The following is a 115,343-nucleotide window of genomic DNA, read 5'->3' as shown; positions in this document are numbered from 1 at the left end:
CCGTATTCCCGCCTCGTATTGCGGATTGTTTGGACTAAAACCCAGTCGAGGTCGCACGCCTTGGGGACCTCAAATTAGTGAAGCCATGCACGGTGCAGCAATGCAGCATGTACTGTGTAAATCCGTACGAGACAGTGCAGCAATGCTGGATGCAACACAAGGTCCAGATCATAGTGCACTTTTTAATATTCAACATCCCACAGAAAGCTATTTAGAGATTATTCAAAAAGCACCAAAAAAATTACGGATCGGTTTTTCAGTCGCTTCGCCTATCGGTACTCATGTATCACAAGATGCCGTCAATGCCATTCAAAACACAGTAAATCTGTTACAGTCTTTAGGGCATATTGTTGAAGAAGCCTCACCCCAGATAGATGGTATGGCTTTGGCTAAAGATTTTATTACCACATGGTTTAGTCAATGTGCCTATACCGTAAAACAGGTTAAACAACAATTTGGTGCCAAAGATCAAGATTTTGAATTAGATACCTTAGCAATTGCTGCATTTGGTGCTAAAGCATCTGCATTGGATTACATCAATAACCTGAATAACTGGGGAGTTTATGTAACGAAAATGAATCATTTTTTTAGCCAATATGATTTATTTCTCATCCCCTCCACTGCATCTGTTGCACCTAAAAATGGCGAAGTCAAAACACCTGCTTGGCAAATTCCTGTTTTAAAGGCTTTACTAAAAGTTGACCAAGCACACTTATTGGCAAAAGGAAAACTGGTTGAACAATTGATTAAAAATAATTTGCAATGGGTCCCTTTTACACAACTGGCGAATATCACGGGCTTACCTGCCATGTCTGTACCTTTGTACTGGAATAAAGATCATTTACCCTTAGGCTCTCAATTTATCGCCCCATTTGGACATGAGGATACGCTATTGCAATTGGCAGCACAGCTAGAACAAGCACAGCCGTGGGCAACACGCTACCAATCCATCAAGATATGAATTTTCCGCTTGTAAATATTCATATAAATTTTAATCCCTTATATGAATATTTACATATTTTTTAATGTCTATCTCGTTTAATTAAAGCTTTACATTCTCAAATCCAAAACCAAATACCTCGACAAAGAATAAAACACCCAGTTGTTGCTTTATTTCTTATAAAACAGCTTGATAATTTAATCCGCCCTTTAAAAAATTAAACCTTTTTAGGAAAATATGCTTTAGCACTTTTTTGCATAAGCAAATCAACAATCAAGACAACCACTTATACAAAAAAGTCATAAGATATGCCTGTTTTTTGATATCTGGCAATAAGTCATGTTTGGTCCTGTTGAGTTTATTTTAGCTGGCGTTTTAGTTGGTTTCTGTGTAGGTATTACGGGTGTAGGTGGTGGATCACTGATGACCCCCATTTTAATTAGCCTATTTCGAATTGAACCACACATCGCCATCGGAACAGACCTCCTCTATGCTGCGATTTCAAAGTTCTGCGGCTCACTTGTACATGCTAAAAAACTCAATATTGTCTGGCCAATCGTATTTTGGCTCGCTTTAGGCAGTGTTCCGGCATCGTTTGTGACCCATTGGATTTTAGAAAACTATTTGAGTGGTTCAACACATTACAAAGCCATCTTAACGATGGTGTTGGGATTTATGCTGACTCTAACAGGTCTATCGATCATGTTTCGTGCCAGAATTGAAAAGTTTTTTGCCAAATTTCGTGCAGAGAAGCAGGATTTCCATGCGGCAAATCATTTTAATATTGAGGGCAAGCGGCTTTATGTCGTACTCATGGGTATTGTACTGGGTGTATTCGTGACGCTTTCCTCTGTAGGGGCAGGTGCTTTTGGGGTCATGGCATTAATTCTGATGTTTCCCAACTTACCGATGATTCGCATCATTGGTTCAGATGTGGTACATGCAGTATTACTCACCTCTGTAGCCGGTTTTGCCCATATGACTTCAGGCAATGTAGATTTTCAGTTACTTGGCTGGTTGTTGGTCGGGTCTATTCCTGCCATCATCGTTGGGACATTAATCAGCTCGAAAATGCCTGAAAAAATGATTCGTAAAATACTTGGAGTCACGCTCTTTGCCTTGGGCGTTAACTTTATCTTAAATCCGGTTAAATCAAAACCTGTTGAAAAACCACAGACCGTCATGGTGACTCAAACGGCTCAACAGCAGCAGGTTTAAATTTAATCTTTTATTGATAACTTATCCTTATGAATTGGCTATGAAGTTTTAATGATTTATTTATAACAAAACTTGAACCAATTCATGTTATATTCTGACCACTAAAAATACTTTCTGTATGTTCTAATACCCAGTGACGGCAATGAATACATTAAATTCAAATCCAATTATTCAATCAGATATTGATGACGTGAATGTCCAAAGCATTCAAACGCTTGTAACGCCAGCTGAACTTAAAGCTGAACTTCCATTAAATGAAAATGCCTACCAAACCGTACTTCACGGTCGTGAAACCGTACGCAATATTTTGGATGGTAAAGATAAACGTCTCTTTGTTGTGATTGGTCCTTGCTCGATTCATGACCCTGTAGCTGCACATGATTATGCAGATCGTTTAAAAGTATTAAGCGAAAAAGTAAAAGATACCTTGTATATCATCATGCGAGTCTATTTTGAAAAACCTCGTACAACTGTAGGTTGGAAAGGTTTGATCAATGACCCGGATATGAATGATTCTTTTAATATTGAAAAAGGTTTACGTTTAGGACGTAAATTGCTGCTTGAGTTAAATGATAAAGGTTTACCTTGCGCGACTGAAGCCTTGGATCCGAACTCTCCTCAATATTATCAAGATCTCATCTCATGGTCTGCCATTGGCGCACGTACCACAGAAAGCCAAACCCATCGTGAAATGTCATCCGGTTTGTCTTCACCTGTAGGTTTTAAAAACGGCACCGACGGTGGCTTAACTGTTGCAACAAACGCAATGCAATCCGTGAAGCATGGACATAGCTTTTTAGGTCTGAATAACGAAGGTCAAGTTTCAGTGATTCGCACCAGCGGCAATCCATATGCGCATGTTGTATTACGTGGCGGTAATGGTAAGCCGAACTATGATGCAGGCTCAGTGGCCGAAGCTGAAAATGCCCTCGCAAAAGCTAAAGTCAGTACTAAAATCATGATTGATACCAGTCATGCAAACTCAAACAAAGATCCATATTTGCAACCATTGGTATTGAAAAATATCACTGAACAAATCCTTGATGGGAACAAATCGATTGTTGGCATCATGGTTGAAAGTCATATCAAAGGCGGTCGCCAAGATATTCCAGAAAATCTAAGCGATTTGGAATACGGTAAATCAGTGACTGATGGCTGTATTGACTGGGAAACGACAGAAAAAGCATTGCTTGAAATGGATGCAGCCTTAAAAGATATTTTACCAAATCGTTAATTAGTATGAAAACGCCATCTACATAGATGGCGTTTTTGTTTATGATGTTATTAAAATTTTTCTGTAAGAATGCTATGAACGAACTTGAACAAGAACTCTGTCAAATCGCAAACTTTCAGTTTGTCCATGAACATTTACTGACTTCAGGTCAACCGACGGCTGAACAACTGAAGCAAATTAAAGAATACGGCGTGGATACGGTGATCAATCTGGCATTTACAGATGCATCAGTCCATTTAGAACATGAAGATAAAATCTGTGCTGAATTAGGCTTAAACTATATCCAAATTCCCATCCATTGGGATCGACCTGCAGATGACCAATGTTTATTTATTCTAGATTTGATTGCACATTTGGTGCAGGAAAAAATGGTGTGGGTACATTGCGCCAAAAACATGCGTGTCAGTAGCCTGATGTATTTATATCGTCAATATTTTATGGATATTGACATGCCAACGGCACAAGCATTGTTGCATCAAGTGTGGCAACCCAATGAAACATGGACGGGCTTAATTCACGCAGTCAGTCTTCAACTTCAAGGACGTAAGGCGACTGAAGACCTACAGCATTCATTGATGCACGCTGACCAGTTTTCTTAAAAAATAACATCCATTCCATCATTGCTCGTTTTGAATGATTTCAATATAAAAGCATTCAATAGGATAAAAACAAGCGCCCTCAGGCGCTTATTTAATGATGATAAAAGCAATATTACCGACTTAGTGAATCAATAACTGTTTGATCAATGCTAAGTTCGCTGAACTTGTCGTAGCCAAAATCAAACTATTGTTGGAGGATAAACTGGTCCATTTTTGATTCGCGCCTGTCCCACAGTTATAACTAATCAAACGAGCGCGGTTGTTATTTAAATAACCGTATTCTAAATCAAAACATTTTGAACCTTGTTCAATGCGCTGCAAGGTTGGATTCATCGTCCAAGCCTGCGCTGAACGCTCATTATTACATGATGCAAGATTGATCACACCTGCCTGACTCGCTAAACATTGATCCATATATTTCTTACTGTGGATTTTACCCATCGCATCATAAATCCACTGCTCAGACTCATCACCCGTACAGGCACTCTTACCGCTGATATAGGCGTTGAGTTTACCATCAGCCAGTGTTTCTACCTTTAAACAATTGGTTCCATTTTTTAGACTAGAGACTTCATTAAAATTCAAGTCATTGCTTAACTCCAATTTAGCCACAAATCTATTCAATGCATCGATTGCTTCTGCATTCGCACTTTCCAAATCAACTCGATAGGCATTTATCCAACGATTTAAGCGGTAGAGTTTAATTTGCTGTTGGGTATAACGTACCATTTCAAACTGTGCATTTGGAGAAAGCTCGGTTTTAAATAGCCGGTAAGAGTCAAATAACAACCGTGAATCGGCATCAAGTTTAACCACCGCTTTACCTTGGTTATTCAGTAAAGCTTGTTCAAGCTGCGGCATTTCAATTTTTCTTAAAGCAGAATATTCTGCTTCCTTGCCAATGGTCACAAAAGGGGTCATGGGTTCAACTGCTACAGGAATACTGATACTGGATAGCTTGACTGCCTGTTGACCCGTTTTTTGACAATAAAGATCCACGTTTTGAGGTGCATCACTTTGTGCAAGATTGACATGGAACTTATTGGCATTGCTTCCTGCATTTACACGTTGTGGTGCAAGAGCAATATGTTCAACCTTACTGGCATATTGTACATTCAGCCAACAGCTTGCAGCTGTACCAGCGGTATTGGCTTGAGGCAAATTGAATACATTACCCCAGTTGCCACGTGCTGCAGGATAGACAATACCTACCTGATTTACTGGGTCATATCCCCCTAAAATCGTATAAACTGGCACACTAAACAGTCGCGGCTTTAGGAAATTACCATCGGCACTGTTGTACCAAACATTGCCTGAATTCGGCGTTTTGGGTTGGGCATCAACCATTTCTCGTGTGCTTGCGTTCCACTTTTTATAACCAGTGGTTGAGTTTGCATCCCAAATATACTTATCAAATGCAGGTTGAATTTTTAACCAAGTGCTATAACCCGTATAGTGGGTATATTTAGAAATCGAACTGGCACTCGCGCCACCACTCATTGCATCCCAGCCATACGCATATAAATTTTGGAAATTCGGCACCCCGTTACTGCCATCTCCTAAATTGGTACTGCCCCAATTTAAGTTACCACGCATCTTATTGCGGAAGGCAATGTAGCCCCAGCCGCTATCTGCATGATGTGCAGACCAGAAGTAATTGGTTGGACTACCACTGGTTTCAACAGAACCTGGATAATGTCCCAATCCATAATGATGTCCAATTTCATGACTGAATTCATTTCCTATAGAATCAATCAAAGTCAAAATTCCATTGCCACCACTTAAGCCATGGTTCGACTCACCATTGGCATATTTACCACGTGCATGATGTATTACAACACTCTGAGTAACTTGCGGTTGCTCCTGACTCTGCATTGAGGAACTGGTTACACCCCAGTTGGCTAAATTTATACCGACACTAAATGTTGATTTCGCAGTATTCTCACGCATATCACCATCATAAACGCCTCCATTGGTCGCGCTTACTGAATCATAAATCACCCCACTCGCAACCATCACTCGATTGAGCTTCATTTCATCATATTTACTGACAATCATTTTTGCCGCTGGGATGGTTTGCAAATAATCAGTCCCCGCTTTTTCAGGTTCCAACAGCATATAGTGCCCATTGGATTTTGGTGCGTCGGTCAGCAAGCCTAAGCGAATACTTTGAACCACAAGCTCTCCAGGTGCCGCAAAGTCAATATCGCTTCCGCCTAGCGTACCGCTACGATTATTGACTGGATCGACAATTCGGATAGAAAGACCAGCACGAACTTCATCCCACTTTAAAGCAACGGACCATGCTTGCTTAGAGTACATCACACGTGCTCGATCATCCTGATTGGATTGATCAGCAGCAGCAAGACGAGAAGGCTCTTTCAAATTTACCGTGCGTATCAGTTGATTTCCCTGATAAATTTCGGCTTGTAATTTGTTGAGTTCCCCCATTGCAACCAAAGGTGTGACCAATAACAAAGCATCTTTTTCAGTGGTCAAACGCGGCATTTTATCCTGTTCGTTATTCTTCGGGTTGACCGCATGACTTTGTACAAACTGCACCATTGCAGCAAAATTACCCGTCAAGTCATTACGCAGCAATCGATTTTCACCCTGCCCATTAAAATCATAGAATCCCAATATCTGATTCGAAATTTTATTTTTAGCAGGTTCAGGATATTTATCGACAACAGGCGGTGTCGTACCTGTATTGTCTTCAGAACTCTCCATATCTTCTGACGGCGCTTCTGTGGAACCGCCTGAACCACTCTCTGGTGGAATCTCTGTAGAACCGTTATTGGAGCCTCCCGAACCACTCTCTGGTGGTGTTTCTGTAGAGTCATTATTTGGACCACCTGAACCATTATTGGGTATTTCTGGCGTTCCATCTCCAGGTAACTCATTTGTACCATCACCTGGATTTTGTGGCAGGTTTGATGGCTGATCTTTTACAGAATGACGATCACTGCCGCCCCCACATGCAATCAGCATTGCTGAAAACGTACAGATTGTTAAATATTTAAACTTTAATTGCATCACAGAAGTTCCCCAATATTTATAACGACTTATCTCTATCCATATTTTTTGAGACCGAATTTAAATAATATTTAATTTCAATAACTTAAATATAACATACCAATTAAATTTTCATTATTTTTTTAGCATTAACCGACGAAAAAATCTTAGAACAGCAAAATAAGATGGTCTATGCAGACTGGAACAATGATCAAGATCAGAATGGTTCACCAATCTATTAAAAAACTCATACCGCAAAATATAATTTTCTTGATCAATAAAATTAACATTATGAAAATAATTTTGAATGATATAGAGTTTTCATTGCCACACGTTAGCTTTAAAGTTGGAATAAATTTGTTTTGTGTAGGCAAAGACTCACTTTGCTCACTTCATTTTTATCGTAACCGCATTCTTGTGCTTTAAACAAAACAGTTTTTTGCTTTTGCTCACATATCCCCGCTCAATAGGCTAACCTCAATGTTGTCTGAAGATAGAAAGACCAGCGATGATTTAACAGAATACGATAAATGAATGAACAATTTTTTAAAATTTGTATAAAACATAAAATTCATGGGCTATGAATGATTGAAATCAAATCCCTTGTATGAATCGTCAGGTAGTTTGACCCTGGTTAAATTTTTAATTTTTAGGCTTACTTATATCAGCTGTATCACACACTCAATCAACACCAATTGCCCCTTAAAGGCATAACATTTTCTTTTTTATCAAATTATTGTTGGAAATCACGTATCAACAATTCGCCTCGTTCGCCTCTCCAGATCCATTTTAAATGACTGTCCATAAAACGCTCTCCTTCGAACCAAACAAACAATCCTTCCATCATTTCTGGCCAATCACTTTGATCGATTTGAGTACGTTTAGAAATCACAGCAATAATTGCAGCAAGAATCGTATCATGACTCACAGCCAGACTAATACCATGACTCACTGTAGGATGTGTTTCATAAATCAGTTCAAGCACATCAACCACACCCCTAATCGGATGTTTCATTCCCGGTAGCGCATTATTTACAAAACTATTGATAAAACCCAGGGCACCCTGTTTGCGAAAGTATGGTGCAGCTTGCTTAATATCCAGCACAAAGCTTCCAGGCTCAACCAATAAACCTTTTTCGACAATTTCTATATGATGGGTATTGGGATGAGACGAAATACCATCTGCACCCTGAATCATCAGAGCAGCAGTATCGACACAGCGTTGAATTGGACTTGAAATACAATGCTGAATCACACGATCGGTATGATCTATCAAATAAGAACCCCACGCATGTGCTAAGTCACGCCCCTGAGTCGTTAATTGTAAATCATAGCCAGCCAACCCCTGTCCATTAACAACTTCACGAATTGAATGGCGCGTAAATAAAGTCACTGGGGTCTGCGCATCTGGCAATAAATCTATCGCTTTCAGCATGCTTTTCGGCAATAAATCTAACGCCATATCAACTCAAAACTCTTTTCTATACAGGCTTACTATACCATAACTCATAAAGCGTTAAATCATCTATAAAATAGATATCCATATCATATTAAAAGCGAACATTGCCAAGTGCATCCAAGGCAATCTGCTTGGTTTCTTCATCTCGAAATGCAATAAAACCTTCATTCAATACAGTATGGCGCTGGTTATAGGTGAACGGTACTGCTGCCAAACTGACCAGTCCTCCACCTATGCTTTCGAGCAAGCCTTGTCCTGCGCTAGTATCCCATTCTGAGGTTGGGTGGAAACGTGGATAAATATCAATTTCACCTTCCAACATCATACAAAATTTATAGGCGCTGCCTGCTTCCCTTTTAATGACGGGTGACTCTTGCTCAATATAATCAATATATTGCTGATATTTAGGATTCTTACTGCTATGACTTAAACCAACTTGGATGGCATCTTCTTCAACTTCTTTAAATTTGCAATAACGCTCCCAGGTCCCCTGAGTAAATGAATATTTATAGGGAAGTTCTGTTAAGTACCCCAAATACATGACTTGTTCTGTCGGTACAGCAATAATAGAAAATATCGTTTGATGATTTTGAATCAGGCTTAAATTGATGGTGAATTCATCACGCTCATGTATAAATTCTTTGGTTCCATCTAAAGGATCTAGCATCCAGCACGTAGTCCAATTATGGCGTTCTGAATAATCACTTTCCTCAGATAATACAGGAATGTCTGGTGTCACTTGCGCCAATTGCTCAATAAGATATGCATTGACCTTTAAATCAGCTTGGGTTACTGGAGACTGATCATCCTTTCGATCAATATTAAATGCTTGCCCAGCACAATAGTCTTGATATTCCTCAAGTAAAATTTGACTTGCATGGACCAAAACAGGAACCAATTTCGAAATTTGGTCATCTTGCGGTGCTTGAGTAGTGATAAACATTGATCCGACCTGTAGGATGTCTGATTTTTGTGCTTAAGCCTACCATTTTTTGATGTTGAGTGCATGAAAACAATAGCTTTTAAATAATTAATTGTACTTTAACCGGATGATATGATTTTGAATATCATGGATAGGCTTATAAATTTTTATTCGGTTTACTATACTAAGCACACTCCAAAGGCTTGGAAAGTTTTATGATCATGAAACCGGTTATCTTTTTTGATATGGACGGTACGCTCCTCGATTTGGCTTTTGATGATTTCATCTGGAACACCAAACTCCCTGAACGTCACGCAGCAACACATCAATGTAGTTTAGAGCAGAGTCATAGCATCCTGAGTACATTTTATCAGCAACACCATCATACCCTGTGTTGGTATTCCTCAAAATACTGGTCTGAGAAAGTGGGTGTAGACGTTTTAAAATTACAATGTGAATATAAAGACAAGATTGCAACTCGTCCGGGTTGCTTTGAACTCCTAAAACAATTGAAAGCACAAGGTTATCGTTGCTGGCTACTGACCAATGCAGATTGTGCAGGTTTACAGCTTAAACTTGAAAATATCGATTTAAGCCCTTATTTTGAAGTAATGATCAGTAGTGAAGAAATTGGCTACTCCAAAGAGTGTGTTGAATTCTGGGAAATTCTTCAACAGAAACATCCTTTTGATGCTCAAAATGCCTGTTTGATTGACGATACTGCGCCTGTACTCAAAGGTGCTGAAAAATTTGGTATACAGCATTTGATTACAATTACTCAGCCATCAAGTGCTCGCGCCGCGCGCCATCGACTTGAACTGGAATACCCTGCAATTCACCATTTAACTGAGCTTTTACCTTTACTCACCGAGTTAAACTTAGAAAATAAGGATGTCGATGTCAAAACAGCCTGAGAAACAACAACTTGAAACAATGCGTGTAGACAAGTGGCTTTGGGCTGCACGTTTCTTTAAAACACGCTCGATTGCCAAAGATGCAATTGAAGGTGGCAAAGTTCATCATAACAATGAACGGGTAAAGGTTTCTAAAGAAATCCGTGTGGGCATGGAATTGACCATACAGCAAGGGTTTGATCGAAAAACAGTGGTGATCAAAGCCTTGTCTGCTGTTCGTGGCGGTGCGCCAATTGCGCAACAACTGTATGAAGAAACAGAAGTCAGTGTGGCACGCAGAGAGTTGATTTCAACCCAAAGAAAATTGCATAATCTAGCGCGACCTGATCATCGACCGAGTAAAAAAGATCGACGACAAATAAGCAAATTTAAACAAGAAAATGATCAACAATTTGACCAATCGTGGTCCTATGATGATGACTGAATTCGTTTAAGTTCAGTACGACAAAATATGTCGTACTACTGTTTTTAAAGATAGAACCATTTTTCATTTTCTGTCACTATTACTCCTGTGGACGAAAGATCAAATTTAATGACATCCACTTAAGATATTAGTGATATTACATCGTTTGAGGTTTACGAGATGGATGATAACAAAAGCAAGGCACTGAATGCAGCACTCAGCCAAATTGAAAAACAATTTGGTAAAAACACAGTGATGCGTTTAGGTGATAATACTGTACAAGCAGTTGAAGCTGTTTCTACAGGCTCTTTAACACTTGATATTGCATTAGGAATTGGGGGCTTACCAAAAGGACGTATTGTTGAAATCTACGGTCCTGAATCTTCTGGTAAAACCACCATGACTTTACAGGCAATCGCGCAATGCCAAAAGGCAGGTGGAACTTGTGCCTTTATTGATGCCGAACATGCTTTAGATCCACAATATGCACGTAAACTTGGTGTCGATATTGATAACCTTTTAGTTTCACAGCCAGATAATGGTGAACAGGCACTTGAAATTGCCGACATGCTTGTGCGCTCAGGTGCAATTGATTTGATTGTTGTCGACTCAGTTGCTGCATTGACCCCGAAAGCCGAAATTGAAGGTGAAATGGGTGATTCTCATATGGGCTTACAAGCACGTTTGATGAGCCAAGCATTGCGTAAAATCACAGGTAATGCAAAGCGTTCCAACTGTATGGTAATTTTCATTAACCAAATCCGTATGAAAATTGGCGTTATGTTTGGTAGCCCTGAAACCACGACAGGTGGTAATGCATTGAAGTTCTATGCTTCAGTACGTTTAGATATCCGCCGTATCGGTCAAGTGAAAGAAGGCGATGAGATCGTCGGTTCTGAAACTAAAGTGAAAGTTGTTAAAAATAAAATGGCTCCTCCTTTCCGTGAAGCGATTTTCCAAATCATGTATGGTAAAGGTGTTAATCATCTGGGTGAATTGGTTGATCTCGCAGTTGCCCAAGAATTGGTTCAAAAAGCAGGTGCATGGTATTCCTACCAAGGCGATAAAATCGGTCAAGGTAAAAACAATGTCATCCGCCATTTAGAAGAAAATCCACAACTGGCACAAGATCTTGATCGGATGATTCGTGAAAAGCTCTTGACTACTGCAAACGCTGCACCTGTTGAAGAAAAAGAGGAAGAAGAGCCTGACTTTTTAGATGTTTAATCTCATCTATCATTTTTCTCGTTTTCTTATATTCTCTAAGCGCCTTTCGAGGCGCTTTTTATATAAATTATTGAATTGAGCCAAATTTTACTAGCGAATAAATTTCAGTTATAACTGATTTAAAATAATCTTCACCATCCAACACATTTATTCCTATGCAGACAAAAATCACAGAATTGGCTGAGTTTTTATTTTTTCAGGGTCCAAGAATTACTCAATCAAAAATAGATCAACATTTTCAAAAAAAGACGATATTGATTACGGGTGCCAGTTTTGGAATTGGTGAAGCATGTGCAAAACGTTTATCACATACTGAATGCACCTTGGTTTTAGTTGCGCGAAGTACCGACAAACTTTTACAGCTCAAAAATGAATTAGAACTGAATCAATGTCAGGTTAAAATCATAGTTACTGACTTATATCAACTGGATGCAGCAGAAAATATTTTTCAACACCTTCAAGTCCAAGATATCCAGGTGGACATCCTGATTCATAATGCTGGTAAATCCATTCAACGTTCCATTTGGAAGAGCTTAAATAGAGCTCAAGATATTGATCGAAGTATTGCGATTAATTACATCAATCCCGCTCAACTGACTCGTTTATTATTGCCAGAATTAAAACAGCAATCTGGGCAAATTCTGGTTGTTTCCACTATTAATGCAAAACTATTCGCTCCCCCACTTTGGTCAAGTTACCAAGCATCTAAAGTTGCTATGCAACAATGGATACTGGCCATCCAACCCGAACTTGCAATTCAGCAGATTGATACCTGCTTAGTTTATTTGCCACTGGTACGTACACGAATGATTTTGCCGACCAAACACTATGATCACATGCCTGCAATGCAGGTACAAAGTGCGGCGAATGCAATTTTAGATAGCCTGATGGGTCATAAACGACAATGGCAACCATGGTGGCTCATCTTGGCACAAATTGCTTCTGGACTATTCTCAACACCGATTTATTATTTTTATTGCTATATGCTTGGACGGAAAAAATAAAATGTCATGGTACTTGATGATCAAATGGTGTCTTAGCCTGTTATTCAGCATCATGAGACATGGTGTTCATCTATACAGTATTTTAGATGCGCAAACCCGAATCAATAAAAATAAAACGGCATTGATTATCGATGGCGTAGAGTTTAGTTTTCACGATTTAAAACATCGTACGGATCAACTTATCTGTGAATGGATCAAACCAGAATATCAAAGTCGATTTCCAAGCCAAATTGCGCTCATGCTAGAACAAGATTTAGATAGCCTAGCTGCTTTATTTGCCTTAAGCCGTTTAGGCAAAGATATTGTAATTATTAACCCCAATTTAATCGAACATAAACTTCAAACACTGCTAGACCAGAAAAAGTTTTATTTGATTGGGCATTTGGCACGGTTGCAAAAATTTAAAATTAAGCATTTTTCAAATATTCCACCACAGCAGCAACGCCGGAATTTTCGCCTCAAATGCTATTTTTTTAACAAAATTAGTGTCTGTTCTTCTGGGTCTACAGGTATTCCTAAAATTGCAACACGACAGTCAAATCCACTGCAATGCCTGCCTTTATTAGATCTCATGCTTAGACAATTAAAGTTCTTTAAAATTCAGCGGATTTTTGTCATGACACCGATCTGTCATGCTGCTGGTTTAACTGCAAGTTTAATGGCTTTAAGCTTTAACAAGACCGTCATCTTACAAAATCGCTTTGATGTACAAGCTGCCTGTTTATGGATTACGCAATATCAAATTGATTGTTTAAACGTGGTACCAACAATTCTACATCGCCTAGTTCAGTCTCGCTCAATGCTCAGTTCAGTGCAGACTGTCATTACTGGAAGTGCGCCCTTAAGTGCTCATTTGGTTGATCAAGTTCAACAACACTACCCACACATTCAAATATTTAATCTATATGGAAGTTCAGAAACTGGGATTAATCTGCTCGCAACCCCTGCTGATTTAAAAACACATCCAGACAGTATTGGCAAAGCCATTCAAGGTGTAGCACTTAAAATTACCGATTCATCAGGAGAAAATCTCGCACAGGGTCAAATTGGTACATTATGGAGTAAATGTGCGTGGTCGATTACCCCCAATCAATGGATTGAATGTGGAGATTTGGCTGTACGAGATGGGCAAGGCTATTATTTTTTAAAAGGTCGACGTGATGATATGTTAATTTGTGGAGGGATCAATGTTTACCCAATCGATTTAGAAAATATTTTATATCAGCATTCATGCATAGAATATGCTCAAGCGTACGCTGTCGATGATGTAGATCTAGGTCAATGTTTAGCCGTTAAAATCATTCTTAGACAATATCTGGATCCAAATCAATTACAAGACTGGATCAGTCAAAAGGCGCCACGTTATTTACGTCCAAAATCTATTTTTATCATTGATCAAATTGAATCAGACAGTATTGGTAAACCTATTCATTAAATTGCATGACAGTTCACCTATTCATCTCTCTGTGCAGCTTATACGCTGTTAAAACTAAAAATAGGCGCTACACTATGACCAATACGAACGAAGATTATTGTTATTAAAGATATGAGCCAAGCTAAATTTCCTAAAGTGCTAGACTACGAAAAGCTAAAGCAGCAGTTTGGCGAAGATGGAACTGAAACTCACCCTACAACAAGTAATGAGGTCAATCATGAGCATGCCTTTATTGCCGATCAAGATTGCAGACCTGTACCGCAGGGCTTGACTGGAACACGTTTACGCTCATATGCTTTTGCAGTTTTGACACGCAAAGAATACTCAAAAGCAGATCTGATAGATAAATTAATGACCTTGGCCCAAAACCGTGAAGAAGTTCTAGCATTGGTCGATGAATTATCTGCAAACAACTATCAAAGCGATCAGCGTGTAGCTGAAATGACAGTACGCAGCCAAGTCCGTAAAGGCAAAGGACCCAATCGAATTAAGCTGGCTTTGCGAGCTAAACATCTCGATAAAAGCCTAGTACAAGAAGATATGGCTGAAATTGATTGGTATTATCAGGCTTATCAGTTAAAAGTAAAAAAATATGGCACTGAAGTAAGTAAAGATCCCAAAATCAAGGCCAAACAAATTCGCTTTTTACAGTACAGAGGCTTTGAAATGGATGCCATTATGAAAGCTATTTCTAGAAAAGAAAATGAGGATGAATAGAAATGTAAAATGAGTTAAAGATAAAAAAAAGCAATCAAGCAATAAAAGAGAAAATTATATTTTGCATAGTAAGAAGATTTTTAAAATCTGGTGGCAACCCTACTAGCAAAATTTCGGCACATCATAGTTCTGATACCGTTGCTACCTTCCGGTCCTGGCGGGGTTTTCAGAGTACAATTGCGAAACCACCAGCAGGGCTACCATTGCAAGAACAGAGTATAGAGATTTTTTATGTTCTTGCAAGACAAACATTGTGATTTTCTCAAGTTATTCATTCATTTGCTTATTTCCTCATCAATATGATTGTTTTTTGCAAAAACTCATACGGAAAATAAAGTGGAATTAGCTTGGATTTTATGGCTTGAGGAGTAAACTTCATCATCATTAAAATATATGATGTTTTCCTTTTCCATATTTATCTGGTATCTGGTTTATTTAGTGTTCAGTCTCGTCAAGGAACACAGTTAGCTGCAAGCATAGACCAATTGTCAACAGTCCCTAACCACGACTTGATTGAGAGTCAGCAGTAATAGATAAATTACTGTAATACGTGGTTGATCTCAAAAGCTTCCTTTCCCATTCATCAACGGATTTAATACAAAAAGTCTTCATATTTCACTAGAATTATCTGAAGATTGTAAAAGCGCCTTGCAATTCTGCGTCCAGCCGTTTTTAATGATCACAATTAGTGATTTTTAAGCAACTTTATTCCTATTCTGGAAGATTTTGACTTTAATGGATTTTCAATTATGCTAAAAAAGCATGCTCTATTTTCTATTGCCTTACTCAGTTCCGCCTCTTTATACGCGATTCCAATTGAGTCTCGTGGATTAAGTAATGCGTCTTCAGGAAATGATGTAGCAAATTCACCTGCTCCGATTACTGGAAATATGAATTGGGATCTCATTCAAAAGAATCAGCAACTCGAAAATCAGATTCGTGAACTACGTGGCAAAATTGAAGAACAAGATCATGCCATTGATCAACTCAATAAAGATTTAAGCAATCGCTATACTGACCTTGATCAACGCCTTGAGTTGTTGAATCAAAAGTTAGAGCCAGACAATAATTCCCAAGAGCATCAGTCCCCTGCTGAAAATGCACCAACCACAAATCCTTCTGTAGAAAACCCTGAGCAGACTACGCAGCAGACAGCAGCACCAAATCAAACAGCCACACAGCAGCAATCTGCAACACAAACTGTTCAAACCCCAGCAACATCTGCAAATGGCAACAATACCAGTGATGCTATCGCGCTTGAAAAAGCCGCTTATACCGTTGCTTTAGATGCTTATAAGAAAGGCGGTGCAAAGCAAGCCATTGCCCCAATGCAGAATTTTATTAAAAATTATCCAAACAGTATTTATACAGGAAATGCTTATTTTTGGTTGGCTGAATTCCAATTGGCGATTGATCCACCAAACTATAATGAAGCCAAGAAAAATTACGAGATTGTCGCTGCAAAATTCCCTAACTCATCCAAAGCGCCACGTGCTTTATACCAGCTTTACAGTATTGCAAAAGATGTCAATAAAAATACTCAAACAGCAAATGTCTACAAGACTAAATTATTAAATACCTACCCTAAATCTGAAGAAGCAGGTTATTTCAAAAAAGGGTAATTTTTAAAAATTCATTCATAAAAAATGCCTCTATCCAGAGGCATTTTTTTACTTGATTTTTATCTTGCAGTAATTAACGCACGATACCACGTTTAGATTCCAATACAGAATCAATCAGCAATTGTGCTTCCTCCACTTCAGGAAGAATCTCTTGGCGAATGCGTTCAATTGCCTGCTCAGTAGTTAAATTTTCTTTGTAGATCAATTTAAAAGACTCTCTTAAGCCTTGAATCACATTCTTAGACCAGCCTTTACGACGCATACCCTCAACATTCATACCATATGCATGTGCAGGATTACCAGAAACCATAACGTATGCAGGCACATCTTTCAGGATCAGTGATGCTCCACCAATCATGCTGTAAGAGTCGATCTTACAGAACTGATGAATACCCGAGTTCCCGCCAACAATGACAAAGTCACCGATATGAACATGACCGGCAATACCGACATTATTTGCAAAAATATTGTTATTTCCAATCTGACAATCGTGTGCGATATGGGTATTGACCATCAGTAGATTGTTGCTACCCACTTTGGTGAGTCCATGATCTTGTACAGTGCCTCGGTGAAGGCTGCAATGTTCACGGATCTTGTTGTTGTCACCGATTTCCAACCAAGTTTCTTCACCTTGATATTTTAAATCCTGACAAATTTCACCGACACTTGCAAACTGAAAAATTTCGTTGTTTTTTCCAATTCGGGTAAAACCGCCAATCACAACATGCGAATGGAGTTTGGTACCAGCACCAATGGTCACTTGAGGTCCAATAATACAGTATGGACCAATTTGAACATCAGGTGCTATCACTGCAGAAGAGTCAATAATAGCGGTTGGGTGTATTAAATCGTTACTGCTCATGCCTGCTCTAATTTCTGATGAGAAATGATAATTTCAGCTGTCGCTGCTACCACGCCGTCAACACTGGCAGTACATAAATACTTGTAAATGCCACGTTTTTGCATGAGTAATTCAGATTTTAGCACGAGTTGGTCACCTGGTACGACTTGTTTTTTAAATCGTATTTTTTCAGCCCCGGCGAATAAGAACAATGAACCAGGTCGAGGTTTTTCATTATTCATGATAAAACCAAGCACACCAGAAACCTGTGCCATCGCCTCAACGATCAAAACACCCGGCATAATTGGATAGCCCGGGAAATGACCCTGCATAAATTCTTCATTAATTGAAACGTTTTTGTATCCTACAATCCCATTCTCTGTAACTTCAGTTACGCGATCTACAAGCAAGAACGGATAACGGTGAGGAAGATACTCACGAATCGTTTGGGTTTGCATTGGTAATTCAGGAACCGTAAAAGGTAGAGATTTAGACTCAGTCATAATTATTTACGCGACTTTAAAGTTGATTCAATGGACTCGATTTGAGCCTGCATATGATCTATTTGTTTCACCAATTTGGTCAATGGCACATCTGCTAATTGTCTTAAACGAACAACTGTTCTTCTCCAATGATTTGTTTCAAATTGTCCAGTTCCTGAAGAATAAGAACCCGCTTCAGAAATACTTTTTGTGACCATTGACATTCCAGTAATTGTCACATTATCTGCAATTTTTATGTGACCAACTACACCAACAGCACCGGCAAAGATACAGTTTTTGCCAATAATCGTACTGCCTGCAATACCACACTTCGCTGCGATTGCGGTATTCGCACCAATCTGTACGTTATGCGCGATTTGCACAAGATTATCAATAATGACACCATCATGGATAATCGTATCATCCAAGGCACCGCGATCTACACTGCAGTTTGAACCGATCCGCACATCATTTCCGATACGTACCGAACCCAGCTGTGCGATACGATTCCATTTTCCTTGATAGGGCGCAAATCCGAAACCCTCACCGCCAATCACAGTATTGGCATGAATTCGAACACGGTCTGCAATCTTGGTCTGACCAGTCAGTGTGACTTGAGAATCAATAAAGCAATCTCTGCCAATTTCAACCCCATCATCAATTCGGGTATTGGATTGGACAATCGTATTTGAACCGATTACACAATCTTCGCCGATCACCACATAATGACCGATATAGGCATCATCTGCAATAATCGCAGATGGAGAGATTTGAGCTGTAGGCTCAATCCCACGCTTTATTAGCTTAATTTCAAATTGATGCGTGAGCATTGCAAAGGCAAGATATGGATTTGCAACTACAATAAAATTTTGATGATTGGCAAGTTGCTCTTTTAACGCGGCTGTTACAATTAAAGCACCTGCTTTAGAATTCTGGGCTTCGGCTAAATATTTATCACCATTGACAAAAGCAATATGATTGGATTGAGCCTGTTCTAAACTGGCAAGTCCGCTGAGCAGCAGCTTTGGTTGACCAATTAGCTCACCTTGGACAAGTTGAGCTAATTCATCGAGATGAAATTGATTTGATCGCATTGATTATTTAATTGCATTAACCTTTTGGATCATTTTAGCAGTTAAATCATTCTTTGCGTCATACGCAAGTGCTGAATTTTTATTCAAAATAAAGTCCAAACCTGCTTCTTGGCGCAATTGTTCAGCAGCTTGCTTTACACGTGTTTCAAAAGTTACATTGGTATTTTGAATTGTGCTCTGAACTTTTGCCTGTACACCTTGCTGAATGGTTTGGAATTCATTGACTTTGGCTTGATATTGCGCATTGATTTGCTGAACATTTGCACCTTGAGCTTGAGCTTTTTGCTTTAACGCTTCAATATCTTTGGTGATTTGCTCCAATTTCGTGGTTTGCGGTTTAACAGATTGCTCTAAACTTGCATTTTGCTGTTTTAGGAAAGTGCTACTCTCTACAACTTTTTCCAAGTCAACCACACCGAAGCCTGCGGCTTGAACAAGTCCAGCAAACCCCAAGCCTAAGCCCATCACCATCATTTTCATTGTTTTCATATTTGTTCCTTATGGTCTTTAAATATTAAAGAAAGATCGTACTTAGAAAGTACGACCAATCTCGAATTGGATATTCTTGGTTTGATCGCCTGGTTTATCATTCAATGGATATGCATAACTCAATGAAAGTGGACCAATCATGGTGATCCATGTAAAGCCTACACCGGCACTGTAACGCATGTTGCTTAAATCAAAGTCATAATTGTCTTTACAATATTGTTTTGCATCGACACCTTTATCACTATCACCACCTTCCCAATATAACTTACCAGTTGCCGTATTACAGTTGGTATCAAAAACTTGTGCGCCTTCGACAAAAATCACAGGTCGAATCTGGCGTGCCCAATCGCCTTTGAATGGTACAGGTAGCGCCAGCTCTGTACCGAACTGTATTAAAGCATTACCACCGACTTCTTCAGGGTCATAATCTTTAGTGTGGCTTTCATTATATGTTACACCAGGATATTTGGGACCCAAGGTACTGTTGTCATAACCGCGCACCGAACCAAAACCACCCGCATAGAAGTTTTTGTAGAATGGTAAATCATTACCATAACCTAACTTACCATAGCCACGTAACACAAAATCATGCCCTAATGGAAAATAAGTCTGCGCATCATAAGTGATCTTTTGATATTCAACATCACTACCTGGTAATGCAATTTCAGCATTGACTCGATGCGCTGTACCACTGGTTGGGAAAATCGGACGGTTTAGCGTGTTGTATGACCAACCTAAATTTAGATTATAGGTTAAATAAGTACCCTCGAACTCATTATCAAAGGTTTCCCATTTATCGTCATTTTCCCCGCAAGTCGAAATATTTTTATCATCATTAGGGTTGTAATCTTGTAGTAATCCACTTGGACAATAGCGACCCTGACCTCCTTTAGCCTTACCGCCATTTGCTAATAAATAATCACGAACATAGGTTGAAACATATGGACCTGTCGTTACCTTGGTTTGGTCAATATTTAAACCTGCACTAATATTTTGGTTTTCATCAATTGGATAACCAAAGGTAAGCCCACCACCAATACTGTCAGTGACATAGTTGTTGACGTTATAGTTGTCATTCAGTTTGGTTTTACGATAGTACATATTATAGCCACGACTTACACCATCAATGGTAAAGTATGGATCTGTCACACTTAAATTATAATAATCTTGTGTTTCTGAACGGGACAAGTCAATTGCAACACGGTTACCCGTACCCATAAAGTTGGTTTGACTTAAACCTGCTTGGAACGTGATACCACCGTTTTGAGAATAGCCGACCGCTAAGGTACTTGTTCCTGAATGCTGCTCTTCAACATCAATATTCAAGTCCATCTGATCAGGTGTATTCGGTACACGCACTGGTTTGATATCGACTTTGCTAAAGAAACCGGTACGTTCCAAACGCACTTTAGACAAGTCAATCTTTTCATTGCTCGCCAAAGCACCTTCCATTTGACGCATTTCACGACGCAGCACTTCATCAGCAGTTTTGGTATTGCCCGTGAAATTAATACGCCGAACCGTAACCTGTTGACCTGGATTGATATAGTAGTTTAAATCAACCGTATGGGTTTCATTGTTAATTTCTGGAACCACATTCACTTCAGCATAGTAATAGCCTGCATTACCATATTTACGAAGTAAGAGTTGTTTTACGGCATTGACTTTTTCTTGTGAATACGTTGTACCGTCTTTATAAATTTGCAATGCTTTGAGTTCATCAGGTTTATATAACGCATCACCTAAGAATTTAGACTCGCCAAATTTAAATTGCTCCCCCTCATTGACTGAAACTTCAATAAAAATATGTTTTTTGTCTTCGCTCAGATTGAGGTTTGAACTGTTAATATCAAAGTTGATATAACCTTTGTTCAAATACAATGCACGTAGTGACTCCAAACTCGCAGACATTTTTTCACGTGCATAGCGGTCATTACGGGAGATTACAGAAAGCCAACCACTTTCTTTGACGGCAAATGCTTGCTTGATATCATCATCACTAACTACAGTATTACCAATAATATTGATATCAAAAACTTTAGCAGCCTTTCCTTCATTAAAATTGATATTCAATTCAACCCGGTTGTTTGGTCGCGCAACCTGCTCAACTTTAATGTCAGCATCGTAACGCCCCTGTTGTGCGTATTGCTGCTCTAATTCTGTTTCTAAAGTTTGTAAGGCTGATTTCTTGAGAACTTCACCCTCAGCCAAACCCATTTTCTTTAAGCCGTCTGTTAAAGCTTCTTTCGGAATGAGTTTGTTGCCTTTAAAGTTGATCTTTGAAATAACAGGACGTTCGACAACTTTGAAAACCAACAGATTATCTTGATTTGAAGCTTGAATATCATCAAAAAGATTGGATGCATACAAAGCGCGGATAGACTCTGCGATAACTGGATCACTAACACGGTCACCACTATTTATTGGTAAAAGTGCAAGAACATTTTGTTGCGTTAAACGAACCAATCCATCTACACGAATATCACGTGCAATGAACTCATCTGCCGCGTGTACTTGCTGTACAGCTGCCATTGCACTAACGAGTGCCAATGGCATAAATAAATGTGAGTGCTGCATGCCTATTATTTTCCAGTAAGTTAATCCAGTATCGCGTTATAAACGCATAAAATCATTAAATATTGCAAGAAGCATCATGCTTCCGAGCAGTACCATACCAATTTTTAGCCCAACCAATTGTATTTGTTCAGAAACAGGCTTACCACGAATTGCTTCGATAATGTAGTAAACCAAATGTCCGCCATCTAGCATCGGAATAGGCAATAAATTTAAAATCCCCAAACTTACACTCATCAAAGCCATAAAAGAAATGAAAGTTTGCCACCCCATTTCAGCACTTTGACCAGCGACTTTAGCAATGGTAATCGGACCAGATAAATTATCCAATCCAATTAAACCACGTACCATTTTCACCATAGAATTCAAAATCATTGCTGAAAGTTGTCCTGTTTTTTCAACAGCAACAACAAATGCTTCAGCAGGATTATATTGAATGGTCTGCTTATATTCAGCAGGAATAGAAAGTTTATCGGTCTGTGCCTGCACACCCAACATTCCTGTCACATTCCCCATGTTGTCACGCTTACCTTGAGGCATGACCTGTAAATGTACAATTTGCCCTTGGCGCAATACATCTACATTGAGTAATTTTTCAGGTGATTTTTGTACCACATCGACCACATCAAACCAATCTTTCATTTTTACTTGATTGATCGAAATGATTTGATCACCCTCTTTCATGCCTTGGCGAATTGCAGCACCATCTGCACTTAATTTATAAACGGTGGCTGGAATATGCGGTCGATAAGGGGTGAAACCAAGCACATCAAATGGTGACTGACTTTGATCCTTTAAGAAATCTTTGATCGGTAAAGCAAAACTTTGTGCTTGCCCATTACGCTCAACTTGTACATCAATATGACCAGTTTCGCCAACACGATCGACAATTGCGTAATTCAGCTTTTCCCATGTACTTGCTTGTGTACCATCAATCGCAACAATTTTATCACCCACCTGCATCTGAGTTGTCGCCGCAGGCGTATTGGGTAAAACAGCACCTACACGTGTATTCAGTTGTTCTTGTGCAGGTAAAAATAACACCCAAAATAATAAAATAGCGAAAATCAGGTTAATGAATGGACCTGCCGCAACAATCGCAATCCGCTTCCACGGAGACTGACGGTTAAATGCAAAAGGCAGATCTTCTGCACTGACATTGCCCTCACGCTCATCCAGCATTTTGACATAACCACCTAGCGGTAAAGCTGACAGTTGATATTGAATACCGGATTTTTTAGAGGTCCATTTCAATAAAGTTGGACCAAATCCAATTGAATAAACAAGGACTTTTACACCCAGTTTACGTGCTACCCAATAATGTCCAAATTCATGAATTGCAATCAAAGGACCTAATAGCAAAATTGCAGCAACAATGATAAATAGAACACTCATGATCAGCTTCCCAATTGTGTAATGCGTTGTGAAGCAACTTGGCGAGCAAGTTGATCTGTCTGCAAAATCGTTTCAATCGAATCTGCTGAACCATTTTGAACGTGATTTAAAGTATGTTCAACCACTTGTGAAATTTCCAAGAATGCAATCTTTTCCTGTAGAAATGCTGCAACAGCTATTTCATTGGCTGCATTGAGAATGGATGGTGCCAATCCTCCAGATTGCATGGCTTGACGAGCCAATTTAAGCGCTGGAAAACGAACAATATCAGGTGCTTGAAAATCAAGTTGTGAATGGATGAATAGATCTAATGGTGGCACATGTGTATGAATCCGCTCAGGCCATGCAAGTGCATGTGCAATCGGGGTACACATATCTGGATTACCCATTTGAGCCAAAGTCGAACCATCCACATACTGAACCATTGAATGAATGATACTTTGTGGATGAACAACAACTGTAACAAATTGTTCTTTAATTGAAAATAAATGACACGCTTCGATTAATTCCAAACCTTTATTCATCAAGGTTGCAGAATCAACTGAAATTTTTTGTCCCATTGACCAATTCGGATGCTTACAGGCCTGTGCTGGTGTAACTGTTTCAAGTTGTTCAAGCGTATGGTTCAAAAAAGGACCGCCTGAAGCGGTCAACAAAACCTGTTTTACACCCAGCAACGGTTCGCCTTGACGCTCAATCTGTAAATAATTTTGCGGTAGACATTGAAAAATTGCATTGTGCTCAGAATCCACGGGCAGTAATAGAGCACCATGTTCTTGAGCTGCTTGCAGCATGATATCCCCTGACATCACCAAGGCTTCTTTGTTTGCAAGCAGAACACGTTTACCCGCTTTCACTGCAGCCAATGTAGGGAGCAAGCCAGCAGCCCCAACGATTGCAGCCATCACCACATCCACCTCTGGATGTTTAGAGACCTCAATCAAACCATCTTCATCAGTTAAAATCTCGATCTCAGTGATTTGATATGCTTGCAAACGTTGTTGTAGTTCTTCCACCTTCGTTGAAGGAACAACCACACATTTCGGTCGATACTGTTTGCATATTTCACTGAGTTCTTCTATTCGGCTATAACCAGTCACAGCAAAAACCGAATACTGATCTGGATGCTGTTCTAAGATTTTTAAAGTACTGCGCCCGATAGAACCTGTAACACCTAATATACAAACAGATTGTGACATCTATAAATCTACACCAATAAGTTTTAAAACATACATTCCCGCTGCAAAAATTGGAGCTGCAGCAAGCAATGAATCAATACGGTCAAGCACTCCACCATGTCCTGGGAGAATACGACCTGAATCTTTAATTCCAGCGCGACGTTTAATCATGGACTCAAACAGATCGCCCAATACTGAACTAAATACCGTCACAATAGACAGAACAAGGAAAAGAATATGTTGTGAAAGCGTTAAATGCAGGTAAATCGATTGAACAATGACAATAACAATAGCAACTGTCACAATCCCGCCAATTAAACCTTCAATGGATTTATTGGGACTAACATCCGGTGCCAGTTTGCGTTTGCCGAATTTACGTCCAACAAAATATGCGCCACTGTCTGCCCCCCAAACCAAAAGAAACAGATACATCAGCCACCACGGTGAACTCTTCCATACTTCGAAAATAGCGGTGACCGCAGCACTGATCAGTACCAGTCCAACGATATTTAACGTAACGTTGTACCAGCCATCATATTCAGGATAATTTTTAACCCAATACAGACTACACAACCAAGTGAGGATAGATGCACTCCAGAGGATAAGTGCCAAATCATTAAAATATAATGCTAAACCAGAAAAAATAGCGGTCAGTAAACCAAATCCAGCAGCTTTTAATTTTTTTACAGAGTCAGATTCATGTGGCATGAGTTTAAACCACTCATAGCCTGCCGCCCCAGCTGCGATAATCATTAACACTAACATCGGATATTGTGATTTTGTTGCAAACATGCAACTCAGCACGACTGCAACCAACACCAATGCGGTTATAATCCGCTCTAACATTCTCAGTTCTCTATATGTTCTTGTTGAATTTGTTCAGATGTTTTTCCGAAACGTCTTTCTCGCCCTGAAAAAATATTAAACGCATAATCCAGTTCTTGTACTGTAAACTCAGGCCACAGCGTCTGAGTAAAATACAACTCAGCATAGGCAGCTTGCCACAATAAAAAGTTAGATAATCGGTAATCGCCGCCAGTACGAATCAACAAATCTACAGGTGGCAAATCCCCTAAACTTATTTGTTGTGCAAATAATTCAGTATTGATTTGATTCACATCAATTTTTTGATCTTTAACTTGTTGCGCAAGTTTACGTGCAGTATCCGTAATGTCCCACATACCACCATAACTCACAGCAATTGTTAAAGTCATGTTACTGAACTTAGCAGTCCTTTGTTCAGCATGCAACATTAATTCACGTAGCTCTGGAGAAAGCCGACTACGATCACCAATAAATCTCAACGCGATTTCGAATTTTTCCATACGGGGGATCTGCTCATGAATTGTTTCTTCCAACAATTTCATTAACAAATCAACCTCATACTGCGGTCTATTCCAATTTTCACTTGAAAACGCAAACACAGTCAGAGCTTGAACACCCACTTTACAGCAATGCTCTACAATTGGATCAAGGACATTTTTACCTTCACGGTGTCCATCGCCTTTTTGTAGCTGTTTCTTTTTAGCAAAACGATTGTTGCCATCCATAATGATGGCAACATGTTTTGGAAGATGGTTGTCTTCAGATGTGGTCATTATAAATCTTAGACCTTCATCAATTCAGCTTCTTTAGCAGCAAGACGTTTATCTACTTCAGCAACAAACTTGTCTGTAATTTTTTGGATATCATCACCTGCACGACGCTCATCATCTTCAGAAATCTCTTTATCTTTCAACAATGACTTAATATCACCCAAAACATCACGGCGAATGTTGCGGATCGCAACTTTTGCATTTTCAGCTTCATTACGCGCAACTTTCTGCATATCCTTACGGGTTTCTTCAGTCAATGCAGCCATCGGCACACGAATTGAGTCAGCAGTCACAGGGTTTAAACCCAAGTCAGATTCACGAATCGCTTTATCAATTGCAGATACCATTGAACGCTCAAACGGCTGTACCAATAAAGTACGTGAATCTTCAACACCAACGTTTGCAACTTGGTTTAATGGCACATCAGAACCATAGTAAGGAACCATAACACCATTGAGGATTGATGGATGCGCACGACCTGTACGAACCTTTGCAAAACCATGCTCCAAAGACTCTAATGATTTGTTCATACGGTCTTCAGCGTCTTTTTTAAGATCGTTAATCATATGATCTTCCTTACTTATAAATGTGTATAACGTAAAATTGCAGTAGTATAAAGAGCTTTATCCCACACGTACATTAGTTTGTAACGTGTGTACCCTCTTTTTCCCCCATCACTACAGAAAGTAATGCGCCTGATTTGTTCATATCAAACACTTGTAGTGGCACATTATGGTCACGACACAAACAAATTGCCGTCAAATCCATTACACCAAGTTTCTCATCTAAAACTTGATCGAAACTTAAATGATCATATTTAATTGCATCATCATATTTACTTGGGTCTTTATTGTAGACACCATCCACTTTCGTTGCTTTCAAGATCAGGTCAGCTTCGATCTCAATACCACGCAAACACGCTGCTGTATCGGTCGTAAAAAATGGGTTGCCAGTACCCGCGACGAATACACAAACTTCGCCTTGAGTTAAATGACGAATTGCATCACGGCTTGAATAAGACTCAACCACCGCACCAATTGGAAGCGCAGACATTAAACGTGTTTTAATGTTACGACGCACCAATGCATCACGTAATGCCAGACCATTCATGACAGTTGCAAGCATACCCATTTGATCGCCAGTTACACGACCAACAAGCCCATCTTTTTGTAATTGGCTGCCACGATATAAATTACCGCCACCAACAACAATACCCACTTGCACACCTAAACCTACCAAATGAGCAATAGATAAAGACATTTGATCCAACACTGGCGCATCGATCCCCATGTCTTTATTACCTGCAAGCGCCTCACCTGAAAGTTTGAGCAAAATGCGCTCATAGCGTGGCTTTTTAGAATCTAACATCACAAAACTCCAATACTTATATCTACAATTTTATTCGTATTCAATCAATTTGAAATCAATTACTTTTATGCCGATTTAATTTTGATCAACTTTGCAAATAAATCGTATTCATCTGCATCTGTGATTTCGACTTCAAGTAAGTCACCTGCCTTAATCAACGATTTATCGATATCTTCAACAAATACGTTACCATCAATTTCAGGTGCATCCGCATAAGAACGCGCAACAGCCACTGGGAATTCATCTTCCAGTCCATCGACCAACACAGTCATCGTCTGACCGATACGCTGTTGTAGTTTGGCCGCAGAAATCGCCTGCTGAACTTCCATAAAACGTTCATAGCGTTGTTGCTTGATTTCCTCTGGAACGTGATCGGGTAAATCGTTGGCAGTCGCACCTTCAACAGGTGAGTAAGTAAAACAACCTACACGATCAAGCTGAGCTTCTTGCAGCCAGTCAAGTAATATCTGGAAATCTTCTTCAGTTTCACCAGGGAAACCTACTACAAATGTAGAGCGAATCACCAATTCAGGGCATTTCTCACGCCATAATTTTAAACGCTCTAATGTATTTTCACTATGGGCTGGTCGCTTCATCAATTTTAAGATGCGCGGACTGGCGTGTTGAAAAGGAATATCTAGATATGGCAGGATTTTACCTTGCGCCATTAAGTCAATCACGGCATCCACATGCGGATAAGGATAAACATAATGTAAACGTACCCAAATTCCCAATTGACCCAATGCTTCACACATGTCATAGAATTTGGTTTTAACAGGCTGGCCATTCCAGAAATCAAGCTTATATTTGGTATCCACACCATAAGCCGAAGTATCTTGTGAAATCACCAAGACTTCTCTCACTCCTGCTTTTTTCAATGCTTGCGCTTCACTCAACACTGAACCAACAGGACGTGATACAAGATCACCACGCATACTTGGAATAATACAGAATGTGCAACGATGGTTACATCCTTCCGATATTTTCAAATAGGCATAATGTTTTGGGGTCAAACGAATTCCTTGCTCTGGGACAAGGTCAATAAAAGGGTTGTGCTTAGGTGGCTCTGGAACATACTGATGTACAGCTTCCATTACTTCCTGATATGCAGCCGCACCTGTAACTTTAAGTACATTGGGGTGCATTTGGCGAATCTTGTCTTCATCTTTACCTAAACAGCCTGTAACAATTACACGACCATTTGCACTCATGGCTTCGCCAATTGCATCTAAAGACTCTTGTACTGCAGATTCAATAAAACCACAGGTGTTCACAACAACTAAATCAGCACCATCATAATCTGATGCAACATCATAACCTTCAGTTTTCAACTGAGTTAAAATTCGTTCAGAATCTACCAATGCCTTAGGACAACCTAAAGATACAAAACCGACTTTGGGGGACTTCATGAATCTGCGCTCCACTATAATCCGCGTATTGTATGACTTTTCCAAAGATAAAAACAGGTGGAAACACGACTCTTTGTATAATGCACCAAAATACATCCAATCAAACAATAAAATTCCAACAATGCACTATTTTGGAACACTATCATGATAACTTAATATCGTGATTGCTGATCTATCGGGAAGAAAGGTCATTAAATGCGCAATTTTTATTATTCATGTAAGAAAACCGCGCAATAAATAAAAGTTGGCGTGCATCTTGCTTTATATGAGCACGATTTATATCAATTCAATACCCTTGATTGGGATAAATAGAATAGAGGTGCAGATGCCATTGCGCTATTTTAAGACAGGAAAGCTCTGCTAATGGATCAATACCCAACCATTGACTATCGACTGCTTGTGGATAATTTAACCACAGCAATCCTTTTGGTCGATTGTAATCTAAATATTTTTTATCTCAATTCCTCTTGCGAAGCCCTGTTTGATATTAGTTTGTTCCGTGCGGCTGGTCAGCCTGTAATCAATATCTTACATGCACCAAACGATAGCTTTAATACCTTGGATGCACTCAAAAACACGATTAAAACAGGTCAAGCCTATACACGGCGTGAAGCGATTATCAATGTCAATTTTAAAGATATGCATGTTGATTACTCGGTATCTCAACTGAATACTGGCAAACCCTATCATCCATTATTATTAATTGAATTGAATCCGATTGATCGGATGCTGAAAATCTCAAAAGAAGAGAATCTCATTCAACAACATCAAGTCGCACGACAGCTCATTCGCGGTGTTGCACATGAGATTAAAAATCCATTGGGGGGTATCCGTGGCGCAACCCAATTGTTGGCCCGAAGCTTGAACGATCCTCAGTATGCAGAATTTACGGATATTATTATCAGTGAAGTTGATCGCTTAAGAAACTTAGCAGATACCATGCTCGGTTCACGTCAACTTCCAAGTTATGAAGCGGTCAATGTTCATGAACCGCTGGAACGTGTTCGCTCACTCATCGCCAACCAAACCAAGAAAAAAATTAAAATTACGCGTGACTACGATCTTTCTTTACCTGACGTAAAAGCAGACCGAGACCAACTCATTCAAGTCATGCTGAATATTAGCGTCAACGCAGTTCAGGCGATGACTGAAAATCGAGAATTCTTCGTTGATCATCAACCCGAATTAATATTGCGTACCCGCATTCAACGTTTGGTCACCATTAATGGCGTATTAAACAAATCAGCCATTCGTATTGATATTGAAGATAACGGTCCTGGTGTACCCGAAGAAATTCTGGAATCGGTGTTTTATCCACTTGTCACAGGTCGAGCTAAAGGAACCGGGCTTGGTTTAAGCATTGCACAAAATATCATGCATCAACATAACGGAATGATTGAATGTCAATCTGTTCCTGGAAAAACAGTATTTAGCCTATATTTACCTTGGGAGTCTAACCATGTCGCATAATAAAATTTGGGTGATCGATGACGACCGTGCCATGCGTTGGGTCTTGGAAAAAACATTTAAAGAAGAAGGCTTTGATGTCACCAGTTTTGAAGAAGCACAATCTGCTTTAGATCAGTTACCCACTCATGCACCCGATGTTATTTTGACGGATATTCGCATGCCGGGTATTGATGGTCTTACCTTTTTAGGTAAGGTCAAAGGAAGTTATCCCGATCTTCCGGTGATCATCATGACAGCACACTCGGATTTAGAGTCTGCGGTATCCAGCTATCAAACTGGTGCCTTTGAGTATCTGCCAAAACCATTTGATATTGATGAAGCACTTGCGCTGGTCAACCGGGCCATTTTACACATCAATAAATTACAGCAACAAGAGTCGGCTAAAGCGACACCGATTCAATCAACTGAGATCATTGGCGAATCCCCTGCCATGCAAGAAGTTTTCCGTGCAATCGGTCGACTTTCTCAATCTCATATCACTGTATTAATCAACGGTGAGTCAGGAACAGGGAAAGAATTGGTTGCACATGCTTTGCATCGCCATTCACCCAGAAGCAGTAAACCTTTTATTGCTTTAAACATGGCCGCCATTCCAAAAGATTTGATTGAAACCGAATTATTTGGACATGAAAAAGGTGCATTTACAGGGGCAAACACCCAACGTCAAGGACGTTTCGAGCAGGCCAACGGCGGTACGCTGTTTTTGGATGAAATCGGCGATATGCCGTTTGAAACCCAAACCCGTTTGCTGCGCGTTTTGGCTGACGGCGAGTTCTATCGTGTTGGAGGACACATTCCTGTACGTGTAGATGTACGTATTGTTGCTGCTACACACCAGGATCTAGAAAAACTTGTACATGACGGTCGTTTCCGCGAAGACTTGTATCATCGTTTAAATGTTATTCGTATCCATATTCCTAAACTGGCACATCGCTCCGAAGATATTCCGATGCTGGCACAGCACTTTCTAGCACGTGCCGGTAAAGAGCTTGGCGTAAGTCCAAAAATCTTGCGCCCTGAAACACAAGAATATATTCAGAAACTTCCTTGGCCAGGTAATGTACGTCAACTGGAAAATACGTGCCGATGGCTGACTGTCATGATCACGGGTCGTGAAGTTTATCCAGAAGACTTGCCATCTGAGTTGAAACAGATCCCTATCAGCAAAACCGATGATCAAGGACAAATCCAGGCAGGCGTTGATCGCATAGCACTGCACCACTGGGATGAACTTCTAGGTCAATGGGCGATTCAAAAACTAAAAAATGGTGAGATGAAAATCTTAGACATTGCCACGCCGATGTTTGAACGGACGTTGATTAATGCTGCACTCCAGCAAACACGTGGTCGCAAACGTCATGCCGCTGAGTTACTTGGCTGGGGACGCAATACACTCACCCGCAAACTCAAAGAGCTCGGTATGGATTCCACCGAGGATGATGAAGAGGAAGATAAAACAGCATTATCAGATTAAAATCAATTTATAAATTCAACTTTTACTCCAACCATATTTGTTAAGAATATGGTTGTTTTTTATCAGCTCATCGTTAAAAATAGCGTCGTGAAATTTACACTTTATCGTTTAGGATAAAAATGAACAAAACTGTCGTTATTATCAGCCTGCTTTCAATCTTGACTGTTGCATGCTCTAAAAATAAATCGCATGACAATACAGTGCATCAGGCTGAAAAAGCAGTCGAAGAAAAACCGCTGAAAGCTGCAAATTCAGATGATTGTTTTAAGCTTGAACCTAATAAAAAGTTCACGCTGAACAATAGCGATGAAACTGAAATACAGATTGTTCCGACGACCTTCAACAATCAAAATGCAATTGCGATCGTGAGACAAGGTGCTGGTGTTCGAACGGATTATATCTACGACCCTACAGGTCGCACCATGTTGGCGAATTTAGATTACGGTATTGCTGCGCTTGGTTCAGATCCCAATGATGTATTGGTAAAAACCACCTACCAGGCACCTCTTCCCACCTTTCCATCCAACCTCAAGCCACATCAAAAATTTCAGATGACTTATAATGCTGTTATCGAATCTCAAGTAGACAACACGGATAGATCTGAAAATAATAAAACGGTTGATATCGAATTTGTTGGTTTTGAAAATCTTATTTTGATTGACAATGATGATAATACCTTAAAATTCAACAATGCATGTCATTTTGTTTCACAAATTGGCGATGGTACTTTAGATGAATGGTATGCTGAAGGTTATGGTCAAATCAAATATATTAAAAGAAAGGCCAGTGGTGAAGTGAAGAGCAGTGAAGCAATTGGTGATGATCCTGAACCTCAGTCCAAATAAATCAACAAAAGCCAGTTAAGAACATCTTCACTGGCTTTTTTATTGTAAAAATAAAATTTATTTCATAAAACCAGAAACCAGATTCAATACATTTTGAATATCACCATTGGCTTCATTATGATCCGTTGCTTCACCTTGCGGTGTCAGTGAATCAATAATTTGAGGCAGTACAGTCGAAATTGCCCCATACACTTCATTGGTTGGAACATTGGCCTGCTGTGCAACTTGTTCAACTTGTTGACCGCCAAATAGACTTTGGATTTGTTCGACATTTACCCCACTATTGCCTTGTGATGGATCAACCCAGCTTTGCACTTGCCCCCCTAAACCAGCCCCCTGTAATTTAGCCAAAGCGCCTTGTAAACCGCCATTCTGTTGAATCCACCCCAAAACCAATGGAACAACGGCAATCAGTAATGAAGATGCATTAAAACCACTCGCCTGCGGAGCTTGTTGCTGCTGCCCCCCTGTCAAGCCACCAAGCACTGAGCCCAATACACCACCCAAACCTCCGCCTTGTGACTGTTGTTGACCACCTAAACCGCCAAGTACTGAACCTAATACACCGCCTAATCCGCCACCAAGCCCGCCCTGTGATTGTTGTTGTCCGCCAAGTGCTTGTTTTGCTAAAATTTCAACAATATTTGTTAAATCTGTCATGAAGTTTTCCTTTTTTAAGTTTTATGACACGACTACAGCATACTTGGCTTTAAGATATTCAACAAAATTGGAATTGTTAATTTTTGCAATGCCTTAATGTCATTTTAGTCTCATCAAAAAACCAATTACCAACGAAACTTGTTCCAGTTTTCGGGATTTGCCCAAAACTTAGCGTTAAACCAATCCGGCACATGTTTATAAGTTAAAATATTAAACTGCCATAACGCAAAATCATTTTCATGGGATGTCTTGTCGATCAATTGTGTAAAGCCCAATGATCGAAGCAGGTGCTCATCACTGATTCGACAAGCCACCACGATACGCCTTGCCAAGAGATCACGCAACTTCACCAATAATTGCGATTTATGCAGATCCGAAAGCTGTTGCATTTCATCTGTATCTAAAACCACAAATCCTAAATCATATCGCTGGGTAAAAGGCAGATTTAAAAACTCAGATACGTTAAAATAGGACCACTGAATTAAATAATTTTGAGAGTATTGCGCCAAATTTTGCCCAATACACACTGCAGTTTGAATTGGCTGTTGTTGCGATAAATCGTCTAGCATTGAAGTGATGACATTTTTCTCAGCCATAACTGCACCTTTTTTGAAGCGAGTAATTAAACATGGAACTACAAGGCATTTGTCATAAAATGCATGCAGGTCTTAAAGACCTTAGTTTAACTGATCAGCAAACGCATAAGGCAAATGTTGAATATAAATTTATATTAGATCGCTCAGAAATCGAACTGCCATTTAGCTTGGGGCAAGAAATTGAGATTGAAGCGACTGGAAATATCTATTGTGTTTCCTGTGGTGCCAAGACCCCTAAGTCTTATTCTCAGGGTCACTGCTTTAAATGCATGAAAACCAAAGCATCTTGCGATATGTGTATTATGAAGCCTGAAACTTGTCACTACCACTTGGGCACCTGTCGTGAAAATGATTTTGCCCATCAAGTTTGTTTCCAACCGCATATTGTTTATCTGGCAAATTCAAGTGCTTTAAAAGTTGGAATTACCCGTTTAGGTCAAATGCCAACACGCTGGTTAGATCAAGGTGCAACACAAGCTTTACCGATTATGAAAGTGGGTTCTCGTCGCCTATCAGGTCAACTGGAAGTGATGTTTGGCTCACAAGTTGCAGATAAAACGGATTGGCGTAAACTGCTAAAAGGCGAAGCCGAACCCATTGATCTGATTGAAATCCGTAATGAATTAGTCCAAGAATTTGCACCTAAAATTCAAACCATCCGAGACGAGTTTGCACAGCATCTTGAGTTTAATGAAACGGTTGAATTACTTGAAGATGAGCTGCCCCGTGAATTTGTCTACCCTGTCGATATCTATCCTGAAAAGATCAAATCGCATAACCTTGACAAGACTCCGGTTATTCGCGGCAAATTACAAGGAATCAAAGGTCAATATCTAATTATGGATACTGGTGTGATCAATATCCGTAAATATACAGGTTACGAACTGAAAGTTCGGGCGGAGTAGAGATTCATTTTGTCTTGCATTTGATTCACAAAAAAACTCCTCTTTCATTTAAATGTTGAGGAGTTTTTGATTAAAGCTTTTGTAAAAATTCCATCTGTATTAAAACGTGCAATATATTGATAAATTGCTCTATATTTTACAGAAAATTTTTGATCGATTTGCATAGACTATGCTTCGATTTTAGAAGTGGAAAAGATAAAAGCCCTCAGATGGCTTGCAAACAGCCCCTGCAACGCACCTCGCACATGCAGATTGAGCAAAGGCATCCATGTCATTTCACAATAAAAATATCAACATGGTTTTTTTAAGATTTAAAAGTCATTTTATGTTGGAAACTTATTTTTCGAACACTGCAATAGTCTATGCTTGAACACGCTTCAAACTTAACCAGATAATTCCAATCGCTTGATTGAGTGAGCAATAATTTTTCAATCATGATCTTAACAGCGCCAAAATTGCCTGCACAGGATCTTCACTATTTCCCGCCAAAAGCTGCTTATGCATCGTAATCAACTGCATCACCTGAATTTGAGCCGTTTCAATATCCATTAACTTTTCTATTTCATGTGCTAATTTTTCAGGTGTGGCATCTTTTTGAATCAACTCTTGAATTGCTTTCTTTCCTGCAATGATATTCGGCAAAGAATAATAGGGAATTTTAACCAGCAACTTGGCAATCACATAGGTTAGCCAATTGAGTTTATAAAAAGTAACCATTGGTCGATGCAACAATAAAGCTTCCAATGTCGCTGTACCTGATGCCAAAGCCACAATATTTGCCGCATTCATGACCTGACGACCAATTTTTGACTCTTTATCGGTATTTTCCAGTAAGTGAATTTTTGCAACCAAATCACTTGGATAGTGTTCCAATAATGCTTCAATTTGTTGTTTGCGCTGCTCATTAATCGCAGGAATAACAAACTGATAATCTGGATATTTATGGTGAATAATATTTGCAGCATCTAAAACCAGTGGTCCAAGCCGTTCTATTTCACCACGTCGACTGCCTGGTAATAATGCAATGTGCTTCTGACTCAGATCCAAACCAAGCTCCTGTTTGGCATCCAAGATTGGATTTTGTAAAGGCAACTGACTGGCAAGTGGATGCCCCACAAATGCAGCAGCAACTGCAAATTTTTGATAAAAGCTCTTTTCAAAAGGAAATAAACAAAGTACCAGATCAATACTGGCTTTAATTCCATGTACACGCCCTTGCCGCCACGCCCATACTGATGGACTCACATATTGCACTGTTTTAATGGGAAGATTTTTTTGCTTTAAACTCTTGGATAATCGCAAATTGAAATCTGGAGCATCAATACCAATAAAGATATCAACAGGATTGGCAGACCACTTTTCAACCAAACCATCGCGTACAGCAAATAACTTCTTTAAATCTTTGAGGACTTCAACAATGCCCATCACCGATAAAATATCCATAGGGTAAAAACTGTTGAAACCTTCAGCGATCATTTGCGGACCACCAATCCCTTCAAATTCAGCATCTATCCCTTGTTCACGGAAACTGCGAATAAGTTTGGCCCCTAAAGTATCTCCAGACACTTCACCAACGACAATACCAATTTTAAGCTTCCGATTTTGCAAGATATTCTTCCCACTTTGCAGTATGCACGCATCATAGCACAGTCAAACTCGTTTAACCTCAAAGCCTCCATATAATCACCGCAAAGCCAGATATGGACATGCTTTTGGTATAGGAATTCAATTGGGTGACTTTTCACCCAGTTTTCTATCATTAATCTATTTTCTATTTATATTTTCAATTAACTGACTATTGTCTCACAAAGACTCAAACAATAAACTAAGCGATAATTATTATCATTTAAGATACTCATGCTGAATTCTCTCCCAAACAGATTCAAACTCTCGATCATGAGTTTGGCACTATTCACTGCGCAACAAAGTTTCGCTGAAGATTTACATAAGCTGCCCACGATCTCAGTACAAGCAACTGCTGCGCAACCGGAGTTAAGTTCCGAACAAAGCAAATCATATATCGTGAAAGAATCCACCAGTGCAGCCAAACTGAATATTCCCGTTAAAGAAACTCCTCAAACAGTCAATGTCGTTACACGTCAGCAAATGAATGATTTTGCAATGAATAGCACAAGAGATGCTTTGAGTAATACTCCTGGCATTACTGTCAGCAATCAAGAAACTGAGCGTTCGACTTATACAGCACGTGGTTTTGAAATCTCTAATCTTTTAACAGACGGGGTCGGATTCCCTTCAAGCAGTTATAATTATAACAATACCAATCCAGATACCTATTTTTATGACCGAATTGATGTGATTAAAGGTGCAGATGCACTTACCAATGCCTTCGGTGACCCAAGTGCAACCATTGATTATATCCGTAAACGACCAACGCAGGAGTTTCAAGCCAATGCGGGTATCAGCTATGGTTCCTGGAATACACAGCGTTATGAAGCAGATGTTTCAGGTGCATTGAACAAAGATGGCAGTATTCGTGGTCGTTTGATGGGTTATGAGCAAACTGGAGATTCTTATCTGGATCGTTATTCTTCAGAGAAAAATGGTTTTTCAGGCATCATTGAGGCTGATCTTACAGATTCAACACGACTTACAGCAGGTTATAGCCAACAGCAGAATAAACCCAATGCCAATAACTGGGGTGCATTGCCACTTCTGGGTGCGGATGGAAAACAACGCTCCTATGACCGGAATTATAATCCAAATCCAGATTGGGCATATTGGGACAACAAGACACAGAATGCTTTTGCTGAGTTAAAGCAAATGATGAATGATCAATGGACAGCAAAGCTGAGTTATAATTATACCCAAACCCATCATGACAGTAATTTACTCTATTATTATGGTTATCCTGATCAAAATGGTGGAAATGTCGCACTTACTGCTTGGGGCGGCAAAGAAAGCCTAAAAAGCCATTTTGCTGATTTGAATCTTCAAGGTGCCTATTCATTATTTGGTCGTGAACATGAAGCCACTTTAGGCTATAGCTATCTACAAAACAAACAGTATGATCAACAAACGTCGGGCAGGATTAATGACAGTAATATCAGGAACGACAATTCATTAGGCTACTTACGCCAACTCACTACAGACTGGTCAAGCTGGACGCCTCAATCAGTGACTTGGTCAGCTTTCAGTGATGCTGCGAACTATACGCAAAAGCTCAATTCAGTATATGCGGCGACCCGCCTGCACTTAAATGATGATTTAAAACTTCTACTCGGTTTAAATTATGTTCAAGCAAAAAGTGATGGCAGAAGCTATGGTTCATCAATGGCATATGATGAAAATAAAGTATCGCCATATGCTGGCATTAGCTATAACTTTACTCCCGAATATACAGGCTATCTCAGCTACACCTCTATTTTCCGTCCACAGTCAGGATTAGGCACGGATAATAAAGCGCTCAAGCCCATTGATGGTGAAAGCTATGAGGCAGGGATTAAAAGTTCATGGTTAGATGACAAACTTACAGGAACCTTGGCCGTATTTCGTACAGAACAAAGTAATTATCCACTACGCAACTCTGATGGAAACCCACTTAATCGTAAAGTGGAGACCAGCGATTTGCGTTCTCAAGGTGTAGAATTGGGTTTGGCCGGACAAATCACAGATCACTTGAATATCGCATTTGGTTATAGTCAATTTAGTTTAAAAGATTTAAAAAATGGCGGTGATGCTAGGACCTATAATCCTAATCAAACCCTTAATCTGTTGACTACATACACCATTCCGGCATTGCCACAACTTAAAATCGGCGCATCGTTAAAATGGCAAGAAGCCATCAAGCTGTATGATTCTTCGGTCAATAGTACAATTACCCAAGATGCCTATGCTTTAGTGAATCTGATGACCAGTTATGATGTAAACAATCATATTTCGTTACAGGCAAATGCCAACAATGTGACAGACAAAAAATATTTATACAGTTTCCCGGATGGTCAGGCATTTTATGGTGCTCCAGCCAACTATAGCATTGCTGTAAAGTTTAAATATTGATCGCAACTCGCCTTAGTCTCTGTAGATTAAGGTCTTTTTAATTTAAGAAGTACCCTGTATGCAAACTGTCCTTTATCGATTATCAGTGTTATACCGTTTTATACTGGCATTTGGTCTAGGCTACGCATGCAGCTATTTACTATCAGTCAATTTGATTGATGTTTTTTATCCTTACTTGGCAAAAGCTGAGTCTGTCTACTTGGCTGCATTTATAGCGCTGTTTTTTTATATCGCTTTTGTGATTATTGGTTTTTGCGTTCATTCTTTAAAAAAGTTGTCTGTAATCAGCTTGATACTCGTTGTTACCCTCTTTCTCATATCAAAATTCATAGGTTAACTCATGTTTAAATCTGTTCGTCAATCTATGGCATGGTTACATTCTTGGATTGGTCTGAGTTTTGGCTGGCTACTGTTTGCAATTTTTTTAACGGGTACTGTGACCTATTATCGTCATGAAGTGAATATGTGGATGCAGCCCCAATTTGCAGTTATGCAAACCAATCAGCATACAGCGGTACAAACCGCTTATGATTATCTGCAGAAAAATGCACCCAATGCTAAAAGTTGGTATATCGGTATTGCTCATCCGAATACGCCTGTCAATAAAATTTATTGGCAAAAAGCCGATGGTGGTTACGAAAGTAAAACTTTAGATGCCAATACAGGCAAAGAACTGAATCTTTCGGCAACACAAGGTGGCGATTTTTTTTATAGTTTCCATTATCAATTATATGGCATTCCCTACGCTATTGGACGTTTGATCGTCACATTTGCAGCACTGATCATGTTTATCACCCTAATATCAGGCATCATTACCCATAAAAAAATATTTACTGAATTTTTTACCTTAAGAGCTTTTAAAGGTCAGCGCTCATATTTGGATTTCCATAATATGAGTGCTGTTATTGCACTTCCATTCTTCTTAACCATCACGTTTACAGGGCTCGCTATCTTTTTCTATCTGCTCTTTCCTGCGGGTATGAAAAAATCATATCCGGATCGTCCATTTCAATATTTCGATGAAATTCGCAATATTTCAACAATGGTAGATGCCCAAACAGCATTACCCGAAAAAATGAAACCTATTCAATATTTTCTCCAACAAGCTCAACGACAATGGGGAGAAACCAGTTTTGATCATATTGCTGTAGACCTCCCAAACACTCAATTGAGTAAAGTAACAGTCACAGCTCTGGAAGACCATTCCATCACGCGCAATCAAGCACAAATGAGTTTTAATGGAGCCACAGGAACACGCTTAGGCAACATGCGTAATAACAGCAGTATCGCAACATTAAATGCAAGCATGTACGGTTTGCATATGGCAAATTTTGCTCAACCGCTTTTACGGTTAGGTTTGTTCTTTTCTGGTTTGTTGGGCTGCGCAATGATTGCCTCAGGCTTATTATTGTGGAGTTTAAAACGACAACTACAAAAGAAAAATGAGCAATTTCACTTTGGATATTACTTGGTCAATCGACTCAATACAGCACTGATTCTTGGCTTGCCGATTGCCATGTTGGGTTATTTGTACGCTAACCGTATTGTAAGCATAAAAGCTGACAGTCCTAATTATGAGATCTATACTTTTTTTTGTTTATGGCTATTCAGCTTGATTGTTGCCCTCGTTTCAAAGCAGCAGTATTTGTGGAAAACACAGCTTAAATTAATCATTGTAATGACATTGGCATTGCCTATTTTCAATCTCTTCTATCTTGTTTCAAACCACTATATTCATTCAATCCAAGATTATTGGCTGTTCTTCCGTGTGGATGTCATGATTTGGATGTTTGCTTTCTTAAGTATATTTTTACATCAAAAAATCACACCAATTCAAAATAAAGCTGTAGCAAAAATTCAGAAAAAAATAGCCGATAAACAAATTCGGGAATCAATCTCATGATCTTTACGCTCGCTTCGTTGCTGATTTTAATTGCAAGTTATGGGTTTTATCTTGTCAGCGCAAAACAGATCAGTAAAACACAGAAAAGCCGATTTTCCATACTCACCCAACATGTCAAATGTGTAAAACTGGCTGCATTCATTTTCATTATTATTGCCTTGACGCTCTATAGCATGGATTATGGCAATAGCATTTCACTGGTTGCCTTATGTGTACTCAGCACGCCACTGCTGTTTGGCTTAATCCTATCAATTAATGATCTAAAGCCCAAAGTTAAAAAATAACTTTACTATTTTCATCATGAAAAATTTCAGTTTTTATCTTTCAAAATGCAGGATGCGATACACAGAAAATGAAGTACTTTTTTACTTTTACAACTAAAAAATCTGTATGAATAGACAAGCAGCCAATCTTTAAACGAAAGATGCTTGCATCACGATCAACGAATAAAATTCAACCATTTAGTTTACTTTTCATCTATTTTTTACTCATTGTTAAAATAATCCTTTTAAAATAATCGCTACAACTTATGTCCAATAACAATTTGAATTGCAGTTGCACAATTCATTAAGGAAGCATCATGAATAGATTACAAAAAATCACCTGCGTGGCAGATATGCGTGAGATTTATCACCGACGTGTCCCTAAAATGTTTGTTGACTATTGTGATTCAGGTTCATGGACAGAGCAAACATGGCAGCAAAACAGTGAAGATTTTAAAAAATACCTGTTTCGACAAAAAGTTTTGGTGGACATGGACAATCGTTCCGTGAACACTAAAATGTTAGGACAATCGGTATCCATGCCAGTCGCATTGGCGCCTACAGGTTTAATTGGTATGCAACATGCCGATGGTGAAATTCTGGCTGCTAAAGCTGCCGAAAAATTTGGTATTCCCTATATCATGTCGACCATGAGCATTTGTTCAATTGAAGATGTCGCTTCCGCAACCACCCAACCATTTTGGTTTCAGCTGTATATGATGAAAGATCGTCATTTTATGCAGCAGCTTATTCAGCGTGCAAAAAATGCTAAATGTTCGGCATTGGTTTTAACGGCTGACTTACAAATCATGGGACAACGCCATAAAGACATTAAAAATGGCTTGTCAGCGCCTCCAAAATTAACCTTGGGCAATCTCATCAATATGTGCACCAAACCCGCTTGGTGCTTAGCTATGCTTGGAACATCAAGAAGAAGTTTTGGTAACATTGTCGGTCATGTCGATGGAATCAGCAATACCGGTTCTCTAGCTGCATGGACCACTGAGCAGTTTGACATGAAGTTAAGCTGGAAAGATGTCGAATGGGTTAAACAACAATGGGGCGGTAAACTGATTATCAAAGGCATTATGGAAGTAGACGATGCAATCGCTGCTGTTAATGCTGGAGCAGACGCAATTGTTGTTTCCAATCATGGTGGTCGTCAACTGGACAGTGCTCCATCGAGCATTTCAGTACTAGAAGAAATTGTGCTTGCTGTAGGCAACCAAACGGAAGTCTATATTGACAGTGGTATTCGCTCTGGACAGGATGTTTTAAAAGCCATTGCTCTAGGTGCTAAAGGCTGTTTAATTGGTCGAGCATTTATTTATGGTTTAGGTGCTTATGGAGAACAAGGCGTATTCCGTGTCTTGGAAATAATCCAAAAAGAACTGGATTTAAGTTTGGCATTTTGTGGGAAAGTGAATATCCAGCATGTCGATAAAAGCATTTTAAGATAAGCCTTCCCTACACAACACACTGAAATGGATATTCAATAATTGAGTATCCATTATGATTTTTACCTCACCAAAGAAAATGTTCGAACACTCATGGTTAAGGCAGATTTGTAGGTTCCGCGTAAAACAGACCGTCATCTAAAACCTAGCAATCTCATTACCAAAGCGCTTGTATCGGAGAGTTTATCCAAATTGATAGTGTGACCATCACGGACTGGGAGATTGTACGCATTCCAACCTGTCCTGCTGTGCTCTACGTTGATGATGAGACAAATGCACTGATAAAACAGGATTTATTAAATCTGAATCCACCTTTATTTATTTTGAAAAAACCACTCGAGCATACAGAAAAACATGTAAACATACAGAACAGAAAGCTCAACACAATCAATCAGGATAATATTCTTGAATCCTTAACAGAATTCCAAACTATTTGTGAATAAAAGAAAAAACATACATATCCTCATCAATTCCTTTCATATCCCAACCGATGCCAATAAAAAAAGATTGAGCACTTTTGTTTTCTAAAGCGACAAAAGCCTGCCAGCCTTTAGAAGGAGGATGATTGGGCCATTTAAATAAACATTCAACAGCACTTTTGCCAATACCACACCCTCGATAAGCGGGATGAACAGCTAGGTCAGAGATGCTATGTAATCCATCATTCGTTAAACTCCAGACACAGCCGACAAGTGCGATTGGCTGGTTGTCACTCATAACAACCAATTCTGGACCATCTTGCTTATTTAATACATAGTTCAACCATTCCTCGTCCATAGGTCCGAGTTCTTTATCTAATATTGGATCCTTAAACCAATCTAAAATCCACGACCAGTCTGTTTCGTTGACTTCCCTTGCACTTATGCTATGTAAATCTAACGATGCTCTTCTCATATCTTTCATTTTCTTTGCTTCAAAATTTTTTTCATAAATTCAAAATGCTAATCCCGTTTGACTGAATCACATCAATGCCAAAAGCAAATCTTTTCTAGTATTGAACTGGTAGAACAGTACAACATGAATGCTTGGACATTTGATGGGGTTTTACGCCCTCAGACCGTTAACAAAGTATTTCTACTGGAAATAATCCGACATAGCCATTAATAGTACAAGTATAAACAAGGACATTTTACTTCGTCTTAACATAATAGCTGAAAAAGAACATGTGCAACTGTCATTCCCTTATTGACTAAACTTTCAGTATAGGTAGCAGCATAAGATATATCTGATGCTTAGAATACGAGTATCAGCTATGGTCAAAATGCCCCTGCCGATTACGATATACTTGTAAAACCTATGTTGGTCTCTTTAGGAGAATCTTTTGATTTAAACTGAATATTTGAATTGGTCTATTGGGATAAATATTTTTAAGAAATCTAGCAGCAAGCAAAGTTTTGATTTTTTATGATATTTTAAAATCATTGATGATTCTTTCTAGTGTAGATCTACCTAATTGGCTCATGGCTAGATTCGTCTTTTCATAATACCAAACCAACCCAATGGCTTGTTGAAAAGCCCATGCAGCACCACGATTCCATTCAATATCACTCGAATTTAATTCATTCCTTATTGTTTCTCTTCTTTCTTTATCAAATAGATGCCATGTTGAAACCAGATCTAACGCAGGATCTGCTGCACCAAAACTACCGCAATCAAGTAAACCAACAAGTCTGTTATTTTTAATAAGAATATTGGCTGGTATAAGATCTTTGTGACTCATAACATCTTGATCAACTTTTGGCAGTATTCTGAATTTTTCCCATAAGGATTTTAAAATAACCGTATCCAGCAGATTTTTACTGTTCTCTAAACAGGTCGCAATCCATTGATCATGATCTTTAAGATTTCCACCGCGTCCTTGCCCATCAAAAACGCGATCATTTACATGAATAGATCTTAATGACTTGATAAGAGTTGAAATATCTTTAGCTAAAAAAACAGATGAGGAAAAATCAATAGGATTGGCAATATCACCCTCTAACCAACTTTGTAATATCCAAGACATTGGGAATAGAGAGCTTGGCAACCCGATACCAATCACTTTGGAAGTTGGAAAACTGGTATTGATATAGAACTCCTCAGTAGCTTTAGCTTCTTTTTGAATAATATGATAACTTTCTTGCCCATCTCTGATTTGAAGAGGGAATTTAGCAACTATATCTGTTCCTATTCTAAAAATTGCACTTGTGGTGCCTTGAGTATTTAGCTTTGTGATTTCCATTTCTTGATATTGAGGAAATTGATCCACTATTAACTGAGTAGCGGTCTTTATATCTAAGTTAATTTGATCAGAATGCATAGTGTGCACAATAGAATATTAGAATAATTATTATAAATAACTTTTATTTGAAAGAAAGACGTATTGAGTATTATTTTAAAAATTAACAATAAGACAAGAAAAACTTCCATCTTGTTTAAAATACAATTAACCCAACAATATTCTTATCATTTAATTCTATTCTAATTTATTATATTACAGCCATCACTTAGAGTATCAATCCTATTTCACTTTATTGAACACAATACATACATTGTATTCATAAATTAATTAATATTTAAGCATTATGATATATATTAATGTCTTGTTTGAATTAAAGCATATAACATGTTGAAAAAGCTAAAATCTTGGGCTAAATCTATAAAAAGTCAAATTTTGGTTGTTTGGTTCATAGCTAAAGATGAAAGAACACCAATTTTTGTCAAAATTCTAGCCGTATTTTTTGCAGCATACGCTTTATCTCCTATCGATTTAATACCTGATTTTATTCCTGTTTTAGGTTACCTTGATGACATTATTATAGTTCCTGTAGGTATTATATTAGTAATAAAACTTACACCACAAAATATTATCGATGATTGCAGAGCTCTGGCTGCAACATTCGCTGAAAAACCTATAAGTCATTATGCGGCAGCAGTGATTATATTAATATGGATCACCGTATCAGTTTTATTAATAAAATATTTTTTTCTTGAAGATTTAATTCATTTTATTCAATTTTTAACATAAATTCAGAGAAGCCCTCATTCAGAGCGCTTTATTTTCCGCATCATTCAAAGCACTACATTCATTGTATTTAGCTCCGGTTTCAATGATCCATAGTATGATTTCTTTGCCCTGTCCTTACTCAAATATTAATTATCCAGAACAAAGTATAATGAATGAACAAGTTGAAAATTTCTACACATATAAGTTACATGCAGTAGAAATTTTAAATAAATCATAAATTTTTCTTGAAAAATATAACTGTTTCTGTAGGAGTAAATCCTAATTTTTTATGCATGTTTATTGATACATGATTGTCTGGTGATGTATCTGAAGCAAGTTCTAAACAACCATGTATTTTCCCCCAATTTTCTACCGCATCCACTAATAATTTGGATAGACCAAGCTGTCTATATTCATCTAAGATAAATATTCCTTCTAAATAAGCCACAGGACTATGGCTGCAGCCGTTGACATAGTCATTTCTTATTGATGCATCAGCAAATCCGGCAAATTTTCCATTGTCGTCACAAAGCAAGAATGATATTGAATTATCGGAAGCAATCATACTTATTCCATCCTTAACATGCTCATTTACAGGATGATTAGGCCATAACAAATTACGTAATTGACCCCATTCCTCAATATTTTCGTGACTTAAAATTAATATTTTAAATGTATTCATTAGCATAATATCGTGACTTAATTTATTTAATATATATATAACACTTTCTACAGGAGAGAAATGAATATAAAGGTCTTATGCCAATTAACCTTAACTCTCTGGACTACGCCTCCCTCAATCTTTCTGCACCCATTGCGTGTCCATCAACTGCTTTTAACTCCGTTCATATTCAGTGAGGCACTTTGCAAGTATGTCCTTGTTGGTATTGGTGTACTCAATGATGATCTCTTTGGAAACCCGTTTATCCTTTCTATTGTTGATGCCCACCAAGATATTCTACCCGTAACCATCACTAAACTTTTAAGTCAAAATATTGAAATTTTGCTTGCCTGAGTTCCGATTCCGATCATGTTGGAATGTAAATTGCTCATAAATCATGTCCAATAAAACCCTCTCTGTTGAGTGGGTTTTATTTTTCTAAATTCTGTGAAAAATAATATTTTACGGTTCTTGTGCAGAATTTAGAGAAAAGTAAAAATCTTTTGTTTTTTGAATAGGATAAGGCTTACCATTAATATTTAAAGGTTGAAAGCTTGCTTTTTCTTGGAATTCTTTCAGCACGTAATTATCTAATTTAGTTAATCCACTACTTTTAGTGATCTCAGCTTTTGTTATTTTGCCGTTATTATCAGCTTCTAGATAAATACCTAATGATCTGTTTTCACCTTCTAAATCAGATTTTTTTAGAACGATCCTTGGCTCAAACGCAAATTTAGGATCTCTGGAAACTTCAAAGTGAAAAGGTTGTTTTGCACGGGCAGGATAATTAGTTGTTCTATCCCACTCATTCCAAACTTTGATTTTTGATTTTTTCATGGCCCGTACTACTAAATTATCTAAATCATCCAACCCACTACTTTTACTTACTTCAGCATTTTTAACCCAGCCACGCTCATCGGTTTCAAAATAGATCAATATATCTCTGTCATGCCCTTTTAATATTTCATCTTTAAATATAATCCTTGGCGGTATTATCCATTTCATTAACATTCCAGTTTCGTCACTTCTCTGCACTTCTTGAACCTTAGCATTTGATCCTGTACAAAAAATTGAAATCAATAAACCGAAAATTATAAATAAGCTTTTCATGATATATCTCTAGTATATTTAGCCCAAAATACTAATTTTTATGCCAAAAAGAAACCTCCTGAGGGAGGTTTGTGTATTTAAGTTGGTGCATTAAACCATTTTGGTCGTGCTGCAAATCGCTGACCAGTTGAGAGTGATAGCATTAGACAATTCACATCAATTAAAAGCGCTTCAATTTTAGTTCGCAAATCTGATTCCGGCTCACTTCTCTAGTACATTCATTTGTACGAGCAACTATATGTGCAAGATAAGCAGAAATTATTTCGACAATTATTTTAAGTGTCAGCAAAATGGGAACAATTTCATCATTTTCAAGAATAATTAACCCTGTTAGCTGGTGTACCAACTCGTAAGTATCATGATCGAATATCCATTCTCCATTTGGCAATTTGAAATTTCCAGATCTGCTTCAAAGTATTTATTTTTTGAGCTACTGGATACACCTTTGACTTCCTCTAAATATTTTTTAATAGCATTTCCTAGATGGGTATTTATCAAATCTGAATACCCCTCTAGAATATCAGGACTAAGGTTAATCGCTTTTTTACGATCTTCGATCCATTTTTCTGCTATTCTAGATGAGTTAAAAGTTGTGCTTTCAATCAAAACGGGATAGTTCTTTCTGTTAATTCTAATTTCAGCTCGATAGCGAATAGTGCCATCAGTAAGGCTTCTTTGTCTAATTGAACCCATAATTTCACGCCATTCATGTTTTACTCATGATGGCGTAAAAGTTGGCATAATAAACTTATTATTCAAACAGGTTTTCACATGTTCAAAAACAAATTTACTGCTGAGGTAAGATATTGTTTAGATAATAAGTTTTGCAAACTCATGATTGTTAAAGTAATTCACATAAAGTTAGGTAAACTATGCTGCAATGGTTTGAAAAGTTAGTAGATCCATATCCATCGAAAGGTTTAAACGAACCATTACCCACGACATTCTTTGCTTTTGTTTGGCAGGCTGCCACTGGTGTTAAACGCTATTTATTGGTTTTAATCCTCTTTACTGCTGCAACAGCCAGCTTTGAGGCACTATTTTTTTCACAAATTGGTCATCTCGTGGACTGGTTGACGCAATCAAAACCCGAAGATTTTTTGACCAGTCACCGACAAAATTTGATTGTGCTTTCAATCATCTTACTGGCGAATATTTTTTTCGCCAATATGCAATCCATTGTCAGACATCAAATTTTGTATAGCAGCTTTCCAATGCGTCTGCGTTGGAGATTCCATAATCTATTGCTTCGTCACGGTTTGGACTTTTTTCACAATGATTTTGCAGGGCGCTTGTCGGCCAAAGTCATGCAAACTGCACTTGCTGTACGTGAGTTCTGGGTAATCTTGGGTGATATGGTGACTTATGTAGTAATTTACTTTATTACCATCAGTATCGTATTAGGCTCGATTTCTCCAATTTTACTGATTCCACTATTGGTTTGGTTAGCTCTCTTTATCAGCGCTGCAAAATATTTTATTCCAAGATTGGGACGTATTTCCAAAGAACAAGCAGATGCTCGTGCAGTCATGACTGGTCGCGTAACCGATGCCTATACCAACATTCAAACCGTAAAACTATTTGCACATGCAGGACGTGAAAGCCAATATGCAAAAGAATCAATGAAAGAGTTTATGCGCACTGTGTTCAAGCAAATGCGTTTAGGCACTTCCTATGAAATCTGCATTAATCTACTGACTGCAGTTTTATTTTTTGGTGTTTTGGGCACTGCGGTTTGGTTGTGGTTACAAGGTCAGGCTGCCATCGGTGTGATTGCCGCAACCACAGCCATGATCCTCAAATTAAACAGTATGGCTGAGTTTATGATGTGGCAAACATCTGCCCTGTTTGAAAATGTAGGTACAATTCAAGATGGTATGCAAACACTCGGTCGCCCTATCAATATTCAAGATAAAGACGATGCAAAACCGCTTGTAGTGAGCCAAGGTAATATACGATTCGAGGATGTCACTTTTGCCTATAATAGTAAAAAAGTGATTGATCACTTTAATTTAAACATCCAACCTGGTGAAAAAATTGGTATTGTGGGGCGCTCTGGTGCGGGTAAATCGACACTGATTCAGCTGTTACTGCATTTCTACACCATCAATAACGGAAAAATCAGCATTGATGGTCAGAACATTGAAGATGTTACTCAAGACAGTTTGAGAAAAAATATTGCACTTGTTACACAAGATACATCTCTATTACATCGTACTGTTGCGGAAAATATTAAATATGGTCGTCCTGATGCGACTGACGAAGAAATGTATGAAGCCGTACGTAAAGCGAAAGCGGATGAGTTTATTCCTCAACTTTCGGATTTAAGAGGACGTAGAGGTTACGATGCCTATGTGGGTGAGCGCGGTGTTAAACTTTCTGGTGGACAACGTCAACGGATTGCCATTGCTCGTGTATTTTTAAAAGATGCACCCATTTTAATATTGGATGAAGCAACCAGCGCCTTGGACTCTGAGGTAGAAGCAGCGATTCAATCCAGCCTGGATGAATTGATGGAAAATAAAACAGTTATTGCCATTGCGCATCGACTGTCCACCATCGCCCAGATGGATCGCTTGATTGTATTGGATCAAGGTCGTATTGCCGAACAAGGCACACATGAAGAGTTGATTGCTCAAAATGGTATTTATGCACATTTATGGCAACGACAGACAGGAGGTTTTTTAGTTGAACCTGAGCAAAAAACCAAACAGGAAGATATCGAGAAACAAGTCAGCCTAAATGAGTAAAATCTAAATAAAAACAAAAGCCACGCCCTCCTGCTGACGTGGCTTTTGTTTTAAAGAAAGCGTTTAAACTTTTATAACATCACAGCTTTACTCTTGATCTTCAAGCTTTACATTCTGCATACCTTTATTCAGCTTATTCAAAAAGTGTACAAAAGTAACTTTATCATCAAATAAAAAACCGTCCATCGCCTGACGATAAAATTCATAAACTTTTAACTGTAGCTGATTCCAAAATATCAGCCCCTGTTCCGTTAACATCACTTTTTTTGCACGTCGATCAATTTGATCTGCGAAACGAATGACATGTTGGTCACGCTCTAAACGCTTAAGAACACCATCCAGATTTTGGCGGCTTACCCCAAGATATTCTGTCAAATCAGAAAAAGACATTCCCGTTCTTACCTGCTCTCTTGACAATGCCCCAAGTACAGCCCAGTGCACTGGAGAAACGCCAAGTTCTTTACTACTCATTCGATCAAGCGTATTGCCGAGTTGAAAGAGTCGAAAAGTTAAACGGTTATTGATGGCATATAAATTAGCATCATGTGTGCTAATCTGTTCATTTGACATTAGACTTGATCCAAACTTGCTTTATCATTTTTAGTCATTAGAGATAGATATCCATATAAGCTACTTCTCTAATACAGCTCCGTAAGCTTTCATTTTTATCATATCTGTATGATGAAAAATACCGCTCAAATGACTTAAATATTAAAATAGAATACTGTTTTTTTTATACTCTGAGATGATGTAAACTGAAATTTAATCTCTAAAAAGCTATCAAATTATAATTATTCGTTAAACAAATCTTCAATTGCAATAACAAGCCAATGAATTGTTTTAGACCTAGATTCAAAACAATAATCTATCGACATGCAATCCACATCACAATTTAAGCAAATCGTAAACTGTTGATCTATACGTAATTTAAAAAAAATGATCAACAACAAATTTCAGACGATAATTGAATGGGTTTTATCACAATTAAAAAATATCTATATACTGCTGTTTTTTAAATTAAAGCTGCTGTTGCTTGTTACAGCAGCTTTAATTAACAAATAAATCAAATACCGGCTTTTTTATTTAAACATCAAAAACCACTAGTACCAATTCATCAAAGAAACACCTAAGCCAACATAAGTTGCTCGATGATTATAATCAATCAGACTCTCACCATAACCATCAAATAACTGGAAATGTCCACGAAGTTTGCCTTTGATTGGAAATGCCCAATCAAATTGCATCGCCCCATGTGAATCATCACCACCTTTTAACGAGTGACGCAGCATCAGCGAAAAATCATTATCATTCCAACGGTAGAATGCTGTTAAGTCGCCACGCCCAATATAGTTTTTAATATCTGGATTATTATCGTCTTTGAAATCTTCTTCGATGCGGTACCATGGACGAACCATCAATGCAAAATTATCTTTTTCAAAGCCAAGATTTAAAATCACTCGATTCCAACTGCGTGAAAGTGGATCAGAGCGACCATTTGATTGATGATTTAATGTTAATCCCAACAAACGACCATTTAGACCCAATAAATTATAATTGGTTCTAAACATCAGACTTGCTTCAGGTTCGTAATTGGTCTCTCGAAATGGACGAGATTCCTCGCTGTTATATACCTGCCAGCGCGAAGATTGAGTGTAGCCCAGCCAAAGATCACCATTATTTCCAAACAGATTCTCGACTGCCTTGGTTTTTAAGGAAATTTGGAATTTGGCTTCCATTGATTTTAAATTCTGATCTTCATCTACAGTATTCTGTGGATTTGGACTATGTGGAAATTCATTTTTTTTGCTGGTCCAAAAAGCCGGAAGTAAATAAACGGGTTGATGTGCACGAATATTCCATGTCCCCAGTTTACTGTCTTGAGACAATTCCCAACGGCGATCCAATAACGAGGTGTTTGGATCAATCTTGTCGCCATGAATGGCAAATAAATTTTCAGCAGTTTGCCCAATTTTTTCTTTAAGCGTTACAGGTTCCGGCTTTGCTTTCTCGATATCCATCGCTGCACGCTGTTCTGAAACCAACACTTGAGCGGGAACTGCAGGCGTTTTAAATATCTTATCGTAACAAGCCAAACGATCTGCATTTGATTCCAGTGCCACACAAGCTTGAGTGCTTGCAGGATTCACTTGAGCTGCATCGTCTGCATAAACAGTGGTCACCAAACCAAAACTGAGCATCATTAAGATGCTCAGATTCACTGGTGTACGTTCAAAACTTTTGAACGACATAGAATTCTCCAGAAAGAATTTATTTTGAGTTAATTGACTTTTTTAATTTCAAAACCTAATTGTTCCAACACTTCTTTTTTAGCAACTGGAGCAACCACCGCGCGTACAGGTTTTTGCTCTCGCAAATAAGTGTGTGTCACACGCTTAAGATCATCAATTGTAACGTTTAATAAACGTTCACGTAATTGCTTTCTAAACGCTGGAGTGCGTCCATGAAGCAAGGCATAACATGCCGTGATTGCTTCACCTGCCGGAGAACCGGGTTTATCCATACTTGAAACCAACCCCAGAATTGCTTCTTCAAGCTGATAAGCATGCTGTTCCTTGTTCAACAGCCAGTCCAAACTTGCATCAAAGTCTTGGAAGGTTTCTGCAAGGCGTGGGTCACGATAACTATAAAAGCGGAAAGAACATGCGTTGCCATCGTAACTCGCTCCACCACCATAGGCGCCGCCTTTTTCACGGATCGCACTGTGTAAGAAACCATTACGCAAATAACCAGCCAGAACCATCAGTGGTGCTGCATCCGGGTGTGAAACTTCCACCGCTTGATAAGCAGAGGCACAGAACTGGACATTGGCTTGAATCAACCAAGCTTGATCGGCATGACTATCATCTTGCTCTACTTTAGACAAATATACCGGTGCTTGATTTACGCGCAATTTATCCCAAGCTTTTTGGACTTCTTCCACCAGACGTTCTGAATGATGTTCCTCACACACCAATAAGAATTGTTTTGGTGCAAGCATTAAACCACGATGTATTGATTTTAATTCTTCAATGAATTCGTTATAAGCATCTACATCATTTTCGATTTTTGCAACCAGATCACCAAGCCAATTTAATGCACCCAAACCGGTATTATCATAATCACGTTTAGCCAAAGCACTCATATGACGCGATGCAGTTTGCATTGCATAACTGTGACCAGAACCAGATAAACGTGAAGCCCAACGTGTCTTACGCTGTTGTAATAGTTCGATAATACGGTCTTTCTCATCAAAACGTAATTGCTCAAAAGCAAGCTTGAGTAGTCCAATCGCATCAAATCTATCCGTCAATGATTTAGTGGTCAGCGTTAACCAAGCACTAATCTGACCTTTATCATCTGTCTTAGAACGTAACGATGCCCCCATACCCAAACCGCCACTCACAGCAGTTTGCAGCTGTTGCAGCTCTAAATAGTCGTACTCACCTGCACCTACTTCACCCATTAAAACGGATAATAGGTTGAAATAAGGAGATTTGACAATCTGTTCAGGAATTTGAATCAATACTTGCTGATAATAAATGCCATTGGTACCTGCATGATACAAATTCAAGGGTGTATCAATTCCGTTGCAGATAATTTCGCGTAATTGACCTTGAACAATGGGCAACTCAGCGGGAATATCTTCCAAGCCAACCTTAGGCAATAGGTCTAAATCGTCTGGTGTCTCTTGACGAATTTTTAAAGCCTCTGTTTGTGCGATAATTTCAGCTTTATCCGCATCGCTTAAAGCGGCACCAATTTTTGCCAAACGTGCTTTTTCTTCTTGTGCTTCACGTGCAGATTTATCTGCATCTGGTACAAGCGTCATTTGTACACGATGTGGATTATCCAATAAATGAACTTGAATTAAGTTCGATAACCACATTGGATCCTTGAGTTCTTCTTTGACTTCAGCAATAACGCTATCCACATCCCATGCATGAATTGGATCGTTGTGATGAATTGCGCTACCTAGACCATTCAAGATCAGGGTTAAACCATAAGGAGTACCATCACCACTGATTTCACGTTGATGTAATTCAATTTGATGTAAAATCGCATCCACCATATCCTTGTCAATCGGTTTTGAAGCAACCTCCTGTAGAATATTCAACACGCCTTCTCTAAAAGTTTCAGCATGTTCAGGATTTGAACCTTGTACACCGCAATAGAAAGTCATCTCATAGTTTGAATCATCTACGCCCATGATTGGACCTGTAGATTGTGCATAACCACAGGTCTCAAGATAATGACGTAATGGTGAAGCAGAGTTCTCCAATAAAACGCCTTCAACCAAACGCATGCCTAAACGCAGTTTGACATCACTGGTTTTGGGCAATAACCATGACAGAATATGATATGTTTTATCTTTTAAATCTTCTGCATCAACTGCATAGGTTTCTTGTACGTCAATAGGTGCGGTTAAACGTTGCTCTTCTTTTGAATAGATCGTTTCACCTTTGGTAAACTTAGAAAGTGCTAACTTCTCAAATTGTTCTTGCAAATGATAGGCAGATTGGTCACCAAAAGTCATGAAGATTGCATTACTTGGGTGATAGTGTGATTTATAGAAAGCCACTAATTCTTCATAACTCAGGTCTGGAATCTCCTTAGGATCACCTCCAGAATTATAATGATACGTGGTTTTCGGGAACAAATGATGTGCCAACTGGTGATAAAGCTGATCAGAAGGCGAGCTCATTGCACCTTTCATCTCATTAAACACCACCCCTTTATAAACTGGCTGACCATCCTCCAGTTCAATACGAATGCCTTCTTGCGCAAAATCCAAAGGATTTAAATTAGCAGCAAAAGCAGCATCCATATAGACTTCCAAGAGGTTTTGGAAGTCTTTTTTGTTTTGTGTCGCAAAAGGATACGCTGTCCAATCTGCTGCTGTGAATGCATTCATGAATGTATTTAATGAACGGCGAATCATCAAAAAGAATGGGTCGCGTACAGGAAATTTTTCTGAACCACACAAAGCTGTGTGTTCAAGAATATGTGCCTCACCTTTGGAGTCCATCGGTTGAGTACGGAAAGCAACAAGAAACACGTTTTCATCGTGATCTGTAGCCAAATGGTAGTGCATTGCACCAGTCACTTTATGTTTATATTCAGACACTAAAATGTCTAAAGCTTCTACATGGTGTTGACGTACCAGCTGAAACGCAGGATGAACAGTTTGAGATAAGGTTTCAGTGACATCTACAGTCATGCGATCTCCAATATTAAATGTTTATCTATGCGTTTAAGTATAACTGAAACTTAAATAAATGCGATTCATTCCTAACACTAATTCTTAGTAAACTGATCAGAATTAATCACGCTTTGCTTGTAAAATATCAAGACTGGCAAATAGGTGAAATAAAAAAAGTGATGACCAAAATCTTCAGCCACCACTGTAAAATTTAGCTTTTTGAACTGAACATGTTCATGAGTACGGGTTTGAGTCGGTTGTTTTATCTGTATCCCAGCGCTGTGCAATAAAAATACACAGAAAAATTGCAATCAATAATACAGCCGATGCTGTAAAACGACTCAGGGCTAATCCACCATGGTCAATCGGTTTATCCAGAAAGTCCCCGACCACTGCACCCAATGGACGGGTAAGCACAAATGCCGTCCAAAACAAAATCACTCTGGATGTTTTTGTAAATAGATACAATGTGATCACGACTAAAATCAGCACCACATACAGCACAATCCCACCCGTATACCCCAAACCAGCTGTATCTGATGACCAGTCCCCTAAAGCTGTACCTAAAGTTTGTGAAAATGTAATGGTCAACCAGTAGAACAGTTCTGCTCGGGGCTGGTTGATATGGGGTGAAATCGTACCTTCCACCTTATACCAGCCATATAAGGTCAAGACGACCAAACTCAGCAATAAAGTACTTCCGCCTAAATAACCGATACCCAGAGAACGATCAACAAAATCTGCCAATGTCGTCCCCACTGTCGTGCTTGCAATAATCGTAAACCAATACAAATAAGGGTGATAAGTCTTGGCGCGAATCTGCCAATAGACAAGAGCAATAAAAATAAAAGCAAAGATAAAGGTACTGATCAAATACCCCAGATTAAGCGACATTGAAACAGCATCTCCTGCTGTTTCACCAAATGTAGTCGCCAAAATTTTAGTGATCCAAAACAGTAGTGTGACTTGCGGAACTTTAGAGATCAGTTCATTTAGACCTTTGTCTGCCATTCTCATTATTCTGAAATAAATTATTGAATGTAATAATCAACATCTAGGCTTAAAACAAAATTAAAAGGATTTTATGGGTCTTCACCTGGATTCAATAATCTAGGATGAACACTGTTATGATGATTGTTGCGACTTATAAATTTAAAACATTTAAAAACAAATGTGTATCTCATTTATAAATTGATCAGAACTTAGTTTTGGAGATTAATTTAATGTGAATTCGAGGCAGCTACATTTTTAATTTATTCATAAGCAATCGACTTCACTAAATTTTGCTGATTTTTATCCATATTTGATCAGCCTATGGCTCAGTATACTTTTGTTTCAGTATGAGAAGTCAAACTCCGCAAAAGTCATCATCTTTCTCATCGATATCGCTGCTCAGCGCAAAACTCGTCAGCTCCCGTCTATTCAGCAAGCACAGAAACAATACATTATAAAAGCGATCCTGCCTTAAACAGTTGCGGATGACGGTTCCGCGGATCATATTGCATCCAGAATTTTATAGTGAATTCAGGTTAATTTAGATCAATCCCCAAAATCATCTCCCCCAACAGGCTCATACTTGCCCATTGCTTTGTTTGAACAGTACGAAAAACCTTCTTGGGGAAAAATTTTTCAATTCACTAAATCAGATATTTGAAATAATTATAATTGGGGTGATTTTCAACAAATACATAATTCTGCTTTTGATAAAATGGCGCTGCATCTTTTTCGCTATTTAAGCACAGTGCAGAAAAATGAGATTTTGCTTTTTTTTCAAGTTCTTGTAATAAACGTTTGCCTAAACCGGTTTTTCGATATTCAGGTAAAACATAGAAACGACGCACACGACCGATTTTATGCTGTGTTTCAGGCTTTTGATTGGTCTCGCTATCTTCGCTCATTTGAATATTCAGACCACCACAAGCAACCAGTTTGTCTTCATCAAATGCCACCAGTAAAAACTCACCTTGACGATTGAATTTATTTTTTCCTTGTTGAAATTCGTCAATCAGCCGTTGAATAAAGTGAAAACCTTCTTTTTCAGCAATAATGGCTAAATCTTGAATTTGTGCAGGCAATTGATCAACCTGCTGAATTAAAATATTCACTCAATCTCCAATGTGTTTAAAAACGATAGACCATTGACTCAACTTTTATCTATTCTCGATCTATAACCTGATGATATAGCGAACTCAAGATAGAGCTTGTGTTTGAATCTTAGGAACTATTCAATAGCTGTGCAATAGCAGAACTTATAAAAATTGAAGAATGTAGCACTTTATTCATAAATGATTTTTTTTCAACAAACTACTGTAAAGCTAAGCATTGGTGTAAACTTTAGTTTTTTAACATTGATGTGATGAAGAACATGGCAACAGTTGATCTTTTTGCAATTGGTAATGCATTAATTGACCAAGAATTTAGAGTTTCAGATGACTTTTTAACTGAACAAAATTTGCAAAAAGGCACCATGCAATTGGCTGATGGTGACACTCAAGCCCAACTCTACAACAATTTAAATGCCAGCCAAGTTTATAAAGGACAAGCTTCAGGGGGTTCTGCTGCCAATACCACAGTTGCATTCAGCGCATTGGGTTCTTCAGCATTTTATGCTTGTCGTGTAGGTAATGATGAATTGGGCCGCATTTATCTTGACGGCTTGAATGATGCAGGAATCATAACTTCACAAAAATCTATCAGCGAAGGTGTAACAGGAACATGTATGGTACTTGTCAGTGATGACTCGGAACGTACCATGCAGACCTATTTAGGAATTACTGCGGAACTTTCAGCACAGCAAATGGATTTTGAACCTTTAAAAACAGCCCAATGGCTCTATATTGAAGGTTATTTATCTACCAGTGATACTGCACGCTTAGCTGTCAAGCAAGCACGCCAGATTGCACGTGAACATAATGTTAAAATCGCCCTCACCCTTTCCGATCCGGCCATGGTACAGTACGCTCGCCAAGGTTTAAACGAATTACTTGACGATGGTGTTGATCTGATTTTCTGTAATGAACAAGAAGCAATGCTGTATACGGAAACGGATACTGTCGAAGCGGCTTTGGCAAAGTTAAAAACCATGAGCCAAGATGTCGTGATCACTTTAAGTGCGAAAGGCGCTTTAGTCTCGAATCAAGCTCAACATTTTTATGTCCCTGGTCGTAAAGTCAATGCCGTTGATGCAAATGGTGCTGGCGATGCATTTTCTGGCGCTTTCCTGTATGCGTTAAATTGTGGTGAAAATTTACAAACAGCTGCACAACTTGCTATTCTTGTTTCAAGTGAAGTGGTGGCTCAATTTGGACCACGTTTGGAAATTACAGAATACGCAAATCTCCTCGAAACATTCAAAAAGGAATGCGCATAAAATGGCTGAAAAAATTGCAATGACCGATGAAATCGAAGAGCGTAAAGCACGCGCCTTCGATACAATGACAGGCGATACAATTTTTATCACTCAAAGGGATGGGGCTTTTTATGCCTATCAAAACGTGTGTCCGCATCTTCAAACAGAACTAGAATTTCTTGAAAATCAATTTTTAGATCAAGACGGAGAGTATATTCAGTGTTCAACTCATGGGGCTTTATTTGAAGTCGAAACGGGTGTATGTATTTCTGGTCCGTGTCTTGGTGATAAGCTGGAAAAAGTTAATATTTCAGTTCATTCGGATGGTGGAATCTACATTGTAGATGAATGATCAAGGACGCTGCCATGCTGCAATTCCTATTTGAACATGAATTAATGCCTTTTCATTTCAGTGTATTGGCTTTAATTTTACTGAGCATGGCAGAAACTTTTGGCTATTATCTGGGCATCCGACCGAGTACTTTTCTGAAAAAAGTTTCTCCTGATTGGTTGACTGAATCTCCACTTTTACAAGTAAAATTTTCAAAAGTTCTTATCTTCGTTTTTTTATTGCTCAACTTTAGTTTTGCAGGCTATTTTTTACAATTATCCATATTTGCCACCAAACAAGAATTTGCTGCTTGGTATTATGTGATTTTGCCAGCATTGGTGATCGCAATTTTTTTTACCGTGTTTATGATTCACTGTCTTGATCAAGTGATTAAGCCCAAAATCACGACCAATCAAGTGGATCTACTTGGACGCCTTGCAACAGTGTCAAGTGGCAATGCGCGTCCTGGTTTTTCTGCGCAAGCGCGTGTCCGTGATGAAAATGGTCAACTTCACTATGTCCAAGTCGAACCTGAGTTTGGTGAACTAGAGTTTCAATCTCAAATCATCTTAATCCGTTTCCGAAAATCCCATTACATCGCCAAGAAAATTTCTACATCCAACCAGCTATTTAGTTCAGACTAGGATTAATCCCACATCTTTTTTGTGAGTATTTTGTGGGTCGATCCTCAGCATTCAAGATGCTCAGAAATTCATCAGCTTGTTCATTTTGTAATTTTAGTTTGAAAACGCTTAACACATGTATCAATTTGAGCTTGATTTAACTTTTCAGCTTTGTATATACATAACATGTACAACTGTGATTTTGATACGCAGGTGCCTAGTAATGTAAATTTCAATATTCATTTTACTAGATGCCATATGATCACGCGAGCAAACCACCGTAGGGATCAAAATGAAGTAATCATCAATGTATATGTGAAGTGATTCGGTCTATGTTGAAGCCCCCTACCCAATGAATGATCATATGTAAAATCCGGTGTCCAAACTCAAGCAAATGAGCCTTTATGTATCACAGAAAACTCAACCATCCTGAGGGTAAAAGCAATTATTGGAGTCTGTACCGAAACCAACTCTGCAAATTGATGTTTCTGTATGGGTGAATCCTATGCGGTTTTGTAAAAACCAAATGTTCTTCGTAAACTAATATCCGAGGAAAATCTGTCGTCTATCGATCTTTAATACCCCATTCATGAACATGATCAAGTAGAGCCATAATCGCTGTGTTTGCCATGCGGTGACATACACATATCATTGATTGAAGCCCCAATAACAACCCAGCCTTTCATAAAATCCCTCTTTTATCCCTGACCTTACTATTGATTAGTTGAAGTGAATAAAATTTAGACAATGCTGTATAGTCCAGAACAAAAATTACAGCTTATATTTCATCACCAAATCAATGACAGTTCTTATTTAATTGATCTTTTTTTTGAATTTTTAATCAGGGCAAATAAAGCCTGATAAAAATCGACAGCTAGTTTTTGATTCTCTAAATTCTATTTTTAATAAAAATAATACATCGGAATTAAACCAACCGTTTTCATCAGGTTTATTCTTGATTAAGAATAAATCAAACCATTTTAGTTGGTTTAATAAAATCTAAACAATACCATTTTAGTTGGTTTTATTTTTATTAATTCTAAGTATTTTGATCAACTTTAAAACCATTGTTTTTTAGTATATTTTTTAGCATATAAAAATAATAAGTATTTGTTTTAATTATGTTTAATAATATATTTTTATTTTAAGTGTTTTATCTATTTATTTCTTGTTGTGTTTTGTTTAATAATATAAGCATATTTAAATAATAGGCTTAACGCATGAGCTTAAAACCTAATGATTTAAACCGTCGGTTAGTCAGAGAAATTGCAATCATATTAATAATTAAGATTGCACTTTTAATGACGATCAAACATATCTGGTTTGATGCGCCGACTATTCCTAAAGATTTTGATAACCAAGTTGCTGAGCGTATTGCTGGCAGTCCTTCCCAAATCAAGGAGACACGTTGATGATTTCTGAAAGCGTGGTCGATCTTTCGCGGTTCCAATTTGCAATGACCGCGATGTATCACTTTATATTTGTACCTCTTACTCTCGGTCTGGCTTTTATTCTTGCCATTATGGAAACCACTTATGTGATTTCTGGTAAAGAAATCTATAAAGACATGACCAAATTCTGGGGCAAACTTTTCGGTATTAACTTTGCTCTAGGCGTAACCACTGGTCTGACTATGGAATTCCAGTTCGGTACAAACTGGGCGTACTACTCTCACTATGTCGGTGATATTTTTGGTGCGCCACTTGCCATTGAAGGATTGATGGCATTCTTTTTAGAATCAACTTTTATTGGTTTATTCTTCTTTGGCTGGGATCGCCTTTCAAAAGTTCAACATTTAAGTGTGACATGGTTGGTTGCGCTCGGTTCGAATTTATCTGCACTGTGGATTTTAGTTGCCAATGGTTGGATGCAAAATCCTGTCGGTTCAGAATTTAATTTTGAAACCATGCGTATGGAACTTGTAGATTTTGGTGCTTTGATTTTTAACCCTGTTGCTCAGGTAAAATTTGTTCACACTGTTTCAGCAGGTTATGTCACTGGGGCAATCTTTGTTTTAGCCATTTCAAGCTATTACTTATTGAAAAAACGTGATTTACCTTTTGCGCGTCGCTCTTTCGCCATCGCTGCAATTTTTGGTTTAGCATCAACACTTTCTGTCATTTTACTGGGTGACGAATCTGGTTATGAACTGGGTGATGTTCAAAAAACAAAACTGGCTGCAATCGAGTCTGAATGGGAAACTCACCCAGCACCTGCACCGTTTACTCTATTTGGTATTCCAAACCAAGAAGAACAACGTACTGACTATGCCATAAAAATTCCCTATGCTATGGGTATTATTGCAACACGCTCATTGGATAAAGAAGTAACGGGGCTTAAAGACTTAATGGTTCAACATGAAGCACGTATCCGCAATGGTATGGTGGCTTATAGTGAACTTGAAAAACTTCGTGCCGGTGACCGCTCTCCTGAACTTATGGCATCTTTTAAAGAGAACCAAAAAGATTTAGGTTATGGCTTACTCCTTAAAAAATATACTGAAAATGTCACGGATGCTTCTGAAGCACACATTCAGGCAGCAACCAAAGATACGATTCCTAACGTAACAGCATTGTTCTTTTCTTTCCGTGCAATGGTGGCTTCTGGTTTCTTAATGCTCCTTCTATTTATCCTTGCAACTTTTGCAGTAGCAAAACGTAATGCTGAAAATAAACCATGGTTACTTAAATTTGCATTGTTTGCTTTACCACTTCCTTGGATTGCAGCACAAACTGGCTGGTATGTTGCTGAAGGTGGTCGTCAACCTTGGACCATTGGTGAAGTTCTCCCTACACACCTATCCGCATCAAGTTTAAGCACTGGTGATGTGTGGGGTTCAATCATTGCATTAGCAGCGTTCTATACTGTGCTGTTGATTATTGAAATGTATCTCATGATCAAGTTCTCACGTTTAGGACCAAGTTCTTTACATACTGGTAAATATCACTTTGAAAAACTTGAAGCTCAACAAGCTCAAGCTGGGGAGGCTCAATCATGATCGAATATGAACTTCTCAAAATTATCTGGTGGGTTCTGGTTGGTGTCTTACTGATCGGCTTTGCGCTCACCGATGGTTTCGATATGGGCTCAATGGCATTGATGCCGTTTGTAGGTAAAACAGATGACGAGCGTCGTGCAGCCATTAACACGATTGCTCCACACTGGGAAGGCAACCAAGTCTGGTTTGTCACTGCCGGTGGTGCGCTCTTTGCAGCCTGGCCAATGGTCTATGCCACAGCATTCTCAGGTATGTATTGGGCACTGTTACTGGTCTTATTCGCACTATTCCTCAGACCTGTTGGTTTCGACTACCGTTCTAAACTTGAAAATACCAAATGGCGCAACTCATGGGATTGGGGTTTATGCATTGGTGGTGCAGTACCTGCACTGGTGTTCGGTGTTGCCTTTGGTAATATGTTCTTGGGTGTACCGTTTACCTTGGATGAAACTGTACGATCAACCTATACAGGTAGTTTCTTTGCGCTACTCAATCCATTTGCTTTAGTTTGCGGTATTGTCAGTTTATCAATGCTTTGTGCACATGGTGGCGCTTGGTTAATGCTTCGTACTGATGGGGTATTACGTCAACGTTCAGCAAAAGCCACTCAACTCATGGGTACAATATTTTTGGTGTGTTTCCTAGCTGTTGGTGCTTGGCTGTATTTTGGTGGAATCGAGGGCTATACCTTAGTCAAACCTTTTGATACCAATGCTGTTGCAAATCCATTGGCAAAAGAGGTTTTGACTACAGGTAACCACGGTTGGATGAATAACTATTCAACTTATCCGATCACGATACTGGCACCAGTTTCAGCAATCTTGGGGGGCATCCTGATCATCTTCGGTGCAGGAAAAAATAAAGCAGGTATGAGCTTTACAGGTTCGACCTTAGCTGTAACAGGTTCAATTTTAACCGCTGGTTTTGCTCTGTTCCCATTCTTAATGCCATCAAGTATCAATCCTACTGTAAGCTTAACCATGTGGGATGCTGTTTCGAGTAAAAATACCCTAACGGTAATGACTGTAGTGGCTTCTATATTTGTTCCAGTGATTTTAGCCTACACCACATGGTGCTATTACAAAATGTGGGGCGTCATTACCAACAAACATGTTCAAGAGAACTCACACAGCCTGTATTAAGGCTGTGTCTAAGCAAATAGGAGAATATTATGTGGTATTTCGCTTGGATTTTAGGGATCTTGATGGCATGCTTTGCAGGTGTGTTAAGTGCCCTCTATATCGAACATCATCAAGATTTAGATGAGGAATAAACCATGGCAGAGATCGCAATGACAACAAAAGAAAGGAAGCCGAACAAGTTTGCAATGGCCATTTCGTTTTTGATGGCATTGCCACTTGCAGCTGTATTACTCATTCACCCTGGTGCAATGCTTGATGCCAATGGGCACTATAACCATAGTGCTCTGATGCTGGTCATGATTGGTATCTCAGGTGGATTTATACATGGTGTAGGATTTCTGCCACAGTTTTGGTTATGGAAATGGCTGTTTAGCCCCTATGTGGCATGGCCACTTATGCTGTGGGGCTATTACACCTGGTTCTTGACCTAATCTAAAAACAAGAAAACCCTGATTTATTCAGGGTTTTTTTTGTTTGATATCAGTTCAAATCCTGTCAGCTATATTCTTTTTCATTTCAACTAAATGTAAATCTATAATTGGTGTACCCACATTTGCACTTAAAGGATAATCATCAATTAGCCCCGTTGGTTGATAACCACAGCGTTCATAATAAGCAATCAACTCCTGACGGACACTGAGTACCCACATGACAAAATACGTTAAATCAGGATAAATGGATCGCATATCATCTCGTACGTAGCGTTCTGCAAAATCCAGCACTTCCTTACCCATCCCCTGATTTTGCATTTTCGGTGCTATACAAAATGTACCAATCTCCACAGCCAATGGCTGAAATGTTAGACCTATACATCCCACCATCTCTTCAGCGTATTCAGCAATAAATAATTTAAAATGATCAGCTGACAACATTTGTGCCAATTGTTCGGCATTGATTCGAGCACCGGTGACCATTTGTACTTCACTTGTCCAACTATTTCCCTGTTGTTGCCGATAGGCGCAATTGATCAAATCAACCAATTTCTGAATATCTAAAATTTGTGCAGATCTAAATCTAAGCTGATGTTTCATTGAATTTTAAGGCTATCATTTTATTGTGAACAAATGACTTTATAAAACCTAATGACTATTTTGAAAAGCAGTTTTGCGTAGCAATCTTGAAGCGTGGTTTTTGAATAGAAATATCGAGCTTAAATATTTTTCTCAAACAAAAAAATAGATCCTTTAATCTATAAATCATTAAAAAAGACCATCGAAATGGTCTTTGATCTTGCCTAAAAATCTTTAACATCACAAACATAAACATCTGCAAAGTGTCATCTGACTCTATTGATCAGCCAACCAAGTCATAAACTTTTGACGTTCTGCTTTGCTTGCTTTTTGCCAAATTTGAATCAATTGCTGATCAGCAGCATTGCCATTGGCTACAGCAGGTACACTTTTTTGTGCAGTATTTGAAACCGCCGCTTGAGATGGCGCGGCATATACTGGTGCAGGTTGATTTACAGGCGTTTTTTTACTTGAAGTTAAATCAATCACACGCCCAAATACGCCAGAACCAAACCATGGTTTGGCTTCAGTATTGGCACCTGTTTGTTGAACCACTAATCGATTATTATTGTCTAAAATTGCAATCGTTGGCTGTTCTGCATATTTTTTTGCATCATCAAAATTCTTGGGTGCACCGACCAAAGCCAATTTATAATTTTGCCCATCTTTTAAATCAGGTGCTGTAATCGTAACCACACCTGATTTTAAAATATCGTGTTCACCGTTTAAATGCTCAAAATACTGCTGATAACGTACACTTACCGCCGTCTGACCTGGATCAACTTGATATTCGTTCTTCTTGCGAATCAAACCTGAATTGACTTCTTGATCATTTACAGCCAATACAACAATTTCTTCTGGCGCAGATAGCGTGACTGCTGCAAAAACTGACCCACTTAACATTAAACTCAATGCAGCAATGCCGTATTTAAATGCCATGTTGCCCTACTCTTATGTCAAAAATATGTAAAATTTATTGCACTATGCAATGTGGTGATGACAGTTTTATGACAATGACTGCGGTTTTATCCTGAAACATCATTGATTGGCTCTTTATTTTTATTTAGCGTATTAATTATTTAGCCTCGATCTTGATCAAAAGCATCTGATTTGACAGAGATTTACCCCAGATTCAAGTCAATATAGAATCCATTTTGGTCAAAACATTGAATCGCTATTTGACTTGCAAAGCAGTCATTTTACCCTTCTGCAATTGACTGTAAATGTTGCAAAGATCATTACAACCAGATTTTTAAAGTGACTACTTTACATTAAATTCATTTAAAACATGGACTCATTATAACAATCAGCTGAGTTTGTATAACATTACACTTTTTTCAAAGCGACTACATTTTGAGCACAATTCTTGCTTGTTTTAATAGGTGCATATCGCACAATAAAAGATACTCAACAGAAAAAGAGGTGCAACATGATTTTTAAAGACCATATTGTCCGTGTTGAAAATATCAAGACCATGCAAATGCTGAGTGATGCAAAAGTAGATCATCAAGTGATTGCATTATTTATGACTTGTGAAGGTATTCCATTATCGACAGAGGATGTCAGCAGTATTTTAAGACACTATGATTGCCTAGGACAGCACAGAGTTTCAGCTCAAAAGGCTAAAGCTTTATTACAAGCTAAAATGGATCATTTTGAGGATTCAAAACTACCTTGTCCTGCTGCCTATTAATTTCTATCAGTATCTAGCTTGTACTTTAAATTCCATTTTTAGTGGCAAATACAATCAGCCCCGTATTTGCCACTTTCACTTATACATGTTGAATGTTTAACAATCTCGACACTGCTACTTGTATAAAGTGATCGTGAATACATGATTTTCAAAAGAGTAATGCAATCTGGAGTGCTATATTTTTTCTTCCAACAGTCCAGAATGGTCAATACGTTTCGAAGCCACTCGCCGCCCGATATAACGATTTTCAATCGAATCAATTTGAATCTGTCGAAGTGTTGTAAGTCGAAAAACACCATATCGACATTCAATGTAGTTTGGCGTTGGAAAGATTAGAAAATGATCCCATGCTGATACCTCAAACGTATCAATCAGTTGAATTCGATAATTGAGATTCAATCTTTCAATCTCATTGAATAACCATACGATTGCATCAAACATCATCAGATAGCTAGATTTTATAAAACATTCATTTTAAGCAATCAGCTTTCCTCAATATAGATGTGTATAATGAAAAGTCATCAATAAATTTGTATTTAATTCCATATGCTTCAAATTCTACAAAAACAGCTCGATGAAAGTGCATTTTGTCCATTGTGTCAGGCAAGTATGTATTATATTGAGGCTGAAGAATTTGAAAAAGAAATTCACTTTCACCAATGCAGCCATTGTCATCATCAGGTTTTTCCAAACCAGCAAGGTAATTGCCATTGTGAAACCTGTCAAAGTAAACGGCGTAAATTAATTAAAGAAACACGTCTGCAAGAAACCAGAAAATTAAAGAAAAAAGATGATTTTGAAATAGGTTTAGATCATCTCAGTTTTTTGCATAAATTATTTTTATTAAGTCTTTTAGACAATCAAGTGCATGAAAATACGCATCATCATGAGTTTATTGACTGGGAAATAATAAAATACCACGCGATTACACCCAACTATTATTTTCAAAGTCAGCTTCTTAATCAACTGATTAAAGAAAATATACTGGTGCCTAAAGACTTTAGTGATGATGCACATCAATACTATATCAATGTTCGTTTAGATGGTTATTCTGAACCCAGTCTATTTAGTATTACCACTCAGCTCCGCCATTGGTTTTATGAAAATTTGAGCCAGGGCATACCATTTAGAAATTCAGAAGAAGTTAAAAATGCACTTTATGTGGTGCTGTATCAGGAGATCGTGCAATTTACCCAGCACTATTGCCGTACTTGGGGTATTCAGATTTCAGGAAATAAAAACTTCCAAAGCTTTTGCTATCGGCTACTTGACTCTCTGGCGGTTGGACAGATTTTCTACTTGATTCAAACAGCCCTAGAATACTTGTATCAGAAAAAAGCATTACAAGTGCGTAATGAAAATTTCATCAACACCAATATTCTTAAGAAAACTGTACAGCAATATCGTGAACGTGCCTTAGCGGAAAAATGGGAAACCTCGACGCTTCCTCGCCCTCCTAATATTCCATTGAGTAAAATGAGTGAAATTCTGTTTTATCAATTTTTAGGCTACGATGAAGGCATCTTCTTTCAACCCGTTTGGAAATCCTGGAAAAAGATTGAACCGCGTTTAAATTTCTATTCACAGAAACGCTGCATGTATTGTGGGTCAAATGAGCTCACCGTTGAATATGATGCTCAGAATTATGTGACATTATTCTGTCGAAACTGTAAACACCAAGACCACTACTTCACTCAGTAAGGACCTTATATGAATCATCCTGAAAATATTAGCCATTCTCAATCGGATCAACTTCATATCCAAACTGATGTTATCTTGCAAAAAGTTGTAGATGCTTGGACCGAACTACAAACACAACAGCCTTTGGTACATTGTATTACCAACAGTGTTGCAGCAAATTACGCTGCCAATGTGCTATTGGCTGCTGGTGCATCTCCAGCAATGATTGATAATCCTTTTGAGGCAGAAAGCTTTGCATCAATCGCTGCTGCCTTAAGTATCAATGTCGGAACACCAACATCAGAACAAATGCAAGCCATGCAGATTTCAGCACAGACTGTTGCAGCTAAAAACACGCCTTGGGTTCTTGATCCTGTTGGTTATGGTCCATTTCTAAAATGGCGCAGTGAAATGGTTGATCAACTGGTTTTACTTAATCCGACCATTATTCGTGGCAATGCATCAGAAATCAGTGCACTTGCAGGCAACCAAGTTGAATCCAAGGGGGTTGATAGTGCAGTTTCAAGTCATCAAGTTTATTTGCAGGCTCATGCTCTTTTAAATCATTGTGAATGTGCAGCAATTTCTGGAGAATCAGATTTTATTCTTTCAAAAGAACTTAATCATGTGATTCAAATCAATGGTGGAAGCTTTTTACAACCGAAGATCACAGCAACAGGTTGTGCTCTTGGTGCTTTAATCGCGGCATATAGTGCAGTAACCACACCCGCAATTGCCACCATTTCAGCTCATATTCATTTTGCCATTGCAGGTCGGTTGGCTTATGAAAAAGCGTCATCTGTGGGAAGTTTTAATGTGGCGTTCTTAGATGAAATTTATCAAATGAATGCGGATAGGATTTGGGAATATAGCGATATTCAGGTTTTCAACCTGTAGTTTAAAGTAAACTTTGTAGAAGACATGGTCTTCAAGCAAATCCAGATAGATTTTTAAACCGGCTGTTTAGCAAGACAGACTTACTCCTGTAAGTCCTCGACCAACCAATACAAAATAAGCCTTGTCCAATGAGACATCTTGGTGGCTATGAAACTTGGGGCTTATATGCTCAGCCCCAGTTAAATCATTTCCGCACAAAGACTTTTTTATAGATTTCTCTTGGCATTTCAGCAAATTCTACACAGAGTTGAATTTCTAAGCCTTGTGCTGAATAATCCTGAAATGATTGTAGAAATTGTGACAAATTTTCAGTCATTAAATCTTTTTGTTCTTCTGTGCGTCCGCTCAGACCTTGTAAGCGCACAAAGATAAATGCGTGTTGCTTGTCTGCACCATCCTCATCTCCAAAACCGATCAGATAGTCAGATACTGACTTAATTCGCGATTTAATATCATGCGCATCGCTCACTAATCCCGTATCGAACAATGCATGGTTTAAGCCCAGCATTAATTTCTTTTTATCTAAATTCTGGATATTGTCAGAATAATCAATAAACATCTGTGGCATTTACTTCACCTTAATTGATAGCGGTTTTATCATAAAATTTGTGATGCAACTCTAGAACTGATGACCAATTCTAGGTTTTCATAATCATCAAATTGTTCAAATTCAAAAACAATTTTGATTTTTGCGACAGCTTTTAAAAAGCCATCACGACTTTCAATAGATTCCAGTTGCTAAAGCTCGACTGGATTATGAATACTGTTGATCGTAAAACAGCCATTAAATTGATCACATTCATCTTGATCAAAGATCAACTTCACGCCACTCGAATCCTTTAAATTGTATGAAGGTAATGGCAGTCCCTCAAAAGAAATACTTGAATCAATTAATGTTTGTGCATGATAAAATGGGCATAACTGAAAGCTGAGACTATAATCCTGCATATGCTTGTGTTTTGATAACACTGCTATACGCGAATTGAGTAATTTTTTCTCAAACTTATTCATTGTTTCATCACAAGAATGATTTTATTCGACAAACAGCAGTGCTAGACGCACTTGGTCATAACCCATTTTGGGGCTTGTCAGCTCTACGATTGGGCGTAATTTAATCGCCCCATCATCATTGAAATGACTTGGATCCTGACGTTTCATTAATTTTTTATAAATAGTCCGTATTTTCTCTACAACTTCCTCACCGGGATTGGCAACAGAAATATCAAGCCCCTGCTCCTTATGCAGTCTGGCCAAATGATTAATGATGGTTGCTGGCGTTAAACCTCGCTCAATGGCAATGTCTTGAATTTCATAACCACTTTCAAACAACTCTCGGGTTTCGTCCAATGTAGCTGAAGCATAATTGACTTTACCGTTATTACGCGCCAGTTTTTTCTCATTACGTTCTATTTCAACAGCATTCAAAGTTCCACCACAATGACGAATAAAAGCATTGTGCTGCGTGGTCAGATCAGCATCAGCATAGTGCTGTTCTGCTTCATTGGAAAGCTCTTGAAAACGACGATCTGCCTTGATTGCCAAACTATCAAGTTCTAATGCCTGATCATTAAAGCCAAGCAATCTAAGCCCTTCGATTGATTTTAGCCGTGATAAAGCAACGTAACCTTGTCCCTTTTCAAAAGTATGACTCAAATTAATTTCAGCAGCTTCTAAAGTCATGCCTTGAGATTTATGAATGGTAATTGCCCAAGCCAAACGCAGTGGAACTTGTTGTAAACTTGCAATGGTTTTGCCTCCTTCATTGTCTACCGACCAAGTTTCTGGAGCGACCAATAAAGTTGTCCCATCGGTCATTTTCACCTTTGGCAACATTCCCATTTCATCATCTTCTTCAAAACCAATCACTTCACCCAAACTGCCATTGATATATCCCATGTCAAAATTATTTTTAACAAACATCACTTTGGCATGTTTTTTTAGGGTTAGTTCTTCGGGTGCACGAACTGAGGATTTTAATGTTTCTATCAGCTTTTCATTGCCATCTGTGACTGCAACAAATTGATGGTCATCTCCATCAATTGCATTTAAATGCTGAAAGTTGATGCTATCTACATCCATATTATGTGTATATAAACGGGTAAATGTGTCCCCGATATCTTGATGACGCGTATTCTGTAAGGCTTGGATATGCTGTGGCTGAATATGCTGTGCACGAATTGCATTGAGAATATCATTGAGTGCTGAGTCATCCTGGCGGTGCTGTTCAGTCAAATAACACACCCGAAATTTTGCCTCGACCCATGCATTAGACATAAAACAAAACTTATCACGATTTAATTCGTTATTTTTTCCTACAGGCGGAAGCTGAAAGAAGTCACCGGCAGCAATCACTTGAATTCCACCAAAGGCATCATCAGACTCTTTAAAATATTTCAAAACCTGATTAACCAAATTCAATTGCTTGGCATGCAACATTGAAATTTCATCAATAATCAATACTTGAGCATTTTCTAAGTGTTCTTTGAGATATTTACGCTCTTTCATCCGCTTTAAATCATCATCTGAAAGCGTGTCTTTAATACCGATACCTGCCCATGTATGAATTGTCATACCATTCATGTGCGTTGCAGCAATCCCAGTAGATGCAGTAATTGCGACAGGGACTTTGCGGACTTTCAAATAATTGATGTATTGATTCAACGTATAGGTTTTTCCTGCACCAGCAGAGCCAGTCAAAAAGACATTTTCACCCGCTTTCATGAGTTTGAGTGCAGTTTCTTGTTTCATAACAGCCTTGAATTACCTAAACAGGATGGGACGGCTATAGCCTAACGATTTTTAATTAAAAAGTTAAGCCAAAAATAGTTTAGAAAACAGAATAAACCCCGTTAACGATGGCTATAGGTTACCGAGTTCCTCATTCGGTTGAATACTGCTTTTCCATTTTAAATGCTGATTTACATTTTCAATAAATGCCAGTGCCTTGCTTATGTAATATTGCTCCGGGATATGATTATTGGGCAAACGCAGCTGATCAAAACTCAACTGTCCCAATTTATAATAACAACCTAAAGTCATGACTTGATTGGGTTCGGTTATATTTGACATATGAAATGCAGCATATTCGCGTTCCACTATTCTTGTGCTGTATGAAACAGCTAGACAATGTTTGAAAACCACAGACTCTTGAGTGATTCCTTGAAGACTGTTGAGCTCCTCATAACACCAGCCTTCAAAATAAATCTTTTGCATCGGTGCAATGCGATCCCACGAATCCACTGTGATTTTCTCTTTGAGCTTCGACATTGTAGCAACAAGGTCATTGTGCATGTGCCATTTCTTCGCTTGTTGATAAAGACCAGACCAAGTCACATTACGTTCAATTTCATGATGCGTATTAAATAAATACATTACATAATCAAGCACAAAGCTGTCATAGATACTGTAATGCGGCATTCGATCCGTATTGATATGCTTAAACTTCTTGCGAAAATCATCAACCTGAATATTGTGCTTGCGCATTTGAATAAAAAAATCAGGATGCTGTTGCAACTGAGGGTCTATAAATCTTAGCAATTGTGGAGGTAATTGGTTGGCAATCTGCTGAACAAACAACATAAATGCCTGAACAACACGGCTGAGCTTGGCAAATATTTTCTTATAGGATTGAGCTTGATCACCAAGAATCAATGCAGCGAAATCCAACCATTCTTCAATATATAAATAAGAATTTGAAATCAACTTTTGCTGTGATTTATGTTCACTTGGTGATTCGCCAAAACAATAACGACGATTCTTGGGATGTTTTTGCCATTCATGTGTAATTGCAAATGAATGACACTCTATTAAAAACAAGCGGGCGGCACTATTTTTAAAATACTTCAATACAGCCAATATGACATCAGGAGAGATTTTTGAAGTATCAATCAGGCTTAATACAGTGATTGTCACTCTGACGTTTACATCACCAATATGCCGACTAATCCAATCATTGACCTGTTCGTTTTGTTTGTATAGCCAATTCACTGTACGCTTTAAAGTGAATATGGGTAATTTAACAAGCCGATCTAATTCCCAATATTCATCCTCTGCCTGCAAAAAATGCTGTTTACTCAATAAATCCTGATACTGCCAAAAACCTCGTTTCATATGCTTGGTATATGCCAGCATTTGAGGAAACTCTTGTGCATGTTTAGACAATAATCGATAACTTGTGAAATATTGTTCGATCTCACACAAACGTAATGACTCAGGATGAAAAACTTTAAAAATCCGGAAAAAATGTTTCGGCAGGAATTGGTCTAGTGCAGAAATAGCGTGATGGAGTTTTGGAATGAATTGTTGAATAGACAGGAATGTTTGCCCCAAAACAGAATTAATCAACAGTAAATGCTTAATATTAATTTCTACACTCAGCGGAATAGCTTTGCCATATTTAGCAAAATCAGAAACATAAGCTCGTTCAAAATAATTATAGCGTATTAAGATTCGATCAATCTGCTCAGCATCTGCCTCACGAATATTATATAAATACTGCTCTACTCTATTTTCACCATCAATCCAATCAAAGATCTGCTCAATCAATGTTTGACGGAGAATTTGTGCTTTCGTTTTTAGATCAGTAGGGTGAATTTCATCATAAGATCGGGTATAAAAAAATATCTCTTGCGAGACATATTCAATCAGCCGCTTAGGATAACACGGTGTCTCAGATAAATGTGCCAGCTTGTCCTGATGAAATTCAAAAGACAGCCCTGCTGCTTCATCAAATTTAATCTGTAATAATTGATTGGCTATACCGAGTTTTTGATGCACATGATCAAATTGAAAAAAGTTATCAGCATTCACCTCTTTTAAATAGTACAACTGATCAAGATAAATACGCTCTAAGCTTGCTGAAACTTGAATTAATTCTTGTGCAGCAAGTTGGTGCCTGTTTGGCAGCTGATCTTGAACTGTCTGCACCATAATCTGCTTAATCCATCTCTTTTAGATTCTATAGAGTTGAATATTCTATGCGAATCATTTAACAAAACAAATCGCATTAGATTATCTTTTGCAAAAGTTTGTTAAGTCTCTGTGGAGATTTCATATCCGATTTACATGGCAGATTAAAATGAAAAATGGTTCTGCATTTTTTAAACAGCAGAACCATTTTCAAGTAACGATGACTATTCTGACCAAAATCAAGTTGGATGTTTTAGTGTTCAATTAAGAATGAACGGGTTTTATTCCCATACGTTCCTCGATCAAATCGTAGCACCATTGGAAAATAAAGGTATAGATTAAAATACATGTGGTCATTCCTAAATCCAATAGGACTGCCTGCCACAATGTCATATCCATTGCATAAGCAACCATTGGAATGGTCGCCAACATCAAACCACCTTCGAAACCAATAGCATGCAGAACTCGCACTCCAATCGTACGCTTAAGCTTTCTTTTATGCTCGAACTTCTCGAAAAAATGGTTAAAAATCATATTCCATATAACAGATGTTACAGCCATAGCCACACCTAACACACCCGTAACTTCCATAGGAACTTCAAAAATAAAACTTAACGCAATCGCTATGATCACCAATAGGATGATTTCATAGCTCAATGCATGAATAATCCTTCTTTTGGAAACCATCATTTAAAACTACTCTTTTTGTTTCGATAATGGCATTATATTTTTATAATATTGATCAATCGAGTTAGATTCTTTCAATTTTATTGAAAGATCAGTTTCATTCTTTTTTCTATATTTCTTTCATTTTCACATGATTGAAATTACTAATCACGGTTCAACATGAATATCAATCAAGAACAGTTGGTGATTTTTAAAACAGTTATAGAAACAGGGTCTTTTTCTGCTGCCTCAAGACAGCTTGGAAAAGTACCCTCTGCGGTCAGCATGTCTATTGCCAATTTAGAAATTGATTTAAATCTCAAATTATTTAAACGGGTCGGGCGTGAGCCTATACCAACGCCACAGGCACAACTTTTATATGAAAAAACAGAACAACTGCTCATCGAAATGAATCAATGGAAACAACAAGCCATTGCCCTCAGTGAAGGTTTGGAATCGTCACTGAATATAGTGGTGGTTTCAGAGTTGGTACATACCGATTGGACCGAATATATCGCATTGCTTGCCCAACAGTTTCCAAGTTTACAGATCAACATTTTTTCGGCACCACAAGAAGATGCTCTTAAAATGCTCATGAATCAGACAGCGCAATTGGCATTGATGTTTGAACGTGAGATGCTAGAAAGCCGCGAACAATTTGTTGAGTTAAAAAAAGAAGCTTTAGTGCCAGTTTCTGCAATCAATCACCCGCTATCAGCCCACTCAAAAGTGAGTTTTGAACAAATATTGCAATCCAGGCAGATTGTCGTTGCTAGCCGAGACCGCACAATTAAACCTGAGCTACTCTATTCTAAAAACTACTGGCGTACCGACAATCATCACTCGGCATGTTCACTCATCTTAAAGGAATTAGGCTGGGGAGTACTTCCCTTGGAAATGTTTAATGAAAACCCAGAACTGAAACATAAGTTAAAAATATTAGATTTGCTCGATTTCACACCAAAATTTGAATATTTTGTTGATTTGGTTTGGAGCCGTGAAAGTAATTTAGGTTCGGCTGCTCGTTTTTTGATTAATCACATTCGAAATCAAAGAATTCATACAAAATAATATGTCTTTCAGTACATTTTCCTATTTTGCTGAAATCGCATTGTGTTATAACTAAATCACAAATATTTTAACTAAGAAATAACCGGTAATGACTCAATCTGCATTAGACCAATTAAAACGCTTAACCACTATTGTTGCTGATACAGGTGATTTAAATGCTATTCAACAATTTCGCCCATTAGATGCAACAACAAATCCTTCACTGATTACGGCAGCAGCTCAGCAGCCTGAAAGTCGCACCTTGATTGAAGATGCCTATACACAAGCTAAACAAGAAGGCTATGTACTTGATGAACTGGTAGAACGCACCATTGATATTCTGACAGTGAAACTTGGTGTAGAGATTTTAAATCTTGTTGAAGGACGAGTTTCAACTGAAGTTGATGCTGCACTTTCCTACAATACCGAAGAAACGATTGCTAAAGCCAAAGAACTGTTAGCACTGTATCAAGGCTACGGAATCAATCAAGATCGCATTTTAATTAAAATTGCATCTACCTGGGAAGGTATTCAGGCAGCAAAAGCACTTGAAGCAGAAGGGATTCATTGTAACCTGACTTTATTATTCGGTTTACATCAAGCCAAAGCATGTGCCGATGCCAAAGTCACCCTGATCTCTCCTTTTGTTGGCCGTATCCTAGACTGGTATAAAAAAGCTGAAAATGTTGAAAGCTACCCGATTGAAAAAGATCCTGGTGTACTCTCTGTCAAACAGATTTATCATTACTACAAACAGCACCAAATTAAAACAGAAGTTATGGGAGCAAGTTTCCGTAGTGTAGATCAAGTTCTAGGACTGGCGGGTTGTGATTTACTTACTGTTGCTCCTGCACTTCTTGAGAAATTGGAAGATGATCAACGTACTGTAAGCACCCAGTTAAATCCTGACCATGCACAAACACATCAAGATCATCCACATCAGGAAATTTCTAAAGCTGAATTTAAGCAGCAACTAGAAGCAGACTTGATGGCATTCCAATTGTTGCAAAGTGGAATCGATGGCTTTATTAAAGCCCGTGAACAATTGGCTTTATTATTACGCCAATCTTTTGGACTTGAAGCCGATTTTATTGATTAAATTTCAACCATGCAGCGTGCTTTAAATGCACTAAAGTGGCTCACATTCTAAAGCCGAGTTTGTTATCATAAGCACTCGGCTTTTTTATTCGCTTTTCTTAAACTGTGAGAATATTGTGTTTGGTATTACGGATGTCGTGACATATATATTAGGGACAATTTTTATCGTCATTCTCCCGGGTCCAAACTCACTTTATGTGATGTCTATTGCATCAAGATTTGGCATTAAAACAGGTTATATTGGTGCTTTGGGTGTTTTTACAGGTGATTTAATCCTGATCCTTTGTACGGTATTGGGTGCTGCATCCTTATTACATGCTTTTCCTTGGTTATTTGTAATACTTAAAGTGGTGGGGGCGACTTATTTGTCCTACCTCGGGATTCGATTATTGATCGCCAGTGTTAAAACCTGGCGTAGTACACCACAGACAATCCAATCAGACTCTCCTCAATCAACTACGACTGAACAGTTTCATCCTTTTCGTACAGCATTGACGATTAGTTTGTTAAACCCGAAAGCCATTTTATTTTATTTATCATTTTTTGTTCAATTTGTTGATCCCGATTATCCTTATCCTGCATTAAGTTTTGCTGTACTTTCTATAATTTTACAAATCATTAGCATGAGTTACTTAACCATTTTAATTTTTTCTGGAGTAAAACTCGCAGCATTCTTTAACACACGCTATAAAGTTGCAGCAGGATGTGTAGCAGCGGTAGGGTTATTGTTTTGCGCCTTTGGTATAAAGCTTGCAGTTTCAACCATGTAAAAGCAGGAAAGAAATGGGGTAAACTCTAATTCAATGTTTTATTGAAGTTAAAATATCCCATTTTAAGCGCCTAAATCAGGATCAAGCAATTCTCATGGATACAATCGCTTGATCGCAAAAAGCTTGAATTATCCAACAATGATAATAAATTCAATTTTTCTATTTGCTTTTGATATTAAATACTAATTAACGCTGTCCGCTTTAAAATGATCCATGTATGATGGATGCATTTTCAACCATTCAATCAAATTTAAAAGCAAGGGATCATGCAAAAGCTTCTCCAAGACTTCTCAGTACCTGCCGTATTCGCAGGCTTTATAACTTTTCTTATTGGTATCAGTGTTTCAGCTGTTTTAGTGATTCAAGCTGCTCAATTACTTGGTGCAAATCCAGCACAAATTACCTCTTGGTTTTGGGCATTAGGTCTCGGTATTGGTCTTTCAGGTTTAATTCTGTCTTGGAAATTCAAATATCCCGTTGCAACCTCATGGTCTACTGCTGCACTCGCATTAATCATTGCAACAGCAAGTGGTTATTCGCTTTATGAAGCCATCGGCGCTTTTTTGGTATCAGGTTTGCTTACAGCAGTTCTTGGGTTTTCAGGTATTTTTGCAAAAATAATCAATTATATTCCACAGAGTTTGACCAGTGCCATGTTGGCAGGGGTATTGCTAAAATTTGGAATCGCCTTATTTGCCAGTATGCAAAATGACTGGGCATTTATCCTCAGTTTATTGGCAGTCTATGTGATTACAAAACGTTTATGGCCACGTTACTGTATCGTGATTACTGTAATTGCAGGAATCATCATCTGTCCCTTCTTTATGGAGTTTCATGTTCCAGTACTGCATTGGGGGTTGGCAAAACCTGTATGGATGGCACCTGAATTCACATGGTCTGCTATTTTGGGACTGGCGCTACCGTTATTTGTGATCAATATGGCATCTCAATACTTACCCGGGATTGCCATGATTAAAAGTTATGGTTATCAACCACATGTCAATCAGTTGATTGGTTGGACAGGCACGGCTCAAACGCTGCTCTCTCCTTTTGGTTGTTATACCGTGAATATTGCAGCAATCAGTGCAGCAGTAAGTCTTGATGATCAGGTCCACCCTGATCCATCCAAACGCTATATTGCAGGTATGAGCTGTGGATTTTTCTATATTTTAATGGGACTATTTGCAGCTACATTAACAAGTTTATTGATGTCTTTTCCACACTTATTTATTGTTGCTTTAGCAGGTATCGCATTGTTTGGTACCATCAGCCACAACATTGCGATTGCATTTCATGAAGTCAAGGACCGTGAGGCGGCATTACTGACCTTTCTTTTTAGTGCCTCTGGGATACAGTTCTTTGGGATTGGTTCTGCATTTTGGGGATTATTATTTGGTTTTGCCGTTTCACTGATTTTAAATTTCAACGTTAGAAAATAACCATACACGATAAGGTGAGTGCTTGACTTACCTTATCCAAACTTCAGTTGAATAGATGCCTTCACGCGTCTATTGTTTCAAACGATACAGCGCCACAATATGTTTAAAAGAATGTTGAACTTAAAATTTATGCGATAGAGAAAGGCAATTTTAAATAAAAAAAGCTTATCCTAGGATGGATAAGCTTGAAACTTGTAACAACAATAGAAACTTCAAAAGAATCTGCAGCAGATTATAATGACCCATTAACACGCAAACCAATATATAAAAAATCTAACTGAATAATTTTTACTCTAGAATAAAATTAAACAGTTCACAACTGTAAAAATTAACGTTAAAAAAATCTCGTTTTTTTAATTTAAAAATTTATAACAGGCGTCAAACCTGCCAAAAATTAGACCAAAGTATTAGATTTCAGGATAGTGACCTGTACCTTCAGGCCAAGGTGTTAACAGTTCAAATCCTGTTTCCGTCACAGCAACCATATGTTCCCACTGGGCAGATAAAGATTTATCTGCGGTCACAACAGTCCAGCCATCTTTTAATTCTTTTACACTGGCTTTACCGGCATTAATCATAGGTTCAATGGTAAATACCATACCTTGTTTCAGTACAAGTCCCTGTCCTGATTTTCCATAATGCAGTACATTTGGCTGTTCGTGATAAATTTTGCCAATACCATGACCGCAATATTCACGAACAATACTATAGCCTTCACGTTGACCAACAGTTTGTATAGCGTGACCGATGTCACCAAGTGTTGCACCCGGTCTCACGGCATGTATACCTGCAACCATCGCCTCATATGTGGTTTCAACTAGTTTTTTAGATTCAGGCTTGACAGTACCCACATAATACATACGGCTGGTATCGCCAAAATAACCATCTTTAATGATTGCAACATCAATGTTGATAATATCACCATCATTCAAAACAGTATTTTTCGATGGAATACCATGACATACCACTTCATTGGGTGAAATACAGGTGGTTTTTGTATAACCATAGTATCCAACATTCGCCGGTATAACCTTGAGGGTATTCACAATATAATCATTACAGATATCATCCAAATATTCAGTTGTTACCCCTGGCTTAACATATGCACCAATCATTTCTAAAACTTGAGCCGCTAGACGCCCTGACACTCTGAGTTTTTCAAGGTCTTGTCCAGTTTTGATGGTGACTGTTGAAGCTTTCATTGGATCTGTCCGCAAAAGTGAATCGATATTATATGCTTTTTCAATTGCTTTAGGGCTTTTTCTTGCAGAGGATGCAACTTTAAAATGTGAATTGGTACTCATAATGATTAAAATAAGTATTAAACTGCGATGATTTGCTTTTTAAGCATATAAATTTTTCTTTAAAAATGTCTTATTCGAATTTAATTAAATTAAGAGCTGAATCATCCACATAAATATAACTCATATGGTTAATTGGTTAAAATTTATAAAAAATAGGAATATTACCCATAAAATAAAATACAAAAAATGTCGCATTTCCACTAAAATCGCTGTTTTGCGTTTTTAACCACACTTTATGACTAATCTCCGTACCAAGGATATTATTGCTTTAGGGTTCATGACTTTTGCCTTATTTATTGGGGCAGGCAATATTATCTTTCCACCCATTGTCGCTCAACAAGCAGGTGAACATGTATGGCTGGCAGCATTAGGTTTTCTAATCACCGCTGTAGGCTTACCTGTAATCACCATTATGGCACTTTCAAAAACTGAAGGTTCTATTGCCATTTTAAGTTCTCCTTTAGGCAAAGTTGCAAGCTTAATTCTGACCGTCGTATGCTACTTATCAGTCGGTCCACTTTTTGCAACGCCACGTACTGCCACAGTTTCGTATGAAATTGGTTTTTCATCTTACTTTGGTACAGGTGGTACACCGCTATTTATTTATAGCGTGATTTACTTTGCTTTTGTAACATTAGTGTCTCTTTATCCAAACAAACTTTTGGATACCGTAGGTCATATTCTTGCTCCACTTAAGATTATTGCACTGGCAATTCTTGGTATTGCAGCCTTTATCATCCCGACTGGTTCAATTTCTCCTGCCATAAATAATTATGCAACCAGCCCTGTTTCTGAAGGCTTTGTAAATGGTTATTTAACCATGGATACTTTAGGTGCATTAGTGTTTGGTATCGTGATTATTCACGCCATCCATTCTCGTGGTGTCACTGATAAAAAACTGGTAACTAAATATGCCATTATTGCAAGTTTAATTTCCGGTGTCGGTTTAACACTGGTTTATATCAGCTTATTTAAACTGGGTTTAGGTAGTCATGATGCAGCACCCAATGCAGCAAACGGTGCAGTGATTTTGCATGCCTATGTTCAGCACGCTTTTGGTGATCTTGGCTCATTATTTCTTACTGCTTTAATTTTTATTGCCTGTATGGTCACTGCAATTGGATTAACCTGTGCATGTGCAGAATACTTCTCCGAACTGACTAAAATTCCTTATAAAGTTTTAGTGATCATTTTAGTTTTATTCTCTTTGGTCATTTCAAATTTAGGTTTGACTAAACTGATTGCATTCTCTGTACCTGTCCTCAGTGCAATTTACCCACCCGCTATTGTGGTTATTCTATTGAGCTTCTTTTGGAGCAAATTTAATCATCCTGCAACAGTAATTGCACCAGTAACTGGCGTTGCATTTTTATTTGGGATTATTGAAGGTATCAAAGTCACGGAATTCAAAGATAGTTTACCCTTAGTGATCCAAAACTTGCCTTTAAATGAACAAAACCTTGCTTGGCTTATACCATCATTGATTGTTTTAATTATTTGTGTCGTTATCGATAAAGTTAAGAAATAAAGCGTCTTAATCATCGTCATTAAAATTTGATTTTACCCAAATCCAATTTTAACTGTGATCAATAATTGTCATGTTTACCCAACAGACTGTTATTGTTTGCGACACAACTCAAAACGAATTCAATACTTGCGATCCCATTATTCTTGATTGCTGTAAACTACATTTACGCTTTACTTCTCGAACATGATTTTCTAAATTAGTGAGACGACAAGAATCTTACCTATATATGCAGGATAGCAACCTGCTTAAAATTCAACCACGAATCACATCAATTTACAATTTACTACAATTAAAATCTGTTTTTTATCCATGATCATAATTTTTTATAAAACTTGCATAAATATTGCATAATTTTCATCGACTTTAGTCAAAATTCTCTTGCACATATTATAAGTTGCTGTATTTTAAATTGATAACCAATTCACACTTATTCAACATTAAATACACTATTTAAGAAAAAAATCACTCATATTTTCATTTTTTATAAAATAAGTCATATCTGTAATAAATATGTCATAATTATTTTGAATAATAGAAGTATTTGCTCTTGAAATAATTATTAAATATGGTACAACTGAATAAACCAATCCAGACTAAAACAATTAGGTTTTTGTCGAGCAGACAGGAGGGATGGAGATGTTATCATTACATTTCAACAAGCAAGTCTTCATTAATTCTTTGAAGGCAAACACAAAACTAGTCACATATTTGAGTACAACGATTGCCCTTTTGGCTACCCTGCTCATCCACGGACTGATTCAGGACAATTTAAAACCTGAATATTTTGCCTATGCATTAGCTGTATCTGCCGCTTTCTATATTTGGGATGTTGTAGATCATAAGTCGCGAAAACTCGCAAAAATCACTGAATGAAAGATGGATGCCAAGCATCCATCTTCATGTATAACAATATAACAAAAAATTAAAATAATCCTTTGATCATCCCTAAAAGTAATACTCCTGTTGCAAAAATCTCTCCGATCACCAATAAAATCATTGCTAAACGAAGTAAAATTTTCGGTAAATGTACACTGCCTAGTTGATGGGGCTGCTTGAATTGATTCGTCGTATCTTTGAGCCAGCCATGTAGAATATAACTTGCTATAGAAAAACTAAAAAAAACTAAATTCACCATGACGCAGAGTAAATTAATTATTTTCTGAAAACTCGAGCAGTACGCCATTACCGCCAAAATTAAGCTTGCAGGTGCATAAAGCAAGCTACTACGATGTGCTATATCGACATAATAGTGTGCTCTGGCAAGTTCTGAACGACTAATCTGAACGTACTTCCAAACCCCAGTAAGCATCCCTACCCACAAATAGATTCCACTAAAAATCACTGCAAGCTTGACTGACAAGCTAAGATTAACGACTTCCATTTAAACCCTCTATATTTCCTTTTCATTATATACACCTGACTAGATAGTCATATTTTAAACAAGTTTCTTTTTGGAACTTATGTAAAGTAGGTGCTAAGAATCATCTATGGACTGTTATGATGACAATATATGAGAAATTAACCATTCGCTGTGCGGATAGCTATAGCTTAAGTGCACGTTTTTACCCGGCACAACAGCCAACCCACGATTTACCGATTTTGGTTTGTCCAGCAACAGGTATTACACAGGGTTTTTATCATCATTTTATCGAATGGCTGACTCAGCAAGGTGCTGATGTTATGGTCTTTGATTTCCGCGGCATTGGTGACTCGTTGCACGGACCATTGCAACAGTCCAAAGCCAGTATCCAAGACTGGGGACAGCTAGATATTCCTGCTGCTATTGAATCGCTTTTAAACAAGACCGGTAAAAGCCAACTAACGCTCATTGGTCATAGTGCAGGCGGTCAATTGCTCGGTATTGTTCCAAACTATAAGAAAGTCGCACAGGTTATTTCAGTATCTGGTTCTACCGGTCATGTAAAAGGTCTTAAAGGTCGCACTAAACGCTTAGCACCTGTTATGTTTAACTTGGTCTTTCCGATTTCAAATCTCATCAAAGGTTACGGTGCAACTAAAATGTTGGGTATGGGAGAGAATCTACCGCAAAAAGTAGCCAAGCAATGGGCAGAATTCTGTAGTCAACCTGGTTATGTAATGAATGCCGTGGGTAAAACCGTATTTGAAGATTATCATCAAGAGATTGAGTGTCCTATTACCTCCTATTGGTCTTCAGATGATGAGATTGCAACCTCAACCAACGTAAAAGACCTACTTCGTCTTTATCCTAAAGCTGCAACCGATATGATCGAGCTTAACCCACAACAACATGGTCATAAAATGATTGGGCATATGCTGATGTTTAAAAAAAGCCATCAAAATCTTTGGCCAATCATGACGCAGAAAATATTTAATTCAACACTTTAGTTTCCAGTACTTAAATTCGTAATCCTGTTTAAGTGCTCTTTTTATTCAAAAAAAATGCCTCATGATTGAGGCATTTTTCTCAAGGATGAATCATTTAAATCAATACAGACACTGATTATGAAAATTGCTCTGGTCGGGTAATTTTTACCGTTTTGATTCGATTCTCATCCATTTCAATGACTTCAAACCATATTCCTTCATGTTCAATTTGCGTACCCAAATGTGCATCACCTTGCGTTTTATCCAGAATTAAGCCGGCTACACTAAAATAGCCAGAATCTTCTTGAACGAGGTCAAGCATTCCCAACTCCAACTCAAGCTGATACAAGTCAAGCATACCCGATGCCTTCCAGGTGGTTTCATCGACTTTAATCAGTTCCAACTGTTCATCGGCATCTGGAAACTCACCAGCGATGGCTTCAAACACGTCAAGCGGAGAAATCAAACCTTGAATATTGCCAAACTCATTGCTGACTAAAACCAGTGAGCCCTTGGATGTTCTAAGAGTATGAATTGCATCAATGACCTTCATTTTTTCAAAAATGAAGATTGGTCGATTACGTTTCAATAAAGTTTGCAATTGTTCTGGTTCATCCAGAACATCAATAAGCTCTTTGGCGCGAACAACGGTCACCACTTTGTCTAATTGTCCACGGCAAACAGGAAATAAACTATGGGGTACAGCTAAAATTTGCTGACGAATACTTTCAGTATCATCATCAAGATTGATCCAAGAAATCTGTGATCTAGGGGTCATAATCGATGCCACTGAGCGTTCAGCAAGGGTAAGTACTCCACCCACCATATAACGTTCTTCATCACCAAAAGCTTTCTGCGCAGCTAAGGCTTCAGGACTTTGTAGTAAATCAGCATCTAATTTGCTCCCCATCAACTTTAAAATTGAATCCGCTGTACGATGACGCAATGGGGTTTTGGATTGATGTTTTTCTGCATTACGGCTAGAGAATTGATTAAATGCCTCGATTAAAATCGCAACACCAATACCTGAATAGATGTAGCCTTTAGGAATATGGAAACCAAAACCTTCTGCAATTAAACTGACACCAATTAATAGAAGGAAGCTTAGACAGAGAATAACGACTGTAGGATGTTTGTTTACAAACGCCGTCAATGGTTTAGACGCAATTAACATCACAATCACAGCGATAGTAACCGCAGCCATCATGACATATATATTGTCAACCATCCCTATGGCAGTGATTACTGAGTCTAGAGAAAATACTGCATCCAATACAATGATCTGGGCAACAACCGCCCAGAAACTCGCATATACAGCAGCACCTGAACTTTTGACCTCAGGCTTCCCTTCCATTTTTTCATGTAATTCAGTCACTGCTTTATAGACAAGGAAAAGACCACCAAATAATAAAATCAGGTCTCTTCCTGAAAATGAAAATCCTGCAAATGCAATCAGTGGTTTTGTCAAAGTGACCAACCAAGATATGATTGACAATAAGCCTAGACGCATAATCAAGGCTAAAGAAAGACCGATAACACGTGCTTTATCACGTTGTTCAGGAGGAAGTTTATCTGCGAGAATGGCAATAAATACGAGGTTGTCAATACCCAGTACAATTTCTAAAACGATGAGGGTTAACAGACCAACCCAAATTCCAGGGTCTAATAAAAATTCCATTATTAGATCTCCTGTTTATTCTTATAACTATATAAATTGGAGAAATACGAGCTAAACCTACACGGCGACGGATCCATGAATGATACCTTTTCAACTAAATTAATTTAATTATGCACAATATCGAAGGCTTGTAATTATTTTTCATTAAATTTTTACATTTATTTAATCTTTAGATATTTCGCATTTTTTCAAAACTTCATCTCCTCCCCACGCCCCCTCTTTATTGACCATAGGCAGTTGAACAACTCAAGAAAATAGCCGTAGATTTCGATAAATTTTACTGAATTTTTATCTATTGATTTTATTGAATTTTTTATATCCGAAAATTGATATATTATGCATTTATATAAAATAAGTGTGAAAATAATAAAGCACAAGCGACAATATTTTTTATAAAGTCAACTTGGTTTTTTTTATTTTTCAGATATAATAACAAATGATGTTAATTTTCTTAACAAATAAACCTATTTTGTGGCAGAACATTGTTGAAATTTATGGCTTGAATCACGGAAAGAAGTGATGAACAAAGTTCATCAAGATTGTTCTTTATACTGAGGCTAAATCAATCTTTCATTTTGATCATCAATGATTAAAAGGGGTAGCTTTCAATTCGAGTATGTTTTTAAGATAAACTAACCAATTTAGTTATTTTAAATAATTTACAATGTACTTTAGGGATTGGAAGACATGAAAGTACTGATCTGCAATTGCATGAAGAAGCAACTTTTTTTCCTATATGATGTTGTTATCTATTCATATAAAAACTGTTTTTCTATGTATTTATGGAATAGTTTGACTTAAGTTAATTTTCCAGATGGATCTATTTTTCATCGATTTTTCTTGTTTTTTAGCATTAAGTTTGACACACATATTGATTCAGATATTCGAAATAAAATATTATTAGCGCTTAACATATGGCAATAATTACAAAAAAACAGGGACATTCAGATGACTAAAAAATATTCAAAATTTCTGCCTTCTGCAGAAAATTTTAATATTGAAAACTTTCCTTATTATTGGATTACACAGGTCCACGCTCAGTACGTCTTAAACTTAGACCAAGTACTCAAAAAATATGGGGTTGATAATTCACGTCGACGTTTATTGGTTTCACTAGAAGCCAAACCCGATGCCAGTGTATCTGAGCTTTCCGAAATGATTGTCTCCAAAATGTCGACAACCACAAAAATTGTCTATCGTTTAAAAGAAGAAGGACTTGTAGACACGTATTCCTGCAAAAAAGATGCGCGAATTACTCGCGTCTGCTTAACTGAGGCAGGAAAAGAGATGACTCAAAAAATCAATGATTTAATGGGTGTTATTTTAGAACAATCCTTCGAAGGGCTGACCCCACTTCAAATTGAAAAAACCATAGAGAATTTAAAAATTATTTTTAAAAATCTCTCGCATTGATGTTGAAATTATTCCCCAAACATACTTAACTGTGGAGAGTTAATGTCATTACGTTGTTTAGGACAATAAAAGCATTCAAACTCCTCCACGGGAAACCCCTCTATAAAACTCGAAATATCAGGTTGTTTTAAGTTGAGCCACTCATCCAATCTATGATGTGGGATCACGACTACAGAACGCTTATCCGTTCGTGGCTCATGAAACTCACTCATCATGGCATGAAAATGGGCATCCATGCTGATCATTGTTGCAGACCGAATAACTTCACCATTTTTTAAGCGTGCAATTTCATATAATGCCGCAATATAAAATGCCTGCCCATCCCTTCTTCTCACTCCCCAACGCTGCGGCTTTCCATTGATATATTTTGATTCGTAAAACACTGTAACAGGAATCACCCCGAATTGGCACTTGCTGAAAGCTTCTGTAAAACTACGTTTTTCAATCAAGGTTTCATTGCGAGCATTATAGGTATGCTTGCCGGCTTCTTTATCTTCTGCCCATTTCGGAATCAATCCAAAATTGACCAAACGCCATTCAAGCCCTGTTTGGGCATTAAAAAGTAACGGCATTTCAAAACCAGGGAACACTTCTTCTTGATAGGTAAATGGAAGGTCGGGCAAGCCAAGTTGTTTTACTTGTAGGGCTGTGATCGGTTTAAAATTAGCACACATAAAAATATGATGATGGGTTGGTCACATTCATGCTCAGGGTTTTATAAATGTGATCCAACTCAATACTCCTGGTATATTTAGAATTAACCGAAGTCTACCTGAAATAGCTTATCCAAATATTTTTTTAACTTTTGCGCTTAAACCATGGAAAAATTTATGTTTCGCATTGGCTTTTTCACTGGTTAAAAAGTTGATTTGAATCGATTGACGCTGCCCTTCATAAGGAATATAGCCATGCCAACCATTGTCAGTGACTTTAAATGCAACCAGAGAACCTGGACCTGCCCCAATCTCTGCAACATAGTTATTGATATCTTTGTCATCATTTAAAATACGTAAACGACCATTTGGCGCATCCCATGATTCATTTAAATAAATCAAAATGGTCAACAGCTTGCTTTTAGAATCACTATGAATACGACCATCTTTTTGACGAGAATAACCACGTAAGGTAATCATCATCGGATGCTCCATTACATTGACATCAAATTTATCTGTCAGAATTTGACGAAACTCTGGCGTATCCAGGGATTTTAAAAAGCGATCAAAATTAGGTTTAATTTCAACATCTTCGATGTTGAAGCTGCCACCCTGTTCAATTTTTGGAAAATCCTTGATTACTGCTTGAACTTCACTGTCTGCCAATGCGTTTTCAACCACAAAGAATGGATAAGGCGTCGTCATCACTTCAGCATCTTTCAGCGCATCTAATTTCAGAATTGATGTCATTTATAATTCAACATAATAATTAACTCTTTTAAATTGTAGCAGAGTTTTCGTGTTGTTGGCTTTCAGCTAAAACAAATTTTCTGGTCTTTAAACTGTCTTTTTTGACCCTTTAAAAGCAATAAAGCCTCCGAAGAGGCTTTATGTTTAAATTAAAATCTACAGTGTAAAATTAATCACCTGTATAACCTTTTAATTTCAAACGGTATGCGTGCAATAATGGTTCAGTATAACCTGAAGGTTGCTCACCGCCTTTGAAGACTAAATCGTAAGCAGCTTTATAGGCATAACCATCAAAGCTTGGTGCCATGTTGGTATATTCCGGATCGTTGGCATTTTGCTCATCCACAATTTTTGCCATACGCTGCATAACTTCTTCAACTTGCTGTTGAGTAACGATGCCATGACGTAACCAGTTAGCAACATGTTGAGATGAAATACGTAAAGTTGCGCGATCTTCCATCAAACCAACATTATTGATATCTGGTACTTTAGAACAGCCTACACCCAAGTCGACCCAACGTACAACATAACCCAAAATACCTTGAAGATTGTTTTCAAGCTCTTTGGTTTTCTCTTCTTCAGACCAGTTTGTATCAGTCGCCAACGGAGGAGTAAGCAAATCATCTAATGGCAAAGCTTCAGTCTTCAATAACTCTTGCTGACGCGCTGAAACATTGCACTGATGATAATGAATCGCATGAATCACTGCACCCGATGGAGAAGGAACCCAAGCACAGCTTGCGCCAGCTTCAGGATGCTCGATCTTGGTTTTGTACATGTCTAAAAGCATATCTGGTTTTGGCCACATGCCTTTACCAATTTGTGCTTTGCCACGTAAACCAGCTTGAAGACCGACCATCACGTTACGGTTTTCATATGCCGGGAACCAAATTTGCGATTTTACTTCACCTTTACGAACAAATGGTCCTGCTTCCATGAATGTATGGATTTCATCACCTGTACGGTCCATAAAGCCTGTATTAATGAAAATCGTACGGTCTTTTGCTTGAGCGATACAGTTTTTCAGGTTTACAGATGTACGGCGTTCCTCATCCATAATTCCGATTTTCAAGGTTTTTGCAGGTAAACCCAATGCTTGTTCAGCGCGTTCAAATAATTCAACAGCGAAAGCAACTTCTTCTGGACCATGCATTTTTGGTTTAACAATATACATAGAACCTTTACGAGAGTTCTTGTTTTCGTTTTGACCTTTAATGTCTGCAAAAGAAAGCAATGGCGTGATCAAAGCATCCATAATTCCTTCGTAAATTTCAGCACCATCCACAAGGATTGCCGGATTGGTCATTAGATGACCTACATTACGAAGCAACATCAATGAACGACCATGGAGGGTAGTTTCGCCACCGATTAGGTTCTTATGGCTACGGTCCTTGTTTAATTTACGAGTAACGGTTTTACCATTTTTCTCGATAGACTCTTCAAGCGTACCCTTCATCAAGCCTAACCAGTTACGGTAGCCTTCAACTTTTTCTTCCGCATCTACAGCAGCAATCGAATCTTCCAAATCCTGAATCGTTGTTACAGCAGCTTCCAATACAAGATCTTTAACACCAGCCGCATCCGTTTTACCAATCGGACTATTTGCATCAATTTCAATAATGACATGTAAACCATTATTAAGCAGGACGATTTCAACCGGTGCAGCTTCTTCACCATTGAAACCGACAAATTGAGCTTCTTTTACTAAAGTGGTGGTTGAACCATCTTTTAGGGTGACCACTAATTTTTTATCTTCAACTGCATATCGAGTTGCATCTGCATGTGAGCCATTTGCAAGCGGGAATGTTTCATTTAAGAAGTTCTTTGCAAAAGCAATAACTTTGTCGCCACGTACAGGATTATAGCCTTTACCTTTTTCTGCGCCACCCTCTTCAGAGATAACGTCAAAACCGTAAAGTGCATCGTATAGAGATCCCCAACGTGCATTTGCTGCATTTAGGCAGTAACGTGCATTACGCACAGGTACAACCAACTGTGCACCAGCCAATAATGCGATTTCTTCATCTACATTTTCTGTGCTGATTTGGAAATCTTCTACTTCTGGTAATAAGTAGCCAATTTCTTTTAGGAAAGCTTTATAAGCTTCAAGTTCAAATTTATTGTTGCGGTGCCATTCATCAATTTTAGCCTGAATCTCGTCACGCTTTGCTAAAAGCGCCTTATTCTTTGGGCTAAGATCGACAACAACTTGCTCAAAGTTTTTCCAGTATGTTTCACTGTCCAAACCAGAACCTGGTAGTGCTTCATTTTCGATGAAATCGTAAAGTTCTTTAGCAATCGCTAACTTGCCTTTTTGAATACGTGCAGTCATTGTCTTTCCTGATATTGCTACTTTTTATAACAAGAGTTTCTAGTATACCGATTTAAACCATACTGAATAGTATTATCACATTCCTAAATAGTGATCATTTTAATTAAAATAAATACATACATTAACTTAAAAAATAACGATCAGAAATCCGACAATATCATCAATTTGAATGGCTATTTACAGTGTATAAAGTTTTTAAAATGTCTAAATTAGACCAAAGTGCTGAATCTACGCTAATTTACTCATTTTTAAATACACTTTTTTTGCTTGAGCAAAGATTAAGCCACGAATAAAGCCCAATGTCGATAAAGCAAAGTAAAAATTCTATGTAAAGAATTGTTCGAAATATTCTGACTTTGATTGATAGTTCAGTATTTAGACCTAAAACATGATCGATTGCATGCTAAGCAATGATTAAAATTAATTGAATGAGCTTTATGATTGACTTTATTGTTTTAAAAATCGAGGAAATAAAAACCTGCTTAAGATTGGTCCCTTAAGCAGGTTGGATGGGATTAAGCCGGATCTGAATCTACGCAACATTCATCCAACATGGATTCGATCTCGTTTAACCTCAATTAAATGTTTTGAAACGCGCAGCATCTTCAATAAATGCTTTTTCACCAGCAGGCGCTTCAATTGAACCAAATACCAATTGTGCACGAAGTTTCCAATCAGCAGGAATTTCAAATGTTTCTGCAACTTCTTCATCAACGATTGGGTTGTAGTGCTGTAAAGATGCACCAATACCCGCTTCAGACAAAGCCGTCCAAGTTGCAAACTGGGCAATTGCAGTCGAATGCTCAGCCCAAACTGGGAAATTATCCGCATAAAGTGGGAACTGCTCTTGCAATCCTTTTACTACGCTTAAATCTTCGTAAAATAGTACTGAACCTGCGCCAGCAATGAAGCTGTTAATTTTACCTGCTGTGCCTTCAAATGCTTCAGCAGGAACAATTTTACGTAAAGTTTCTAAAACTATGGTCCAAAATTTTACGTGTGAATCACCAAATAAAATGACTGCACGAGAAGATTGTGAGTTAAATGCAGATGGACTATGTTTTACTGCATCTTTGATGATTTCTTCAACTTTTGCTTGGTCTAAGCTGATATCTTTACCCAATGCATAAATTGTACGACGATGTTTGATTTGATTTAAAAATGACATGATGATAATCCTTCTTTGGCGCTATATGCAGTTTTCTTTAACATAGACAGAGTTTATTGCATGATTTTGACTGTTTCCATGCATAAATACATAACAATGTGTTCTATATTTAGAACAATATTGAAAATAGCAACATTTATTAGCATTCAAAAACAAGATTAGGGATTACCAGAATTCTCTTTGACCTAGCTACATTTGTGCGTTATCTCAATTAATTTAAAAACCATTTACGGCAATACTTTACTTTTATCATCAGTATCCTCCTCTCTCAGTTGATGCTCACTGCCGGAATTTAAAAAATTACAACGATGATGGTTTTGTGCTTGTTAAAACAATCAAAATGCGGAGCTTAGCCCTCTTCCAAAATACATTTGGTGCTAAATTCAGTTGGAACAGCAATTGATCTGATTATCATTGATGGAACCATACCAAGCTCTAGAGTTACTCCTGATTCAACCGAGCTATAAATTGCAGGTATGGATAAAGCTATTTATACTGAGCCGAGCATTTTCAATATCTTTTATTTTGTAAAAGATATTGAAAATAAAAAACTCCGCATTTGGCGGAGTTTTTTGGCGCTTAATAACGTTTAAGATTATTTATCCGTTTCAAAAAGTGCAGCAACAAATGATTTAGCAGAGAATGGACGCAGGTCATCAATTTTTTCACCAACACCAATAAAACGGATTGGTACATGTGTGCGGCTGGCAATATTAAATAACACCCCACCTTTTGCAGTACCATCCAATTTAGTGATCGTTAAACCTGTAAGACCTACAGCTTCATCAAACATTTCAACTTGGTTAATGGCGTTTTGCCCAGTACCCGCGTCTACAACCAGCATCACCTCGTGTGGTGCTGTGGCATCAATTTTCTGCATCACGCGTTTTACTTTGGTAAGCTCTGACATCAAGTTACTTTTGTTGTGCAAACGCCCAGCCGTATCTGCGATAAGAACATCCACACCCTTGGCACGCGCACTTTCAAAAGCATCAAAAATCACAGAAGCGCTATCGGCACCATGACCTTGAGCAACAACAGCAATATTATTACGTTCACCCCAGATCTGAAGTTGTTCGGTTGCTGCTGCACGGAATGTATCACCTGCTGCAAGCATGACCTTTTTACCCTCACCCTGCAAACGTTTTGCCAACTTGCCAATAGTGGTAGTTTTACCAACACCGTTTACCCCTACCACTAAAATCACAAATGGATTTTTATTTGGGTCGATATGTAACGGTTTTACACGTGGTGCAAGTAATGTGACCAACTCTTCTTGCAAAGCTTTATACAGTGAATGCGAATAGATCAAATCTCCACGTTCAGTACGCTCGGTTAAATTCGCAATAATGGTCTTTGTCGCTTCAACACCAATATCAGCGACTAAAAGCTGTTCTTCAACTTCTTCAAGCAATTCATCATCAATCTCTTTCCCGCCAATCAGAATGTTAACCATCCCATCAGCGAAGCTTTTACGCGATTTAGACAAACCTTCTTTCATACGACTGAAAAAACCGCCTTTGGTTTTTTCTTCAGTCGTCTCAATCTGTTGTTCTTGACTATCGGCTTGAGTAGATTCCGTTTTCGGTGTTTCTACTTTATTATTTTCAATAATAGGCACATTGACGGCTGGTAAACTAGGTAATGTGACATCGTCATCCCCGATATCCGCATCAATCAAGAATTTATTTTGCTGTTCTTGCATGCCGATTCCTTGAAAAGCATAGCGTTAAAAACAATGAGTTTAGCATAAATTGAAACATTTTTAGCGTTAAAGCAGCGATAAAACAAGCGAACCAAAATGCAACATTATCGGCTTGCTTTAAATGGTTCATTTTTTGAGAATAGTTATAAATTTAGAATAATTTTTTTAGGTCATCTGTGTATATTTTGAAATCTAAATTCTTACAACTTATGCAACACTCCAAAGTTATTATTGCGCCTTTATTATTCTTATCCACCTATACTTTTAATACTCAGCTTCATTCAGCACCAGAAAGCCAACTTGCACGTACAACTTTTGAAACCACACTTAAGAATGGTCTAAAAGTCATTATTCGCGAAGATCACCGCGCCCCTATTGTTATGACCCAGATTTGGTACGGCGTTGGCAGTAGTGATGAATCCGGCAATGTTTTAGGTATTTCACATGTCCTTGAACATATGATGTTTAAAGGAACCAAGAAAGTACCTGATGATGAGTTCGCACGATTGAGTCGTATTTATGGCGGGCGTACAAATGCCGCAACTTATACCAACTACACCAATTACTATCAGCTTTATCCCAAAAAATACTTTCCTTTAGCTCTAGAACTTGAAGCAGATCGAATGACCAATTTGGTATTGAGACAACAGGATTTTGATCCTGAAATCAAAGTCGTTATGGAGGAAAGACGACAAAGAACAGACGATAATCCACGCAATCTTGCCTTTGAACGTTTTAAATGGATTGCCTATCCAACCAGCCATCATCGACAGCCTGTGATTGGATTTATGAAGAATCTGCAAAATATTCGTCTGGATGATCTCAAACATTGGTATCAAACTTGGTATACGCCCAATAATGCAACACTCGTCATTGTAGGAGATGTCAATGCAGAACAGGCATTGAAACAGGTCGAAAAATACTTTGCAGCAATCCCCAAAAAAGAACTTCCTGATCGTAATGATGTGCTGGAATTTGATCGTATGGGTTATCGACACATGGAAGTGCACCTCCCTGTACACGTCCCTAATCTATTTATGGCATGGAATGTTAAATCCATTGCCACAGCGAAAAACCCACAGGATGCTTATGCGCTGACGATCATTCAATCACTACTCGATGGAGGAATTTCAGCGCGGTTACAAGATCGTTTGATTCGCGATAAAAAAGCACTCACCGCCATCAGTGTCAGTTATGACCCCTATAATCGAGGGGACAGTTTATTTATGATTTCAGCCATACCGAGCGATGGTGTATCACTCCAGGAAGCACAGAAAGCAATTGAAAAAGAAATGAACTTATTTAAAACAGACTTGGTCAATCAAACCGAACTTGATCGAGTGAAAAATAACTTTGTTTCCAACTTGATCTATAGCCAAGATGATATTGCTGGACAAGCCAACATGATTGGTAATTTAGAAGTAAACGGCTTAAGTTTTCGTTTGATGGATGAGTTACCTAAACACTATGACAAAGTGACACCGCAAGATTTACAACGTATCGCCAATATTTACTTTGTCAAAGACAATCTCAGTAGTTTGTATTTATTACCCGAAGATTCAAAAGAATAAATAAGGACACAGCATGAATCTCAGATCATTCTCTATTTATCCATTCACAACACCATTACTCATCTTCATCACCTTGCTCTATTCAAGCGTCAATCACGCCGAAGTCGAAATCGACAATCATGATGAAAGCGAGAATGTCTTAGATGACACAGTATTAAAAGCCAGTTCAAGCTTACAGAGTTTAAAAAATTTAGATAAGCAGCAACAGTATCAGACTCCCTTTGTACAAGATCTAGACAACATCCAAAAAGTAAGGACCTTATTTGTATCGACAACCGACCTCCCTATTGTAGATATTCAGCTCACTTTTAATGCAGGTTCTTCACAAGACCAGGCCCTTGGGCAAGGTCTATTCGGTATGGCAAATATGGCAGCAAAACTCATTACGGAGGGTACAGATCAATTTTCAGCAAAAGAGATTGCATCCACTTTCGAGGGATTGGGCGCTCAGTTTAATGTGACCGCATATCGAGACATGTTTGTTGTAAGATTACGCGTACTGTCAGACCCGGAAAAATTAAATCCAGCAGTCAATATGATGCTACATGTACTCAATCATGCTCAGTTTAATCCATCTGGTCTGAATCTTGTCCTCAACAATACCAAAGTTGGTCAAAAACAAATTCAAGAAAACCCAAGCAGGATGATGAACATCCGTTTTTATCGCGCATTATATGGACAACATCCTTATGCGGAACCTACTGTTGGGACCAATGGCAGTTTAAAAAAAATTACTCCTGAGTTACTACGCTTGTTTAGACAGAAATTATTGGTTGCCCAAAATATGAATATTGCCATTACGGGTAATCTTAGTGCTGCTGAAGCTACTCGACTTGCCAATACGATGAGCCAAAATATTACTCAAGGTGAAGCAGCTGCAGCACTGCCTGAACCACAAGAGCAAAGTGATTTTAATCTCCATTACATTCCATTTAATTCTACCCAAGCCAATGTCATGATGGGGCATCTGGGTATAAAACGCAGTGATCCCGACCGCGTGGCTTTAGAAGTTGCCAATCAAATGTTTGGTGGCAGTGGCTTTAATTCAGTGCTTATGAAAGAACTTCGGGTCAAGCGCGGCTATACCTACGGCGCATATAGCACATTGGCCACCACATTGGCACAAGGCTTTTTCAGTGTGAATTATGCAACTGAACAAAATCAGTTGATGGACAGTATTCAAGTTGCACATCAAGCATTACGTGATTTTGTCAAAAAACCTGTGCTAAAGAAGCAACTCGAAGAAACCAAAGAAGGAATGTTACGTTCTTTCCCCATGACCTTTAGTTCAAATGCAAATATTAATGCGCAAATTGCATCGATTGGATTTTATCAACTGCCCGCTGATTATTTAGCCCAGTATCAAAAACAACTGAGTCAGATTACAGTCAAACAGGTTCAAGCAGCCATTCAAAAGCACCTTCGTGCAGATCGACTTACGCTGGTCATTGTCGCACCTACACTCGATCAACAGGAACTCAAACAGATGCTAACAGAAGATCTAGGTGAGAATAATCAAAACCAACCCAATCAAACGCAAAAATCAGTGACAGATCCGATGCCTGATATCCCAGCATTAATCATTAAAAAAACCATCCGTCCTCAAGAACAATCTTCAAAATAACATTTGAATATTATTCAGGATCGGTAATATCTACCGCAGGATATTCTCTGACACGTTGATTTTCAAAGTGATAGGCTCGCAATAACCGCAGATAATCAGCAACACAGATTTGATCCTGATGTCGTAATTGATTGGCTATATTTTGGGTTTGAGGATACGCTGCTTGTTGTGAATATTGAATAACATATTGATATTGTTCCGGACTGATTGGACGCAACAGAGCCAATGTTGCCAGTACAATCATCAGTGTGATGATCACAACAACAAAAGAATTCAAGATTTTTTCCACAGGAAATGAATAGCATAATTTTTGAAAATAATCTTTGATTTTTTGCATGAACTACCTCTAATTACAGATAGTTTATCATTATGAATATAAAAATATAGCGCTTTCTGAACGACACCTGAACAAGACTGCAGCGATAGTTGCTGATGCTTGGATTGAGAGTAGCATCCGGGAATCCCAGCACATGCTCATTGAACTTTCCCCGCTTAATTATTGCATGGATTATATACACAAAAGCCCTCGTCTTTAGAAAAGGGCTTCAGATTAAATCCGATAAAGTTTGAATGATGCCAAGCTACATCCATCAAGCAATGGTTGCACGTAAAAATGCAAAATATAGAATGATTGCAATAATTGCTAAAGCTATGCATACAGCAAAAATACTTACTCCACCTTCAGCATGCGCAGGATGCAAATCGTCATCATCAGCAAGACGCCTTAATTCCCCATCATAAACATGGTAAAAGTTCTTTTTTTGCACTGGGTCTAAATTTCTGGTATAATCGTAGACACGTTTGCGTTGAGCCAAACAATAATCACCAAGATGAATTTCTTGATGATAAATTGCTTCATCCAACTGCCGACGATGATACTGAGCTAATTCAACAATCTGAGACTCAGCAGCGGGTACATCAAAAGTAAAGCCATCTATCGTGTTTGTCATTTTTGCTCTCCCTTTGTCTTAATTCTCATATTGATTTTAATAAATATTATTTCTGTTTAATGTTTAATCATGTAATCTTATTTTCGTCAAGTGTAGATTTCAAAATACTTGACAAGTTACGCAAACTGTAATATTAGTTTAATAAAGTTAAGTTAGATTAGTTAAGTATAAGCTCCGATGGGGAGCTATGTTAAAAGATCATAATTACAATAAGGAGTTATCTATGATTCACCAAATCTCTCATCAAGACTTAGAACATGTTTATGCAGATGCTGTAAATACAATTCAATGTGAAATGAACTTTGTAGAAGCAGTAAAAGCACTAGAAGATGCAGCAAAAGCTGGACATGGTAAAGCAGCAATGTTTCTTGCAGAACTTTACTACCAAGGTTTCCGCGTAGAACGTGATTCTTTAAAAGCGCAGTACTGGCAAAAGATGGCCACGATGCAAGCATAAGCAAACGTCACCTAGGTGGCGTTTTTTAATGTCCTGTTTTTATTCTATTAATAAATAATTACGCATTTGATACATTTTTTATTGTTTTAATAAATGCTTACGATTCAGCATAAAGCACTCACAGTTCTTGAATGTATTTCTATTACAATAACCCTGGTACATAAACAGACTATCGACTATGAAGAAGTATACTCACCTCCAACCTATATCGAACGAATTGTTTATTAAAATTTCTATTCTAAAATCACTGATGTATTGTGGCGTGCTTTGGGGACTTTATCATGATGGCTGGGCAATGAAATCAGCTTCAGAAGAAGTCTATTTCCCATTCTGGCTGAATGCCGTTCAAGCACACCAATACGCCAAGATTCATTGGCCTCACTACACACCGCGTAAAATAACACCAAAAGACTTCCGAGAATCTTTACTACCCACGCTTACCCGTTTGAATATCATGCCTGCATTATTTAACTCTTCATCTCGGAAGTTCAAACTTTCAACCTCTCAAATGGATCATTTCTTTTTTCACAATACCGCGCAATTTCAAACCGCTTAGGGGACCATTACGATATTTTTATGTTTTCAAAATGTTGTAAAAAATAAACTTTATATTTTGTGACTGTAGAGTATTTGCAAAGTTAAAAAATACAGTTAATTTAAAGATGTGCAGATTGATCAGCACCAAAGAAAAGGAAGAATAATTATGACGACAGTAGCACAGGTCATTCAAGATAAAATTGGTCATGAAATTTACACGATTTCACCCTCTGCCACCGTATTAGAAGCCATTACGCTTATGGCAAATAAAGGTATTGGGGCTGTCGTGGTCACAGAAGATACAAAAGTTGTCGGCATCCTTTCTGAGCGCGACTACACCCGTAAAATCGCACTGATGCAGCGTACCTCAGATCATACAACCGTTGCTGAAATCATGACTTCCAAAGTTATTTCAGTCACACGCAGTCATACAGTCGAACAATGTTTAGGTTTAATGACTGATGGTCATTTACGTCACTTACCGGTTATTGAAGCAGAAAAATTAGTTGGTTTTGTATCTATTGGAGATCTTGTTAAGGCCACAATGGAAGATCAAAGAAAATTGATTGAACAGTTACAACAATATATTTCTGGCTAAGTAAAAAGATATAGCCCTGCTACTCATAGAGGGCTATATGATTAACAATTTTACCTTAGGGTGAATACTTCAATCATTTTCTAAATTTCTAGATAATAAAAATAATCACCTGCGCTTAATTGCTGCTCTTCATTTGGTACTGGAATAAAACAATTACATTCTTTAAAGAAATTCAACATATCAGGACGTTCATTTTCGACAGTGATTATTTTAATTTCTGGAATTTCTTTGGTCACAATTCTATGTCTTTCATCATAAGTCGTAGGTGATACATAAGCCCATAAAAATGTGTATTTGTACTCTTGGTCAATAACAAGACTATAATCATGGCTTAAAATCCCTATTTTCCATTCAGGGAGAACAGGTTTTCGATACATCCGCTGTAATATAGTGGGCTTTACCAATAAATGCATATTTACAATGATATCAAGGATGTAACCTGAGATATAACCCATCAAGGCTTTATCTTCATAAGTCATCGTTCTTTGGACAATCAAACGCCCTTGTTCATTACAGAACCTCACATCTTCTCGGCACACATCGCTTCGTAAAGCGCCTGAAAATAATCTGAAATGATTGCCAGTCGTTTGGATTTTTTGATTATACTCACCTTGAGAATATAGTCTTGTTAATTCATTTAAAGATCTAAACAAACCCAATTGTTTGAAAAAAAGATCATCTGCTAAACCGCATGCAACAATATAATCATAGTTTTGGGTAAGCTGATGAATATTGTTTAAATAAGTTTCAAAACCAGTCGCAATGCTGTCATCAGTAGTTTCTGTATTTGGCGGGACATTTTTGAATGGTTTTATTTTAATCACTTCAAAATCAAAACCCCAGCTCTGCATGCAATCCTGAATATATTCCATTTCAAAATTTTTATTCAAATTTTCAAGATCATAATCTACGCAAAGCACTGCAAATCTTAACTTTTTATAAACCTCTATTTCACTTACACCCGCCTGTCTTAATAAGGCTTTTTTGGCATTGGTAATAATATCATCTTTTTTTAAAATCAAATCCTTCTCTAGATAGTCAGCCCCAATATTGACAATGCCGGTTCCTTTTTTTATATCAGCCAGCACATCTCCTTTTTCAGGACTAAGATAAGCCGCTCTAAACCAGGGTAAATATTGTTCTAAAGATATCACCGTATTTGCTATACCGCCTATTTTCATATATGGCGCTATACCGGACAGGTATGGTTTTGCCTCTTTAATTATAAATGGATTTTTACCGTTCATTAAATCCTGGAGGAAATGTATGGTTTCGATTTCTTTATACTGCTCTACAGTAATAATATCATCTTGGATATTCAAAAATTTCCCAGAAATTGCTGATAATGCTACAGCCGGATATGCTGAATTCGCAAAAATATCTACTGCAAGCTTTCTGCCTAAACAATTTTTTAAGGATATTTTTTCTGTTAAATTTGAAATAGGCATGACTTGAGCAATATGCTCCTGCTGCCATAAATTATAATTTATATATTTACGGTTTCTGATTTCCAATGTAATGACTCAACAATGTTATAAAATTAAGCGGCAATGCTTCAATGATTTTTATTAAAAATAGAACATCTGATATCATTTAAATATCAAACAATTTAAACTGATTTTATTGCTTCCCCCCTTTCCTCTCATTAATTCCAATAATTTCATTATGATAACAGATAAATAAAAAACCCGGCCAAAGCCAGGTTTTAGAGTGTTTGGTTTTAAATCAATTAAGATTTAGCTTTCCTGCAACGTAGTCTGCATCTTTATCACCACGTCCAGAAAGATTGACTACAATTTTAGCTTCCTTGGATAATTTCGGTGCTTCACGAATTGCCCAAGCCACAGCATGTGAACTTTCCAATGCAGGCACAATGCCTTCTACACGAGACAACATCATAAAAGCATCTAAACATTCCTGATCAGTGGCCGTTGAATATTCCACACGTCCCAAATCTTTCAAAAAGCTATGTTGTGGTCCAACACCGGGATAATCCAAACCAGAAGCAATCGAATGGACAGGCAAAGGCTCACCCCGCTCATCTTCAAGTACATAACAAGCCATACCATGAATTTGACTCGGTTTACCTAATGTCAATGTTGCTGAATGCTGTTGAGTATCCAAACCATGTCCCGCCGGCTCTACCCCAACCAACTGAACATCTGCATCATTTAAAAATGCTGTAAATGCGCCAATTGCGTTTGAACCGCCACCAACACAGGCAACCACATAATCAGGTTGGGCACCAAAACGATCTTGTGCCTGAACTTTAATCTCATTGCCGATTATTGACTGAAAATCACGTACCATTTTTGGAAATGGGTGTGGACCAACAACAGAACCGATGGCATAAATAAAGTTTTTAGGATCTTTTAAGTACTCATCAAATGCGCTATCTACCGCATCCTTCAATGTTGCAGTGCCTTGTGTTACTGAAACCAATTTAGCGCCTAAAATTTTCATTTTAACGACATTTGGGTGCTCTTTTTCAATATCGACTTGTCCCATATGAATTTCACATGGAATTCCCACCAATGCACAAGCGGTCGCTAAAGCCACACCATGCTGACCCGCACCGGTTTCTGCAATTACTTTGGTTTTGCCCATATACTTGGCAAGCAAAGCCTCACCTAAACAATGGTTAATTTTATGTGCACCAGTGTGATTCAAATCTTCACGCTTTAAATAAATTTGTGCGCCCCCCAATTGCTCAGAAAGACGTTTTGCATAAAATAAAGGGCTTGGGCGACCAACATAATTGGCAAATAAATCTGCCAACTCGTTCTGAAATTCAGCAGTTTGACGAATTTCTTCATAGGCAATATTAATTTCGTCCATTGCTGCTTTTAAATGTGGTGGAATAAATTGACCACCATACTCTCCAAAGAATCCTTGTTCATTCGGCAGTGCAATACCATTAATTTGATGATCCATATCTATCCCTCATTAAAATATAAGCCGTTGAATTAATCGGTCTATTGACAATTCTGCAATATTTTCGACTCAACGTTTAGCGTGACAAATATTTAGTCATATCTTCAATGCCTTTTAAAGTCATTGGAAACATATGGTCCTCAAATATCTGCTTAATCAACGCAATGGTTTGCGTGTAATGCCAGTAGTTTTGTTCCTCTGGATTAAGCCACGCTGTTTTTTCAAAATGCTGACGTAAGCGGCGCAACCATACATCACCTGCTTCATCATTCATATACTCAACAGAACCACCCACTGATTTTAATTCATAGGGTGCCATACTGGCATCACCGACGACAATAACACGATAGTCTTTACCATAAGTATTAAACAAATCCCAGGTATTCATTCGTGTAGAAGAACGGCGATGATTGTCTTTCCAAACATAATCATATAAACAATTATGAAAATAAAAATATTCTAAAGTTTTAAATTCTGTTTTTGCAGCACTGAAGAGTTTTTCACACTGGGCAATATGAGCGTCCATCGAACCGCCCACATCAAAGAGCATCAGAACTTTAATCCGATTACGCCGTTCAGGCACCATTTGTACATCTAAAATACCCTGCTTCGCAGTTTCATAGATGGTGCTATTGATATCTAATTCTTCAGCAGCGCCTTGACGTGCAAACTTACGCAACCGACGCAAAGCCATTTGCATTTGCCGTGTACCCAAAATTTGCTCATCATCCAAATTTTGATATTTACGCTGTTCCCATACTTTTACTGCCGAATTTTTGCGGCTTGGTCCACCAATTCGTACCCCTTCCGGATGGTCGCCATAAGCACCAAATGGAGAAGTACCTCCTGTGCCAATCATGCGATTCCCACCTTGATGCTTTTTATGTTGTTCACGTAAACGTTCTTCCAACATTTTCATCAATTCTTCAAGCGAACCGGCTTTCATTAATTCAGCACGTTGCTCAGGAGTAAGATGTTTTTCAAGTAGTTCTAAATCAAACCAGTCCTTGGGTAGCTTTTGAACTTTATTGAGTAAATCATCCATATCAAAGGTATGAATACCTTCAAAATAATCTTTCATGGCGCGGTCATATTTATCAAAGAATCGTTCATCTTTGACCATGACAGTTTTCACCAATTGATAGAAATCATCTTGATCCGCAAATACCAAGCCCTCACTCACCGCTTGGTTGAGATCAATCAATTCACGGGTAGATACGGGTACACCATATTTTCTGAGGGTATAAAACAATCGCACAAACATATGGCGATCTCCTCGTTAACGTCGCGACATAAAGGCTAGGCGTTCAAGCAACTGGACATCCTGCTCATTCTTGATCAATGCGCCATATAACGGTGGAATTGCCTTAGCTTTATCATGATTACGCAACACATCTTCTGGCATATCATCTGCCATAAGCAAGCTCAACCAATCAATCAATTCCGAGGTTGATGGTGGTTTTTTTAAGCCAGGGACCTGACGCAATTTAAAAAACACTTGCAGCGCTTCTGAAACCAAAGTTCCAGAAATATTTGGAAAATGTACCGCAATGATTTCACGCATGGTGGCTTCATCCGGAAACTCAATATAATGAAAGAAACAACGACGCAAAAACGCATCCGGCAGTTCTTTTTCATTATTTGAAGTGATAATCACGATAGGACGCTGAGTAGCTGTAACGGTTTCCCCTGTTTCATAAACAAAAAAAGACATTTTGTCCAGTTCATGCAACAAGTCATTTGGAAACTCGATGTCTGCCTTGTCAATTTCATCAATCAACAATACACAACGTGATTCACTGGTAAATGCGTCCCATAACTTTCCGGGCTTAATATAGTTTTTGATGTCATAGACACGATCATCACCCAACTGACTGTCACGCAAACGTGATACAGCATCATACTCATACAAACCTTGTTGAGCTTTTGTTGTCGATTTAATGTGCCATGTAATCAGCTTAAGCCCTAAGCTTTCAGCAACCTGTTCTGCCAGTAAAGTCTTACCTGTTCCAGGTTCACCTTTAACCAGAAGGGGTTTTTGAAGTGCACGGGCAGCCTTTACAGCTAATTTTAAACTATCAGTTGCGATATACTGTGCAGTACCAGTGAATTGTTGAGCATCAACAGACATACATTACCTTTATTTTTTATTTAAAGTGGTGAAATATTTTTAGCTACAGCATTGGCTTGCGTATTTTTATTGGTTTTGTATTTCGACCAAAAAAATCCGATGATCAATCCCAGGCCCATCACGAATGCAATTAAGGCAATGTTGGACCAGATCAAAGCAGAATCTTTTGTTAAAATACCAAATAGCAATCCAAATATTGCAGGCGCAATTGCTGAGTTTGGTCCTTCAGAAATGGTGGGTGTTGCAAGAACTGCAAATACGATAATCCATGTAATCCCACCAAGCGGTGATGGCAGTCGTTTTGAAATTGAATACCAACACCATAAAATCAAGAGCGTCCCAAGAATATAGACAGAAATCGCAATATTATCTTCTGGGATCGAATCCAATAGATCTAAAAAACTTGTCCATATTCCTGATAACTGATCAAGCACCGCGTAATCCCTCTGGTTCAACCGCATTAGGATTAATTAAACCTTCTGGCGGCATTTGAATAAAGAAGCCTTTTGTAGTCAACGAATCAATCACATGCAGAACATTGACTCGGGCTAATTTTCTTGATTCGTTAAGTTCAAGGTGCATGACATGTGTTGCACGACCAAAAGCAATACGTACAGGTTCAGATAAAACATCTAGAGGATCTGCGCTTTGGTCATGGTCTGGATGATTAGGACGAGCCACATAAAGATACATTTCGTCTTTTTTGCTCGATTTATAAATATCACAATGCATTTTAAACAACAGCTTCTATAAAACTTATGTGACAGCATACATGAAAAAAACGAGAGATACATTATCGAAATTTAACGTATCAGTCGTTATTTATGACCATTTTTGAAATCTTTGAGCAAAAATAAAGCATCGCATATCGTGACGCCACTTTAACAGATGTTGTTAAAAAACCATGCAAACTGATCTTTAAACAACACTTCAAGTCATTCATTCACTTTCATTTGCATACTTAAATAATGAATATCTGCATGTAGTAACTGAATCAGCGGTTGCGTCAAATGCTCGTAGCGCCAGCCTAGTAAATAGCGCGGTAAATCTTGTTCTTTGCCTTGAAACACCACATGATGATACAAAGCATTCAACCACTTTTTACGCATGAGTACTTCTTTAGGGACTTGCATATCCAATGAAATTTGTGAAATTAACTCATCAACTTCAACCGTGATGCCTTGCGAGGAATGTTTGATTGGTCGTGCAATTCGTAATGGCCATTCATCCATCTCAGGTAAGAATTTCAATAGGTCTAAAATAGTTTTACCATGTTCACGAACGATATTCGGACGAATGCCCTTTACATTGGATAATTGAAAATTATTCTTAGGATTGACTTCAACCAAATCAATCATTGTTGCATTTTTAAGAATGAAACTACGGGGTTGATTCAGCGCCTTGACCATTTCTTCACGCCATACACACAACTGTTGTAATTGCATCAATTGTTTTCGCGAGTGGCGATAGTTGCCAATATCACTGTATAACTTTTCTTTTGGCGTTTCTGAAGCAATTTCTAAGGTCAGATTTTGGCAATCTTCCAATACTTGTTGGTATAAGTTCTTCTGTTTTAACTGAGCTTTAACTTTTTCAGCCAGACTCATAATGTAGAGAACATCGTTTGCAGCATAATTCATCTGCTCACTTGTTAAAGGGCGGGCCAACCAATCTGAACGCGTCTGATCTTTATCAATATCAATATCTAAAATCAGTTTCAAAGCATTTTGATAACTGACCTGTAAGCCATGCCCTAGAAATGACAACGCTACTTGGGTATCGAACACATTTTCAAGATTTTTTTTATCCGCATAATGATAGATTAAATCAATATCTTCACCACAGGCATGAAAAATATTTTGCTGTGCTTGAAATAGTCGATGCCAAAACTGATCTAAATTTAGCGTGGTACCATCGAGTAAAAACACTTGACCATTGACATTGATTTGAAATACACCGAGTTTAGGCCAAAATGTATCAACCTTGATAAATTCAGTGTCTAGACCATAGATTGATGTGTGTTGCATTAAATTCAACACAGATTCAAGTTCAGTCTGTTGATTAATAAATTGGAACATGTCAGCTTAAGTCAAAATGTTACATTCAAATGAAATATGATTTTACCTTAATATATAAAATTTAAATATAATATTTTTAAACTAATTTGAGATAAATATCTTATTTTTCAATAAAATTATTTTTAAAATATCCATTTTATATATAGGTTTTAGAACTTAATGAATTGATCCTTTAGAAAAAATAATGAATCATAGACTGACCGTTCTATCCAAGGGAGTTTACCTCATTTTTCTCGAAGTTATGTAAATAATTTTAAATAAAATCGAGTTTGCCTATCTTTTAAACACCACACATTCTGCATAAAATGAGTGAAAATAAACAAACCCGTTATTTGATGAAGACAAAAAAAGTATTATTTCATCTTCATCCGATTATGTACTGCTTGACTCAGTGTATGGCTATCAACATATTCCAGTTCACCACCTTGTGGAACTCCCTGAGCAATTCTTGTCATCTGTAAAGAAAGATGTTTGGTTGCTTCTACAAGATAATGTGCTGTCGCTTGACCTTCTACAGTTGCATTGGTTGCCAAAATCACTTCAGTAATTTTGCCATCACTTAAACGTTGCACCAAGTAAGGTATACCAATTTCTTCAGGACCAATTCCATCTAAAGGTGACAAATGACCACCCAGTACATGATATTTTCCACGAAAGCTTCCGCTTTGCTCTATTGCCATAACATCAGCAGGAGATTCAACTACACAAAGCAGTTGATCATCTCGATCGTTTGAACAACAAATATCACAGACTTCATTTTCTGTCAGAGAGTGGCAAATACTACATTCATGAATAAAAGAAGTTGCTTCATTTAACGCATGTGCTAAACCAATCGCACCTTCTTTGTTTTTCATAATCAGATGCAATGCCATGCGTTGAGCCGATTTTGGTCCAACACTGGGCAATATCCGTAATGCTTGTACAAGCTGATCAAAACGTTCACTAAACACCTAAGATTCCTTAGAACAAACCTGAAAGACCAGGAGGTAGCCCCATTCCTGAATTGGCTTCTTTCATGGTTGCTTCTGAAATGCTCTCAGCTTGACGTGCGGCATCATTCATTGCAGCAGCAATCAGATCCTCAATCATTTCCGGATCGTCCTGTAATAAATCCGGGCTGATTTCGATACGTTTAACCACATTACGGCAGGTCATGGTTACTTTGACTAAACCACCACCAGCTTCTGCTTGAACTTCAGTTTGAGCCAGTTTTTCTTTTGCTTTCTTGACATTGCTTTCCATGTCTTTTTGCATGCGCTGTGCTTGTTGCATCAACATATTAATGTTCATAAGGTACTCCGAACAAAGTCTACAAATTAATTTTTACCTAATTTTCTGTCGTGAATGCTTGGTTGTAAGTTCACAAAATGAATCTAAGGCTATATTTACAAATTAGCTTATCTTAAATTAAATCTAATCCGTGAGAAAGGTCACGAATGATATCATTGACGTCTTCTAAACCAACAGATAAACGGATTAAACCTTCACGAATACCCGCTGCAGCTTTTGCTTCAGGCGAAAGTTTACCATGTGTCGTTGTGGCAGGATGAGTTATGGTTGACTTGGCGTCCCCTAAGTTGCCTGTAATTGAAATGAATTGTGTATGATCGATGACTTTCCATGCCCCTTCTCGCTCACCTTTCACTTCAAATGAGACAATCCCACCAAAGCCAGTTTGCTGTTTCGCCGCCAATTCATGACCACTATGCTCTGGCAATCCCGCAAAATAAACTTTCTCAACTTTCGGATGTTTAACCAACCATTCAGCGATGATCTGTGCACTTTCAGAGTGCGCTTTCATACGCAATCTCAGTGTTTCCAAACCTTTTAAAAATACCCAAGCATTGAAAGGACTCATAGATGGTCCTGTAGTTCGCACATAACCAAAAACTTCTTCAAGAAGTTTGTGATTACCCACGACAGCGCCACCCAATGCTCGACCTTGCCCGTCCAAATATTTAGTTGCTGAATAAATCACGAGGTCCGCACCAAACTGTAATGGACGTTGCAAGATCGGTGTGCAGAAACTGTTGTCAATTGCCAACAAAGCGTCATTTGCATGTGCTAAATCAGATAAGGCTTGAATATCAGCCACTTCTGCCAATGGATTGGATGGTGATTCAACAAAAAGTAATTTGGTTTCAGGACGAACGGCTGCTTGCCATGCACTTAGATCTGTTAAATCAACAAAAGTCACGGCAACATTAAATTTGGCAACATACTTTTCAAATAACGCAACTGTTGAACCAAAAACAGCACGTGAACAGATCACATGATCGCCAGCTTTCAAGAAAGACATCGCGACAGCCATAATTGCTGCCATACCTGAACTTGTTGCCACAGCACGTTCACCACCTTCGAGTGCGGCTAAACGCTTTTCAAACATCGTAACCGTCGGATTGGTAAAACGTGAATAAATATTTCCTGGCTCAGCACCTGAGAATTTTGCTGCCGCTTCAGCTGCATTTTCATAAACGAATGATGAAGTCAGGAAAATTGGTTCTCCGTGCTCTCCTTCAAAACTGCGTGTATGACCTGTACGAATCGCTAAGGTGTCAAGTTGATATTCAATGTCGTCGTTCTGGCTCATTTCAACTGCTCAGTCCTAAAACTGCCTTTGTAAAATATTGCCAACATTTTGAGCGTCCTATGTATTTAAGGTCAAGGTAAAATCGCAAATTATCACATACACTTCGCATAAATCTGTATAAAAATGAGACAAACATCGCTTATGACCCAAGTATCAGCCAAGTTCCAAGTAAGGAAAGCCAAGCTAAAAAATTTAACGACACGGATCTTCAATGGCAAGTCACTGGTTTTATCTCAACGTACCCCTTATGAAGTCATTGCAGAGCATCATCAAACCAAAGTACGTTACTATGCTGCGCCAGAAAAAAAGTTTAAAGAACCTTTGGTTTTTACCGCACCACTGTCAATTAATATGGCGATTTATGACCTTTATCCGTATCGCTCATTGATTAAATATTTTACAGAACAAGGCTTTGATGTTTATTTATTGGATTGGGGAAAATTAAGCTATCAAGATCGTGATTTAAACTTTCTTTACTTTATCGATGAGTCTATGCCTTTGTGTATTGATAAGATTCGAGAGCATTCACAGAGTGATCAGATATCACTGCATGGGTGGAGTATGGCTGGAATTTTTGTCTTACTGTACAGTGCATTACAGCAACCTAATTATGTGAAAAATCTTATTGTACTTGCCAGCCCTATTGACAGTTATGCATCTGGTGGAATCGGAAAACTGTATCAACGCATCAATAATCTGATCATCAAAAACCAAAAACTTAAAGATACACTTTATAAAGGTGGCTTACCCAGAAAACTGATTCATACTCCAGGTTTGCTCAATGCTATCGGATTTAAAGTTCTTGACCCCAAAGGCTGGTATGAAGGTCACAAACAATTATTACTCAATTTAGATGATCGAGCGCTTTTACATGAACATGCCACACTTGGAAACTTTCTCAATCATATGGTGGATTATCCCGGAGGTGTAAATCAAGACATGCTGTTTAATGTATGGCTTCAAAATCCACTCAAACATGGCGCCATACAACTCAGTCGGCATAAAATAGAACTTAAAAATATTAATTGTTCTTTAATGGTTGGTGCCGGGAAAAGTGATCAAATGGTCACTGCCGATGCGGTTAAGCCTTTAATCGCATTGACAAATAGCAGTGATGTCACGTTTACTCTAATTCCTGGAGGACATTTAGGACTGATGTCCAGTCAAAAAAGTGCAGAAGAATTTTGGCCGACATTATCCAAATGGTTAGAACAACGATCGACTAAAAGTTAAGAGACAGTTATGAAGACTACAGTTGCATTCATCGGTTTAGGTGCTATGGGCTATCGCATGGCAGCGCATTTACCTCAACATTTTGATACTGTTTATGTATGGAATCGAAATTTTGAAAAAGCCAGACAACATGCAACTGAGTTCGGCACCCAAGCGGTAACATTAGAACAGGCAGCTCAGGCTGATATAATTTTTTCATGTTTACCCACCAGTCAGGATGTTGATGATTTAATCCAAGGACTAAAAATCAAATCAGGCGCGATTTGGGTAGACTGTACCAGCGGTGTGCCTGATGCAGCCCGTCTACAGGCAACACAACTCAAACAGCTAAATATTGATTTTTTGGATGCCCCTGTAAGCGGACAAACCATTGGTGCTGAAAATGCCACACTCACGTTTATGGTGGGCGGATCAGCGAATGCATTTCAAGCTGCTTTACCTGCAATGCAGGCGATGGGTAAACTGATTAAACATGTCGGTGATTCTGGCGCTGGATTTGCGGTAAAAGCAGTCAACAACATGATGATGGCCGTTCATTTGTGTGCAGCTGCGGAAGGATTCACGACACTCAAAGCACATGGCGTGAATTTGCATGAGGCATTAGATTGCATTAATGCTTCAAGCGGTAAAAGTGGTGTGACTGAATCGATCCTACCACAACGTATTCTCAACAGAAGTTTTCCGCTGACCTTTGGACTTCCTTTATTGGCAAAAGATACAGGAATTGCCATTGATTTAGTGCGAGAGGCAAAACTCTCTACGCCTATTCTTGGACTCACACAAAGTCTAATCCAGGCAGCAAACAGCATTGCCCTCCCAGACAGCGACTTCTCAACCGCGGTAAAAATGTATGAATCGTGGAGCAAAATTACATTAGATTAATTTTTCGTCATTGAATAATCACAAGCAGCCCCTATAATCTAATCAAGTGACACACGAATATGTCAATTTTGAGGCAAACTCATGAATAAATCTTTTATTATTGCAACACTTTCGGCTTTATCCATTTTTGTGGGTACGCAAGCTTTCGCGGATAATGCACAAGAATGCAAAAAATTGCAGGATGACTACAACGTAATCTATGCATCAAAAGGTTTCTGCTTTAAAGATCCTGAAGCGAAGGCAAAATATAATAATGACAATTGTTATACAAGTAAGCCTAAATTTACTGAAAAAGAGCAACAAAAACTTGACTCTATCAAGGAACGTCAGAAAGAATTGAATTGTAAATAATGACATTCATACATTTAAGGAAGTGAATATGGCTTATGATGATCAGAATATTTTTGCTCGAATCTTACGTGGCGAACTTCCAGCACTAAAAGTTTATGAAGATGATCATGTGCTTGCATTTATGGATATTATGCCACAAGCAGATGGTCACACTTTAGTGATTCCAAAAACTAAAGCCATTACATTATTGGATTTAGAACCAGAAGCAGCTGCCTATACAATTAAAATTGTTCAGAAAATTGCTCAAGCTATTGAAAAAGCACTAGATGCGAAAGGTATTGTCTTGATGCAGCTCTCTGGCGCATCAGCTGGGCAAACTGTACCACACGTACACTTTCATCTTATTCCAAGCTCCGTACACGAATTAGGTCGTCATGCTGTACAGATGGGCGATCAAGAAAAAATTAAAGCGTTGGCTGAAAAAATTAAGTCCGCACTCTTGTAAAAGATTATTCTTTATAAATGAGGCATTTACTGCCTCATTTTTTTTGGAAAAATTACATCAATATTCAGTTTACGTCATCAAATTGTCATTTATTCTTCACTTATATGTAACAAAGTTTACAGATACTGCATGCAAGTTAGTAAGTCGTGTTCGAAACAATACTTACTGAGTAAAAAAAAGTAACAGCAAACTCGCATTGAACATGTTTTGGAGAAATCTCAATGAAAAAAGTGCTACTCGCTGCAGCAATCGCCACCCTTAGCATCAGCGCAGCTCAAGCAGCGCCAACATTGTATGGTAAGTTCAACGTAACTTTAGATCAAATCGATAATAATGGTTTTAAAGACGAAAGCGTAACCAAAGTAAATTCGAATGCTTCTCGTATTGGTGTAAAAGGCGAAGAAAAATTAACTGATAAATTATCTGCTGTATACTTAGCAGAATGGCAAATCAGTGCTGATGGTGACGGTGATGCATTCAGTAACCGTAACCGTTTCGTGGGGATCAAATCAGATGGTATCGCAACATTAAAAGTGGGTCAGTTTGATTCATACTTTAAAAATGCTGCAGGAAACAACCAGGATATTTTTAACGATCACAATGAACTCGATATGACTGCAGTTCTAGTCGGTGAAGATCGTTTAAAGAACGTGATTGGTTTTGAAACTGATAAGAAATTATTGGCTGGTTTAGCATTTAACATCATGTTCCAACAAGGTGAAGAATCTTCTGCGTTAAACAACTCGGCAAAAGGTCAAAAAGGCAGTCGTGATGGCTTTGGTGATGGCATTTCAACATCATTGACTTATGACAACAAAGATTACGGTTTAGCAGCTGCAGTTGCAGGTAACTTTGGTGTAGCCTCTAAATATAATGCATATAACTCAGAATTAGGTAGCAATACAATTTATTCTGATGCAATTCGTGTGACAGGTTCTATCGACTTGAAACCAGCAGGTATCGACGGTTTAGTACTTGGCGCATTGTGGCAAACAGCTAAACCTACAGATGACACAGTTTCAACAACCTCTGGCACAACAGTTACCTCTTTTAAAGGCTTAAAAGAAAATGCATACGGCATCACTGCTGCTTATGTAATTCCATCTACGCCAATTAAATTGAAAGCTGAATATATTTCTGCGACAACTGAACTAGATGGTCGTGATGATCGTAAACAAGACCTATATGGTATTGGTGCAGATTACAACATCAACAAACAAGCGCGTTTCTACGGTGTAGTCGGTCAACAAAAGCGTGATTGGACTGCAACTTCAACACCAGAGAAGAAAAAAACTGTTGTTGGTCTCGGTATGGAATACAACTTCTAATCCATTACCCTATACCAATCACAAAAACGGCAGGTACTCTTGCCGTTTTTTTTAGAATCAAGTATCTAAAAATCTCGAATCTCATCAAACCAAGCATTTACTTTTTGTTGATCTATATCAAATTTCGACGCTTCAACAAGTTGCTGAACAGCGATTCCAGTATCTTCTCTTTCTGATGTTTCTATGTTGGGTAGTGTATTGATCTGCGCTATGAATTGATCAATGTAAAGTTTTACTTCTGACTCTGTTTTCGCTTTAATGATTTCTTTTAAAGCAGCTTTATATGCTTTTGTCGCGATCTTGGCATTCTTAGTTTCCCAGTTTTCAAAGGGGATACCATATTCTGATGTAAACCAAATTAAACTTCGTAATTTGGAGACTGAAGAATATTCTAATTGTTTTACTTTAGCCAATTGTTTTAATTCAGCATTTAACCTTTTCCCTGTTTTTCCATCAATATTCCATCCGATAAAAGAGATTAAATTTTCCCACGTACCCAAAGCAGGAAATCCCTCCAAATCTGCTGCATAACGTACTCCGATACGTTCAAGTTGGTGTAGCTGTTTTAAACTGGCTGTATTGGTTATATTCCCTGTTAAGTTCAGATTTTTTAAATGAGGAAACTGTAACAGGCTTTCACAATCTAGAGCCGGACCTAAAGGTTTAACAATCAAATCAAGTGAGACAATTTTTTCAAAATCTGGAATAATTGGCAGATGGTAAGTAGATGCTGTTTGATCTTTCTCTGTATTGGGTTCTATTCGAATGTGAGGAATTTCTTGTGTCATGATTATTTCAAAAAGCTCAATTTCCCCAGAGAGATGAAGTGAATGTAGACCAAGAGTATTTTCGACATTCTTCTGATCTAAAATCAATTTTATTGGCTCTTCATTGCTTTTTACGGAAAAATTATGAATTTGAGCTCCATTTAAATCAACACATAGTGACCTGGAGGGTTGCCAAAAGAAATCTTCGATTGCTCTTTTCTTTGACCATTCAACAAAACCAATATCATTACCCCAATAATAAAAAAATCTCGGCCAATTCCCATAGGGATATAGATGGGCATTTTGTTGACCATGAGGTGTATAGAAGCTGTTGAAACTATTCCAATCAATTTCTGCATCTTCATCAACAAGGACATCAAACTTTTTCCTGTCCATACCGATTCGACCAATCGAAAAACTTCCTTGCCCAGCTGGAATTCTAATCTGATGACTATTTGTAGCCGTTAAAGAAATATGAAGCGGTGTATCTCTATCCATGGTCATCCATTTTTTAATTGTACTATTCATTGTTCAACGATGATTTGAGTACTTGTGGTTGCATAATAAGCATAAATACAACACAGAATATACCAGGCTGAAAAGCTTAGCCATCATTCCATCTTAGCAAACTTATAAACATGCTGAATTTAATTCTGTATTTCAACCCGCCCAACTGATAATAAGATCAAAATGATCTGTTTTGACGACACTTCTATCATCCAACCCTAGAAGAAGGCATAAGAACAGCTTTAAAACACGCAAGACGGCAATTAAATCAAGCTTGATATAAAAGTTTCCACTTTATTGAAAGCTCACCCCCAGATGAGCTTTTTATTTACCTTATATACTCATCTTTCCAATTTTTCTTGTTGTTTCATTTCATCATTTTTATTTTCCATCACGCA

The 115,343-nt window shown here is 38.1% G+C and carries 108 protein-coding genes, 1 other RNA gene and 1 pseudogene (1 of these 110 running past the window's edge); 53 read left to right on the top strand and 57 right to left on the bottom strand.

Annotation, left to right across the window (positions count from 1 at the left end):
- The 4 genes from IMO47_RS17555 to IMO47_RS17540 all read left to right on the top strand — a co-directional run.
- Positions 1 to 961: the 3' portion of an amidase family protein gene (locus IMO47_RS17555; RefSeq protein WP_196077800.1), read on the top strand. Its footprint begins 530 nt before the window's first position; only the last 961 of its 1,491 coding nucleotides appear in the window; its start codon lies beyond the left edge, outside the window; it ends in the stop codon at positions 959 to 961.
- Positions 962 to 1,279: 318 nt separating this feature from the next.
- Positions 1,280 to 2,158, top strand: a complete 879-nt coding sequence (locus IMO47_RS17550; RefSeq protein ID WP_196075322.1) for a sulfite exporter TauE/SafE family protein — start codon at positions 1,280 to 1,282, stop codon at positions 2,156 to 2,158.
- Between the two features lie 142 nt (positions 2,159 to 2,300).
- Positions 2,301 to 3,392 (top strand): 3-deoxy-7-phosphoheptulonate synthase, encoded by a 1,092-nt coding sequence (locus IMO47_RS17545; RefSeq protein ID WP_196075321.1) that lies wholly within the window; start codon positions 2,301 to 2,303, stop codon positions 3,390 to 3,392.
- A 74-nt stretch (positions 3,393 to 3,466) separates the two neighbouring features.
- Positions 3,467 to 3,991, top strand: coding sequence for a protein tyrosine phosphatase family protein (locus IMO47_RS17540; protein WP_196075320.1), 525 nt, complete (start codon positions 3,467 to 3,469; stop codon positions 3,989 to 3,991).
- A gap of 120 nt (positions 3,992 to 4,111) precedes the next feature.
- On the opposite strand, the gene IMO47_RS17535 is transcribed toward IMO47_RS17540, so the two are convergent.
- From IMO47_RS17535 to IMO47_RS17525, 3 genes are all read right to left on the bottom strand, one after another.
- Positions 4,112 to 7,027, bottom strand: a complete 2,916-nt coding sequence (locus IMO47_RS17535) for a M66 family metalloprotease (RefSeq protein WP_196075323.1) — start codon at positions 7,025 to 7,027, stop codon at positions 4,112 to 4,114.
- A 712-nt stretch (positions 7,028 to 7,739) separates the two neighbouring features.
- Entirely contained in the window at positions 7,740 to 8,468 is a 729-nt protein-coding gene (locus IMO47_RS17530) for a phosphoglycerate mutase family protein (protein ID WP_196075319.1), read from the bottom strand.
- 88 nt (positions 8,469 to 8,556) lie between these two features.
- Positions 8,557 to 9,408, bottom strand: coding sequence for a 3'(2'),5'-bisphosphate nucleotidase CysQ (locus IMO47_RS17525; RefSeq protein ID WP_196075318.1), 852 nt, complete (start codon positions 9,406 to 9,408; stop codon positions 8,557 to 8,559).
- Positions 9,409 to 9,602: 194 nt separating this feature from the next.
- Here IMO47_RS17525 and IMO47_RS17520 point away from each other — a divergent pair, with 194 nt between their 5' ends.
- From IMO47_RS17520 to IMO47_RS17495, 6 genes are all read left to right on the top strand, one after another.
- Positions 9,603 to 10,301 (top strand): HAD-IA family hydrolase, encoded by a 699-nt coding sequence (locus tag IMO47_RS17520; RefSeq protein ID WP_196075317.1) that lies wholly within the window; start codon positions 9,603 to 9,605, stop codon positions 10,299 to 10,301.
- Positions 10,285 to 10,725 carry a S4 domain-containing protein gene (locus IMO47_RS17515; protein WP_196075316.1) on the top strand — a complete coding sequence of 147 codons (441 nt, stop codon included), beginning with the start codon at positions 10,285 to 10,287 and terminating at the stop codon, positions 10,723 to 10,725. Before IMO47_RS17520 ends, IMO47_RS17515 begins: the two co-directional genes overlap by 17 nt.
- A 159-nt stretch (positions 10,726 to 10,884) precedes the next feature.
- Positions 10,885 to 11,931 (top strand): recombinase RecA, encoded by a 1,047-nt coding sequence (gene recA, locus IMO47_RS17510; RefSeq protein WP_151960220.1) that lies wholly within the window; start codon positions 10,885 to 10,887, stop codon positions 11,929 to 11,931.
- Positions 11,932 to 12,086: 155 nt separating this feature from the next.
- Positions 12,087 to 12,935, top strand: a complete 849-nt coding sequence (locus IMO47_RS17505) for an SDR family NAD(P)-dependent oxidoreductase (protein WP_196075315.1) — start codon at positions 12,087 to 12,089, stop codon at positions 12,933 to 12,935.
- A gap of 1 nt (position 12,936) precedes the next feature.
- A complete protein-coding gene (locus IMO47_RS17500) occupies positions 12,937 to 14,370 on the top strand; it encodes a class I adenylate-forming enzyme family protein (protein WP_196075314.1) in 1,434 nt (477 codons plus the stop codon).
- 111 nt (positions 14,371 to 14,481) lie between these two features.
- The gene (locus tag IMO47_RS17495; RefSeq protein WP_196075313.1) at positions 14,482 to 15,087 is read left to right on the top strand and encodes a regulatory protein RecX; all 606 of its coding nucleotides are present in this window, start codon (positions 14,482 to 14,484) and stop codon (positions 15,085 to 15,087) included.
- Positions 15,088 to 15,184: 97 nt separating this feature from the next.
- Here IMO47_RS17495 and ffs read toward each other — a convergent pair.
- Positions 15,185 to 15,281, bottom strand: an RNA gene (ffs, locus tag IMO47_RS17490) — signal recognition particle sRNA small type.
- 552 nt (positions 15,282 to 15,833) lie between these two features.
- Between ffs and IMO47_RS17485 the strand changes: the two genes are divergently transcribed.
- Positions 15,834 to 16,709, top strand: coding sequence for a YbgF trimerization domain-containing protein (locus IMO47_RS17485; RefSeq protein ID WP_242052699.1), 876 nt, complete (start codon positions 15,834 to 15,836; stop codon positions 16,707 to 16,709).
- A gap of 73 nt (positions 16,710 to 16,782) precedes the next feature.
- On the opposite strand, the gene lpxA is transcribed toward IMO47_RS17485, so the two are convergent.
- From lpxA to rimO, 12 genes are all read right to left on the bottom strand, one after another.
- A complete protein-coding gene (gene lpxA / locus IMO47_RS17480; protein ID WP_196075311.1) occupies positions 16,783 to 17,571 on the bottom strand; it encodes an acyl-ACP--UDP-N-acetylglucosamine O-acyltransferase in 789 nt (262 codons plus the stop codon).
- The gene (fabZ, locus tag IMO47_RS17475) at positions 17,568 to 18,053 is read right to left on the bottom strand and encodes a 3-hydroxyacyl-ACP dehydratase FabZ (RefSeq protein ID WP_004719745.1); all 486 of its coding nucleotides are present in this window, start codon (positions 18,051 to 18,053) and stop codon (positions 17,568 to 17,570) included. The genes lpxA and fabZ overlap by 4 nt, the downstream gene beginning before the upstream one ends.
- A 2-nt stretch (positions 18,054 to 18,055) precedes the next feature.
- Positions 18,056 to 19,126: a UDP-3-O-(3-hydroxymyristoyl)glucosamine N-acyltransferase gene (lpxD, locus tag IMO47_RS17470; RefSeq protein ID WP_196075310.1), complete on the bottom strand. Its 1,071-nt coding sequence runs from the start codon at positions 19,124 to 19,126 to the stop codon at positions 18,056 to 18,058.
- Between the two features lie 3 nt (positions 19,127 to 19,129).
- Positions 19,130 to 19,615: an OmpH family outer membrane protein gene (locus IMO47_RS17465; RefSeq protein WP_196075309.1), complete on the bottom strand. Its 486-nt coding sequence runs from the start codon at positions 19,613 to 19,615 to the stop codon at positions 19,130 to 19,132.
- 42 nt (positions 19,616 to 19,657) lie between these two features.
- Complete coding sequence (gene bamA, locus IMO47_RS17460; RefSeq protein ID WP_196075308.1) at positions 19,658 to 22,192, bottom strand: outer membrane protein assembly factor BamA; 2,535 nt, start codon at positions 22,190 to 22,192, stop codon at positions 19,658 to 19,660.
- Positions 22,193 to 22,228: 36 nt separating this feature from the next.
- Positions 22,229 to 23,584: an RIP metalloprotease RseP gene (gene rseP, locus IMO47_RS17455; RefSeq protein ID WP_196075307.1), complete on the bottom strand. Its 1,356-nt coding sequence runs from the start codon at positions 23,582 to 23,584 to the stop codon at positions 22,229 to 22,231.
- A gap of 2 nt (positions 23,585 to 23,586) precedes the next feature.
- Complete coding sequence (gene ispC / locus IMO47_RS17450; RefSeq protein WP_196075306.1) at positions 23,587 to 24,783, bottom strand: 1-deoxy-D-xylulose-5-phosphate reductoisomerase; 1,197 nt, start codon at positions 24,781 to 24,783, stop codon at positions 23,587 to 23,589.
- A complete protein-coding gene (locus tag IMO47_RS17445) occupies positions 24,784 to 25,608 on the bottom strand; it encodes a CDP-archaeol synthase (RefSeq protein WP_196075305.1) in 825 nt (274 codons plus the stop codon).
- Between the two features lie 2 nt (positions 25,609 to 25,610).
- Entirely contained in the window at positions 25,611 to 26,360 is a 750-nt protein-coding gene (gene uppS, locus IMO47_RS17440) for a polyprenyl diphosphate synthase (protein WP_196075304.1), read from the bottom strand.
- An 8-nt stretch (positions 26,361 to 26,368) separates the two neighbouring features.
- Positions 26,369 to 26,923: a ribosome recycling factor gene (gene frr, locus IMO47_RS17435; RefSeq protein ID WP_196075303.1), complete on the bottom strand. Its 555-nt coding sequence runs from the start codon at positions 26,921 to 26,923 to the stop codon at positions 26,369 to 26,371.
- A 73-nt stretch (positions 26,924 to 26,996) separates the two neighbouring features.
- On the bottom strand, positions 26,997 to 27,725 hold the full coding sequence (gene pyrH / locus IMO47_RS17430) for a UMP kinase (protein ID WP_004830468.1): 729 nt from the start codon (positions 27,723 to 27,725) through the stop codon (positions 26,997 to 26,999).
- A 65-nt stretch (positions 27,726 to 27,790) separates the two neighbouring features.
- Complete coding sequence (rimO, locus tag IMO47_RS17425) at positions 27,791 to 29,134, bottom strand: 30S ribosomal protein S12 methylthiotransferase RimO (RefSeq protein ID WP_196075302.1); 1,344 nt, start codon at positions 29,132 to 29,134, stop codon at positions 27,791 to 27,793.
- Positions 29,135 to 29,497: 363 nt separating this feature from the next.
- On the opposite strand from rimO, the gene glnL reads away from it, so the two are divergent.
- The 3 genes from glnL (at position 29,498) to IMO47_RS17410 (ending at position 32,923) form a co-directional block, all read left to right on the top strand.
- The gene (gene glnL, locus IMO47_RS17420) at positions 29,498 to 30,604 is read left to right on the top strand and encodes a nitrogen regulation protein NR(II) (RefSeq protein WP_196075301.1); all 1,107 of its coding nucleotides are present in this window, start codon (positions 29,498 to 29,500) and stop codon (positions 30,602 to 30,604) included.
- Positions 30,594 to 32,078, top strand: coding sequence for a nitrogen regulation protein NR(I) (gene glnG / locus IMO47_RS17415; RefSeq protein WP_196075300.1), 1,485 nt, complete (start codon positions 30,594 to 30,596; stop codon positions 32,076 to 32,078). The genes glnL and glnG overlap by 11 nt, the downstream gene beginning before the upstream one ends.
- A gap of 119 nt (positions 32,079 to 32,197) precedes the next feature.
- Entirely contained in the window at positions 32,198 to 32,923 is a 726-nt protein-coding gene (locus tag IMO47_RS17410; protein WP_196075299.1) for a hypothetical protein, read from the top strand.
- Positions 32,924 to 32,980: 57 nt separating this feature from the next.
- Here IMO47_RS17410 and IMO47_RS17405 read toward each other — a convergent pair whose 3' ends face one another.
- Together IMO47_RS17405 and IMO47_RS17400 are read right to left on the bottom strand one after the other, a co-directional pair.
- Positions 32,981 to 33,583 carry a YidB family protein gene (locus tag IMO47_RS17405; protein ID WP_196075298.1) on the bottom strand — a complete coding sequence of 201 codons (603 nt, stop codon included), beginning with the start codon at positions 33,581 to 33,583 and terminating at the stop codon, positions 32,981 to 32,983.
- Positions 33,584 to 33,708: 125 nt separating this feature from the next.
- Positions 33,709 to 34,179, bottom strand: a complete 471-nt coding sequence (locus IMO47_RS17400) for a DUF6231 family protein (protein ID WP_196075297.1) — start codon at positions 34,177 to 34,179, stop codon at positions 33,709 to 33,711.
- Positions 34,180 to 34,211: 32 nt separating this feature from the next.
- Here IMO47_RS17400 and IMO47_RS17395 point away from each other — a divergent pair, with 32 nt between their 5' ends.
- Positions 34,212 to 35,084 carry a DUF2797 domain-containing protein gene (locus IMO47_RS17395; protein ID WP_196075296.1) on the top strand — a complete coding sequence of 291 codons (873 nt, stop codon included), beginning with the start codon at positions 34,212 to 34,214 and terminating at the stop codon, positions 35,082 to 35,084.
- Between the two features lie 432 nt (positions 35,085 to 35,516).
- Here the strand turns inward: IMO47_RS17395 and lpxB are convergent, their stop codons facing one another.
- Positions 35,517 to 36,692, bottom strand: a complete 1,176-nt coding sequence (gene lpxB, locus IMO47_RS17390) for a lipid-A-disaccharide synthase (RefSeq protein WP_196075295.1) — start codon at positions 36,690 to 36,692, stop codon at positions 35,517 to 35,519.
- A gap of 249 nt (positions 36,693 to 36,941) precedes the next feature.
- On the opposite strand from lpxB, the gene IMO47_RS17385 reads away from it, so the two are divergent.
- The 5 genes from IMO47_RS17385 (at position 36,942) to IMO47_RS17370 (ending at position 42,727) form a co-directional block, all read left to right on the top strand.
- The gene (locus tag IMO47_RS17385; protein ID WP_196075294.1) at positions 36,942 to 39,101 is read left to right on the top strand and encodes a TonB-dependent siderophore receptor; all 2,160 of its coding nucleotides are present in this window, start codon (positions 36,942 to 36,944) and stop codon (positions 39,099 to 39,101) included.
- A gap of 58 nt (positions 39,102 to 39,159) precedes the next feature.
- Entirely contained in the window at positions 39,160 to 39,438 is a 279-nt protein-coding gene (locus IMO47_RS19800; protein WP_227552268.1) for a hypothetical protein, read from the top strand.
- A 3-nt stretch (positions 39,439 to 39,441) separates the two neighbouring features.
- Positions 39,442 to 41,004, top strand: a complete 1,563-nt coding sequence (locus IMO47_RS17380; protein ID WP_196075293.1) for a PepSY-associated TM helix domain-containing protein — start codon at positions 39,442 to 39,444, stop codon at positions 41,002 to 41,004.
- Positions 41,001 to 41,288, top strand: coding sequence for a hypothetical protein (locus IMO47_RS17375; protein ID WP_196075292.1), 288 nt, complete (start codon positions 41,001 to 41,003; stop codon positions 41,286 to 41,288). The genes IMO47_RS17380 and IMO47_RS17375 overlap by 4 nt, the downstream gene beginning before the upstream one ends.
- A 296-nt stretch (positions 41,289 to 41,584) precedes the next feature.
- Positions 41,585 to 42,727, top strand: a complete 1,143-nt coding sequence (locus IMO47_RS17370) for an alpha-hydroxy acid oxidase (RefSeq protein ID WP_196075291.1) — start codon at positions 41,585 to 41,587, stop codon at positions 42,725 to 42,727.
- A 426-nt stretch (positions 42,728 to 43,153) separates the two neighbouring features.
- On the opposite strand, the gene IMO47_RS17365 is transcribed toward IMO47_RS17370, so the two are convergent.
- A complete protein-coding gene (locus tag IMO47_RS17365; RefSeq protein WP_196075290.1) occupies positions 43,154 to 43,627 on the bottom strand; it encodes a GNAT family N-acetyltransferase in 474 nt (157 codons plus the stop codon).
- A 499-nt stretch (positions 43,628 to 44,126) separates the two neighbouring features.
- A complete protein-coding gene (locus IMO47_RS17360; protein ID WP_196075289.1) occupies positions 44,127 to 45,023 on the bottom strand; it encodes a phosphotransferase in 897 nt (298 codons plus the stop codon).
- Positions 45,024 to 45,329: 306 nt separating this feature from the next.
- On the opposite strand from IMO47_RS17360, the gene IMO47_RS17355 reads away from it, so the two are divergent.
- Complete coding sequence (locus IMO47_RS17355; protein ID WP_196077784.1) at positions 45,330 to 45,731, top strand: YkvA family protein; 402 nt, start codon at positions 45,330 to 45,332, stop codon at positions 45,729 to 45,731.
- 211 nt (positions 45,732 to 45,942) lie between these two features.
- On the opposite strand, the gene aac(6') is transcribed toward IMO47_RS17355, so the two are convergent.
- Positions 45,943 to 46,392 (bottom strand): aminoglycoside 6'-N-acetyltransferase, encoded by a 450-nt coding sequence (gene aac(6') / locus IMO47_RS17350; RefSeq protein ID WP_196077947.1) that lies wholly within the window; start codon positions 46,390 to 46,392, stop codon positions 45,943 to 45,945.
- 60 nt (positions 46,393 to 46,452) lie between these two features.
- On the opposite strand from aac(6'), the gene IMO47_RS17345 reads away from it, so the two are divergent.
- On the top strand, positions 46,453 to 46,725 hold the full coding sequence (locus IMO47_RS17345; RefSeq protein WP_196075435.1) for a hypothetical protein: 273 nt from the start codon (positions 46,453 to 46,455) through the stop codon (positions 46,723 to 46,725).
- A gap of 108 nt (positions 46,726 to 46,833) precedes the next feature.
- On the opposite strand, the gene IMO47_RS17340 is transcribed toward IMO47_RS17345, so the two are convergent.
- Together IMO47_RS17340 and IMO47_RS17335 are read right to left on the bottom strand one after the other, a co-directional pair.
- On the bottom strand, positions 46,834 to 47,481 hold the full coding sequence (locus tag IMO47_RS17340; RefSeq protein WP_196075434.1) for an energy transducer TonB: 648 nt from the start codon (positions 47,479 to 47,481) through the stop codon (positions 46,834 to 46,836).
- 330 nt (positions 47,482 to 47,811) lie between these two features.
- Complete coding sequence (locus IMO47_RS17335; protein ID WP_196075433.1) at positions 47,812 to 48,174, bottom strand: hypothetical protein; 363 nt, start codon at positions 48,172 to 48,174, stop codon at positions 47,812 to 47,814.
- A gap of 179 nt (positions 48,175 to 48,353) precedes the next feature.
- On the opposite strand from IMO47_RS17335, the gene IMO47_RS17330 reads away from it, so the two are divergent.
- Positions 48,354 to 50,231, top strand: coding sequence for an ABC transporter ATP-binding protein (locus tag IMO47_RS17330; RefSeq protein WP_196075432.1), 1,878 nt, complete (start codon positions 48,354 to 48,356; stop codon positions 50,229 to 50,231).
- 87 nt (positions 50,232 to 50,318) lie between these two features.
- Here the strand turns inward: IMO47_RS17330 and IMO47_RS17325 are convergent, their stop codons facing one another.
- The 5 genes from IMO47_RS17325 to IMO47_RS17305 all read right to left on the bottom strand — a co-directional run bounded on the left by IMO47_RS17325 (position 50,319) and on the right by IMO47_RS17305 (position 57,536).
- Positions 50,319 to 50,801, bottom strand: a complete 483-nt coding sequence (locus IMO47_RS17325; protein WP_196075431.1) for a MarR family transcriptional regulator — start codon at positions 50,799 to 50,801, stop codon at positions 50,319 to 50,321.
- Between the two features lie 530 nt (positions 50,802 to 51,331).
- On the bottom strand, positions 51,332 to 52,480 hold the full coding sequence (locus IMO47_RS17320) for a phospholipase A (protein ID WP_004830448.1): 1,149 nt from the start codon (positions 52,478 to 52,480) through the stop codon (positions 51,332 to 51,334).
- Positions 52,481 to 52,509: 29 nt separating this feature from the next.
- Entirely contained in the window at positions 52,510 to 55,449 is a 2,940-nt protein-coding gene (locus tag IMO47_RS17315) for an insulinase family protein (protein ID WP_196075430.1), read from the bottom strand.
- A 216-nt stretch (positions 55,450 to 55,665) separates the two neighbouring features.
- Complete coding sequence (locus tag IMO47_RS17310; RefSeq protein ID WP_196075429.1) at positions 55,666 to 56,442, bottom strand: hypothetical protein; 777 nt, start codon at positions 56,440 to 56,442, stop codon at positions 55,666 to 55,668.
- 626 nt (positions 56,443 to 57,068) lie between these two features.
- Positions 57,069 to 57,536 carry a GNAT family N-acetyltransferase gene (locus IMO47_RS17305; RefSeq protein ID WP_196075428.1) on the bottom strand — a complete coding sequence of 156 codons (468 nt, stop codon included), beginning with the start codon at positions 57,534 to 57,536 and terminating at the stop codon, positions 57,069 to 57,071.
- 260 nt (positions 57,537 to 57,796) lie between these two features.
- On the opposite strand from IMO47_RS17305, the gene IMO47_RS17300 reads away from it, so the two are divergent.
- The 8 genes from IMO47_RS17300 to IMO47_RS17265 all read left to right on the top strand — a co-directional run bounded on the left by IMO47_RS17300 (position 57,797) and on the right by IMO47_RS17265 (position 64,305).
- Entirely contained in the window at positions 57,797 to 58,801 is a 1,005-nt protein-coding gene (locus tag IMO47_RS17300; RefSeq protein WP_196075427.1) for an adenosine kinase, read from the top strand.
- 19 nt (positions 58,802 to 58,820) lie between these two features.
- Positions 58,821 to 59,132: a Rieske (2Fe-2S) protein gene (locus tag IMO47_RS17295; protein WP_196075437.1), complete on the top strand. Its 312-nt coding sequence runs from the start codon at positions 58,821 to 58,823 to the stop codon at positions 59,130 to 59,132.
- A gap of 14 nt (positions 59,133 to 59,146) precedes the next feature.
- Complete coding sequence (locus tag IMO47_RS17290; RefSeq protein WP_196075426.1) at positions 59,147 to 59,755, top strand: OB-fold-containig protein; 609 nt, start codon at positions 59,147 to 59,149, stop codon at positions 59,753 to 59,755.
- A gap of 1,199 nt (positions 59,756 to 60,954) precedes the next feature.
- On the top strand, positions 60,955 to 61,146 hold the full coding sequence (gene cydP / locus IMO47_RS17285; protein WP_004830439.1) for a cytochrome oxidase putative small subunit CydP: 192 nt from the start codon (positions 60,955 to 60,957) through the stop codon (positions 61,144 to 61,146).
- On the top strand, positions 61,146 to 62,732 hold the full coding sequence (locus IMO47_RS17280) for a cytochrome ubiquinol oxidase subunit I (protein WP_004830438.1): 1,587 nt from the start codon (positions 61,146 to 61,148) through the stop codon (positions 62,730 to 62,732). The genes cydP and IMO47_RS17280 overlap by 1 nt, the downstream gene beginning before the upstream one ends.
- Positions 62,729 to 63,874 (top strand): cytochrome d ubiquinol oxidase subunit II, encoded by a 1,146-nt coding sequence (gene cydB / locus IMO47_RS17275; RefSeq protein ID WP_004830436.1) that lies wholly within the window; start codon positions 62,729 to 62,731, stop codon positions 63,872 to 63,874. Before IMO47_RS17280 ends, cydB begins: the two co-directional genes overlap by 4 nt.
- Before the next feature lie 29 nt (positions 63,875 to 63,903).
- Positions 63,904 to 64,005, top strand: coding sequence for a cytochrome bd-I oxidase subunit CydX (gene cydX / locus IMO47_RS17270; protein WP_002120988.1), 102 nt, complete (start codon positions 63,904 to 63,906; stop codon positions 64,003 to 64,005).
- A 3-nt stretch (positions 64,006 to 64,008) separates the two neighbouring features.
- Positions 64,009 to 64,305 (top strand): cyd operon YbgE family protein, encoded by a 297-nt coding sequence (locus IMO47_RS17265; protein WP_196075492.1) that lies wholly within the window; start codon positions 64,009 to 64,011, stop codon positions 64,303 to 64,305.
- A 54-nt stretch (positions 64,306 to 64,359) separates the two neighbouring features.
- Here the strand turns inward: IMO47_RS17265 and IMO47_RS17260 are convergent, their stop codons facing one another.
- Positions 64,360 to 64,905, bottom strand: coding sequence for a GNAT family N-acetyltransferase (locus tag IMO47_RS17260; protein ID WP_196075491.1), 546 nt, complete (start codon positions 64,903 to 64,905; stop codon positions 64,360 to 64,362).
- 255 nt (positions 64,906 to 65,160) lie between these two features.
- Positions 65,161 to 65,823 (bottom strand): DUF2057 domain-containing protein, encoded by a 663-nt coding sequence (locus IMO47_RS17255; RefSeq protein WP_196075490.1) that lies wholly within the window; start codon positions 65,821 to 65,823, stop codon positions 65,161 to 65,163.
- Between the two features lie 490 nt (positions 65,824 to 66,313).
- Between IMO47_RS17255 and IMO47_RS17250 the strand changes: the two genes are divergently transcribed.
- On the top strand, positions 66,314 to 66,577 hold the full coding sequence (locus tag IMO47_RS17250) for a hypothetical protein (RefSeq protein WP_196075489.1): 264 nt from the start codon (positions 66,314 to 66,316) through the stop codon (positions 66,575 to 66,577).
- A gap of 174 nt (positions 66,578 to 66,751) precedes the next feature.
- Here IMO47_RS17250 and IMO47_RS17245 read toward each other — a convergent pair whose 3' ends face one another.
- On the bottom strand, positions 66,752 to 67,018 hold the full coding sequence (locus IMO47_RS17245) for a hypothetical protein (protein WP_196075488.1): 267 nt from the start codon (positions 67,016 to 67,018) through the stop codon (positions 66,752 to 66,754).
- A 105-nt stretch (positions 67,019 to 67,123) separates the two neighbouring features.
- On the opposite strand from IMO47_RS17245, the gene IMO47_RS17240 reads away from it, so the two are divergent.
- Together IMO47_RS17240 and thiM are read left to right on the top strand one after the other, a co-directional pair.
- A complete protein-coding gene (locus IMO47_RS17240) occupies positions 67,124 to 68,278 on the top strand; it encodes a hypothetical protein (RefSeq protein ID WP_196075487.1) in 1,155 nt (384 codons plus the stop codon).
- Positions 68,279 to 68,287: 9 nt separating this feature from the next.
- A complete protein-coding gene (gene thiM, locus IMO47_RS17235; protein ID WP_196075486.1) occupies positions 68,288 to 69,154 on the top strand; it encodes a hydroxyethylthiazole kinase in 867 nt (288 codons plus the stop codon).
- 184 nt (positions 69,155 to 69,338) lie between these two features.
- Here thiM and IMO47_RS17230 read toward each other — a convergent pair whose 3' ends face one another.
- The 4 genes from IMO47_RS17230 to aceI all read right to left on the bottom strand — a co-directional run bounded on the left by IMO47_RS17230 (position 69,339) and on the right by aceI (position 74,752).
- Positions 69,339 to 69,722 carry a 5-carboxymethyl-2-hydroxymuconate isomerase gene (locus IMO47_RS17230; RefSeq protein ID WP_196075485.1) on the bottom strand — a complete coding sequence of 128 codons (384 nt, stop codon included), beginning with the start codon at positions 69,720 to 69,722 and terminating at the stop codon, positions 69,339 to 69,341.
- A gap of 464 nt (positions 69,723 to 70,186) precedes the next feature.
- The gene (locus IMO47_RS17225) at positions 70,187 to 71,902 is read right to left on the bottom strand and encodes an AAA family ATPase (RefSeq protein ID WP_196075484.1); all 1,716 of its coding nucleotides are present in this window, start codon (positions 71,900 to 71,902) and stop codon (positions 70,187 to 70,189) included.
- A 111-nt stretch (positions 71,903 to 72,013) separates the two neighbouring features.
- Entirely contained in the window at positions 72,014 to 74,083 is a 2,070-nt protein-coding gene (locus IMO47_RS17220) for a hypothetical protein (RefSeq protein ID WP_196075483.1), read from the bottom strand.
- Between the two features lie 243 nt (positions 74,084 to 74,326).
- Positions 74,327 to 74,752 carry a chlorhexidine efflux PACE transporter AceI gene (gene aceI / locus IMO47_RS17215; protein WP_196075482.1) on the bottom strand — a complete coding sequence of 142 codons (426 nt, stop codon included), beginning with the start codon at positions 74,750 to 74,752 and terminating at the stop codon, positions 74,327 to 74,329.
- A gap of 156 nt (positions 74,753 to 74,908) precedes the next feature.
- On the opposite strand from aceI, the gene IMO47_RS17210 reads away from it, so the two are divergent.
- The 4 genes from IMO47_RS17210 (at position 74,909) to IMO47_RS17195 (ending at position 79,085) form a co-directional block, all read left to right on the top strand.
- Positions 74,909 to 75,799, top strand: coding sequence for a LysR family transcriptional regulator (locus IMO47_RS17210; RefSeq protein ID WP_196075481.1), 891 nt, complete (start codon positions 74,909 to 74,911; stop codon positions 75,797 to 75,799).
- A gap of 88 nt (positions 75,800 to 75,887) precedes the next feature.
- On the top strand, positions 75,888 to 76,877 hold the full coding sequence (tal, locus tag IMO47_RS17205; protein ID WP_196075480.1) for a transaldolase: 990 nt from the start codon (positions 75,888 to 75,890) through the stop codon (positions 76,875 to 76,877).
- A 115-nt stretch (positions 76,878 to 76,992) separates the two neighbouring features.
- Positions 76,993 to 77,646, top strand: a complete 654-nt coding sequence (gene leuE / locus IMO47_RS17200) for a leucine efflux protein LeuE (protein WP_196075479.1) — start codon at positions 76,993 to 76,995, stop codon at positions 77,644 to 77,646.
- 266 nt (positions 77,647 to 77,912) lie between these two features.
- A complete protein-coding gene (locus tag IMO47_RS17195) occupies positions 77,913 to 79,085 on the top strand; it encodes a benzoate/H(+) symporter BenE family transporter (RefSeq protein ID WP_196075478.1) in 1,173 nt (390 codons plus the stop codon).
- 407 nt (positions 79,086 to 79,492) lie between these two features.
- On the opposite strand, the gene map is transcribed toward IMO47_RS17195, so the two are convergent.
- Positions 79,493 to 80,287, bottom strand: a complete 795-nt coding sequence (map, locus tag IMO47_RS17190; protein WP_196075477.1) for a type I methionyl aminopeptidase — start codon at positions 80,285 to 80,287, stop codon at positions 79,493 to 79,495.
- Between the two features lie 337 nt (positions 80,288 to 80,624).
- Between map and brnQ the strand changes: the two genes are divergently transcribed.
- Complete coding sequence (brnQ, locus tag IMO47_RS17185) at positions 80,625 to 81,917, top strand: branched-chain amino acid transport system II carrier protein (protein ID WP_196075476.1); 1,293 nt, start codon at positions 80,625 to 80,627, stop codon at positions 81,915 to 81,917.
- Positions 81,918 to 82,553: 636 nt separating this feature from the next.
- Positions 82,554 to 82,790 carry a hypothetical protein gene (locus tag IMO47_RS17180; RefSeq protein WP_196076277.1) on the top strand — a complete coding sequence of 79 codons (237 nt, stop codon included), beginning with the start codon at positions 82,554 to 82,556 and terminating at the stop codon, positions 82,788 to 82,790.
- Positions 82,791 to 82,839: 49 nt separating this feature from the next.
- Here IMO47_RS17180 and IMO47_RS17175 read toward each other — a convergent pair whose 3' ends face one another.
- Complete coding sequence (locus tag IMO47_RS17175; protein ID WP_196076278.1) at positions 82,840 to 83,298, bottom strand: hypothetical protein; 459 nt, start codon at positions 83,296 to 83,298, stop codon at positions 82,840 to 82,842.
- Positions 83,299 to 83,417: 119 nt separating this feature from the next.
- Between IMO47_RS17175 and IMO47_RS17170 the strand changes: the two genes are divergently transcribed.
- The gene (locus IMO47_RS17170) at positions 83,418 to 84,284 is read left to right on the top strand and encodes an alpha/beta fold hydrolase (protein ID WP_196076280.1); all 867 of its coding nucleotides are present in this window, start codon (positions 83,418 to 83,420) and stop codon (positions 84,282 to 84,284) included.
- Between the two features lie 115 nt (positions 84,285 to 84,399).
- On the opposite strand, the gene IMO47_RS17165 is transcribed toward IMO47_RS17170, so the two are convergent.
- Positions 84,400 to 85,941 carry a transporter associated domain-containing protein gene (locus IMO47_RS17165; protein WP_196076279.1) on the bottom strand — a complete coding sequence of 514 codons (1,542 nt, stop codon included), beginning with the start codon at positions 85,939 to 85,941 and terminating at the stop codon, positions 84,400 to 84,402.
- 948 nt (positions 85,942 to 86,889) lie between these two features.
- Between IMO47_RS17165 and IMO47_RS17160 the strand changes: the two genes are divergently transcribed.
- Complete coding sequence (locus IMO47_RS17160) at positions 86,890 to 87,354, top strand: MarR family winged helix-turn-helix transcriptional regulator (RefSeq protein WP_196074973.1); 465 nt, start codon at positions 86,890 to 86,892, stop codon at positions 87,352 to 87,354.
- Positions 87,355 to 87,362: 8 nt separating this feature from the next.
- On the opposite strand, the gene IMO47_RS17155 is transcribed toward IMO47_RS17160, so the two are convergent.
- The 5 genes from IMO47_RS17155 to ftsY form a co-directional block, all read right to left on the bottom strand.
- Complete coding sequence (locus IMO47_RS17155; protein WP_196074972.1) at positions 87,363 to 88,028, bottom strand: SOS response-associated peptidase family protein; 666 nt, start codon at positions 88,026 to 88,028, stop codon at positions 87,363 to 87,365.
- Between the two features lie 108 nt (positions 88,029 to 88,136).
- Complete coding sequence (locus tag IMO47_RS17150) at positions 88,137 to 88,757, bottom strand: 2OG-Fe(II) oxygenase (RefSeq protein WP_196074971.1); 621 nt, start codon at positions 88,755 to 88,757, stop codon at positions 88,137 to 88,139.
- 169 nt (positions 88,758 to 88,926) lie between these two features.
- A complete protein-coding gene (locus tag IMO47_RS17145) occupies positions 88,927 to 91,089 on the bottom strand; it encodes a malate synthase G (protein ID WP_196074970.1) in 2,163 nt (720 codons plus the stop codon).
- 574 nt (positions 91,090 to 91,663) lie between these two features.
- Entirely contained in the window at positions 91,664 to 92,260 is a 597-nt protein-coding gene (locus IMO47_RS17140) for a nitroreductase family protein (protein ID WP_196074975.1), read from the bottom strand.
- Positions 92,261 to 92,852: 592 nt separating this feature from the next.
- Positions 92,853 to 93,962, bottom strand: coding sequence for a signal recognition particle-docking protein FtsY (ftsY, locus tag IMO47_RS17135; protein WP_196074969.1), 1,110 nt, complete (start codon positions 93,960 to 93,962; stop codon positions 92,853 to 92,855).
- A gap of 209 nt (positions 93,963 to 94,171) precedes the next feature.
- On the opposite strand from ftsY, the gene IMO47_RS17130 reads away from it, so the two are divergent.
- Positions 94,172 to 95,533 (top strand): pitrilysin family protein, encoded by a 1,362-nt coding sequence (locus IMO47_RS17130; RefSeq protein ID WP_196074974.1) that lies wholly within the window; start codon positions 94,172 to 94,174, stop codon positions 95,531 to 95,533.
- Positions 95,534 to 95,546: 13 nt separating this feature from the next.
- Positions 95,547 to 97,157 carry a pitrilysin family protein gene (locus IMO47_RS17125; protein ID WP_196074968.1) on the top strand — a complete coding sequence of 537 codons (1,611 nt, stop codon included), beginning with the start codon at positions 95,547 to 95,549 and terminating at the stop codon, positions 97,155 to 97,157.
- Positions 97,158 to 97,167: 10 nt separating this feature from the next.
- Here the strand turns inward: IMO47_RS17125 and IMO47_RS17120 are convergent, their stop codons facing one another.
- Both IMO47_RS17120 and IMO47_RS17115 read right to left on the bottom strand, forming a co-directional pair.
- Complete coding sequence (locus IMO47_RS17120) at positions 97,168 to 97,494, bottom strand: hypothetical protein (RefSeq protein WP_196074967.1); 327 nt, start codon at positions 97,492 to 97,494, stop codon at positions 97,168 to 97,170.
- A gap of 253 nt (positions 97,495 to 97,747) precedes the next feature.
- Entirely contained in the window at positions 97,748 to 98,107 is a 360-nt protein-coding gene (locus tag IMO47_RS17115) for a hypothetical protein (RefSeq protein WP_196074966.1), read from the bottom strand.
- Positions 98,108 to 98,330: 223 nt separating this feature from the next.
- On the opposite strand from IMO47_RS17115, the gene IMO47_RS17110 reads away from it, so the two are divergent.
- The 3 genes from IMO47_RS17110 (at position 98,331) to IMO47_RS17100 (ending at position 99,699) form a co-directional block, all read left to right on the top strand.
- On the top strand, positions 98,331 to 98,564 hold the full coding sequence (locus IMO47_RS17110) for a hypothetical protein (RefSeq protein ID WP_004719607.1): 234 nt from the start codon (positions 98,331 to 98,333) through the stop codon (positions 98,562 to 98,564).
- A gap of 178 nt (positions 98,565 to 98,742) precedes the next feature.
- Positions 98,743 to 99,120 (top strand): DUF2750 domain-containing protein, encoded by a 378-nt coding sequence (locus IMO47_RS17105; RefSeq protein ID WP_196074965.1) that lies wholly within the window; start codon positions 98,743 to 98,745, stop codon positions 99,118 to 99,120.
- A 147-nt stretch (positions 99,121 to 99,267) separates the two neighbouring features.
- A complete protein-coding gene (locus IMO47_RS17100) occupies positions 99,268 to 99,699 on the top strand; it encodes a CBS domain-containing protein (protein WP_004830393.1) in 432 nt (143 codons plus the stop codon).
- Positions 99,700 to 99,779: 80 nt separating this feature from the next.
- Here the strand turns inward: IMO47_RS17100 and IMO47_RS17095 are convergent, their stop codons facing one another.
- The 10 genes from IMO47_RS17095 to IMO47_RS17050 all read right to left on the bottom strand — a co-directional run bounded on the left by IMO47_RS17095 (position 99,780) and on the right by IMO47_RS17050 (position 109,432).
- Positions 99,780 to 101,213: a MoeA protein gene (locus IMO47_RS17095; protein ID WP_196074964.1), complete on the bottom strand. Its 1,434-nt coding sequence runs from the start codon at positions 101,211 to 101,213 to the stop codon at positions 99,780 to 99,782.
- Positions 101,214 to 101,424: 211 nt separating this feature from the next.
- Positions 101,425 to 102,633, bottom strand: a complete 1,209-nt coding sequence (gene trpB / locus IMO47_RS17090) for a tryptophan synthase subunit beta (RefSeq protein WP_196074963.1) — start codon at positions 102,631 to 102,633, stop codon at positions 101,425 to 101,427.
- Between the two features lie 76 nt (positions 102,634 to 102,709).
- Positions 102,710 to 103,897 (bottom strand): VWA domain-containing protein, encoded by a 1,188-nt coding sequence (locus IMO47_RS17085; RefSeq protein WP_196074962.1) that lies wholly within the window; start codon positions 103,895 to 103,897, stop codon positions 102,710 to 102,712.
- A 15-nt stretch (positions 103,898 to 103,912) separates the two neighbouring features.
- Positions 103,913 to 104,764: a MoxR family ATPase gene (locus IMO47_RS17080; protein WP_196074961.1), complete on the bottom strand. Its 852-nt coding sequence runs from the start codon at positions 104,762 to 104,764 to the stop codon at positions 103,913 to 103,915.
- A gap of 20 nt (positions 104,765 to 104,784) precedes the next feature.
- A complete protein-coding gene (locus tag IMO47_RS17075) occupies positions 104,785 to 105,198 on the bottom strand; it encodes a hypothetical protein (protein ID WP_004830388.1) in 414 nt (137 codons plus the stop codon).
- Complete coding sequence (locus IMO47_RS17070; RefSeq protein ID WP_196074959.1) at positions 105,191 to 105,496, bottom strand: YcgL domain-containing protein; 306 nt, start codon at positions 105,494 to 105,496, stop codon at positions 105,191 to 105,193. Before IMO47_RS17070 ends, IMO47_RS17075 begins: the two co-directional genes overlap by 8 nt.
- A gap of 203 nt (positions 105,497 to 105,699) precedes the next feature.
- The gene (locus IMO47_RS17065) at positions 105,700 to 106,842 is read right to left on the bottom strand and encodes an HRDC domain-containing protein (RefSeq protein WP_196074958.1); all 1,143 of its coding nucleotides are present in this window, start codon (positions 106,840 to 106,842) and stop codon (positions 105,700 to 105,702) included.
- 353 nt (positions 106,843 to 107,195) lie between these two features.
- On the bottom strand, positions 107,196 to 107,792 hold the full coding sequence (gene recR / locus IMO47_RS17060; protein WP_196077043.1) for a recombination mediator RecR: 597 nt from the start codon (positions 107,790 to 107,792) through the stop codon (positions 107,196 to 107,198).
- A 10-nt stretch (positions 107,793 to 107,802) separates the two neighbouring features.
- On the bottom strand, positions 107,803 to 108,132 hold the full coding sequence (locus IMO47_RS17055) for a YbaB/EbfC family nucleoid-associated protein (protein ID WP_196077042.1): 330 nt from the start codon (positions 108,130 to 108,132) through the stop codon (positions 107,803 to 107,805).
- Positions 108,133 to 108,244: 112 nt separating this feature from the next.
- A complete protein-coding gene (locus IMO47_RS17050) occupies positions 108,245 to 109,432 on the bottom strand; it encodes an O-succinylhomoserine sulfhydrylase (protein ID WP_196077041.1) in 1,188 nt (395 codons plus the stop codon).
- Positions 109,433 to 109,573: 141 nt separating this feature from the next.
- On the opposite strand from IMO47_RS17050, the gene IMO47_RS17045 reads away from it, so the two are divergent.
- The 5 genes from IMO47_RS17045 (at position 109,574) to IMO47_RS17025 (ending at position 113,671) form a co-directional block, all read left to right on the top strand.
- Positions 109,574 to 110,665, top strand: coding sequence for an alpha/beta fold hydrolase (locus IMO47_RS17045; RefSeq protein ID WP_196077040.1), 1,092 nt, complete (start codon positions 109,574 to 109,576; stop codon positions 110,663 to 110,665).
- 9 nt (positions 110,666 to 110,674) lie between these two features.
- The gene (locus IMO47_RS17040; RefSeq protein WP_196077039.1) at positions 110,675 to 111,547 is read left to right on the top strand and encodes an NAD(P)-dependent oxidoreductase; all 873 of its coding nucleotides are present in this window, start codon (positions 110,675 to 110,677) and stop codon (positions 111,545 to 111,547) included.
- 81 nt (positions 111,548 to 111,628) lie between these two features.
- Complete coding sequence (locus tag IMO47_RS17035) at positions 111,629 to 111,898, top strand: YARHG domain-containing protein (protein WP_196077038.1); 270 nt, start codon at positions 111,629 to 111,631, stop codon at positions 111,896 to 111,898.
- A 28-nt stretch (positions 111,899 to 111,926) separates the two neighbouring features.
- The gene (locus IMO47_RS17030) at positions 111,927 to 112,343 is read left to right on the top strand and encodes an HIT family protein (RefSeq protein WP_196077037.1); all 417 of its coding nucleotides are present in this window, start codon (positions 111,927 to 111,929) and stop codon (positions 112,341 to 112,343) included.
- Positions 112,344 to 112,564: 221 nt separating this feature from the next.
- Complete coding sequence (locus IMO47_RS17025; RefSeq protein WP_196077036.1) at positions 112,565 to 113,671, top strand: porin; 1,107 nt, start codon at positions 112,565 to 112,567, stop codon at positions 113,669 to 113,671.
- 65 nt (positions 113,672 to 113,736) lie between these two features.
- Here the strand turns inward: IMO47_RS17025 and IMO47_RS17020 are convergent, their stop codons facing one another.
- Entirely contained in the window at positions 113,737 to 114,966 is a 1,230-nt protein-coding gene (locus IMO47_RS17020; RefSeq protein ID WP_227552397.1) for a hypothetical protein, read from the bottom strand.
- Between the two features lie 161 nt (positions 114,967 to 115,127).
- On the opposite strand from IMO47_RS17020, the pseudogene IMO47_RS19795 reads away from it, so the two are divergent.
- Positions 115,128 to 115,223: pseudogene (locus IMO47_RS19795) on the top strand (hypothetical protein); the annotation flags it as partial.
- Between the last annotated feature and the right edge of the window lie 120 nt (positions 115,224 to 115,343).

The organism is Acinetobacter sp. Res13-Abat-PEC15-P4-01 (genome assembly GCF_015676285.1).
Lineage (GTDB): Bacteria > Pseudomonadota > Gammaproteobacteria > Pseudomonadales > Moraxellaceae > Acinetobacter > Acinetobacter nematophilus.
This window is presented reverse-complemented; position numbering and strand designations above follow the sequence as displayed.

Bases quoted from the DNA above. Each gene is read 5' to 3' on its own strand.
- IMO47_RS17550 (WP_196075322.1), top strand. From the start codon at position 1,280: ATGTTTGGTCCTGTTGAGTTTATTTTAGCTGGCGTTTTAGTTGGTTTC.
- IMO47_RS17545 (WP_196075321.1), top strand. From the start codon at position 2,301: ATGAATACATTAAATTCAAATCCAATTATTCAATCAGATATTGATGAC.
- IMO47_RS17540 (WP_196075320.1), top strand. From the start codon at position 3,467: ATGAACGAACTTGAACAAGAACTCTGTCAAATCGCAAACTTTCAGTTT.
- IMO47_RS17535 (WP_196075323.1), bottom strand. From the start codon at position 7,027: ATGCAATTAAAGTTTAAATATTTAACAATCTGTACGTTTTCAGCAATG.
- IMO47_RS17530 (WP_196075319.1), bottom strand. From the start codon at position 8,468: ATGGCGTTAGATTTATTGCCGAAAAGCATGCTGAAAGCGATAGATTTA.
- IMO47_RS17525 (WP_196075318.1), bottom strand. From the start codon at position 9,408: ATGTTTATCACTACTCAAGCACCGCAAGATGACCAAATTTCGAAATTG.
- IMO47_RS17520 (WP_196075317.1), top strand. From the start codon at position 9,603: ATGATCATGAAACCGGTTATCTTTTTTGATATGGACGGTACGCTCCTC.
- IMO47_RS17515 (WP_196075316.1), top strand. From the start codon at position 10,285: ATGTCAAAACAGCCTGAGAAACAACAACTTGAAACAATGCGTGTAGAC.
- recA (WP_151960220.1), top strand. From the start codon at position 10,885: ATGGATGATAACAAAAGCAAGGCACTGAATGCAGCACTCAGCCAAATT.
- IMO47_RS17505 (WP_196075315.1), top strand. From the start codon at position 12,087: ATGCAGACAAAAATCACAGAATTGGCTGAGTTTTTATTTTTTCAGGGT.
- IMO47_RS17500 (WP_196075314.1), top strand. From the start codon at position 12,937: ATGTCATGGTACTTGATGATCAAATGGTGTCTTAGCCTGTTATTCAGC.
- IMO47_RS17495 (WP_196075313.1), top strand. From the start codon at position 14,482: ATGAGCCAAGCTAAATTTCCTAAAGTGCTAGACTACGAAAAGCTAAAG.
- lpxA (WP_196075311.1), bottom strand. From the start codon at position 17,571: ATGAGCAGTAACGATTTAATACACCCAACCGCTATTATTGACTCTTCT.
- fabZ (WP_004719745.1), bottom strand. From the start codon at position 18,053: ATGACTGAGTCTAAATCTCTACCTTTTACGGTTCCTGAATTACCAATG.
- lpxD (WP_196075310.1), bottom strand. From the start codon at position 19,126: ATGCGATCAAATCAATTTCATCTCGATGAATTAGCTCAACTTGTCCAA.
- IMO47_RS17465 (WP_196075309.1), bottom strand. From the start codon at position 19,615: ATGAAAACAATGAAAATGATGGTGATGGGCTTAGGCTTGGGGTTTGCT.
- bamA (WP_196075308.1), bottom strand. From the start codon at position 22,192: ATGCAGCACTCACATTTATTTATGCCATTGGCACTCGTTAGTGCAATG.
- rseP (WP_196075307.1), bottom strand. From the start codon at position 23,584: ATGAGTGTTCTATTTATCATTGTTGCTGCAATTTTGCTATTAGGTCCT.
- ispC (WP_196075306.1), bottom strand. From the start codon at position 24,783: ATGTCACAATCTGTTTGTATATTAGGTGTTACAGGTTCTATCGGGCGC.
- IMO47_RS17445 (WP_196075305.1), bottom strand. From the start codon at position 25,608: ATGTTAGAGCGGATTATAACCGCATTGGTGTTGGTTGCAGTCGTGCTG.
- uppS (WP_196075304.1), bottom strand. From the start codon at position 26,360: ATGACCACATCTGAAGACAACCATCTTCCAAAACATGTTGCCATCATT.
- frr (WP_196075303.1), bottom strand. From the start codon at position 26,923: ATGATTAACGATCTTAAAAAAGACGCTGAAGACCGTATGAACAAATCA.
- pyrH (WP_004830468.1), bottom strand. From the start codon at position 27,725: ATGTTAGATTCTAAAAAGCCACGCTATGAGCGCATTTTGCTCAAACTT.
- rimO (WP_196075302.1), bottom strand. From the start codon at position 29,134: ATGAAGTCCCCCAAAGTCGGTTTTGTATCTTTAGGTTGTCCTAAGGCA.
- glnL (WP_196075301.1), top strand. From the start codon at position 29,498: ATGGATCAATACCCAACCATTGACTATCGACTGCTTGTGGATAATTTA.
- glnG (WP_196075300.1), top strand. From the start codon at position 30,594: ATGTCGCATAATAAAATTTGGGTGATCGATGACGACCGTGCCATGCGT.
- IMO47_RS17410 (WP_196075299.1), top strand. From the start codon at position 32,198: ATGAACAAAACTGTCGTTATTATCAGCCTGCTTTCAATCTTGACTGTT.
- IMO47_RS17405 (WP_196075298.1), bottom strand. From the start codon at position 33,583: ATGACAGATTTAACAAATATTGTTGAAATTTTAGCAAAACAAGCACTT.
- IMO47_RS17400 (WP_196075297.1), bottom strand. From the start codon at position 34,179: ATGGCTGAGAAAAATGTCATCACTTCAATGCTAGACGATTTATCGCAA.
- IMO47_RS17395 (WP_196075296.1), top strand. From the start codon at position 34,212: ATGGAACTACAAGGCATTTGTCATAAAATGCATGCAGGTCTTAAAGAC.
- IMO47_RS17385 (WP_196075294.1), top strand. From the start codon at position 36,942: ATGCTGAATTCTCTCCCAAACAGATTCAAACTCTCGATCATGAGTTTG.
- IMO47_RS19800 (WP_227552268.1), top strand. From the start codon at position 39,160: ATGCAAACTGTCCTTTATCGATTATCAGTGTTATACCGTTTTATACTG.
- IMO47_RS17380 (WP_196075293.1), top strand. From the start codon at position 39,442: ATGTTTAAATCTGTTCGTCAATCTATGGCATGGTTACATTCTTGGATT.
- IMO47_RS17375 (WP_196075292.1), top strand. From the start codon at position 41,001: ATGATCTTTACGCTCGCTTCGTTGCTGATTTTAATTGCAAGTTATGGG.
- IMO47_RS17370 (WP_196075291.1), top strand. From the start codon at position 41,585: ATGAATAGATTACAAAAAATCACCTGCGTGGCAGATATGCGTGAGATT.
- IMO47_RS17365 (WP_196075290.1), bottom strand. From the start codon at position 43,627: ATGAAAGATATGAGAAGAGCATCGTTAGATTTACATAGCATAAGTGCA.
- IMO47_RS17360 (WP_196075289.1), bottom strand. From the start codon at position 45,023: ATGCATTCTGATCAAATTAACTTAGATATAAAGACCGCTACTCAGTTA.
- IMO47_RS17355 (WP_196077784.1), top strand. From the start codon at position 45,330: ATGTTGAAAAAGCTAAAATCTTGGGCTAAATCTATAAAAAGTCAAATT.
- IMO47_RS17345 (WP_196075435.1), top strand. From the start codon at position 46,453: ATGAATATAAAGGTCTTATGCCAATTAACCTTAACTCTCTGGACTACG.
- IMO47_RS17340 (WP_196075434.1), bottom strand. From the start codon at position 47,481: ATGAAAAGCTTATTTATAATTTTCGGTTTATTGATTTCAATTTTTTGT.
- IMO47_RS17335 (WP_196075433.1), bottom strand. From the start codon at position 48,174: ATGGGTTCAATTAGACAAAGAAGCCTTACTGATGGCACTATTCGCTAT.
- IMO47_RS17330 (WP_196075432.1), top strand. From the start codon at position 48,354: ATGCTGCAATGGTTTGAAAAGTTAGTAGATCCATATCCATCGAAAGGT.
- IMO47_RS17325 (WP_196075431.1), bottom strand. From the start codon at position 50,801: ATGTCAAATGAACAGATTAGCACACATGATGCTAATTTATATGCCATC.
- IMO47_RS17320 (WP_004830448.1), bottom strand. From the start codon at position 52,480: ATGTCGTTCAAAAGTTTTGAACGTACACCAGTGAATCTGAGCATCTTA.
- IMO47_RS17315 (WP_196075430.1), bottom strand. From the start codon at position 55,449: ATGACTGTAGATGTCACTGAAACCTTATCTCAAACTGTTCATCCTGCG.
- IMO47_RS17310 (WP_196075429.1), bottom strand. From the start codon at position 56,442: ATGGCAGACAAAGGTCTAAATGAACTGATCTCTAAAGTTCCGCAAGTC.
- IMO47_RS17300 (WP_196075427.1), top strand. From the start codon at position 57,797: ATGGCAACAGTTGATCTTTTTGCAATTGGTAATGCATTAATTGACCAA.
- IMO47_RS17295 (WP_196075437.1), top strand. From the start codon at position 58,821: ATGACCGATGAAATCGAAGAGCGTAAAGCACGCGCCTTCGATACAATG.
- IMO47_RS17290 (WP_196075426.1), top strand. From the start codon at position 59,147: ATGCTGCAATTCCTATTTGAACATGAATTAATGCCTTTTCATTTCAGT.
- cydP (WP_004830439.1), top strand. From the start codon at position 60,955: ATGAGCTTAAAACCTAATGATTTAAACCGTCGGTTAGTCAGAGAAATT.
- IMO47_RS17280 (WP_004830438.1), top strand. From the start codon at position 61,146: ATGATTTCTGAAAGCGTGGTCGATCTTTCGCGGTTCCAATTTGCAATG.
- cydB (WP_004830436.1), top strand. From the start codon at position 62,729: ATGATCGAATATGAACTTCTCAAAATTATCTGGTGGGTTCTGGTTGGT.
- cydX (WP_002120988.1), top strand. From the start codon at position 63,904: ATGTGGTATTTCGCTTGGATTTTAGGGATCTTGATGGCATGCTTTGCA.
- IMO47_RS17265 (WP_196075492.1), top strand. From the start codon at position 64,009: ATGGCAGAGATCGCAATGACAACAAAAGAAAGGAAGCCGAACAAGTTT.
- IMO47_RS17260 (WP_196075491.1), bottom strand. From the start codon at position 64,905: ATGAAACATCAGCTTAGATTTAGATCTGCACAAATTTTAGATATTCAG.
- IMO47_RS17255 (WP_196075490.1), bottom strand. From the start codon at position 65,823: ATGGCATTTAAATACGGCATTGCTGCATTGAGTTTAATGTTAAGTGGG.
- IMO47_RS17250 (WP_196075489.1), top strand. From the start codon at position 66,314: ATGATTTTTAAAGACCATATTGTCCGTGTTGAAAATATCAAGACCATG.
- IMO47_RS17245 (WP_196075488.1), bottom strand. From the start codon at position 67,018: ATGTTTGATGCAATCGTATGGTTATTCAATGAGATTGAAAGATTGAAT.
- IMO47_RS17240 (WP_196075487.1), top strand. From the start codon at position 67,124: ATGCTTCAAATTCTACAAAAACAGCTCGATGAAAGTGCATTTTGTCCA.
- thiM (WP_196075486.1), top strand. From the start codon at position 68,288: ATGAATCATCCTGAAAATATTAGCCATTCTCAATCGGATCAACTTCAT.
- IMO47_RS17230 (WP_196075485.1), bottom strand. From the start codon at position 69,722: ATGCCACAGATGTTTATTGATTATTCTGACAATATCCAGAATTTAGAT.
- IMO47_RS17225 (WP_196075484.1), bottom strand. From the start codon at position 71,902: ATGAAACAAGAAACTGCACTCAAACTCATGAAAGCGGGTGAAAATGTC.
- IMO47_RS17220 (WP_196075483.1), bottom strand. From the start codon at position 74,083: ATGGTGCAGACAGTTCAAGATCAGCTGCCAAACAGGCACCAACTTGCT.
- aceI (WP_196075482.1), bottom strand. From the start codon at position 74,752: ATGATGGTTTCCAAAAGAAGGATTATTCATGCATTGAGCTATGAAATC.
- IMO47_RS17210 (WP_196075481.1), top strand. From the start codon at position 74,909: ATGAATATCAATCAAGAACAGTTGGTGATTTTTAAAACAGTTATAGAA.
- tal (WP_196075480.1), top strand. From the start codon at position 75,888: ATGACTCAATCTGCATTAGACCAATTAAAACGCTTAACCACTATTGTT.
- IMO47_RS17195 (WP_196075478.1), top strand. From the start codon at position 77,913: ATGCAAAAGCTTCTCCAAGACTTCTCAGTACCTGCCGTATTCGCAGGC.
- map (WP_196075477.1), bottom strand. From the start codon at position 80,287: ATGAAAGCTTCAACAGTCACCATCAAAACTGGACAAGACCTTGAAAAA.
- brnQ (WP_196075476.1), top strand. From the start codon at position 80,625: ATGACTAATCTCCGTACCAAGGATATTATTGCTTTAGGGTTCATGACT.
- IMO47_RS17180 (WP_196076277.1), top strand. From the start codon at position 82,554: ATGTTATCATTACATTTCAACAAGCAAGTCTTCATTAATTCTTTGAAG.
- IMO47_RS17175 (WP_196076278.1), bottom strand. From the start codon at position 83,298: ATGGAAGTCGTTAATCTTAGCTTGTCAGTCAAGCTTGCAGTGATTTTT.
- IMO47_RS17170 (WP_196076280.1), top strand. From the start codon at position 83,418: ATGACAATATATGAGAAATTAACCATTCGCTGTGCGGATAGCTATAGC.
- IMO47_RS17165 (WP_196076279.1), bottom strand. From the start codon at position 85,941: ATGGAATTTTTATTAGACCCTGGAATTTGGGTTGGTCTGTTAACCCTC.
- IMO47_RS17160 (WP_196074973.1), top strand. From the start codon at position 86,890: ATGACTAAAAAATATTCAAAATTTCTGCCTTCTGCAGAAAATTTTAAT.
- IMO47_RS17155 (WP_196074972.1), bottom strand. From the start codon at position 88,028: ATGTGTGCTAATTTTAAACCGATCACAGCCCTACAAGTAAAACAACTT.
- IMO47_RS17150 (WP_196074971.1), bottom strand. From the start codon at position 88,757: ATGACATCAATTCTGAAATTAGATGCGCTGAAAGATGCTGAAGTGATG.
- IMO47_RS17145 (WP_196074970.1), bottom strand. From the start codon at position 91,089: ATGACTGCACGTATTCAAAAAGGCAAGTTAGCGATTGCTAAAGAACTT.
- ftsY (WP_196074969.1), bottom strand. From the start codon at position 93,962: ATGCAAGAACAGCAAAATAAATTCTTGATTGATGCGGATATCGGGGAT.
- IMO47_RS17130 (WP_196074974.1), top strand. From the start codon at position 94,172: ATGCAACACTCCAAAGTTATTATTGCGCCTTTATTATTCTTATCCACC.
- IMO47_RS17125 (WP_196074968.1), top strand. From the start codon at position 95,547: ATGAATCTCAGATCATTCTCTATTTATCCATTCACAACACCATTACTC.
- IMO47_RS17120 (WP_196074967.1), bottom strand. From the start codon at position 97,494: ATGCAAAAAATCAAAGATTATTTTCAAAAATTATGCTATTCATTTCCT.
- IMO47_RS17115 (WP_196074966.1), bottom strand. From the start codon at position 98,107: ATGACAAACACGATAGATGGCTTTACTTTTGATGTACCCGCTGCTGAG.
- IMO47_RS17110 (WP_004719607.1), top strand. From the start codon at position 98,331: ATGATTCACCAAATCTCTCATCAAGACTTAGAACATGTTTATGCAGAT.
- IMO47_RS17105 (WP_196074965.1), top strand. From the start codon at position 98,743: ATGAAGAAGTATACTCACCTCCAACCTATATCGAACGAATTGTTTATT.
- IMO47_RS17100 (WP_004830393.1), top strand. From the start codon at position 99,268: ATGACGACAGTAGCACAGGTCATTCAAGATAAAATTGGTCATGAAATT.
- trpB (WP_196074963.1), bottom strand. From the start codon at position 102,633: ATGGATCATCAAATTAATGGTATTGCACTGCCGAATGAACAAGGATTC.
- IMO47_RS17085 (WP_196074962.1), bottom strand. From the start codon at position 103,897: ATGTTTGTGCGATTGTTTTATACCCTCAGAAAATATGGTGTACCCGTA.
- IMO47_RS17080 (WP_196074961.1), bottom strand. From the start codon at position 104,764: ATGTCTGTTGATGCTCAACAATTCACTGGTACTGCACAGTATATCGCA.
- IMO47_RS17070 (WP_196074959.1), bottom strand. From the start codon at position 105,496: ATGCATTGTGATATTTATAAATCGAGCAAAAAAGACGAAATGTATCTT.
- IMO47_RS17065 (WP_196074958.1), bottom strand. From the start codon at position 106,842: ATGTTCCAATTTATTAATCAACAGACTGAACTTGAATCTGTGTTGAAT.
- IMO47_RS17055 (WP_196077042.1), bottom strand. From the start codon at position 108,132: ATGAACATTAATATGTTGATGCAACAAGCACAGCGCATGCAAAAAGAC.
- IMO47_RS17050 (WP_196077041.1), bottom strand. From the start codon at position 109,432: ATGAGCCAGAACGACGACATTGAATATCAACTTGACACCTTAGCGATT.
- IMO47_RS17045 (WP_196077040.1), top strand. From the start codon at position 109,574: ATGACCCAAGTATCAGCCAAGTTCCAAGTAAGGAAAGCCAAGCTAAAA.
- IMO47_RS17040 (WP_196077039.1), top strand. From the start codon at position 110,675: ATGAAGACTACAGTTGCATTCATCGGTTTAGGTGCTATGGGCTATCGC.
- IMO47_RS17035 (WP_196077038.1), top strand. From the start codon at position 111,629: ATGAATAAATCTTTTATTATTGCAACACTTTCGGCTTTATCCATTTTT.
- IMO47_RS17030 (WP_196077037.1), top strand. From the start codon at position 111,927: ATGGCTTATGATGATCAGAATATTTTTGCTCGAATCTTACGTGGCGAA.
- IMO47_RS17025 (WP_196077036.1), top strand. From the start codon at position 112,565: ATGAAAAAAGTGCTACTCGCTGCAGCAATCGCCACCCTTAGCATCAGC.
- IMO47_RS17020 (WP_227552397.1), bottom strand. From the start codon at position 114,966: ATGAATAGTACAATTAAAAAATGGATGACCATGGATAGAGATACACCG.